79 protein-coding genes and 1 riboswitch (1 of these 80 cut by a window edge) are annotated in these 86,163 nt (G+C 72.7%); of the genes, 47 read left to right on the top strand and 32 right to left on the bottom strand.

The genetic code is table 11. The annotated features are described in order from the left end of the window. Positions 1 to 116: 116 nt before the first annotated feature. The 3 genes from AB0A74_RS11770 to AB0A74_RS11760 all read right to left on the bottom strand — a co-directional run bounded on the left by AB0A74_RS11770 (position 117) and on the right by AB0A74_RS11760 (position 5,152). Positions 117 to 1,694, bottom strand: a complete 1,578-nt coding sequence (locus AB0A74_RS11770) for an NAD(P)/FAD-dependent oxidoreductase (RefSeq protein WP_358248786.1) — start codon at positions 1,692 to 1,694, stop codon at positions 117 to 119. Beyond that, positions 1,695 to 2,723: an NAD-dependent epimerase/dehydratase family protein gene (locus AB0A74_RS11765; RefSeq protein ID WP_358248785.1), complete on the bottom strand. Its 1,029-nt coding sequence runs from the start codon at positions 2,721 to 2,723 to the stop codon at positions 1,695 to 1,697. 86 nt (positions 2,724 to 2,809) lie between these two features. After that, positions 2,810 to 5,152 carry a Tex family protein gene (locus AB0A74_RS11760; RefSeq protein ID WP_358248784.1) on the bottom strand — a complete coding sequence of 781 codons (2,343 nt, stop codon included), beginning with the start codon at positions 5,150 to 5,152 and terminating at the stop codon, positions 2,810 to 2,812. A 151-nt stretch (positions 5,153 to 5,303) separates the two neighbouring features. Here AB0A74_RS11760 and AB0A74_RS11755 point away from each other — a divergent pair, with 151 nt between their 5' ends. Then, positions 5,304 to 7,487, top strand: coding sequence for a hypothetical protein (locus tag AB0A74_RS11755; RefSeq protein WP_358248783.1), 2,184 nt, complete (start codon positions 5,304 to 5,306; stop codon positions 7,485 to 7,487). 43 nt (positions 7,488 to 7,530) lie between these two features. Here the strand turns inward: AB0A74_RS11755 and AB0A74_RS11750 are convergent, their stop codons facing one another. The 7 genes from AB0A74_RS11750 to AB0A74_RS11720 form a co-directional block, all read right to left on the bottom strand. Continuing rightward, positions 7,531 to 8,856, bottom strand: coding sequence for an LLM class flavin-dependent oxidoreductase (locus AB0A74_RS11750; protein ID WP_358248782.1), 1,326 nt, complete (start codon positions 8,854 to 8,856; stop codon positions 7,531 to 7,533). Continuing rightward, a complete protein-coding gene (locus AB0A74_RS11745) occupies positions 8,853 to 9,581 on the bottom strand; it encodes an ABC transporter ATP-binding protein (RefSeq protein ID WP_358248781.1) in 729 nt (242 codons plus the stop codon). Before AB0A74_RS11745 ends, AB0A74_RS11750 begins: the two co-directional genes overlap by 4 nt. After that, positions 9,557 to 10,402: an ABC transporter permease gene (locus AB0A74_RS11740; RefSeq protein ID WP_358248780.1), complete on the bottom strand. Its 846-nt coding sequence runs from the start codon at positions 10,400 to 10,402 to the stop codon at positions 9,557 to 9,559. The genes AB0A74_RS11745 and AB0A74_RS11740 overlap by 25 nt, the downstream gene beginning before the upstream one ends. Beyond that, the gene (locus AB0A74_RS11735; RefSeq protein ID WP_358248779.1) at positions 10,399 to 11,457 is read right to left on the bottom strand and encodes an ABC transporter substrate-binding protein; all 1,059 of its coding nucleotides are present in this window, start codon (positions 11,455 to 11,457) and stop codon (positions 10,399 to 10,401) included. The genes AB0A74_RS11740 and AB0A74_RS11735 overlap by 4 nt, the downstream gene beginning before the upstream one ends. 10 nt (positions 11,458 to 11,467) lie before the next feature. After that, positions 11,468 to 11,947 carry a flavin reductase family protein gene (locus tag AB0A74_RS11730; RefSeq protein ID WP_358248778.1) on the bottom strand — a complete coding sequence of 160 codons (480 nt, stop codon included), beginning with the start codon at positions 11,945 to 11,947 and terminating at the stop codon, positions 11,468 to 11,470. After that, positions 11,947 to 12,903 (bottom strand): TauD/TfdA family dioxygenase, encoded by a 957-nt coding sequence (locus tag AB0A74_RS11725; protein ID WP_358248777.1) that lies wholly within the window; start codon positions 12,901 to 12,903, stop codon positions 11,947 to 11,949. Before AB0A74_RS11725 ends, AB0A74_RS11730 begins: the two co-directional genes overlap by 1 nt. Before the next feature lie 89 nt (positions 12,904 to 12,992). Next, positions 12,993 to 14,135, bottom strand: coding sequence for an ROK family transcriptional regulator (locus AB0A74_RS11720; protein WP_358248776.1), 1,143 nt, complete (start codon positions 14,133 to 14,135; stop codon positions 12,993 to 12,995). A 185-nt stretch (positions 14,136 to 14,320) separates the two neighbouring features. Here AB0A74_RS11720 and AB0A74_RS11715 point away from each other — a divergent pair, with 185 nt between their 5' ends. Continuing rightward, positions 14,321 to 15,124 (top strand): LLM class flavin-dependent oxidoreductase, encoded by an 804-nt coding sequence (locus tag AB0A74_RS11715; protein WP_358248775.1) that lies wholly within the window; start codon positions 14,321 to 14,323, stop codon positions 15,122 to 15,124. On the opposite strand, the gene AB0A74_RS11710 is transcribed toward AB0A74_RS11715, so the two are convergent. The 3 genes from AB0A74_RS11710 to AB0A74_RS11700 form a co-directional block, all read right to left on the bottom strand. Further along, a complete protein-coding gene (locus tag AB0A74_RS11710; protein WP_358248774.1) occupies positions 15,125 to 15,931 on the bottom strand; it encodes a HEPN domain-containing protein in 807 nt (268 codons plus the stop codon). Positions 15,932 to 15,942: 11 nt separating this feature from the next. Further along, positions 15,943 to 17,142, bottom strand: coding sequence for a DUF262 domain-containing protein (locus tag AB0A74_RS11705; protein WP_358248773.1), 1,200 nt, complete (start codon positions 17,140 to 17,142; stop codon positions 15,943 to 15,945). Between the two features lie 121 nt (positions 17,143 to 17,263). Next, positions 17,264 to 18,046 carry a helix-turn-helix transcriptional regulator gene (locus tag AB0A74_RS11700; protein ID WP_358248772.1) on the bottom strand — a complete coding sequence of 261 codons (783 nt, stop codon included), beginning with the start codon at positions 18,044 to 18,046 and terminating at the stop codon, positions 17,264 to 17,266. Positions 18,047 to 18,104: 58 nt separating this feature from the next. On the opposite strand from AB0A74_RS11700, the gene AB0A74_RS11695 reads away from it, so the two are divergent. From AB0A74_RS11695 to AB0A74_RS11660, 8 genes are all read left to right on the top strand, one after another. After that, positions 18,105 to 18,947 carry an alpha/beta hydrolase gene (locus tag AB0A74_RS11695; protein ID WP_358248771.1) on the top strand — a complete coding sequence of 281 codons (843 nt, stop codon included), beginning with the start codon at positions 18,105 to 18,107 and terminating at the stop codon, positions 18,945 to 18,947. Next, positions 18,935 to 19,798, top strand: coding sequence for a patatin-like phospholipase family protein (locus AB0A74_RS11690; RefSeq protein ID WP_358248770.1), 864 nt, complete (start codon positions 18,935 to 18,937; stop codon positions 19,796 to 19,798). The genes AB0A74_RS11695 and AB0A74_RS11690 overlap by 13 nt, the downstream gene beginning before the upstream one ends. A gap of 61 nt (positions 19,799 to 19,859) precedes the next feature. Continuing rightward, positions 19,860 to 23,222, top strand: a complete 3,363-nt coding sequence (locus AB0A74_RS11685) for a S8 family serine peptidase (protein WP_358248769.1) — start codon at positions 19,860 to 19,862, stop codon at positions 23,220 to 23,222. 235 nt (positions 23,223 to 23,457) lie between these two features. Further along, a complete protein-coding gene (locus AB0A74_RS11680) occupies positions 23,458 to 24,237 on the top strand; it encodes an alpha/beta fold hydrolase (protein WP_358248768.1) in 780 nt (259 codons plus the stop codon). Between the two features lie 109 nt (positions 24,238 to 24,346). Then, the gene (locus AB0A74_RS11675) at positions 24,347 to 26,656 is read left to right on the top strand and encodes a hypothetical protein (protein ID WP_358248767.1); all 2,310 of its coding nucleotides are present in this window, start codon (positions 24,347 to 24,349) and stop codon (positions 26,654 to 26,656) included. 109 nt (positions 26,657 to 26,765) lie between these two features. Then, positions 26,766 to 27,701 (top strand): hypothetical protein, encoded by a 936-nt coding sequence (locus tag AB0A74_RS11670; protein ID WP_358248766.1) that lies wholly within the window; start codon positions 26,766 to 26,768, stop codon positions 27,699 to 27,701. Between the two features lie 104 nt (positions 27,702 to 27,805). Continuing rightward, on the top strand, positions 27,806 to 28,387 hold the full coding sequence (locus AB0A74_RS11665) for a hypothetical protein (RefSeq protein WP_358248765.1): 582 nt from the start codon (positions 27,806 to 27,808) through the stop codon (positions 28,385 to 28,387). Positions 28,388 to 28,485: 98 nt separating this feature from the next. After that, positions 28,486 to 29,241, top strand: a complete 756-nt coding sequence (locus AB0A74_RS11660) for an enoyl-CoA hydratase-related protein (RefSeq protein ID WP_358248764.1) — start codon at positions 28,486 to 28,488, stop codon at positions 29,239 to 29,241. A 77-nt stretch (positions 29,242 to 29,318) separates the two neighbouring features. Here AB0A74_RS11660 and AB0A74_RS11655 read toward each other — a convergent pair whose 3' ends face one another. From AB0A74_RS11655 to AB0A74_RS11640, 4 genes are all read right to left on the bottom strand, one after another. Beyond that, positions 29,319 to 29,600 (bottom strand): DUF4235 domain-containing protein, encoded by a 282-nt coding sequence (locus AB0A74_RS11655; RefSeq protein WP_343931460.1) that lies wholly within the window; start codon positions 29,598 to 29,600, stop codon positions 29,319 to 29,321. Next, positions 29,597 to 30,073: a DUF3618 domain-containing protein gene (locus AB0A74_RS11650; protein ID WP_358248763.1), complete on the bottom strand. Its 477-nt coding sequence runs from the start codon at positions 30,071 to 30,073 to the stop codon at positions 29,597 to 29,599. Before AB0A74_RS11650 ends, AB0A74_RS11655 begins: the two co-directional genes overlap by 4 nt. Beyond that, the gene (locus AB0A74_RS11645) at positions 30,070 to 30,474 is read right to left on the bottom strand and encodes a phage holin family protein (RefSeq protein WP_358248762.1); all 405 of its coding nucleotides are present in this window, start codon (positions 30,472 to 30,474) and stop codon (positions 30,070 to 30,072) included. Before AB0A74_RS11645 ends, AB0A74_RS11650 begins: the two co-directional genes overlap by 4 nt. A 62-nt stretch (positions 30,475 to 30,536) precedes the next feature. Beyond that, complete coding sequence (locus tag AB0A74_RS11640; RefSeq protein WP_358248761.1) at positions 30,537 to 31,343, bottom strand: alpha/beta hydrolase; 807 nt, start codon at positions 31,341 to 31,343, stop codon at positions 30,537 to 30,539. A gap of 69 nt (positions 31,344 to 31,412) precedes the next feature. Between AB0A74_RS11640 and AB0A74_RS11635 the strand changes: the two genes are divergently transcribed. Further along, positions 31,413 to 32,396 carry a sigma-70 family RNA polymerase sigma factor gene (locus AB0A74_RS11635; RefSeq protein ID WP_358248760.1) on the top strand — a complete coding sequence of 328 codons (984 nt, stop codon included), beginning with the start codon at positions 31,413 to 31,415 and terminating at the stop codon, positions 32,394 to 32,396. A 198-nt stretch (positions 32,397 to 32,594) separates the two neighbouring features. On the opposite strand, the gene trxA is transcribed toward AB0A74_RS11635, so the two are convergent. Further along, on the bottom strand, positions 32,595 to 32,957 hold the full coding sequence (trxA, locus tag AB0A74_RS11630; protein WP_343931465.1) for a thioredoxin: 363 nt from the start codon (positions 32,955 to 32,957) through the stop codon (positions 32,595 to 32,597). Between the two features lie 145 nt (positions 32,958 to 33,102). Between trxA and AB0A74_RS11625 the strand changes: the two genes are divergently transcribed. Genes AB0A74_RS11625 through AB0A74_RS11605 form a run of 5 tightly spaced genes read left to right on the top strand, consistent with a single transcriptional unit; the run spans position 33,103 to position 38,049 of the window. Further along, entirely contained in the window at positions 33,103 to 33,972 is an 870-nt protein-coding gene (locus AB0A74_RS11625) for an ABC transporter substrate-binding protein (protein WP_358248759.1), read from the top strand. Beyond that, on the top strand, positions 33,962 to 34,777 hold the full coding sequence (locus tag AB0A74_RS11620; protein ID WP_358248758.1) for an amino acid ABC transporter permease: 816 nt from the start codon (positions 33,962 to 33,964) through the stop codon (positions 34,775 to 34,777). The genes AB0A74_RS11625 and AB0A74_RS11620 overlap by 11 nt, the downstream gene beginning before the upstream one ends. Then, positions 34,774 to 35,532 carry an amino acid ABC transporter ATP-binding protein gene (locus AB0A74_RS11615; RefSeq protein WP_358248757.1) on the top strand — a complete coding sequence of 253 codons (759 nt, stop codon included), beginning with the start codon at positions 34,774 to 34,776 and terminating at the stop codon, positions 35,530 to 35,532. Before AB0A74_RS11620 ends, AB0A74_RS11615 begins: the two co-directional genes overlap by 4 nt. Positions 35,533 to 35,534: 2 nt before the next feature. Next, complete coding sequence (locus AB0A74_RS11610; protein WP_358248756.1) at positions 35,535 to 37,568, top strand: aminotransferase class V-fold PLP-dependent enzyme; 2,034 nt, start codon at positions 35,535 to 35,537, stop codon at positions 37,566 to 37,568. 55 nt (positions 37,569 to 37,623) lie between these two features. Continuing rightward, positions 37,624 to 38,049, top strand: coding sequence for a TIGR03667 family PPOX class F420-dependent oxidoreductase (locus AB0A74_RS11605; RefSeq protein ID WP_358248755.1), 426 nt, complete (start codon positions 37,624 to 37,626; stop codon positions 38,047 to 38,049). Here AB0A74_RS11605 and AB0A74_RS11600 read toward each other — a convergent pair. Continuing rightward, positions 38,021 to 39,070, bottom strand: a complete 1,050-nt coding sequence (locus tag AB0A74_RS11600; RefSeq protein WP_358248754.1) for a hypothetical protein — start codon at positions 39,068 to 39,070, stop codon at positions 38,021 to 38,023. The two genes, AB0A74_RS11605 and AB0A74_RS11600, sit on opposite strands and share 29 nt — an antisense overlap. A 177-nt stretch (positions 39,071 to 39,247) precedes the next feature. Here AB0A74_RS11600 and AB0A74_RS11595 point away from each other — a divergent pair, with 177 nt between their 5' ends. Genes AB0A74_RS11595 through cobM form a run of 3 tightly spaced genes read left to right on the top strand, consistent with a single transcriptional unit; the run spans position 39,248 to position 41,525 of the window. Next, on the top strand, positions 39,248 to 39,640 hold the full coding sequence (locus AB0A74_RS11595) for a TIGR03618 family F420-dependent PPOX class oxidoreductase (RefSeq protein ID WP_358248753.1): 393 nt from the start codon (positions 39,248 to 39,250) through the stop codon (positions 39,638 to 39,640). Then, the gene (gene cbiE / locus AB0A74_RS11590) at positions 39,640 to 40,785 is read left to right on the top strand and encodes a precorrin-6y C5,15-methyltransferase (decarboxylating) subunit CbiE (RefSeq protein WP_358248752.1); all 1,146 of its coding nucleotides are present in this window, start codon (positions 39,640 to 39,642) and stop codon (positions 40,783 to 40,785) included. The genes AB0A74_RS11595 and cbiE overlap by 1 nt, the downstream gene beginning before the upstream one ends. After that, positions 40,782 to 41,525 (top strand): precorrin-4 C(11)-methyltransferase, encoded by a 744-nt coding sequence (gene cobM, locus AB0A74_RS11585; protein ID WP_358248751.1) that lies wholly within the window; start codon positions 40,782 to 40,784, stop codon positions 41,523 to 41,525. Before cbiE ends, cobM begins: the two co-directional genes overlap by 4 nt. Here the strand turns inward: cobM and AB0A74_RS11580 are convergent. Next, positions 41,522 to 42,568: a cobalt-precorrin-5B (C(1))-methyltransferase gene (locus tag AB0A74_RS11580; protein ID WP_358248795.1), complete on the bottom strand. Its 1,047-nt coding sequence runs from the start codon at positions 42,566 to 42,568 to the stop codon at positions 41,522 to 41,524. The genes cobM and AB0A74_RS11580 overlap by 4 nt on opposite strands. Before the next feature lie 26 nt (positions 42,569 to 42,594). Here AB0A74_RS11580 and AB0A74_RS11575 point away from each other — a divergent pair, with 26 nt between their 5' ends. Then, positions 42,595 to 43,314 (top strand): cobalt-precorrin-6A reductase, encoded by a 720-nt coding sequence (locus tag AB0A74_RS11575; protein ID WP_358248750.1) that lies wholly within the window; start codon positions 42,595 to 42,597, stop codon positions 43,312 to 43,314. On the opposite strand, the gene AB0A74_RS11570 is transcribed toward AB0A74_RS11575, so the two are convergent. The 3 genes from AB0A74_RS11570 to AB0A74_RS11560 are packed head-to-tail and all read right to left on the bottom strand — an operon-like array spanning position 43,289 to position 46,499. Next, complete coding sequence (locus tag AB0A74_RS11570) at positions 43,289 to 44,872, bottom strand: precorrin-2 C(20)-methyltransferase (RefSeq protein ID WP_358248749.1); 1,584 nt, start codon at positions 44,870 to 44,872, stop codon at positions 43,289 to 43,291. The two genes, AB0A74_RS11575 and AB0A74_RS11570, sit on opposite strands and share 26 nt — an antisense overlap. Beyond that, on the bottom strand, positions 44,869 to 45,495 hold the full coding sequence (locus AB0A74_RS11565) for a precorrin-8X methylmutase (protein WP_358248748.1): 627 nt from the start codon (positions 45,493 to 45,495) through the stop codon (positions 44,869 to 44,871). The genes AB0A74_RS11570 and AB0A74_RS11565 overlap by 4 nt, the downstream gene beginning before the upstream one ends. Further along, positions 45,492 to 46,499: a hypothetical protein gene (locus AB0A74_RS11560; protein WP_358248747.1), complete on the bottom strand. Its 1,008-nt coding sequence runs from the start codon at positions 46,497 to 46,499 to the stop codon at positions 45,492 to 45,494. The genes AB0A74_RS11565 and AB0A74_RS11560 overlap by 4 nt, the downstream gene beginning before the upstream one ends. Positions 46,500 to 46,505: 6 nt before the next feature. Continuing rightward, positions 46,506 to 46,642, top strand: a riboswitch (cobalamin riboswitch). Between the two features lie 33 nt (positions 46,643 to 46,675). Between AB0A74_RS11560 and cobN the strand changes: the two genes are divergently transcribed. The 7 genes from cobN to AB0A74_RS11525 all read left to right on the top strand — a co-directional run bounded on the left by cobN (position 46,676) and on the right by AB0A74_RS11525 (position 59,327). Further along, the gene (gene cobN / locus AB0A74_RS11555; RefSeq protein WP_358248746.1) at positions 46,676 to 50,320 is read left to right on the top strand and encodes a cobaltochelatase subunit CobN; all 3,645 of its coding nucleotides are present in this window, start codon (positions 46,676 to 46,678) and stop codon (positions 50,318 to 50,320) included. 489 nt (positions 50,321 to 50,809) lie between these two features. After that, positions 50,810 to 52,048, top strand: a complete 1,239-nt coding sequence (locus AB0A74_RS11550) for an extracellular solute-binding protein (RefSeq protein WP_358248794.1) — start codon at positions 50,810 to 50,812, stop codon at positions 52,046 to 52,048. Continuing rightward, positions 52,045 to 53,037 (top strand): sugar ABC transporter permease, encoded by a 993-nt coding sequence (locus AB0A74_RS11545; RefSeq protein WP_358248745.1) that lies wholly within the window; start codon positions 52,045 to 52,047, stop codon positions 53,035 to 53,037. Before AB0A74_RS11550 ends, AB0A74_RS11545 begins: the two co-directional genes overlap by 4 nt. Position 53,038: 1 nt before the next feature. After that, positions 53,039 to 53,896 carry a carbohydrate ABC transporter permease gene (locus AB0A74_RS11540; protein WP_358248744.1) on the top strand — a complete coding sequence of 286 codons (858 nt, stop codon included), beginning with the start codon at positions 53,039 to 53,041 and terminating at the stop codon, positions 53,894 to 53,896. Positions 53,897 to 53,907: 11 nt separating this feature from the next. Beyond that, positions 53,908 to 55,305, top strand: a complete 1,398-nt coding sequence (locus AB0A74_RS11535; RefSeq protein WP_358248793.1) for a GH1 family beta-glucosidase — start codon at positions 53,908 to 53,910, stop codon at positions 55,303 to 55,305. Further along, positions 55,302 to 56,333, top strand: a complete 1,032-nt coding sequence (locus AB0A74_RS11530) for a LacI family DNA-binding transcriptional regulator (protein WP_358248743.1) — start codon at positions 55,302 to 55,304, stop codon at positions 56,331 to 56,333. Before AB0A74_RS11535 ends, AB0A74_RS11530 begins: the two co-directional genes overlap by 4 nt. Before the next feature lie 333 nt (positions 56,334 to 56,666). After that, a complete protein-coding gene (locus AB0A74_RS11525) occupies positions 56,667 to 59,327 on the top strand; it encodes a cellulose binding domain-containing protein (RefSeq protein ID WP_358248742.1) in 2,661 nt (886 codons plus the stop codon). A 3-nt stretch (positions 59,328 to 59,330) separates the two neighbouring features. Here the strand turns inward: AB0A74_RS11525 and AB0A74_RS11520 are convergent, their stop codons facing one another. The 3 genes from AB0A74_RS11520 to AB0A74_RS11510 all read right to left on the bottom strand — a co-directional run bounded on the left by AB0A74_RS11520 (position 59,331) and on the right by AB0A74_RS11510 (position 63,982). Then, positions 59,331 to 59,750, bottom strand: coding sequence for a lipopolysaccharide assembly protein LapA domain-containing protein (locus AB0A74_RS11520; RefSeq protein WP_358248741.1), 420 nt, complete (start codon positions 59,748 to 59,750; stop codon positions 59,331 to 59,333). Between the two features lie 59 nt (positions 59,751 to 59,809). Continuing rightward, positions 59,810 to 62,527 carry a helix-turn-helix domain-containing protein gene (locus AB0A74_RS11515; protein ID WP_358248740.1) on the bottom strand — a complete coding sequence of 906 codons (2,718 nt, stop codon included), beginning with the start codon at positions 62,525 to 62,527 and terminating at the stop codon, positions 59,810 to 59,812. Positions 62,528 to 62,809: 282 nt separating this feature from the next. Continuing rightward, positions 62,810 to 63,982, bottom strand: coding sequence for an ROK family transcriptional regulator (locus AB0A74_RS11510; RefSeq protein WP_358248739.1), 1,173 nt, complete (start codon positions 63,980 to 63,982; stop codon positions 62,810 to 62,812). Positions 63,983 to 64,043: 61 nt separating this feature from the next. On the opposite strand from AB0A74_RS11510, the gene xylA reads away from it, so the two are divergent. The 4 genes from xylA to AB0A74_RS11490 all read left to right on the top strand — a co-directional run bounded on the left by xylA (position 64,044) and on the right by AB0A74_RS11490 (position 67,882). After that, the gene (gene xylA, locus AB0A74_RS11505; RefSeq protein ID WP_358248738.1) at positions 64,044 to 65,180 is read left to right on the top strand and encodes a xylose isomerase; all 1,137 of its coding nucleotides are present in this window, start codon (positions 64,044 to 64,046) and stop codon (positions 65,178 to 65,180) included. Further along, on the top strand, positions 65,177 to 66,571 hold the full coding sequence (locus tag AB0A74_RS11500; RefSeq protein ID WP_358248737.1) for an FGGY family carbohydrate kinase: 1,395 nt from the start codon (positions 65,177 to 65,179) through the stop codon (positions 66,569 to 66,571). The genes xylA and AB0A74_RS11500 overlap by 4 nt, the downstream gene beginning before the upstream one ends. Positions 66,572 to 66,722: 151 nt before the next feature. Beyond that, positions 66,723 to 67,274, top strand: coding sequence for a hemerythrin domain-containing protein (locus tag AB0A74_RS11495; protein ID WP_358248736.1), 552 nt, complete (start codon positions 66,723 to 66,725; stop codon positions 67,272 to 67,274). Continuing rightward, positions 67,274 to 67,882, top strand: coding sequence for an NAD(P)H-dependent oxidoreductase (locus AB0A74_RS11490; RefSeq protein ID WP_358248735.1), 609 nt, complete (start codon positions 67,274 to 67,276; stop codon positions 67,880 to 67,882). Before AB0A74_RS11495 ends, AB0A74_RS11490 begins: the two co-directional genes overlap by 1 nt. A gap of 463 nt (positions 67,883 to 68,345) precedes the next feature. Here the strand turns inward: AB0A74_RS11490 and AB0A74_RS11485 are convergent, their stop codons facing one another. Further along, positions 68,346 to 69,137, bottom strand: a complete 792-nt coding sequence (locus AB0A74_RS11485; protein ID WP_358248792.1) for a ZIP family zinc transporter — start codon at positions 69,135 to 69,137, stop codon at positions 68,346 to 68,348. Here AB0A74_RS11485 and AB0A74_RS11480 point away from each other — a divergent pair. Beyond that, entirely contained in the window at positions 69,136 to 70,140 is a 1,005-nt protein-coding gene (locus AB0A74_RS11480) for an NAD-dependent epimerase/dehydratase family protein (protein ID WP_358248734.1), read from the top strand. The genes AB0A74_RS11485 and AB0A74_RS11480 overlap by 2 nt on opposite strands. On the opposite strand, the gene AB0A74_RS11475 is transcribed toward AB0A74_RS11480, so the two are convergent. Next, positions 70,137 to 70,376: a DUF6480 family protein gene (locus tag AB0A74_RS11475; RefSeq protein WP_358248733.1), complete on the bottom strand. Its 240-nt coding sequence runs from the start codon at positions 70,374 to 70,376 to the stop codon at positions 70,137 to 70,139. The two genes, AB0A74_RS11480 and AB0A74_RS11475, sit on opposite strands and share 4 nt — an antisense overlap. 59 nt (positions 70,377 to 70,435) lie before the next feature. Here AB0A74_RS11475 and AB0A74_RS11470 point away from each other — a divergent pair, with 59 nt between their 5' ends. From AB0A74_RS11470 to AB0A74_RS11455, 4 genes are read left to right on the top strand one after another with little or no spacing between them, the layout of a single operon-like run. Further along, positions 70,436 to 70,999, top strand: coding sequence for a hypothetical protein (locus AB0A74_RS11470; protein ID WP_343931490.1), 564 nt, complete (start codon positions 70,436 to 70,438; stop codon positions 70,997 to 70,999). Next, positions 70,989 to 71,237 (top strand): BON domain-containing protein, encoded by a 249-nt coding sequence (locus tag AB0A74_RS11465; RefSeq protein WP_121220064.1) that lies wholly within the window; start codon positions 70,989 to 70,991, stop codon positions 71,235 to 71,237. Before AB0A74_RS11470 ends, AB0A74_RS11465 begins: the two co-directional genes overlap by 11 nt. After that, positions 71,234 to 71,971: a metallophosphoesterase gene (locus AB0A74_RS11460; RefSeq protein ID WP_358248732.1), complete on the top strand. Its 738-nt coding sequence runs from the start codon at positions 71,234 to 71,236 to the stop codon at positions 71,969 to 71,971. The genes AB0A74_RS11465 and AB0A74_RS11460 overlap by 4 nt, the downstream gene beginning before the upstream one ends. Next, entirely contained in the window at positions 71,964 to 72,485 is a 522-nt protein-coding gene (locus AB0A74_RS11455; RefSeq protein ID WP_358248731.1) for a hypothetical protein, read from the top strand. The genes AB0A74_RS11460 and AB0A74_RS11455 overlap by 8 nt, the downstream gene beginning before the upstream one ends. A 156-nt stretch (positions 72,486 to 72,641) precedes the next feature. Here AB0A74_RS11455 and AB0A74_RS11450 read toward each other — a convergent pair whose 3' ends face one another. After that, the gene (locus tag AB0A74_RS11450) at positions 72,642 to 73,160 is read right to left on the bottom strand and encodes an SRPBCC family protein (protein ID WP_358248730.1); all 519 of its coding nucleotides are present in this window, start codon (positions 73,158 to 73,160) and stop codon (positions 72,642 to 72,644) included. A 153-nt stretch (positions 73,161 to 73,313) separates the two neighbouring features. Between AB0A74_RS11450 and AB0A74_RS11445 the strand changes: the two genes are divergently transcribed. The 11 genes from AB0A74_RS11445 to AB0A74_RS11395 all read left to right on the top strand — a co-directional run bounded on the left by AB0A74_RS11445 (position 73,314) and on the right by AB0A74_RS11395 (position 84,194). Next, positions 73,314 to 73,808, top strand: a complete 495-nt coding sequence (locus AB0A74_RS11445) for an HAD family hydrolase (protein WP_358248729.1) — start codon at positions 73,314 to 73,316, stop codon at positions 73,806 to 73,808. Next, the gene (locus tag AB0A74_RS11440; protein WP_358248728.1) at positions 73,805 to 74,809 is read left to right on the top strand and encodes a glycosyltransferase family 9 protein; all 1,005 of its coding nucleotides are present in this window, start codon (positions 73,805 to 73,807) and stop codon (positions 74,807 to 74,809) included. Before AB0A74_RS11445 ends, AB0A74_RS11440 begins: the two co-directional genes overlap by 4 nt. Further along, positions 74,806 to 75,684, top strand: coding sequence for a glycosyltransferase (locus tag AB0A74_RS11435; protein ID WP_358248727.1), 879 nt, complete (start codon positions 74,806 to 74,808; stop codon positions 75,682 to 75,684). Before AB0A74_RS11440 ends, AB0A74_RS11435 begins: the two co-directional genes overlap by 4 nt. After that, a complete protein-coding gene (locus AB0A74_RS11430) occupies positions 75,681 to 76,895 on the top strand; it encodes a glycosyltransferase (protein WP_358248726.1) in 1,215 nt (404 codons plus the stop codon). The genes AB0A74_RS11435 and AB0A74_RS11430 overlap by 4 nt, the downstream gene beginning before the upstream one ends. Positions 76,896 to 76,930: 35 nt before the next feature. Then, positions 76,931 to 77,467, top strand: a complete 537-nt coding sequence (locus AB0A74_RS11425) for an SIS domain-containing protein (protein ID WP_358248791.1) — start codon at positions 76,931 to 76,933, stop codon at positions 77,465 to 77,467. Next, a complete protein-coding gene (gene rfaE2, locus AB0A74_RS11420; RefSeq protein WP_358248725.1) occupies positions 77,464 to 78,747 on the top strand; it encodes a D-glycero-beta-D-manno-heptose 1-phosphate adenylyltransferase in 1,284 nt (427 codons plus the stop codon). The genes AB0A74_RS11425 and rfaE2 overlap by 4 nt, the downstream gene beginning before the upstream one ends. Before the next feature lie 3 nt (positions 78,748 to 78,750). Then, on the top strand, positions 78,751 to 79,431 hold the full coding sequence (locus AB0A74_RS11415; RefSeq protein WP_358248724.1) for an SDR family oxidoreductase: 681 nt from the start codon (positions 78,751 to 78,753) through the stop codon (positions 79,429 to 79,431). Further along, positions 79,422 to 80,603: a cytochrome P450 gene (locus AB0A74_RS11410; RefSeq protein ID WP_358248723.1), complete on the top strand. Its 1,182-nt coding sequence runs from the start codon at positions 79,422 to 79,424 to the stop codon at positions 80,601 to 80,603. Before AB0A74_RS11415 ends, AB0A74_RS11410 begins: the two co-directional genes overlap by 10 nt. Positions 80,604 to 80,620: 17 nt before the next feature. After that, positions 80,621 to 82,081 carry an ornithine decarboxylase gene (locus AB0A74_RS11405; protein WP_358248790.1) on the top strand — a complete coding sequence of 487 codons (1,461 nt, stop codon included), beginning with the start codon at positions 80,621 to 80,623 and terminating at the stop codon, positions 82,079 to 82,081. Positions 82,082 to 82,100: 19 nt separating this feature from the next. Then, positions 82,101 to 82,592: a DUF6328 family protein gene (locus AB0A74_RS11400; protein ID WP_358248789.1), complete on the top strand. Its 492-nt coding sequence runs from the start codon at positions 82,101 to 82,103 to the stop codon at positions 82,590 to 82,592. A gap of 159 nt (positions 82,593 to 82,751) precedes the next feature. Next, positions 82,752 to 84,194 carry a GGDEF domain-containing protein gene (locus AB0A74_RS11395; protein WP_358248722.1) on the top strand — a complete coding sequence of 481 codons (1,443 nt, stop codon included), beginning with the start codon at positions 82,752 to 82,754 and terminating at the stop codon, positions 84,192 to 84,194. Positions 84,195 to 84,201: 7 nt separating this feature from the next. Here the strand turns inward: AB0A74_RS11395 and AB0A74_RS11390 are convergent, their stop codons facing one another. The 3 genes from AB0A74_RS11390 to AB0A74_RS11380 form a co-directional block, all read right to left on the bottom strand. Further along, complete coding sequence (locus AB0A74_RS11390) at positions 84,202 to 84,876, bottom strand: DUF6766 family protein (RefSeq protein ID WP_358248721.1); 675 nt, start codon at positions 84,874 to 84,876, stop codon at positions 84,202 to 84,204. A gap of 82 nt (positions 84,877 to 84,958) precedes the next feature. Beyond that, positions 84,959 to 85,312, bottom strand: a complete 354-nt coding sequence (locus AB0A74_RS11385; RefSeq protein WP_358248720.1) for a hypothetical protein — start codon at positions 85,310 to 85,312, stop codon at positions 84,959 to 84,961. Positions 85,313 to 85,329: 17 nt separating this feature from the next. Beyond that, a protein-coding gene (locus AB0A74_RS11380; RefSeq protein ID WP_358248719.1) for a zinc-dependent alcohol dehydrogenase crosses the window boundary here: on the bottom strand, positions 85,330 to 86,163 show its 3' portion. 345 nt of this gene lie beyond the right edge of the window; the window shows 834 of its 1,179 coding nt (coding positions 346-1,179); its start codon lies beyond the right edge, outside the window; its stop codon occupies positions 85,330 to 85,332.

Genomic DNA, 86,163 nt, shown 5'->3' with positions numbered 1-86,163 from the left:
AAGAAGGGAGAAGGGTGGTTGCCTCCGGCAGGCCGTACGGGGAACGAACCGACGCCCTTCCACCCCCGGGGGCCTGCCGCGCGGCGAGCGCCGCTCTTCAGCTTTCACCATGACGGCTAGTACACGAGCTTGTGCAAGCCCCGCTGAAGCAACCGGTACCCATCCCCAGCCAACCCGTTGCGCGCCAAAGCGGCCCGAGCCGCATTGGCCCCTGCCGCCCCGTGCACCCCACCCCCGGGATGAGCCGAAGCACCCGCCAGGAACAACCGGTCCACCGGCGTGTCCGACCGCCCCAACCCGGGCACCGGCCGGAACACCAACTGCTGGTGGATGGCCGCCGTCCCCGCGTTGATCGACCCCCCGACCAGGCTCGGGTTCCCGGCCTCCAACTCCGCGGGCCCCTGAACAGACCGCTTGATGATCAGATCCCGGAACCCGGGCGCGTGCTGCTCGATCAGCTGCTCCACCCGGTCCGCCCGCCGCCGCACCCGGTCGGCCGACCAGCTCTCCCCGCGCGGCACGTGCGTGTACGCCCACGCCGCCTCCGTCCCGGCCGGTGACCGGGTCGGGTCCGCGGTCGTCATCTGGCCCATGATCACGAACGGGATCCGGGGCAGCTTGCCGACCGCGATCTCCGTGCTGGCCATCGCCAGGCCGTTGAAGTCACCGCCCACGTGGATGGTCCCGGCGCTCCTCGCCTCCGGGGCCGTCCACGGGATCGGGCCGGACAACGCCCAGTCCACCTTCACCGTGGCGTCGTCCCACTCGAAGTGCTCCAAGTCGTCCATCAGGCGCGCGGGCAGGTGATCAGCGCCCACCAGGTCCAGGTACAGCACCGGCGCCGGCACGTCGGCCAGCACCGCCTTCCGGGCGCGGACGAAACCGCCCTCCGCGTCCCGCACGCCCAGCGCCCGTCCCCGCGCGACCACGACCCCGTCCACCCGCCGGCCGCACTCCACGACGCCGCCCAGGCGCTTGACCATCGCCTCGGTGAGCTTGCCCGCCCCGCCCTCCGGCACCGGGTAGCCGACGTCCTGGCCCAGCATCGACAGCAGCCAGCCGAACGCCGTGCTCGCCGCCTGGTCCGGCCCGAGGTCGGTGTGCATCGCGTTCCCGGCCATCAGCAACGGGCCGCCCTCGCCGGCGAAGCGCTCGTTGCCGAAGGCCCGCACGGGCTGCACGAACATGCGCGCCAACCGCAGCGCCTCCGCCGGACCCAGCGCGCGCATCAGCCCGGCCGACGCCCGGACCGGCGGGAACGGCCGCATCAGGGCCTCGATCAACGCGTCGCGCACCCGTTGCCAGCGCTGGAACTCCTCGTACCAGCGGTCGCCGTCGCCCGCGCCGAACTTCTCCACCGACGCCGCCGTCCGGTCGACGTCCCGGGACAGCAGGACCGCCCGGTCGTCGGGCAGCACGTGGGCCAGCACCTCGGGGGCGTGGCGCCAGCGCAGGCCGTGGCGGTCCAGGCCCAGGCCCGCGATGACCGGTGAGGCCGCGCCCAGCGGGTAGAAGGCGCTGAACAGGTCGTTGCGGAAACCCGGCGCGGTCAGTTCGGCGGTGCGCACCGCGCCGCCCGGCTCGGCCGCGGCCTCCAGGACCGCGACCTCCCAGCCGGCGTCGGCCAGCAGGTTCGCGGCGACCAGCCCGTTCGGTCCGGACCCGATGACCACGGCATCCACGTCGTCGGCCACTCAGCCTCCTTGGCTCTGGTGCACGGGACGTCCCCACCCCAGTCTGCCCAACCGCGCACGGCCCTGCGGCGCGAGCGGCCCCCACGCGCCGCGGCCCTCGGCCACCGCGCGCACGAACTCGGCCAGGGCCGCGCGAGCGTCGTGGCGGGGTTCCCAGCCCAGCGCGCGCAGCCGGGTGGTGTCCACGATGGACGCCCGGTCGGCCAGGCGCAGCCAGCCGGGGTGCAGGGGTTGCAGGCCGAGCCGCCAGGTGGGCCAGGCCAGGGTGGTCAGGAGGCCGAACGGGACGGGCACCCGGAAGCCGCCGAACACGCGCGCGAGGTCGTCCGCGCGCAGCACCGGCTCTCCGGCGACGTTGAACGCCCCTTCGGCGCGGTGGCGCAGGAGGACGACGATGGCGCGGGCCACGTCCTCGGCGTGCACGACCTGCGCCCGCAGGCCGGACCACAGCGGCACCGGCAGCCACGGCCGGCCGAGCAGACCGGGCGGGACGAGCGGGCTGAGCGCCCAGCGGTCCAGTTCGCCGCCGGCGTCGGGCTGGACGACCGCGCACGGCCGGATGCGGGCGACGGGCGCGCCGTCGTACTGGTCGAGCAGGTGTTCCAGCCGCGCCTTCTGCAGGCTGTACGCGCTGCCCGGGACGCCCTCGCACGGCCAGGTCTCGTCCACGACGTGCGGCGCGGGCGCGTAGGCGGCGACCGAGGAGGCGACCACGACGTGCGGGACCCCGGCCGCCGCCGCGAGGACGTGCGCGCTGCCGTCGAGGTTGGTGCGCCGCATGGGCGGGTCCTCGGGGCCGGGCTGGACCGCCCACGCGAGGTGCACGACGGCGTCGGCCCCGGCGCAGGCGTCGCGCAACGCGACCTCCGCCGCCGGGGCCCCGATGTCGCAGCTCAGCCACGTCTCGCGCGGTCCGCCGGCGGCGGGTGTGCGCCGGGCGACGCACACCACGTCCGCGCCCAACTCCGCCAGGACCCGGCGCAGGGCCGTCCCCACGTTGCCGCTCGCACCCGTGACGACGACCCTCATGCCCAGCGGGGTACCCCTACTCGGCCCCGCCAAGCCCCGCGCCGGCCTCGACTACGAGGACCCGCCAAGCCCCGCTCCGCTCTCGGCTACTTGGACCCGCCAAGCCCCGCGCGCCGCAGCGCCTCGGCCATCGCGCCGTTCGCCGGCGGCCGCTCCTGCCGCTGCTGCGACCGACCACCCCGGCCACCACCGCCGCCGCCACCACCGCCACCACCGCGCGGACCACGCTGGTCACGCTGGTCACGCTGCTGCGGCCCCTTGCGCCCCGGCTCGTCCTCCAGCCGCAGGGTAAGCCCGATCCGCTTGCGCGCGATGTCCACTTCGAGCACCTTCACGCGCACCACGTCACCGGACTTCACGACATCCCGCGGGTCCTTCACGTAGGTGTTGGACAGCGCCGAGATGTGCACCAGCCCGTCCTGGTGGACGCCGATGTCCACGAACGCCCCGAACGCCGCCACGTTCGTGACGACACCCTCCAGCACCATGCCGGGCTTGAGGTCGGCGATCTTCTCCACGCCTTCGGCGAAGGTGGCCGTCTTGAACGCCGGACGCGGGTCGCGGCCCGGCTTCTCCAGCTCGCGCAGGATGTCGGTCACGGTCGGCAGGCCGAACTGCTCGTCCACGAACCGCTCGGGCCGCAGCGACTTGAGCACCTTGGTGTTGCCGATCAGTTCGGCACCGGCGGCCTCCTGGATGCGCCGCACCACCGGGTACGCCTCGGGGTGCACGGCGGACGCGTCGAGCGGGTCGTCGCCGTTGGGGATGCGCAGGAAGCCCGCGCACTGCTCGAACGCCTTCGGGCCCAGGCGCGGCACGTCCTTCAAGGCACGCCGCGTCCGGAACGGGCCGTTGGCGTCGCGGTGCTGGACGATGTTCTCCGCCAGGCCCGCGGTGATGCCCGAGACGCGGGTCAGCAGCGGCACGGACGCGGTGTTGAGGTCCACGCCCACCGCGTTCACGCAGTCCTCGACCACGGCGTCCAGCGAGCGCGACAGCTTGGCCTCGGTGATGTCGTGCTGGTACTGGCCGACGCCGATGGACTTCGGGTCGATCTTGACCAGCTCGGCCAGCGGATCCTGCAACCGGCGCGCGATGGAGACCGCGCCGCGCAGCGACACGTCCAGGCCGGGCAGCTCGGCGGAGGCGAACGCGGACGCCGAGTACACCGACGCGCCGGCCTCGGACACGACGGCCTTGGTCAGCTTCAGCTCGGGGTGCCGCTTGAGCAGGTCGGCGGCCAGCTTGTCGGTCTCGCGCGAGGCGGTGCCGTTGCCGATGGCGATCAGGTCCACGGAGTGCTTGTGCGCCAACGCGGCGAGCTTGGCGATCGACTCGTCCCACTTGTTGGCGGGCACGTGCGGGTAGATGGTGTCGGTGGCGACGACCTTGCCGGTCGCGTCGACCACGGCCACCTTCACGCCGGTGCGGAACCCGGGGTCCAGGCCCATCGTGGCGCGGGTGCCGGCGGGCGCGGCCAGCAGCAGGTCGCGCAGGTTGGACGCGAACACCTTCACGGCCTCGTCCTCGGCGAACTGCCGCAGCCGCGAGCGCAGGTCGATGCCCAGGTGCACCAGGATGCGGGTGCGCCACGCCCAGCGGACGGTGTCGGCGAGCCACTTGTCGGCCGGTCGGCCCTGGTTGTCCACGCCGAACCGGGCCGCGATGGCGACCTCGTAGCCCGACGGCTCCTCGTCCTCGTCGCCCGGGTCGAGGTGGAGGTCCAGCACCTCCTCCTTCTCGCCGCGGAACAGCGCGAGGATGCGGTGCGAGGGCAGCTTGCCGAACGGCTCGGAGAAGTCGAAGTAGTCGGAGAACTTCGCGCCCTCCTCCTCCTTGCCCTCCCGCACCTTGGACGCGACCCGACCCCGCGACCACATCCGTTCGCGCAGCTCGCCGATGAGGTCGCCGTCCTCCCCGAACCGCTCGACCAGGATCGCGCGGGCGCCCTGGAGAGCGGCGGCCACGTCCGCGACCTCCTCGGTCAGGTAGTCCTTGGCCACGACCTGCGGGTCCTGGGTGGGGTCGGCCAGCAGCCCGTCGGCCAGCGGCTCCAGCCCCTGCTCGCGGGCGATCTGCGCCTTGGTCCGCCGCTTGGGCTTGTAGGGCAGGTAGAGGTCCTCCAGGCGGGCCTTGGAGTCGGCGGCCAGGATGGCGGCCTCCAGGGCGTCGTCCAGCTTGCCCTGCGACCGGATGGACTCCAGGACGGCGGCCCGCCGCTCCTCCAGTTCCCGCAGGTAGCCCAGCCGCTCTTCCAGCGTGCGCAACTGGGCGTCGTCCAGCGCGCCGGTCGCCTCCTTGCGGTAGCGGGCGATGAACGGCACGGTCGAGCCCCCGTCGAGCAGTTCGACGGCGGCACTGACCTGTCCGGCACGCACGCCCAGCTCGTCGGCGATCCTCTGGTGGATGGCTGTGGTCACGACAGGCATTCTGCCCGGAAGCCGCCCGCGCAGGCGCTCAGGGGGCGAAGTGGGCGGGTCGGGCGAGTTCAGGACCATTCGGGTGAACGGGACGACCGGGAGGTAACGCTCGGTTGCTCCGAACGACCTAATCGGCATCTCCTGGTGAGGGGGTGACGACATGACCGTCGCACTGGACCCCGGGCGTGCGCTGGCCAAGAGGGTCGAAGCGGGCCGGACGGCGCGGTACGACGCGGCGGGCGCGACGATCCCCGCCGAGGTGCTGCGCGACGTCCTGCTGAGGACGACCGGCGGTCCGCGCATGCTGTTCCTGAGGAACGCCGAGGTGACCGGTGAACTCGACCTGGAAGCGGGCACCGTGCGGTTCCCGGTGACCTTCGACCACTGCGTCTTCACCGCCGTGCCCAACGTCGAGCAGGCGCGGGTGTCCGCCCTCTACCTGACCGGGTGCCGCCTGCCCGGCCTGCGCGGCTCGCAACTGGCGGTGGACACCAACCTGATGCTGACCGACTGCACGGTCTCGGGGAAGGTGAGCCTGACGGCCGCGGCGGTCAAGGGCCACTTCCGGGTGGTCGGGACCCGGCTGGTCAACCGGGAGGGCGTCGCGCTCAACGCGGACGGCATGGCCGTCGACCAGAACGTCAAGTTCGCCGGGGGTTTCGTCGCGGCGGGACGGGTGTCCATGGTCGGCGCCCGCATCGGCGGCCAGTTCGACTGCTCCGGCGCCACGTTCGACAACCCCGGCCGGACCGCCTTGGAGTTGAGCGGGCTGCGCGTGCGCGAGCAGACCTTCTGGTGCGACGACTTCCGCGTGCGGGGCACGGTGAGCCTGCGCCGGGCGCAGTTGGCCGGCGGGCTCGACTGCTCCGGCGCGGTGCTCTCGACGGGCGAGGGTGACGCGCTGCGTGCCGAGCGGCTCGTGGTGGGCAGCGACGTGCGGTTCTCCGGCGCGGTGGTCGAGGGCCGCGTGGACCTCACCGGCTGCGACGTGGGCGGGACGCTGGACCTGACCGGCGGCCGGTTCGTCGACCCGGGACGCACCGCGCTCGACCTGGCCCGCGCGCAGGTGAGGCAGAACCTGTTGTGCCGCAGCGGTTTCGTCGCGGAGGGCAAGGTGCTGCTCGCGGGCGCCGAGATCAGCGGGAACCTGTGGTGCGAGGGCGGGCGCTTCGACAACAGCACGGCCGCGGCGCTGGACGCGCCCGGTCTCATCGTGCACCGGGACGTGCGATTGGCCGACCAGCCCTCCGCGTCGGGCACCGGCCGGGAGTGCTTCCACGCCGTGGGCGCGGTGGTGCTCAGCGGTGCCACGGTGGACGGCAGCCTGGACTGCGCGGGCGGCCGGTTCGGCAACGCGGGCGCGGTCTCGCTGCTGGCCGTCGGCATGAAGGTGAAGCGGGACATGGTGCTCGCCGAGGGCTTCGTCGCCGACGGGACGGTGGACCTCGGTGGGACCGAGGTGGGCGGCAGCCTGGACTGCCGCGGCGGCCGGTTCACCGCCCGCGACGAGGCGCTGGTCGCCGACCGCGTGCAGATCGGGCACTCCGGCGAGTTCGACCGGATCCACGCGGAGGGTCCCGTGCGCATGCGGGGGATGACGGTGACCGGGAACCTGAGCTTCGCCGATTCGGTGATCACCGCGGGCGGGCGGTCGTTGACGATCAAGGGCACGGAGATCCGCGGTCGGCTGCGGCTGGGGTTCGCGTCCAGGATCAACTCCGTCGACCTGCGGTACGTCACGGTGGCGCAACTCGACGACCGGAACACCGTGTGGCCGGTCGAGGTCCGGCTGGAGGAGTTCGACTACAAGGCGTTGTACGAGGATCCGAACCTGCCGGAGCGGCTCGCGTGCCTGCGCCGCAACCACCTGTTCGCGCCGCAGGTCTACCTGCAACTGGCCCGGGTCTACGAGTCGGCGGGCAAGTACGACTTCGCCAAGCGGGTCCTGATCGCCGGTGAGGACGCGCGGTGGCGGTCCACCGCCGGGGTTCGGCGGGTTCGGGATCGGGTCATCGGGTTCCTGCTCAAGTGCACCGTCGGCTACGGGTACCGGCCGTTGCGGGTGCTCTACTGGATCGCCGCCCTCCTCCTGGTCGGCACCGCGGTCTTCGCGTGGCTCGGTGAGGCGGGGTTCCGGCAGGTCAAGGTGGACGGTGAGCTGGTGTTCCACCCGCTGCTCTACACCCTGGACCTGTTGCTGCCGGTGGTGAGCCTGAAACAGCGGGACTTCTGGATCGCCGAGGGGTGGGCGTTGACGTTCTCCACCGTGTTCACGGTCCTGGGCTGGGTCCTGGCCATCTGTCTCGTCACCGGGCTCGGCAAGGCGTTCAAGCGGGAGTTGTAGGGTCGCCTCTCCACCCGCCGAGGTGGGTGGAGAGGCGGGTGGTTCACGCGGTGGCCGGTGTGAACTGGTTGGCCGGTCGGGGTAGGCCGTAGTGGTCGCGCAGGGTGGTGCCCGTGTAGTCCGTGCGGAACAGGCCGCGTTGTCGCAGGATCGGCACCACCTCCGTGGCGAACAGTTCCAGGCCCGACGGCAGCACGGCGGGCATGATGTTGAAGCCGTCCGCCGCGCCCTCGCGGAACCAGTGTTCGATGGTGTCCGCGACCTGCTCGGGCGTGCCCGCGAACGTCTTGTGCCCGCGCCCGCCGCCCAGGCGGCCGATCAGCGCCCGCACGGTCAGGTCCTCCCGGCGCGCCAGTTCCACGATCAGCGTGTACCGGGACTTCGCGCCCTCGATCTCGTCCTCCGTCGGCAGGTCGGCCGGCAGCGGGCGGTCCAGGTGCAGGTCCGTCGGGGCCACCCGCAGCGTCTTGGCCAGCTGCTCGCGGGCGTACTCGGGCACGATCAGGCGGTCCAGTTCCGCGTCGAACGCCAGCGCCTCGGCTTCCGTCGCACCGATCACCGGGACCAGGCCCGGCAGCACCTTCACGTGGTCGGGGTCGCGGCCCTCCGCCCGCGCGCGGTCCTTGATGTCGGCGTAGAAAGCCTTCGCCTCGGCCAACGTCTGCTGCGCCGTGAAGACCGCCTCGGCGTGCTTCGCGGCGAAACCCTTGCCGTCCTCCGACGAACCCGCCTGCACCAGCACCGGGTACGCCTGCGGCGAGCGCGGCACGTTCAGCGGGCCCCGGACCCGGAAGTACCGGCCCTCGTGGTCGATCGGGTGGACCCGGGAGTCCTCGGCGTGCACGCCGCGCTCCTTGTCCGCCACGATCGCGTCGTCCTCCCACGAGTCCCACAGCTTCTTGGCCACGCGCAGGAACTCGTCCGCCCGCTCGTACCGGTCGAAGTGCGCGGGCTGGGCCTCCAGGCCGAAGTTGCGGGCGGCGTCGTCACCGGCCGTCGTCACGATGTTCCAGCCGGCCCGGCCGCCGGAGACGTGGTCCAGCGAGGCGAACCGCCGCGCCAGGTTGAACGGGTCGTTGTAGGTGGTGGACGCGGTCGCGATCAGGCCGATCCGGGACGTGGCGCGGGCCAGCGCGGTGAGCAGGACCGTCGGCTCCAGCTTGCCCGACGGCCGCCGCCCCACCTGCCCCCACAGCACCGGCGAGTCGGCCAGGAACACCGAGTCGAACTTCGCCGCCTCCGCGATCCGCGCCAGCCGCTCGTGGTAGGCGATGCTCAGGTGCCCGTGCGGGTCGCTGTCCGGCAGCCGCCAGGACGCCTCGTGGTGCCCGGTGTCGTGCAGGAACAGGTTGAGGTGCAGTTCGGTCACGGGGTGGCTCCTTCGGTGATCCCCAGCGCGTGCAGCAGGCGGTCGCGGTGGGACTGGAACAGCGGGTCGCGGTGGGACCGGGGTTCGGGCAGCTCGACGCGGACGTCCAGCCCGATCCGGCCCCGCTCCAGCACCACGACCCGGTCGGCGAGCGTCACGGCCTCGTCCACGTCGTGGGTGACGAGCAGGACCGCGGGGCGGTGCCGCGCGCACAGCTCGCGCAGCAGGTCGTGCATCCTGATGCGGGTCAACGCGTCCAGCGCGCCGAACGGCTCGTCGGCCAGCAGCAGCGCGGGTTCGCGCACCAGGCACCGGGCCAGCGCCACGCGTTGCTGCTCGCCGCCGGACAGCTCGCTGGGCCACGCCCGCTCCCGGCCCTCCAGCCCGACCTCGGCCAGCGCGCGCCGGCCGCGGTCGCGCGCGCCGGACAGGCCGAGCACCACGTTGTCCAGCACCCGAAGCCACGGCAGCAGCCGCGAGTCCTGGAACGCCACCGCGACCTCGTGCGGCACCCGCAGCTCGCCGCCGCCCTCGACGTCGTGGTCCAGCCCGGCCAACGCCCGCAGCAGCGTGGACTTGCCCGAACCGCTGCGCCCCAGCAGGGCCACGAACTCGCCGGGCGCCACGGTCAGGTCGAGGTGGTCGAGCACGACCCGGTCGCCGAAGCGCCGCACCAGGTCCCGGACCTCGACCGCGCCGGTCAACCGCCCAACGTCCGCCGCCACGACAGGACCCTCCTCTCCACCAGCCGCAGCAGGGCGTCGGAGACGAACCCGAACAGCCCGTACACCACCAGCCCGACCACGATCACGTCGCTCTGCCCGTAGTTCTGCGCCTGGAACATCAGGTAGCCGATCCCGCTGGTGGCGTTGATCTGCTCCAGCACGATCAGGAACAGCCACGACCCGGTCACGCCCAGCCGCAGCCCGACGAAGAACCCGGGCAGCGCGCCGGGGAACACCACCTTGCGCACGAACCGCCCGCGGCTCAGCCCCACCACCTCGGCCAGTTCGACGTACCGCTGGTCGATGCCGGTCAGCGACGCGTGGGTCTGGATGTAGAGGGTGACCGCCACGCCGATCGCGATGACGATGACCTTGAAGCCCTCGCCGATGCCCAGCCACAGGATCAGCAGCGGGATCAGGCCCAGTGACGGGATCGCCCGCTTGACCTGCACCGTGCCGTCGATCAACGCCTCGCCGACCCGGCTCAACCCGGCCGCGACGGCCAGCGCCGTGCCGACGACCGCCCCGAGCAGGAAGCCCAGACCCGCCCGCCGCAACGACGTCAGCACGCTGTCCGGCAGCTTCCCGTTGGCCACCAGCTCCGCGCCGGTCTCGACCACCGTCCACGGCGCGGACAGCAGGCGCGGGTCCAGCCAGCCCGACGCCGACGCGACGCTCCACACGGCGATCACCAGCAGGGGACCGGCGGCACGGCCGTAGGGGATGGCCTTCCCGGGCCGCAGGCGGCGTCGGCGCGGCGCGGTCGGCGCGGACCGGACGACGGGGGCGCGCCGGGTCGGCGGCGCGAGGGTCTGCGTCATGGCTTGCTCCGGTAGGTGGCGGGGACGGACTGGGCGGCGACGCCCTCGAGGCGGCGGTCGAACAGGTCGGCGACCTCGACCGGCGCGGTGAAGCCGCCCCGCGCCAGCAGCTCGGCCGTCTCCCGCTCCCACTCGACGGCCCGGTCCCAGCTCTCCGGGAAGTACGGGCGCGGGTGCGACTTGACGATCCGGTCGCCGTCGGCGGCGGTGACGTTCTGGTCCTTGACGTAGTAGTGGTCGATCCACTGCTCGGGGTGCTCCCACGCCCACACCTGGCCCTGCGCCCAGAACGGGATGAACGCGCGGATGGCGGCGGCCTTCGCCGGGTCCTGCAACACCGCCACCGGCGCCCACAGGACGGTGAGCAGGTCCACGGCGCTCATGTCGATGACGCGCGCGCCGTCCTTCCCGTACTGGCCGATGTACTTGGTCGTGCTGGGCTCGGCGAGCACGGCCACGTCCACCTGCCGTGATTGCAGGGCGGTGAGGAACTGCGGGCTGGTCAGGGCGACCAGTTCGACGTCGTCGTTGGACCAGCCCAGCTCCTTGATCGTGCGCAGCACGAGCACGCCCTGGGCCTGGCCCTGCGAGAAGGCGATCTTCTTGCCCTTGAAGTCCCGCACCGACGCGATGTCCGTGCCGGGCGCGGTGGCGAACTGGTAGGTCGGCGTCTCGCGGTGCGCCACCGCGACGATCCGGGCGTCGAACCCCATGGCGGCGGCCTGGAGGGGCGGGATGCCGGCGTTGGCCGCGAGGTCCACCGACCCGGCGCGGAACGCCTGGATGACGTCCGGACCGGCGGTGACGTTGGGCCACTCCGGCACCTCGAACGGCAGTTTCGCCAGCTCGCCGGAGACTTCGAGCTGCTTGAGCGTGGTGCGGATGGAGATGGTGAGCCGGGTGCCGGGCGGGATCGCCGTGGGCAGCGGCCCGGCGGGCGCCGGACCGCTCGCGCCGCCCGCGGGCGCGCAGCCCACGACGCCGAGCGCCCCCACGCCCACCAGGCCGGCCAGGAACGAGCGCCGGCGCGGGGCCGACGTGGATGGCTGTGTCATCAGGGGTTTCCTAGATCGTGTGGTAGCGGCCGTCGTGGTAGAGCAGGGGAGGGACGTCGTCGCGCAGCGCGGTCTCCACCACGCGCGCCAGGACCAGGTGGTGGTCGCCCACCGGCAGCCGGGACTCGACCTCGGCGCGCAGCCACCCGGCCACGCCGTCGAGGACCGGTTCGCCGCCCGCGAGCCTGCGCCACCTCGTCGGGGCGGCGAACCGGTCGAGGCCGCTCGTGGCGAAGCGCCGGGCGAGGTCTTCCTGGTGCGCGCCCAGGAAGTGCACGACGACACCGCGCGCGTCGCGCACGTGCGGCCAGCTGGAGGACCCCGTCGAGACGCCGAAGGACACCAGCGGCGGCTCGGCGCAGACCGAGGTCAACGACGTGGCGGTGAAGCCGACCGGGCCGTGCTCGGCGTCGGTGGTGATCACGACGACCCCGGCCGGGTGGCGCCGGAACGCCGCCCGGAACGCCGACGACGGCAGCACGGCGGTCATCAGTCCACCTTGACGGTGTGCTCGGCGGTGAACGGCGCGCCCGCCACCAGCTCCGACTCGCGCCCGTCCGGGCCCACCGGCACGTCGCCGACCAGCGTCACCCGGTGCAGGCGGCGCTCGACGTCGAGGTGGTCCAGGTCGTTCGGCGCGAGGTGGGCGGTGGCGCGGTTGTCCCAGAACGCCACGCTGCCCGGCTCCCAGCGGAACCGCACGGTGTACTCCGGGCGGGTGATCTCGGCGTAGAGCAGGTCCAGGACCGCCCTGGACTCGCGCGGCGACAGGTCCACGACGTGGCTGGTGAAGCCGGGGTTGACGAACAGGGCCTTCTCGCCGGTCTCCGGGTGCACGCGGACCACCGGGTGCACCGCCACCAACAGGTTGTCGTTGACCCGCTTGGCGTACGCGCCGTCGCCCTGGCCGTGCGCGCCGCCGTACCGGTGCTCGGCGCGCAGGCCGTCCACGAACGACTTGAGCGGGGCGGACAGACCCTCGTAGGCCGCGACCAGGTTGGTCCACGTCGTGTCGCCGCCGCGCTCGGGCACCGTCTCGGCGCGCAGGATCGAGCCGGCCGGCGGGTTCACCGCGGGCGTGACGTCGGTGTGCCAGCCGGAGAAGTAGCTGTACCGGCGGCGCCGGACCTGCTGCTTGAAGTCCGCGCCGTAGCGCTCCTCGTAGCGGCGCGGGTCGATGGTGAAGATCTCCGGGAAACCGCCGGGAGGGGCGTCGTCGTGCGGGTGCGCGTAGGTCAGTTCGCCGAACTGGCGGCCGAATGCGATCTGGCTCGCGTGGTCCAGCGACTGGTCGCGGAAGAATAGCACCTTGTACTCGTTGAGCGCGTTTTTCACCAGGTCCAGCGCGGCGGCGTCCAGGGGGCGGGAAATGTCGATTCCCGAGATGTCCGCACCGATGTGACCTGCTACGGGACGCACCGAAATCTTGTTGAGGGTAGCCGTCATCGCTTTCTCCTTGCGGGGTTCGAGTGCTTACCCGAACAGCTTCGCCGAGGCTCGGGCGGCGGTCAATTTTGCGATTTCGGAAATTAACTTCAGGCGCACAGGTCGAGCGGGCTGCCGTAAATGGCGTCCAGCACGACCGAACCGGCGGCCACGCTCAGCACGTCCTGGCCGAAACTGGTCGGCACGACCGCGGCGGCCCGGTCGCCGACCTGCGCGCGCACCTCGGCCAGGCACTCCGGCACGTGCACGACGCCGGCCTCGGCGACCACCAGCACCTCGGGGTTGATCACGTCGAGCAGCAGCCCGGCGGCCCGGCCCACGTGCCGCGCCCGTTCCCGCAGCAGGGCCACGGCGGCGGCGTCGCGCGCGCGGGCGCGGTCGAGCAGCAGCGGCAGGGACGGTTCGGGGATCAGGCCCGCGTCCGCCGCCCGTTCGGCGACCGCCCGGTCGGACACCGTGGCCTGGAAGCAACCCCGCCGGCCGCACGGGCACGACGCGGTGCTGTCCTCCAGGCGCAGGTGCGCCACGTCGCCGGACGCCGAGCGCGGCCCGTGGTGCACCGCGCCGCCGGTCGCGATCGCCGCGTCCACCACGTTGCCCACGAACAGGTGCACCATGCTGGACCGGGTCCGCTGGTCGCCGAAAAGCTGCTCGGCGCGGGCCAGCGCGCGGCCGTGGCTCTCCACGTGCACCGGCAGTCCCAAGGGGCGCAACGCTTCCCGCGCCGGCACGTCCCGCCAGCCCAGTTGGCTGTGCCGCACGACGACCCCGCGCTCGGGGTCCACCCAGCCGCCCGTGGCCAGCCCGACGCCCAGCGGCGTGCGGCCGGCCCCGGTGCGCTCCAGGAAGGCCGGGAACCGGGCCAGGACGCGCTCGAACACGGCCTCGGGCGTGCGCGCCCGGTGCGGCTCACGTTCCTGGTGCAGCACCCGGCCGCGCAGGTCCACCAGGGACAACGTCGTGTGCGGCACGGCGATGTGCACACCGCACACCGCGTACCGGTCCACGTCGATGTCCACCGGCACGTGCGGCCGGCCGACGGTCGCGCGCGGCACGCGCCGCTCGTCGACCTCGCGCACCAGCCCGAGGTCGGCGAGTTCGGCGTACTGGCGGGTGACCGCGGCCGGGGACAGGCCGGTCAGCCGCGCGATCGTGCTGCGCGCGACCGGGCCGTGGTCCAGCACCGAGCGCAGGACGGTCGCGGCGGTCGCGCTCCGGCGGCGGGTCTGCATGGGTGTCCTCCCGTGCTGATGTCCGAAGTGGACTGATCAGGCGGGGGTGGCACACAGCGCGCTCGCCTGCCGTCGGAAGTCGACGTGGCGGCGCGAGCTCAACGCGGCGGCCTGGGACATGGCCCGATGCTGGCACCCCGGCTCGGCGCCGGCCAAGGGCGTTCGGATCGTGGGAAGGTGTGGTCATGCGTTGCGGGATCGTGTTGCCGTTCTTCGACGCCGCCGACGTGGCGGAGTGCGCCGCGCGGGCGGAGGCCACCGGGTGGGACGGGGTGTTCCTCGCCGAGTCGGTGTGGGGCGTGGACGCGTGGGTCGCGCTGACGGCCGCGGCCATGCGGACGTCGAAACTGGTGCTGGGCACCATGTTGACGCCGCTGCCCCGGGTCAAGCCGTGGGACCTGGCGTCCAAGGTGGGCACGCTGGACCGGTTGTCCGGCGGGCGGGTGCGGCTGGCCGTGGGGTTGGGCGCACCGCACCCCGGGTGGACCGCGTTCGAACCCGACCAGGGGCGCGCGGAACGGGCGTTGCTGCTGGAGGAAGGCCTCGCGGTGTACGACGGGTTGATGCGCGGGCAGCCGTTCTCGTTCTCCGGCAAGCGCTACTCGGTCGGCCCGACCGACTTCTTCCCCCCGCCGCCGCCCGTGCAGCGCCCCCGCGTGCCGGTGTGGGTGGTGGGCGCGCACCCGCGCCGGGTGTCGCTGCGGCGGGCGGCGCGGTGGGACGGGTTGCTGCCCAACGTCGTCGCGCCCGGCGCGGAGGCGCGGGGCCCGGCGAGCCCGGAGGAACTGGCGGAGGTCGTCGCGGTGGTCCGGTCGCTGCGGGAGGCCGAAGGCCTGCCGTGGGAGGGTTACGACGTGGTGGCGGAGGGCGTGAGCCCGGCCGACCTCGACGCGTGGGCGCAGGCCGGCGCGACGTGGTGGATCGAATCGGACTGGGAGTCCCCCGCGACGAAGATCCGCGCCCGCGTCGCCGAGGGCCCGCCGCGGTGATCACCCGCCCGAGTTCACCGAGGGCCGGGGCACCTCCACCAGATCCGCGATGACACCCGAGAGCACCTTGAGGAACTCGGACGCCTCTAGCACCTTGTCAGGTCCGGGGAACACGTTCGCACCGGTCGGGTGGGCAATGCCGTTGCGGTCCTTCATCAGGGCTTCCAGGCGCGCTTTGGCTTCGTTCGTGCACTCGGTGTCGGCGATCTTGGCCAAGTGGGCCTTCAACCGTGACTGCTTCCCCAGTTCCTTCCAGACGTCCGTGATGTCCACACGTCGGAGGACCTCGGCCAGCGTGGCGGGGTTCATGTTGGTCTCGGTGATCGACAGCACACGAGAGGAGATCGAGACTCCCTCGACGTCATTGCTGCCCGTCAGGTTCTCGGCGAGCCCGATCACCAGCTGCTCGGCCTCGGTGGAGCTGTAACCGAAGCGGCTGGGGTTCTGCGCGACCTCGAGTGTCTTGACCCGGAGTTCGTTGCGCAGGCGGTCGGGAAGGGCGTGGTAGGTGGACGCCTTGGCCGCCATGTCGTCGGCCAAGGCAACGACCAGTTCCCGGACGAAGTGCTCGAAGCGGCCACATATGTAGAGGAGGATCGATCCCGACAGCACCGGTAAGTCCGTGCGGACGTGTGGCGCGGCATCGGCGAGGTCCGCCGCTTCCGACCAGGCGACGGTGCCTTCGCGGATCTCAGCGGGCACGTCGCTCCCGGCGAAGCGACGGAACTCCTTGATGAGTCTCAGCAGGTGGTTCGCCCGCTGCAGGTCTGCGTGGAACTGGTCCAGCGCCAAGGTTGCGGAGGACATGGGGCGCTCAGTCATCCCCTCGCATGGAGGATCTCGTCGGCGAGTTCGACTCGCTCGTGGATCGCGTTGATCGTGTTTCCCCGGCCGACGAGGACGTCGTACTTCGCCTCATCGTCCAAGGCGGACTTGAGTGCCGCGCGGATGCTGTCCGCCCGGTTCTCGATGTCGATGTCCGGATTTCGACTCAAGGCGATCATGAGCGCGTCGTAGAGCGGTCGGCTGAGGCGCTTGGACGTGAGCCGGAACGTCATGTCGCCGAACACCGCACGAAGTCGGCTCAGGCACGTGATGAACTGCTCTTCCATGGCCTGGGACTCATTGTCGTCGAGCATCGCGTGCTTTTCCATGTAGCTGTCGAGGATCGACCGCAGCGAGCCCTGCTTGCCGGTGACGATGGCATTCCGGAGCGCGAAGAACCGCAGGACCAGTTCAGCGTCGGCCAATGAGGAGTAGAGCGGGTTGCGCAGCAGCTCCTCGGTCGGTTCCCGCTCTTCACCGGCTACCTGCGGCGGGATTCCCCAGGTTTCGGTGAACGCGGCGGAACGGGCGAGTTTGATCAGCAAGGCGTTGAAGGTGCCCGGGTAGAGGGCGTTCCGGAGTTCCTGCGGGTTCAACCGCGTGCCGCCGGTGTTGAGCCGGTCGAAGAGGACGCGGCGGACGTCGAGGCCGTCTTCCGCTGTCTCTTTGGTTTCCGCCAACAGCACGACGGCAGGCAGGCTCCGGCGCAGGAGGCCCTTCTGGAGCACCTTGGGCAACTTGCTGAAGCGCAGGCGGTTGAGTTCCGGCCAGTATTCGAGGCCGCTCAACGCGTACTCGTCGCCGAGGAAGGCGCTGATCGCTTCCAGGCGCTGGCGGCCGTCGATCACCTCGTACTCGTTGTAATCCCGTTCGAACAGGAAAATGGGCGGCACCGGGATGTTGAGCAGGAACGACTCGATGAGCAGCGACTTCTTCTTGTTGGACCAGCGGAGCCGTCGCTGGTAGGCGGGTGCCGTGTCGATCAGCTCTTTACCGGGTTGCAGGGCATGGCGCAGGTAGTCGAGTTGGTAGTCCTTGGTCTCCCGGACGACTCGGAGCTGGCTGATCGCGTACTTCTTGCCCGGATCGGTTTGATCGGCGTCATGGAGGCGCTCGCCCGGCTCGGTCTCACTCTCCTGCTCGAACCACTGCTCGACATCTTCGGCAGCGATGCCGACGCGGGTTTCGCTCATTGCGCGAGTGTAGCGGCCGGTGTTCTGCCTCGAAGCAACCGCAGAAAAGTGAGGACTCCTCGACCGGGATCGGCGGCCCAATCTGCACGACTCCGGCGAACGGGGCAATTTTGTCGGCGATTTACCGCATAATTGCGGCCGAGGGCGCGTAGGCGGTCGGGGTGGTGCCGGTCAGGGTGCGGAAGTCGCGGTTGAGGTGGGACTGGTCGGTGTAGCCGCAGCGGGCCGCGACCTCCGCCGGTGGGGTGGTGGGCAGGAGGCTCGCCGCGTGGTGCAGGCGCAGGACGCGGGCCGTGGTCTTCGGGGGCAGGCCCAGGTCGTGGCGGAACCGGCGGACCAGGTGTTGGCGGGTCCAGCCCAGTTCCGCCGCCAGCGCCTCGACGCGCAGCGTGCCGCGGGTGGCGGTGAGGCGCTGCCAGGCGTGGGCCACGCGCGGGTCCAGGCGTGGGCCGGTGCGCAGGCGGCGGGCCAGGCGGTGGTCCAGGGTGGTCCAGCGGTGCGGCCACGTGCGCAGGTCGGCCAGGCGTTCGGGCAGGTGGGTGGTCAGCGCGTCGGTCAGGGCGACCGTGGCGTTGGCGAACTCGTGCAGCGGCCCCAGCAGCGCGTAGGCGGCCGGCGGCGACAACGCGACGGTCACGCCCAGCGCGCGGCCGGACTGCACGGCGGTCAGCGGGCGGTCGCGCGGGCCGATGATCGGCGACGGCGGGAGGCCCGCGCGGTCCGGCGTGATCAGGTCGAGGGTCACGGTCACCGCGGCCAACGGGGTGACCGTCCAGCTCTGCGGGTCGGTGGTGGTGTCGTGGGCGCTGTAGGACAGGACGCCCGGCACTCCCGGCCGGCCGAACACGAGCGGGTCGGCGCGGGCGATGTCGCGCCGCGGTGCGACGAGCGACCAGGCCGACATGGGCGCGAGTTTACTTTCGTCCAATACGGCCGCGCGGCGGATTCGTAGCGTTCCCCGCATGAAAACGGGGGATTTCCGCAGTTCGCAGGCTCGTGACCGGTACCTGGCCGCCTACCGCGGGGCGTGGGAGGCGTGCCCCGAGCCCGACGCCGAGCTGGACGTGCCGACCTCGTACGGCACCACCCGGGTCTACCGGTTCGGGGCGACGGGCGCGCCGCTGGTGCTGCTGCCCGGGTTGTCGGCCACGGCCGCCGGGTGGGGCGAGGACCTCAAGCGGTACCTGGGCGACCGGACCGTGTTCACGGTGGACACGCTGGGCGAAGCCGGGTTGAGCGTGCAGACCGCGCCCGTCCGGGACGCCCGCGACCGGGGCCGGTGGCTGGGGGAGGTGGTCGCCGGGCTCGGGGTGGGGCGGGCGCACCTGGTCGGGGCCTCGACCGGCGGGTGGCACGTGTGCGCGGCGGCGATCCACGCGCCCGAGCGGGTCGCGTCGGTGAGCCTGGTGGACCCGACCGCCGTGTCCGTCGGCTTCTCCTTCGGCGTGGTGTGGCGCGGGGCCGTGGCGGTGCTGGCGCGGCGCGACCGGGCGTGGGCGTGGTTCCTGCGCTGGGCGGGCGGGTTGAGCGTGGACCGGCCGGACGTGCGGCTGGTGCTCGCGGGCGTCCGCGAGTTCCGGGCGCACCTGCCGCCGCAGGTCCCGTTCGGCGACGACCTGCGCCGCGTCACCGCCCCGACGTTCGCGGTCTTCGGCGGCCGCAGCGTCGTGCACGACGGGGCGGAGGCCGCGCGGCGGCTGCGGGCGGCGCTCCCGCACGCCGAGGTCGAGCTGTGGCCCGAGGCCGACCACCGGCTGGACGCCGCCGAGCGCGTCCTGGAGTTCGTGCGACGATGCGGTGCGTGATCGAACTCCCCGGTCCGGTCGGGTTCGTGCTGGGCGGCGGCGGCAGTCTCGGCGCGGGCCAGGTCGGCATGCTGCGCGCCCTCGCCGAGCACGGCGTCACGCCCGACCTGGTCGTCGGCACGTCCGTCGGCTCGGTGAACGGCGCGCTGGTCGCCCTGGACCCGGACCACGCCGCCACCAGGCTGGCCGAGATCTGGCACCACATGACCCGCGCCCGCGTCTTCCCCGGCGGCCTGCTCGCCCAGGCGCGGACCTTGCGCCAGCACAAGACGCACCTGTTCCCCAACACGGGTCTGGCGCAGGTGCTGGAGTTCGGGCTCGGCGGGGTCGCGGACTTCGCCGAGCTGACCCTGCCCTTCGGCGCGGTGGCGGTGGACTGCGTGACCGGCACGGCGTTGACCCTCACCGAGGGCGACCTGGTGTCGGCGGTGCTGGCCAGCGCCGCGATCCCGGGCATCTACCCGGCGGTCCACCGCGAGGGCCGCGTGCTCTACGACGGCGGCGTGCTGGCCAACGTCCCCATCCGGCAGGCGCTGGCGATGGGCGCGAAGTCCCTGGTGGTGCTGGACTGCGCGTTCCCCGGCCACCTGCCGGTGGTGCCCGGCACGCTGGCCGAGACGCTGCTGTTCTGGGCCACGCTGGGGATGCGCAACCAGGCCGTGCTGGAGGTGGAGCTGGCGGCGGCGGACGTCCCGGTGCTCTACCTGCCCGGACCGCCCGTGCAACCGGTGACACCGCTGGACTTCGGGCACACGGCGGAACTGGTCGAGGCCTCCTACGCGGCGTCGACGACGTTCCTGGCCGGGGTCCGCGTGGAGGGTCCGGGGCTGTACGGCCACCCGTCGGGCTGAGAACCCGATCCGCGCCGCGAGCGGATAGCCCTCGGGAACACCGTCTCCTTGGGGGTACGTCTTGCGCATCGGGATATTGGGCGTCGTCGTCGGCGTCCTGCTGGGACTGGTCGTGGTGGTGGCGCCCGCGGCCGCCGCCGAACCGCCACCGGCCGCGCCCGTCCGGCACGTCACGCTGATCACCGGCGACCGGGTGGCCGTCGCCGGCCGGGACGTGGTGGCCGTGGAACCCGCGCCGCGCGCGGAACCGTTCGGCTACCACCGCCACGTCGACCGGCACGGGGACCTGCACGTCGTCCCCGACGACGCCGCGCCGCTGGTCGGTGCGGGCCGGCTGGACCGGCGGCTGTTCAACGTCAGCGAGCTGCTGCGGTCCGGGTACGACGACGCGGCGCGCGCCGACGTGCCGCTGGTGGTGTCCGGCCCGGGGCCGGCGGCCGGGGCGACGCTGCCCAAGGACCGCTCGGGACGGGCGTTCCGCGACCTGGTCGGGCCGTCGGCGCGCTCGGGCGGGCGGATCTGGCTGGACGGCCCGGTGCGGGCCCTGCTCGACCGGACCGTGCCCGCGACCGGCGCGCCGCACGCGTGGGCGGCCGGGCTGACCGGGCGGGGCGTCAAGGTCGCCGTCCTGGACACCGGCTACGACCCGACGCACCCGGACCTGGCGGGCCGCGTGGTGGCCGCGCGGGACTTCACCGACAGCGGCGGTCCCGCCGACGACCACGGCCACGGCACCCACGTCGCCGCGACGATCGCCGGGTCGGGCGCCGCGTCGGGCGGGCGGATGCGCGGGGTGGCCCCCGAGGCGTCGCTGCTGGTCGGCAAGGTGCTCGACCGGTCCGGGCGCGGCCGGGAGTCGCAGCTGATCGCCGGCCTGCGGTGGGCGGCCGAGCAGGGCAGCGACGTGGTCAACGTCAGCGCCGGCGGGTACGAGACCGACGGCACGGACCCGTTGTCGCAGGCCGTGGACGAGCTGACCCGGCAGCACGGCACGCTGTTCGTCGTCGCGGCGGGCAACCGGGGGCCGCTGGACCGCAGCGTCACCACGCCCGCCGTGGCGGCGGAGGCGCTGGCGGTGGGCGCGGTGGACGACGCCGGCGCGGTGGCGGCCTTCTCCTCGCGCGGGCCGGTCCTGTTCAGCGGCGCGGCCAAGCCGGACCTCGCCGCGCCCGGCGTGGACGTGGTCGCGGCGCGGGCGGCGGGCACGGCGATGGGCCAGCCGCTGGACGCCCTGCACACCCAGTCCTCCGGCACGTCGATGGCCGCCCCGCACGTCGCCGGCGGCGCGGCGCTGCTGGCCCAGCGGCACCCGGACTGGCCCGCGGGGCAGCTCAAGGCCGCGCTGATGGGCTCGGCGAACCCCACCGCCGACACGCCCGTCACCGCGCAGGGCGCGGGCCGGCTCGACCTCGCCCGCGCCGCCGCCGCGACCGTCACGGCCGACCGCGGCAACGTCGGCTTCGGCGACCTCCCGGCGGGCGCGACCGCCTCCCAGCCGGTCACCTACCGCAACACCGGCCCCGCGCCGGTCGTGCTGCGGCTGCGGACCGACCTCGGCACGGTCACCCCGGACACCCTCGTGGTCCCGGCGCACGGCACGGCCACGGCCTCCGTCTCGGTCCGGGCCGACCAGCCCGGGGCGCGGTCGGGCCGACTGGTGGCCGAGGGCGGCCCGGTGCGGGTGTTGACCGTGCTCTGGGCGCACACGCCCCAACCCGTGCACGACCTGACCGTCCGGGTGGTGGACGAGAGCGGCCCGGTGCCGGCCCGGATCGCGTTGACCAACCTCGACACCGGCGAGCACGGCCTGGCCCCGACCGACCAGGCGATCCCCGTCGACCGCGGGCGCTACGCCCTGGTCGTCGGCGGCATGGCGCAGCGGGGCCGGTTCCTGATCGGACGCCCCGAGGTGTCGGTTCAGGGCGCCATGGAGGTGGTCGTGGACGTCCGCGCCACCCGGCCGCTCACCGTCGAGTTCGACCAGCCGGTGGCGGAACGGGGGACGTGGAGCGTCGGCATGGGCGTCGGGCCGCTGCCGAACCTGCCGTCCGGCGCCACCGCCGTCGCGCACGGCGAGGTGGGCACCCCGATGCACCTGGAGATCGGTCCGGGCGAGGCGCCGCACTTCCGTTACGTGTACGGGGAAGCGCGCTTCGAACGGCCGCTCGCGCTCACCCTCGCCGGGCAGGGGGTCGAGGCCCAGCCGGTGATGGGCGGGCCGTGGCCGGCCGACCCGGACGTGCGGGCGGACGCGGTGCTCGACGCGGACCAGGTGGACGTGCGCGGCAAGGTCGTCGTCCTGTCGGTGCCGGCCGCGGAGTTGTTGCCGCGCTTGGAGTCGCTGGCCCGTGCGGGCGCGGTGATGGCCGTGCACGCGGGCCCGGTGCGGGGCGTCGACATCGAGCGCGCGGCCCTGCCGCTGGCCTTCGCCGACGCGTCGGTGGCGGACCTGGTGCGCGGCGGTCCGGTGCCGGCGACCGCGAAGTGGCTGGCGGCGAGCTCGCGCCAGCACTTCGCGGCGTTCCGGGGCACCCGGTGGCAGGACCACCGGGTGCGCGTGGCCGACATGGCCGAGGTGCGCACGCGGGTGCACGCGGCGGGGGAGCGGCAGGTCGTGTACCCCAGCGCCGGAGCGGTCTGGGACGACAGCGCCCTGACCCTGTACGGCGGCCCGGTCCGCGGCGCGGTGGAACAGCCCGTCCACTACACGGCGGGCCGGTGGGCGTCGGCGCACGACCTCGGCGGCTCCCTCGCGCCGCGGGTGGAGTTGGCCGCGGGCGAGCGCACCACGCACGACGTGCTGCGCGCGGTGCTCGGCCCGGTCCTGCGCGGCGAGTACCTCCAGGTCGACCGGACGGGCGACGCGATGACGATGCGCGTGCCCCTGCTGGCCGACACACGCGGCCAGTGGGTGCGGGTCTACGACCGGAACACCTCCCGGCACACCACCGTGCACCGGGACGGGCACCCGGTGACCGCGACCGACGCGGAGATCGTGGAGTTCGCGGCCGTGCCGGAGCCCGCCCGGTACCGCGTGGAGTCGCGGGTGCGCGGCGGGGGCGCGTTCTCGACGGACGTCCGGGCGGTGTGGGAGTTCCCGTCGCGGCGCGGCGAGGCCCGGTTGCCGTTGCTGGCCGTGCGGTTCACGCCCGAGGTGGACCTGGCGAACCGGGCGGCCGGCGGCGCTCTGCGGGTGCCGTTCGTCGTGCAGCGGGTGGAGGGCGCGCCGCGGTGGCCGTTGTCGGGTGTGACCGCGGAGGTCTCCTACGACGACGGGGTGACGTGGGCGGCGGCTCCGGTCCACGCCGGCCACGTGCTGCTGGACGCGCCGCGCACCGGGTTCGTCTCGTTGCGGGTCAAGGCCCGGGACGTGCGCGGGGCGTCGGTCGAGCAGACCGTCGTGCGGGCCTTCGGCCTGCGCTGACCCGGAGGGGCGCGACCGGCCGCGGTCGCGCCCCCCGGACCGCCCCCGGACCGCCCCCGGACCGCCCCCGGACCGCCCCCGGACCGCCCCCGGACCGCCCCCGGACCGCCCCCGGACCGCCCGTGGAACCGCCCCGACACCGTGTCGAGACGTATCTGGGACTGGTGCGACCGGTTCTTGAGAAACATCATGGAAACCCGGGGAACGCTCGACGGCGAGCGCGGGGGGAGGGGCCATGTCGGCACTACCGGAGATCCCGCCGGAGCACCCGGGCACGCCACCACACCTGCTCTGGTACCTCACCGAACCGACCCGGGCCGTGGTGGACATCGGGCAGTTCGCCGCCACCCGGTCCCTGCTGCGCGCCGCGCCCAGCGGTGACGGGCACGCCGTGCTCGTCCTGCCCGGCCTGGGCGCGACCGACGGGGCCACGGGGATGCTGCGCAAGTTCCTCGCCGGGCTGGGCTACGCCGTCCACGGGTGGGGCCTGGGCCGCAACATCGGCCCGTCGGTCCCCGTCGTCACCGGCATGCGGTCGCTGCTGCGCACCCTCGCCGAGGACGGCCCGGTCAGCCTGGTCGGGTGGAGCCTGGGCGGGATCTTCGCCCGCGAACTGGCCCGCGAGGCGCCCGAGCTGGTGCGCCAGGTGGTCACCCTGGGCAGCCCGTACGCGATGACCGACCTGCGCCAGACCCGGGTCAACCCGGTCTACCAGCTGCTGGCCCGCTTCTACGTGGCCGGCGCGGAACGGCCGCCGCCCGAGCACACCCGCCCGCCGATCCCGGTGCCCGCCACGTCGGTGTACTCCAAGTCCGACGGCATCGTGGCGTGGCGGACGTGCATCGAGGAACCGGGACCGCGCCGGGAGAACGTCGCCGTCACCGGCAGCCACCTCGGCTACGGCTACAACTCGTCCGTGTGGTGGGTGGTCGCCGACCGGTTGGCCCAACCGGTCGGCGACTGGCGGCCGTTCACCCCGCCGCCGGGCATGGCGAGGATGTTCCCGGCCCCCTGAAAACCCGGACAAACGCTTGCCCCTCAAGGGAGGATCCCGGGACCGACCATCCCTGAGGGGGGATATGAGAGCATCCGGCAGACCCCGGCGCGTCGCGCGCGTCGGGTTGGTGACCGCCGCCCTGATCGGCGGCCTCGTGGCGGTGCCCGGCACCGCCGCCGCGGCCCAGGACCCGAACTGGACCTCGCTGCGCCCGTCCCGCTGGCTGACCACCGACGCCCGCACCCCGTTCCGCGCCATCACCACCGGCGACGCGCGGGTGGGCGCGTGGCGCGACGACAGCGGCCAACCGCACCTCGGCAAGTCCTACTTCACCTTCGACCTGTCCCGGCTGCGCGGCACGGCGGTGTTCACCGCCCGGCTCAGCGCCTACGAGAAATCGGTGAACGACTGCGCCACCCCGCGCGCCCTCGAACTGTGGACCACCCGCCCGCAGGACACCATCACGTGGGCGTTCCAGCCGCGCGAGCTGGTCAAGGCCCCGGACCCGGCGGGCAGCGCGCCGTGCGCGAACCCGTGGCTGGTCTGGGACCTCGACCGGATCGTCCGGGACGCCGTCGCCGAGGGGCGCACGTCGCTGACGCTCGTCGCCCGGATCAACCGCGACCACCAGGGCGACGTCGCGCACGGCCGGTCGCTGGCGACCGACCCGGCGCTGGAGGTCACCTTCAACACCCCGCCCGGCACGCCCACCGACCTCCGGGTGGACCAGCGGCCGTGCGGCGAGCCGATCGTCACGGCGTCGCGGCAGCCGTCCGTGAGCGCCCGCGTGTCCGACCCCGACCCCGGTGGTGTGGACGCGCGGCTGGCGTTCTGGCCGGTTGACGCCCCCGATCAGCGGGTCGAGCAGACCGTGTACGCCGGTGGCGGGCACGCCTTCGGCCACTTCCCGGCGGACATGGTGCGGGACGGCCGGCAGTTCGCCTTCGCCGCGCGCGCCGAGGACGGGCGCGCCAACTCCGAGTGGTCCGCGCCGTGCCTGGTCACGGCCGATTTCACCGCGCCCGCGAACGCCCCCACCGTGACCTCCACGGTGTACCGGGAGGACGCCGGCCCGCCCGGTGACGGCGGCGAGGGCGTCCAGGGCGACTTCACCTTCGGCGCCGGCGGCGACGAGGACGTGGTCGCGTTCGAGTACTCCGGGCACGCCGTGGGTTCCGGCCGCGTGGCCGCCGACCGCCCCGGGGGTTCGGCGACGATCACCACGACCCCGGCCACCGACGGACCGGTGTCGATCGAGGTCTCCGGCGTGGACCGGGCGGGCAACCGCTCCCCGGCGCGCTCCTACCGGTACTGGATCCGCACCACGGCCCCGTTCGTGCAGATGCCGATCTTCCAGCTGGGCGTGCCCGCGGACGTCGTGCTCACCGCGAACCAGACGGGCGCGACGGCGTTCGTCTACACGCTGGACAACGGCCCGGAGCAGACCGTGCCGGTGGGCGCGGACGGCACCGGCCGGGCGACGTTCACCTTCTACGCCGGGCAGAGCGAGCACCCGTTCAAGGTGTGGACCGTGGACGCGTCCGGGTTCAAGTCCGGCGTCACCGACTGGGAGATCGACGTCCCGCAGTACGAGCCGGAGGTGTGGATCTCCGGCCCGTACCCCGTGGTGGTCGGCGACCGGGTCGTGGTGCAGGCGCGGACGTTCCGCACCCGGCCCGGCGGGATCACCGCCTACGTCTTCCAGGTCCGCGACGGGGACGAGGTGACCGTGCCGGTCGGAGCGGACGGCGTGGCCCACTACGAGTACGCGGTGACCGCGCCCGGCTTCCACCTCGCCCGCGCGGCGAGCGTGAACGCCGCCGGCGTCCGGTCGGGCTGGGGCGAGGACTACTTCGACGCCACCGCGCCCGCGCCGACCGTGACCAGCGCCCAGTACCCCGGCGGGGCGGAGACCGGCGGTCCGGGCGTGGCGGGCGCCTTCACGTTCACCTCGGCCGGGGTCCCGGTGGCCGCCTTCCGCTACCGGTTCTCCGGCGGCGGGGAGCAGACCGTCGCGGCGGGGCCGGACGGCACGGCCGCCGTCCGGTGGACGCCGAGGGCGCCGGGGCACGGCGGGGTCCAGGTGGTCGGCGTGTCGGCGGCCGGCTGGACCACGGAGAGCGCGTACCACGGGTTCGTCGTCAAGGCGCTGCCGCCGACGGTGACCAGCCCGCAGTACCCCGACGGCGGCCCGGCGACCGGCCGGGTGGGGGAGCCGGTCGAGTTCGTCGTGACACCGAACCTGCCCGGCTCGCACGAAGTGCTGTGGAGCATCGGGTACGGCGCGGAGCGGGTGGCGCCGGTCGGCGCGGACGGCACGGCGCGGTTCACCCACACGCCGCAGTCCCAGGGACAGTTGGTGGTCGTCGTGTCCAGCCGGACGCCCGACGGCACCGTGTCGGGTCAGGGGTCGCGGATCTTCTACGTGTCCCCGTAACGCTCACCTGATCAACGCCTTGCGTTGGTCGCCGCTTCACCGCAGGGTTCCGCGTGGCCCGTTGGCTCAGCCGACGGGCCACGTCCCTGTCAACGGAAGGTGGAGCACCTTGTCCCCTGCGCGCAAAGCGGCGGCGGCGCTGTTCGCGGCCGTCTCGCTCCCACTGCTGCTCACCGCCCCCGCGTCGGCGGCGACCGACGCCGAACTGGCGTTCCACTGGGCGCCGGTCCACTACCAGGACACCGACTCGTCGGACCACGACGCCGATTACGTGTCCACAGTGGACTTCGACGGCGAGTGGAACACGCTGAACAACTGGGAGTCCCAGGACGACACCCCGTCCCGGCTCACGGGCGCCGCGTACTACTCGGTGGTCGAGACCTCGACGCACTGGTTCATCGTCTACAGCTTCTACCACCCGCGGGACTGGGAGGACGTCCCGGACCCGTTCGGCCAGTACACCCACGAGAACGACATGGAGGGCATGCTCGCGACCGTGCGCAAGGACGGCACGGTGTTCGGCAGGCTCGAAGCCGTGGTGACGGTGGCGCACAGCGACTTCTACTCGTACGTGCCCGCCGGCAGCACGTTCACCTCGGGCCGGGAGAACGTCGACGGCACGCTCCTGCTCCAGAACGGCCGCCCCACCACGCGGCAGGAGGCCAAGGGGCACGGGCTCTACGCGTGGAACGGCGCGGAGTTCCCCGGCGGCGACGGTGTCGTGTACGTGCCGTCGTCGGCGGGCGAGGTGCCGTCGGGCGGCAACGACCGGTCCGTGGGCTACCGCCTGGTCGACACGTTCGCGGCGGGCGGCCTGTGGGCCCGGCGCAACGACTCCACCACCTACGCGGGCTGGGGCACGTTCCGCGGCGACAACGGCAAGGACAACGCCGCGAACACGGCGTGGGGCTGGGACGACGGCAACGACGGCAGCGACCTCCAGCGCGGCGCGCTCGCCAACGACCCCGCCTACCTGGTCTCGGTGTACTTCGCCAACCGGGGCAGCTTCAGCCTGACCTACACCCGCAACGCGTACCGCTCCTAGTCACACGGCTCGGTGGTCGTGGGCGATCTTGCCGTCGCGCGCGGCCACCGAGCTTTACGCTGCGCTGCATGGCCATTTCCACGCCACCTTTACTGGCCCGTGTGGTGACGGAGGTGCTGGCGCCGTGGGTGCTGGTGCTGAGCCTGCCGCTGTTGGTGGCGTGGCACGCGACCGGTGACCCGGTGGCGACGGTGGTGTGGGGGACGGTCGTGGGCGTCTTCGGGTCGGTGATCCCGATGGCCGTGGTGGTGCGGGGCGCGCGGCGCGGCCGGTGGCAGGGCCACCACGTGACCAACCGCGAGGGCCGCCTGGTGCCGCTGTTCACGTGTGCGTTGTCCTTGGGCGCGGGCATCTTCCTGCTGGTCATGGGCGACGCGCCGCACCTGATGCTGGCGTTGTCGGTGTCGATGTTCCTGAGCCTGCTGGTGAGCATCGGGGTGACGTTCCTGTGGCCGGTGCCCGGCGGGCGGGGGTGGAAGATCTCGGTGCACGCGGCCGTGGCGGCGGGGGCGCTGGCCGTGCTGGTGGTGACGTTCGGGTGGTGGACCCTGGTGTTCTCGCCGGCGGTGGCCCTGGTGGCGTGGTCGCGGGTGGCGTTGCGGGACCACACGGTGGCCCAGGTGGTCGGCGGCGTCGCGATGGGGCTCGTGGTGGGCGGACTGACGTTCTGGTGGCTGGCGGGCTGACTCAGCCGGCGGGTTGACTCGACCGCTGGCCGGCGCTCGGCGCTCGGCGTGAGAGCGGTCACGGCGCTGGTTCCCGCCTCCGGCCTTACCCTCCGGTAATGACGCTGAGGTTGGACACGTCCGGGCCGGTCGCGACGCTCACCATCGACCGCCCCGCCAAGCGCAACGCCATGAGCTTCGAGATGTGGTCGGCGCTCCCGGGCCTGGTGGCGGAGGTGGCGGCGGCCCCGGAGGTGCGGGTCCTGGTCGTGCGGGGCGGCGAGCACTTCTCGGCCGGGGCCGACATCAGCGAGTTCTCGACCCTGCGCGCGGGCGCCGAGGGCGCGGCCCGGTACAGCGAGGCCGTGCACAACGGCGAGCGGGCCATCGCGTCGTTGGGCAAGCCGACGATCGCGGCGGTGAACGGGTTCTGCGTGGGCGGCGGGTGCGAGATCGCGCTGGCGTGCGACCTGCGGATCGCGTCGTCGGGCGCGCGGTTCGGCATCACGCCCGCGAAGCTGGGGATCGTCTACAACTTCACGTCCACCAAGCAGCTGGTCGACGTGGTGGGGCCGGCGTGGGCGAAGCAGATCCTGTTCAGCGGCGAACTGATCGACGCGGCGACGGCGCTGCGCATCGGGTTGGTCAACGAGGTCCACGAGGACCTCGACGCCCGCGTGAAGGAGCTGTCGGAGGTCATCGCGTCGCGCGCGCAGGTCAGCGTGCGGGGCGCGAAGCAGATCGTCAACCGGGTCACCGAGGGCCAGGTCGAGGAGGACGCGGCGGTGCGGGCGCTCTACGACGAGGCCGTGCACAGCGCCGAGTACGCGGAGGGCGTGGCGGCGTTCCTGGAAAAGCGCACGCCCAGGTTCTGACCGCGAAGTGACCCGCGTGCCCGGTCGCGGTGCGAGCAGCGCGAACGGGCACGCGGGTCAGCGCTTCGTCGTGCGGCCTACTTGTCCACGTCGCGCGTGTCGCCGGGCCACTCGCCGGTCAGCTTGTCGTAGCCGGTCGCGCCGCCGCGGTCGATGGCCGCCTTGACCAGGCCGAAGATCGCGCCCTGGACGGTGGCCGCCAGCAGCACCTCGCCCCACCCGCGGTCCTTCTGGGTGGCGGTCGGCGCGACCTTGTCGCCGCTGATCAGCTTCCACACCTGGGCGAACAGCCGCGAGGCCGCCAGGCCGCCCAGGACGCTGAACAGCATGCCCAGCGGTCGGTACAGCAGTTTGTTCATGACCTGCCCCTCACCAGCCGCCACAGCACCAGCAGCGCCGCCGCGGCCCCCAGGGCCAGCGCGGCCGGGTGGCGGCGGACCTGCTCGGCGACCGGCTGCGGCAGCGCCTGCACGGCCTTGTCGGTCGCCTGCGACGCCTGCACGGTCACCTTCGACGCCGCCTCCTGCGCCTTCTCCGCGGCCACGGCGGCCACGGTGTTGACGCGTTCGGCGACCGCGGCGGCCTGTTCCTTCACCAGCACGGCGGTGTCCTTGACCTGCGCCGCACCGTGCTGCGCGGTCTCCTTCACCCGGTCCGCGCCGTGCTGTGCGGTGTCCTTCACCAGTTCGACCTTCTCGTGCGCGGACTCCTTGACCCGCGCGGGCACGTCCGCCTTGTGCACCAGCGCTTCGACGGTGTCGCCGAGATCGCCGCGCGTCCGCTCGATGTCGGCGCGCAACTCGGCGGGGTCCTGCGGGTTGTCCTTGCTCATCGGTGCGCCCTCGCCTTCACCTGGGAGATGTCCCGCTTGACGCTTTCGGCGGCCTGCTCCGGGATCGGCGGCGTGCCCCGGTCGATCCGGCGGCGGCCGACCAGCGCGAGCACCCCGGCCACCGCGAACACCAGGGCGGCGACGACGAACGCCGCGCCCCACGCGGGCATGACCAGGGCCAGCACCAGGACCAGCCCGGCGATCAGCGCCATCACACCGAACCAGGCCAGCACGCCGGCCCCGCCGAGGAGCCCCGCGCCGACACCGACGTGCTTCCCCTTGTCCTTCACCTCCGCGACGGCGAGCCTGATCTCGTCCCGGGCCAGCCTGCTGACCTGCTCGGACAGCCGGCTGACCAGCTCGGCGGTGGACGGGTCGCGGTCGCTGGCGACGTGGTTCATGGGCCGTCTCCTCTCATCGGCCCATGACTACCCACATCACCCGTTGTGTACGCACGAGTGGTTCACAACAGCGGGCGCAGGCGCTCCACGAACGGCGCGGGGTCTTCGGCGAACGCGATGTGCCCGCCGGGGAACATCGTCGGCTCGACGCCCAGCGCGGCGGCCAGCGCCCGGGACGTCCGGTCGCACAGCTGGCCCGCCGAGTCCTCCCCGAGCCCGACCAGCACCCGGGTCGGCGACGCGCGCAGCACGTCGAGGTCGGGCTCCCACAGGGTCGTCGGCAGGAGCATCCGGGCGTGCTGGTACCAGGCGTCGGCGGCGGCCTGCGGGTCGTCCTGGGCGGCGGCCATGTGCTCGACCACCTCGTCGGGCAGGTGGATGTTCGCCACCGCGAGGAACTTCTTCCACGCGCCGAGCACGTCGCCCGCCAGGTGGGTGGCCACGATGTCCTCGGTCTTGACCCGCAGCTCCTCGCGGTCGTCCAGGAGCTGGTCCAGCGGCGGCTCGTGCGCGATCACGGTGTGCGCGGCGGCCGGGTGGCGCTGCGCGAGCGCCAGCGCGCTGACCGCCCCGCCGCTGGACCCGAACACCGCCGCCGGGCCGACGCCGACGTGCTCGACGAGCCGGCGCAGGTCGTCGGCGCGCAGCTCGGGGGTGGAGTCGAGGCCCCGGTCGTCCACCGTGCTGCGCAGGATGCCGCGCGGGTCGGTGGTGAGCACGGTGTGGTCGGCGGCGAGCAGGTCGGCCGCCGCCTCGAACGCCCGCGCGTCCATGGGCGCGCCGACCAGCACGACCAGCGGGCCCGCGCCGCGCAGTTCGTAGTGGAGGGTGGCGCCTTCGACGCGGAGCTTGTCAACGACGTGGTTCATGGGTTCCTCCGGTCCGGGAAAGTCCGTTCGGAGGTGGTAGACCGCCGGTGCGGGGCAGAATCGTCGCTCGTGAGCGAAGTTCCTGTTCGCGAGTCCGACGTGGACCTGGCCCGGCGGGGTGACCACGAGGCGTTCACGCGCCTGGTGGAGCCGCTGAAGCGGGAGGTCCACGCCCACTGCTACCGCATGCTGGGGTCCGCCCACGACGCCGACGACGCCGTGCAGGAGGCCCTGCTGCGGGCGTGGCGCGGGTTCGGGCGGTTCGAGGGGCGGTCGTCCGTGCGCAGCTGGCTGTACGCGATCTCCACCAACGCCTGCCTGGACGCCGTCGAGCGCCGGGGCAGGCGCGCGCTGCCGGTGGACCTCGGGCCGGCGAGCACGGTGGTCGAGGACCGGGCGCCGCGCACCGACGTGGCGTGGCTCGGCCCGTACCCGGATGCCCGGTACGAGCAGCGGGAGGCGGTGGAACTGGCGTTCGTCGCGGCGTTGCAGCACCTGCCCGGCAACCAGCGCGCGGCCCTGCTGCTGTTCGAGGTGCTCGGGTTCAGCGTCGCCGAGATCGCCGACGTGATGAAGACGTCCACCACCAGCGTGAACTCGGCCCTGGCCCGAGCGCGGCGGGTCCTGGCCGCCAAGGCCGGCACCCCGGCCGGGCAGCCCGCGTTGAGCAAGCTGGAAGACGCCCGGGTCCGCGCGATCGCCACCGACTACGCCGCCGCCCTGGAACGCGGGGACGCCGACGCCCTGGTGGCGCTGCTGACCGAGGACGTGACGTGGTCCATGCCGCCGCTGCCGGCCTGGTACCGGGGCCGCGACCCGGTCATGGCCTTCGCCCGCGCCACACCGCTCCGGTGCGGGGCGTGGCGACACGTCGTGACCAGCGCGAACACCCACCCGGCGGTGGCCTGCTACCTGCGCCGCGACGGCGAGGAGGTCCACACGGCGTGGTCGATCACCGTCCTGGCCCTGCGCGACGACAAGATCGCCGAGCTGACGTCGTTCATCGGCCCGGAGCACTTCGAGCTGTTCGCCCTGCCCCCGACCCTGCCCTAGCCGCCCCGCACGCCCCGAGCACGACGAACGGCCCCCGACCCCCGGTTTTGTCGGTCCCTCGTGGGACGATCGACACCGGGGGCCGGAGGCCGCGTCAGGCCGCTGCGGCCCGCGTCAAGCTGCTGCGGCCCGGGCCGCGCCGCCGGCCGCGCGTCACACCGCCGACCGCTGGCCGCGGGTCGTGTCAGGCCGCGCTGATCAGGCCTGCTGCTCGGCGACCTGCTTGTGGACCTCTTCCATGTCCACCTTGCGCGCCTGGTCGATGAGGTCCTCCAGCGCGGACTCGGGCAGCGCGCCCGGCTGCGCGTAGAGCACGACGCCGTCGCGCACGATCATCAGGGTCGGGATCGACCGGATCTGGAAGGCCGCCGCCAGCTGCTGCTGGGCCTCGGTGTCCACCTTGCCGAACACGATGTCCTGGTGCTTCTCCGCCGACCGCTCGAACACCGGCGCGAACTGCTTGCACGGGCCGCACCAGTCCGCCCAGAAGTCCACCAGGACCAGGTCGGATCCGCCGACCACCTCGTCGAAGTTCTCCGTGGTCAGCTCCACCGTCGCCATGGGTGCTCCTCGCCTCGACTGGGGTTTCGCCCCGGGTTACCCGGGACAACGCGCGCGGGAACCCCACGATTCCCTTCAACGGTTTGTGGACGCCTTCAACAATCAGTTGTAACTTCCTGGGCACTCGAAGCCCCAGGAGGTGGCCGTGCCCCGCTGGATCGCCGCTCTCGCCCTCGTCGCCCTCACCGCGTGCGCCCCCGCACCCACCGAAGCGACCCCACCGACCGAGGAACCGCAGGTCGCGAAGGACGACGCCCTCGCGGCGCTGGTCCCGCCGCAGGTCGCGCGGTCGGGAAAGCTGCGCGTCGGCTCGAACGTCCAGAACCCGCCGAACAACTTCTACGCCGAGGACGGCAAGACCCCGATCGGCTCCGAGGTGGACCTGATCACCGCCGTCGCCGCGAAGCTCGGGCTGCGCGCCGAGCACCAGGACATGGCGTTCAGCTCGCTGATCACGAGCCTGCAGGCGGGCCGCATCGACGTCACCATGGCCGCGATGAACGACACCGCCGAGCGGCAGCAGAAGATCGACTTCGTCGACTACTTCACGTCCGGCATCACGATCATGGTCCGCAAGGGCAACCCGGACGGGATCAAGGGCCCGGGGGACCTGTGCGGCAAGGCGGTCGCGGTGAACCTGGGCAGCAGTCAGGAGCAGTACGCGAAGACCTACCCGTGCCCGACCGGGTCCATCGAGGTGACCGCCACCGACAGCGACACGCAGAACCAGAACCAGTTGCGCACCGGCCGGGTCGCGGCGATCCTCAACGACCTGCCCACCGCCGTGTACGTGGCGAAGACCGCGGGCGAGGGCAAGTTCTTCGAGGTGGTCGACGCGGCCCCGATCAACGGCGGCCCGTACGGCATCGGGGTCGACAAGGGCACTCCGGAGTTGGCGACGGCGATCCAGAAGGCGTTGCAGGCGTTGATCGACGACGGCACCTACCGCGGCATCCTGGAGAAGTGGGGCGTCACGCAGGGCGCCATCGCGAAGGCGACCGTCAATGGCCGATGACGACCTGCCCGTCGTCCCGCTCCGGCACCGGGGGCGGTGGGTCGGCGGCGCGCTGATCGTGGGGTTGCTGGTCGCGCTGGGGTTCGCCCTCGCCGACGCGCGGATCGACTACGCGGCCGTGCCCGGGTTCTTCGTGCACGACATCATGTTGCGCGGCTTGTGGAACACGGTCGTGCTGGCGGTGTGCGCGCAGGCCGGGGCGGTCGTGCTCGGGGTCGGGATCGCGTTGCTGCGGCGGTCGGCGAACCCCGTGGCGCGGTGGTTCGCGGCGGGGTACGTGTGGTTGTTCCGCGGGTTGCCGGTGCTGTTGCAGATCCTGTTGTGGTTCAACCTGGCGCTGGTGTTCGAGCGCATCTCGGTCCCGATGCTGTTCGAGGTGGAGACGAACGTGGTCGTCACGGCGTTCGTCGCGGCCCTGCTCGGACTGGGGCTCAACGAGAGCGCTTACATGGCCGAGATCGTGCGCGCCGGGCTGGGCAGCGTCGACCACGGGCAGGTCGAGGCGGCCAAGGCGATCGGCATGACGCCGTCCGTCGCGTTGCGGCGGGTCGTGCTGCCGCAGGCGATGCGCGTGATCATCCCGCCGACCGGCAACAACTTCATCAACATGCTCAAGGGCACGTCGATGGCGTCGGTGATCGGGTTCCTGGAGCTGGTGCACGCGGCGAACAACATCGCGTCGCGCAACCTGCAGATCATGGAGACGCTGCTCGCCGCCGCGGCCTGGTACATGGTCGTGGTGAGCGTGGCGTCGGTGGGGCAGCACTTCCTGGAACGCTTCTACGGCAAGGGGGTCGCGGCGTGAGCGTGGTGCGCGCGGTCGGGGTGCGGAAGTCGTACGGGTCGGTCGAGGTGTTGCGCGGGGTGGACCTGACGGTCGCGCAGGGACAGGTCGTGTGCCTGGTGGGGCCGTCGGGGGCGGGGAAGTCGACGTTCCTGCGGTGCGTCAACCACCTGGAGACCATCGACGCCGGGCGGATCTGGGTGGACGGGCAGCCGGTGGGGTTCCGCGAGCGGGGTGGGCGGCTGTACGAACTGCGGGAGCGGGACGTGGCGCGGCAGCGGCGGGGGATCGGGATGGTCTTCCAGCGCTTCAACCTGTTCCCGCACCGGACGGCGGTGGAGAACGTCGCGGAGGGTCCGGTGCACGTGCTGGGGGTGCCGCGGCGGGAGGCGGTCGAGGCGGCGTCGGCGTTGTTGGCGCGGGTCGGTCTGGCCGATCGGGCGGGGGCGTACCCGCACCAGTTGTCGGGCGGGCAGCAGCAGCGGGTGGCGATCGCGCGGGCGTTGGCGATGCGGCCGTCGTTGATGCTGTTCGACGAGCCGACGTCGGCGCTGGACCCGGAGCTGGTGGGCGAGGTGCTGGACGTGGTGGCGGACCTGGCGCGGGAGGGGATGACGATGGTGGTCGTGACGCACGAGATCGGGTTCGCGCGGCAGGTGGCGGACGAGGTGGTGTTCATGGTGGACGGGACGGTGGTCGAGTCGGGGCCGCCGGGGGAGGTGCTGGACAATCCGCGGGAGACACGGACAAGGCAGTTCCTCGCGAAGGTGCTCTGATCATGCGCATCCCGTCGTCCTATCTGGTCCAGTTCCAGGAGCCGGAGGGGTACCTGGACTTCGCCCGGTTCGGGCCGCCTTCGCACGCCGTGGTGGAGGAGTCCACGCGGTTGCTGGAGCGGTCGATGGGGGCGGGGCCGTCCACTGTGGACGAGTTGATGCGGGAGGAGGTGCGGGCGAAGGCGGCGGTGGCGCGGTTGTGCGGGGTGGACACCGAGCACGTCGTGTTGTCGCCGAACACCAGCACGGGTCTGTTCCAGGTGGCGCTGGCGTTGGAGGGCGAGGTCCTGGTGTCGCCGGCCGAGTTCCCGGCCAACACCTACCCGTGGGCCCGGGCGGGTGGGGCGGAGGTCCACTGGCTCCCCGCTTCGCCGGTGACCCCGGCTTCGGTCCGCGCTCATGTCACCGCGACCACCACGGCGCTTTCGGTCAGCGCGGTGGACTTCCGAACCGGCTACCGAGCCGACTTGGCCGCGCTCCGGGAGGTTCTGGGCGACCGGTTGCTGATCGTCGACGGCATCCAGGGCTTCGGCGTGGTGGATGAGCCGTGGTCGGTCGCGGACGTGTTGGTGGTGGGTGGCCAGAAGTGGCTGCGAGCAGGCTGGTCCACCGGATTCATGGTCCTGTCCGACCGCGCCCTGGACTGTCTGACGCCGGTCATGTCGGGCTGGACGGGCGCGGAAGACGCCGGATTGTTCAACAATACCCTCCACCCCAGGGCAGACGGCGCTGCTGCCTGGTCGATCACCAACCTGAGCCCCATCACGGCAGGCGCTCTGGCAACGGCTCTGGAATTGGCGGAGTTGGCAACAATCCCCGAACTCAACAAAAGAATCGTTCAACAATCCAACACCCTAGCGGACGTGATCGAGCAATCAGGCGGCCACATCGTCTCGCACCGCCCCCAAGCGTCGGGAATCGTGGCCTTCACCCTGGGCGACACCCCCACAACGCTGGTAGGCGAGGCCCTGACCCGAGAGGGCATAACAGCCACAATCCGCCCAGAACACATCCGCCTATCTCCGCACGCCTCAACCACCCCGGAAACCGCCGAGCGCTTGGCAGCGGCCCTGTCAACGCTCCGAGCCCCCGCTCGAACGCACATTGTCGTACCCACGTGGGAAAATGGAACCGGGGGCCGGAGGCCACACCCAGCCCACCCAACCAAGGCAGAACACCCCGCCACGACCGCCGCACCGGCTCCCCTCGGGACTGCGCCACTCGCCACCGAGCCCACCGCGCCAGCGCCAGCCGAGCCCACCGCGCCGAGCGAAGTCGCCGCGCCCGCCACCGAACCCACGGCCGCCGCCGGAGTAGCCCATACCGCTGACGAAGCTGCCGCCGCCGCTAGCGCCGCGCCGGCCGCCGCCCAAGCCGCCGAGGCCGCCGCGTCGAGCGCAGCCGCCGGCCCACCCGGGGTCGCCGCGCACGGCCCCGGAGTCGCGGCCGGCCCCGGGGTCGCGCCCGACATCCTCACCGCCCTCATCCCCACCGTCCACAACCTCGCCACCGCCCTCGGCCCCGGCACCGAAGTGGTCCTCCACGACCTCGCCGCGCTGCCCAACTCCATCGTCGCCATAGCCGGCGACCTCACCGGCCGGAAAGTCGGCGGCCCCATGACCGACCTGCTCCTCGGGCTCGTCCGCCGCGGCACCACGCACGACCTCCCCGGTTACGAGACCTACGCGCCCGACGGCAGGCCCATCCGCTCCTCCACCGTCTTCCTCCGCGACGCCGACGGCGTGGCCATCGGCTGCCTCTGCGTCAACAGCGACACCGGCAGCCCGAAACCCCCGGTCGAGACCTTCCCGAGCGACGTCGACACCCTCCAGCGCGTCCTCGTCGAACGGGCCATCGGCAGCGTCGGCGTGCCCGTCGAGCTGATGAAGAAGTCGCACAAGTCCCAGGTCGTCAAGATGCTCGACGACGCCGGCCTGTTCCTCATCCGCGACTCCGTCGACCACCTCGCCGGTGTGCTCGGCGTCACCCGCTACACGATCTACAACTACCTCAACGAACACCGCAAGCCGGAATAGCCGCCCCCCGCCCGGCGTTCGCAGTGATGATCAACACGAACCACTGGAGCGAACGATGAGCCTGTTACCCGACCCGTCTACCGAACTGGGCGCCCGGGTGGCCCGTGACCTCGCCGAGCGCATGATCGGGTGGATCACCTCGGTCGACCGCACCGGCACGCCGCAGCCCGCACCCGTGTGGTTCCTGTGGCATGAGGACCGGGTGCTGTTCTACTCCCAGCCCAGCGCCAAGCGGCTCGACCGGATCAAGGCCAACCCCCGCGCGTCGTTCCACCTCAACGACGAGGGCCTCGCCCACGAGCTCACCCTGTTCACCGGGACGCTGGCCCAGGCCGACGACGTCCCGCCGGCGCTGGACCACCCGGAGTTCCTCAAGAAGTACGACGAACTCGCCACGCAGAGCTTCGGCTCCACCAAGCGGTTCTCCGACCTCTACTCCGTCCCCTTTTTCTTCACCCCGGAGAAGGCGCGACTGCACTGACCGCACCCTCGTGGACCGCGGCGTGCACGGCGTCGCGGGCCGCGTTGGCCTCCTCGTCGGTCAAGGTCCGGGTCAGGTGCCGCAACACCAGGCGCAGCAACACGTTCTTCTGCCCCGGCGACGCACCCAGCCGCGCCACGGCCACCGGTGGCAGCGAAGCCACCGGCGTCTCGCCGAGCACCACGACCTCCTCCACCAGGTCGCCCAGCACCGACCGCACGACGTCCCCGATGGTCTCCCCGTCCTGCTCCGCCGCCACCGCGACCGACACGTCCCGCGTGATCGGCGGGTGCTTGGACACCGGCCGGTACGGGGCCAGGTCGAGCATCTGGGACGCCACGCGCGGCTCGGTCGCCGACAGCAGGCGGATGTCCGGCACACCCTTGCGCAGCATGAGCAACCGGTCCAGGCCCAGGCCCATCGCCAGGCCGTGGGCCCCTTCCGGCAACCACGCCCGGCTCAGCACGTGCCGCGCCGCCAGGCCGCACTCGCCGACCTCCAGCCACGAGCCGTCGACCAGCACGTCGATCTGCCGCCCGGCCGTGGTGTACGGGTGCTCGGCGGGCACCGTCCGGTAGCGCATCCCGGGCAGCGCGGCACCGATCACGACCTCGATCAACTCGTCCAGGTCCGCCCGGCGCCGGGAGATCCGCCACAGGTCGAGCTGGTGCGGCGTCCCCGAGTGGACGCGGTCGACGGTGTCGCGCCGGAACACCATCCCCACGCACGCCAGCACGACGTCGTCCCACTCTTGGGTGCCCAGCACCCGCAAAGCCGGCGGGACCATCGCGGACGTGTGGCTGCGCAGCATCCGGCCGGGCGTGGTGTAGCGGGTGTAACGAGCGTCACGAGTGATGGCGTCGGGCGGGTAGCCCAGGTTCTCGTAGTTGTCCTCGACCGCCACCTCCGGGTTCTCCCGGATCAGGCGCACCTCGGGCCCGTCGAGGGCGGCGAGGACCTGGTCGAGCAGCACTTGCATGGCGTGCGGCCCCTGGGCGGGGTCGCTGAGGTCGCGAGGCATCGCGGAAGTCCTTTGCGAAGTGGGCCGGCGGTGGAGAGGGACACATCCCCCGGGCCGGTCCGCCACCTCGGGACCGCGTCAGCGCACGCCCCGGATGGCCGGGTCTCCCGGCCGGGGGCGGCTAAATCGACGCGTCACGTTTTCGACCATAGCGTGCTCGTGCCGCATGATGCACCCATGTTGTCGAGCAAGGGCGAGGACTTCCGCGCGTTCTGGACCGAGCGCCACCTGTGCACGTTGACCACCGTGCGGTCCGACGGAACACCGCACGTGGTGCCGGTCGGCGTCACGCTGGACGTGGAATCGGCGACAGCACGGGTGATCGCCTCGCGCGGCTCGCACAAGGTGCGCCAGGTGCTCGCCGCGGGACCGGAAGGCGCGCGGGTCGCGGTGTGCCAAGTGGACGGTGCGCGATGGTCGACGTTGGAGGGCCGCGCGGTGGTCCGGCAGTCGCCCGAAGAGGTCGCCGACGCCGAACAGCGCTACGCGCAGCGCTACCGCCGGCCCCGCCCGAACCCCGAACGGGTCGTGATCGAGATCGCCGTCACGCGCGTGCTGGGCACCGTGTGATGGTGACGGTCGTGGGCATCGGCGCCGACGGCTGGGACGGGCTGTCCCCGGCCGCCCGGGAGGAGGTCTCCGCCGCCGAGGTCGTCATGGGCAGCGCCCGCCAGCTCGACCTGGTGCCCGGCGCGTTCGAACGGGTGGTCTGGCCGTCACCGCTGGTGCCCGCGCTGCCGGGGCTGCTCGACGCCCACGCCGGCCGCCGGGTGTGCGTGCTGGCCAGCGGCGACCCGATGTTCCACGGCATCGGCACCACCCTGGTCCGGCTGCTGGGCGCGGACGCGGTCCGGGTGGTGCCGCACCCGTCGTCGGTGTCGCTGGCGTGCGCCCGGCTGGGGTGGGCGCTGGACGCGGTGGACGTGGTGAGCCTGGTCGGCAAGCCCGTGTCCCTGCTCGTGCCGTTCCTGCACCCCGGGCGGCGCGTGCTGGTGCTGGGCGGGTCGCCGCCGGAGGTCGCCGCGGTGGCCGGGGACGCGCGGCTGACCGTGCTGGAGCAGCTGGGCGGGCCGGGCGAGCGCGTCCACCACGACCTGGCCGCCGCCGACCCGCTGCACGTGCTGGCCGTCGAGTGCGGACCGGGCGGGTACTCGCTGGTCCCCGGCCTGCCCGACGACGCCTACGAGCACGACGGGCAGCTGACCAAGCGCGAGGTGCGCGCGGTGTCGCTGGCGCTGCTCGGACCGCGCCCCGGCGAGCTGCTGTGGGACGTGGGCGCGGGGTCGGGCAGCATCGCCGTCGAGTGGTGCCGCACGCACCCGTCGTGCCGGGCCATCGCGGTCGAACGCTCGCCGGAACGGGCGGCGCGGATCACCCGCAACGCGCAGACCCTGGGCGTTCCCGCCGTCCGGGTCGTGGTGGGCGCGAGCCCGCAGGCGCTGGACCTGCCCACGCCGGACGCCGTGTTCATCGGCGGCGGGCTGACCGCCCCCGGTGTCGTGGAACGCTGCTGGGACGCCCTGCGGCCGGGCGGGCGGCTGGTGGCCAACGCCGTCACCGTGGAGTCCGAGGCCGTGCTCGCCCGCTGGCACGGCGAGCTGGGCGGCTCGCTCACCCGGCTGTCGGTCAGCCGGGACACCCGCGTCGGCGGTTTCACCGGCTGGCGCCCGCACATGCCCGTGACCACGTGGGCCGTGACGAAGGAGAACGCGTGACCGTCCACTTCATCGGCGCCGGACCGGGCGCGGCGGACCTGCTGACCCTGCGCGCGGCGCGGCTGCTGGAGTCGTCCCCCGTGTGCCTGTACGCGGGGGCGTTGGTGCCGGTCGAGGTGCTGTCGCACTGCCCGCCGGACGCGCGCCTGGTGGACACCGCGAACCTCGACCTGGACCAGATCACCGCCGAGCTGTCCGCCGCGCACGCCGCGGGGCACGACGTGGCGCGCCTGCACTCCGGCGACCCGTCGGTGTACTCGGCGATGGCCGAGCAGATGCGCCGCCTCGACGCCCTGGGCATCCCCTACGACGTCACCCCCGGCGTCCCGGCCTTCGCGGCGGCGGCCGCCACCCTCAAGCGCGAGCTGACCGTGCCGGGCGTGGGCCAGACCGTGATCCTGACCCGGACTTCCGCGCGGGCCACGCCCATGCCGCCGGGGGAGGACCTGGCCACGCTGGGCCGGTCCCGCGCCACGCTGGTGCTGCACCTGGCCGTGCAGCGGGTGGACGAGGTGGTGGCCGAGCTGCTGCCGTCCTACGGCCCGGACTGCCCGGCGGCCGTCGTCGCCTACGCCAGCCGTGACGACGAGGTCGTGCTGCGCGGCACCCTGTCCACGATCGGCGCGCTGGTCCACGAGGCCGGCATCAAGCGCACCGCGGTGATCATCGTCGGGGACGTGCTGGCCGCCGAGGGCTTCACCGACAGCCACCTGTACTCCGTGGACCGATGCCGGAGCTAGGCGCGGCCGACGATCGTGCCCCCGCGGTCGATGACGATCACGTCGACCGCGACCGGCGCGCCCTTCAGGACGTCCTCGGCGGTGCGCTGGGCCCGTTGGGCGACCAGGTCGCCGAACGGGACGCCGGCCTCCTGGCACAGGTGCAGCGCGCCCAGGGCGGTGTTGGCCGTGCGGACCCGCTCGGCCAAGTCCGGGTCGTCGACGAGGGACGCCAGGAAGTCGTGGTTGACCTGCGAACGGCCCGAGTGCAGGTCGAGGTGGCCGTCCGCGAGCTTGGACAGCTTGCCGATGCCGCCCGCGATGGTCAGCCGCGGCACGGGGTGGCGCTTGAGGTACTTCAGCACCGCGCCCGCGAAGTCGCCCATGTCGAGCAGGGCGTCCTCGGGCAGCCCGTGCACGGCGGCGGCGACCTTCTCCGACGTGCTGCCGGTGCACCCGGCGACGTGGGTGTACCCGGCGGCGCGGGCCACGTCGATGCCGCGCCGGATGCTGTCGATCCACGCCGAGCACGAGTACGGCACGACGATGCCCGTGGTGCCCAGGATGGACAGCCCGCCGAGGATGCCCAGGCGCGGGTTCCAGGTCTTCTTGGCCAGCTCCTCGCCGTGCTCGACGGAGATCTCCACCACGACGTCCCCGGTGCCGCCGTGCGCGCGGGCGACGCGTTCGACGTGCTCGCGCATCATCTGCCGGGGCACGGGGTTGATGGCCGGCTCGCCGACCGGCAGCGGCAGGCCGGGCTTGGTGACCGTGCCGACGCCCGGCCCGGCCTCGAACGTGACGCCCGTGCCGGGCGCGCCGTGGCGGACCGTCGAGCGGATGAGCGCGCCGTGGGTGACGTCCGGGTCGTCGCCGGCGTCCTTCACGACGGCGGCGGACGCGTGGTCGGCCGCGAGTTCCTCCCGGGCCAGCGCGAAGGCCGGGGTCTGGCCCTTGGGCAGCAGGATCTCCACCGGGTCGGGGAACTCGCCGGTGAGCAGCGCCGTGTAGGCGGCGGTGGTGGCGGCCGTGGCGCAGGCCCCGGTCGTCCACCCGTAGCGCAGGTTCACGGGGTCAGGATGCAACAGCCATGAGAACGGTGTTGGTGCTGGGTGGCACCGCCGAGGGCCGCGCCCTCGCCGGTGCGCTGGTGGGCGGCGTTCGGGTGGTGTCGTCGCTGGCCGGGCGGGTGAGCGCGCCCCGGTTGCCGGTCGGCGAGGTGCGGATCGGGGGGTTCGGCGGGGTGGCCGGGCTGGTCGGGTACCTGCGGGCCGAGGGGGTGTCGGCGGTCGTGGACGCCACGCACCCGTTCGCCGGGGGGATCACCGCCAACGCCGCCGAGGCGTGCCGGGTGGCCGGGGTGCCGTTGCTGGTGTTGCGCCGACCCGGGTGGGAGGCGGTCGCCGGGGACGACTGGACCCGGGTGGACTCGCTGGCCGAGGCGGCGGCGGCGGTGGGGGAGCGCCGGGCGTTCATCACCACCGGGCGGCAGGGGCTCGCGGCGTTCCGCGGCGGGGTCGCTCGGACGGTGGACCCGCCCGAGCCGCCCGTTCCCGGCGTGACCGTCCTGCTCGACCGCGGCCCGTACACCGTGGCCGGCGAGGTGGCCCTGATGCGGGAACACCGCATCGAGGTGCTCGTGACCAAGGACAGCGGCGGCCCGATGACCGCCGCGAAGCTCACCGCGGCCCGGGAGCTGGGCATCCCCGTCATCGTGGTCCGGCGACCGCCCCTGCCCGACGGGGTCGAGGTGGTCGGGACGGTCGCCGAAGCCGTCGAGTGGGTCAGCCGGGGTAGCGGCGCGGGGTGAACACGGTCCCCCGGGCCGACACGCGAGTCTGCGACGAGCCGACCAGCAGCAGGCACCGCATGTCCACGGTGGCCGGGTCGAGGTCGGCCAGGCGGACCACCCGGACCTCCTCCTCCGGCCCGCCGACGTCGCGGCCCACCACGACCGGCGTGTCCGGCGAGCGGTGCTCCAGCAGCAGGTCGCGGGCGCGTTCGACCTGCCACGTGCGGCTGCGCGAGGCCGGGTTGTAGATCGCCAGCACCAGGTCGGCGGCTGCCGCCGCGGCCAGGCGGGACGCGATGACGTCCCACGGCTTGAGGCGGTCGGACAGGGAGACCACGGCGTAGTCGTGGCCCAGCGGGGCCCCGGCGCGGCTGGCGACGGCGTGCGCGGCGGTCATGCCGGGCAGCACCCGGACCGGCACGTCGGCGAACTGCTCCTCCGCCGCCACCTCCAGCACGGCGCTGGCCATCGCGAACACCCCGGGGTCACCGGAGGACACCACGGCCACCCGCCGGCCCCGCTTGGCCAGGTCCAACGCGAACGCCGCCCGCTCGGACTCGACCTTGTTGTCCGAGGCGTGCTTGCGCTGGCGGGGGCCGGCGGACACGCGGTTGAGGTAGGTGACGTACCCGACCAGGTCATCGGCCGACGCGAGGGCCTGACGCGCTTCGGGGGTGAGCCACTCGGGGCCCGCCGGCCCCAAACCCACCACGACCACCTCGCCCCGCACCGAGCCGCCGCCCGCCGAGCCGCCGCCCGCCGAGCCGCCGGCCGCCGAGCCGTCCGCCGCGGAGCCGCCGTCCGCCGCCGAGCCGTCCGCCGCCGAGCCGTCCGCAGCGGCGCTGCTCTCGGCATGGTCGGCCGGTGCGGGGGCTTTGCTCGGCAGGAGGGCCAGCGAGAAGTACGGCACCCCGTCCGCGTCCACTTCGGACAGTGGCGCGGTGCGCTGCTTGCCGGTCGTCGCCCGTTCGACGTACCAGGCCTCGGCCAGCCGCCCCGACCGCTCCAACGCCTCCCGCACCCGCGGGAACGTCCGCCCCAGCTTCATGATCGCCACCGGGTCGCCGGTCGCCAGGTGCGCCGCCAACGCGTCCGCGGGCAGCGTCCCCGGCAGCACGGTCAGCACCTCGTCCCGCTCCACCAACGGCTTCCCGATCACCGCCGCCCCGGCCGACACCGACGTCACCCCGGGCACGACCTCCGCCGGGTACCGGTGCGCCAACCGCTTGTGCAGGTGCATGTACGAGCCGTAGAAGAACGGGTCGCCCGCCGCCAGCACCACAACGGTCCGCCCCGCGTCCAGGTGCGCCGCCAACCGCGCCGCGCACTCCTCGTAGAACGCGTCGATCTCGCCCTGGTAGTCGTCGGTGTCCTCGGTCGTGACCGGGTACACCAGCTGCTCCTCGATCTGACCCTCGCGCAGGTAGCGGGCGGCGATGTTCCGGGCCACGCTGCGGCCGTGCCGCGCGCTGTGGAACACCACCACGTCGGCCTCGCCGATCAGCCGCGCCGCCTTGACGGTCACCAGCTCCGGGTCGCCCGGCCCCACTCCGACCCCGTACAGCCTGCCCGTCATTCTTCCTCGCTCGCGATCGCGTTGACGGCCGCCGCGGTCATGGCGCTGCCGCCCCGACGCCCGCGCACGACCAGGTACTCCAGGCCAAGGTCGTTGGCCGCCAACGCGTCCTTCGACTCCGCCGCGCCGATGAACCCGACCGGCACGCCCAGCACGGCGGCGGGCCTCGGCGCGCCCGCGGCCACCATGTCCAGCAGGTGGAACAACGCCGTCGGCGCGTTGCCGATGGCCACCACCGCGCCCTCCAGGCGCTCACCCCACAGCTCCAGCGCCGCCGCGCTGCGCGTGTTGCCCATCTTCGCGGCCAACTCCGGCACCCGCGGGTCGGACAACGTGCACAGCACCTCGTTGTCCGTGGGCAACCGCTTGCGCGTCACGCCCGCCGCCACCATCTGCGCGTCGCACAGGATCGGCGCGCCCGCCAACAGCGCCGCCCGCGCGGCAGCCACCACACCGGGGGAGTAGGCGATGTCCCCGACCAGGTCGACCATGCCGCAGGCGTGGATCATCCGCACCGCGACCCGCGCCACGTCCGCCGGCAGCCCGGCCAGGTCCGCCTCGGCGCGGATGGTCGCGAACGACTGGCGGTAGATCTCCGCGCCGTCCTTGATGTAGCTGGTCACCTGATCTCCTCGTACCCGTCGCCGGTCGCGACGTACTCCACCACGTCCCCCGCCGGCCGTCCGCACCGCCGCGCGCAGCCCGACCAGTGCACCCGGCCCGCGTGCGGCGTGCCGATCCACGCCGTGACGTCCGCCCGCACGTCCGACAGCGACTTCGCGCACCCCGGCCGCCCGGTGCACGCGCTCACCCCGTGCCACGGCGAGTCCGGCGAGGTGAACAGCCCCGTGGTGTCCGTCCCGACCGGCACCACCAGGCTGCGCCAGGGCGTGATCCGCACCGGCACGCCGGCCGGCAGCCGCGCGTCCAACCGACCCAGCGGCACACCCGCCACGACGACGTCGCCGTGCACCCCGGGTGCGACCGGAGTCACAGTCGGGACAAGCCTTTCGGCGACCGGCTCGCCCAGGGCGTCCGTGATCTTCCGCACACCGGAGTCCACTTCGGACAGCCGCCAGGCGCTGCCGCGGATCTCCCGGAACAGCCGGGAAGCCGCCACCACGGCCGCCACTGGATCGGTCACGCGCAGCCCGGAATCGGTTCCGGCCAGGAACAACGCGTCACCCACCAGGCCGATGTCACCGCCCAGCCCGCTCACGCCTGCACCCACCGTGACCAGGAACCGCCCCGGCAGGTCGGCCAGCTCCGGCACCGCGCACAGCGCGCGGTCGATCTCGTCGACCAACCCCTGGTTGTCCTCCAGCGGCGCGGCGATGATGTTGCGCATCCGCTCGTGGGTCCGCGAGGGCAGGAGGCCGATGTCGGCCAGGAGCGCTCCCAGGACGTGTTCGGCACCCGGTCGCAAGCCCCTGATCTGCACGTTCGCCCGCGAGGTCAGTTCCAGCGACCCGTCGCCCAGCTCCAGCGCGGCCCCGCGCAGGGCGTCGAACTGAGCCGCCGACAGGGTCCCGCCGGGCACCCGGACGCGCGCCAGACCGCCGTCGGCCGCCTGGTGCACGTCGACGGCGCCGGGGCACGCGTCGGGTCGTTCACGCTCCTGGGGCATGGGCTGGATGCTAACGCCCGTTAGGGTTGTCCCCGAACGGCGAAGCAACAGGAGGAAGCCGGTGCGAGTCCGGCGCGGTCCCGCCACTGTGACCGGGTGCGAGCCCGGGAGTCAGGAACTCCGCCCGCCGTCCCCTACGACCTGGGGCGAGGACCCCCGAGGGATGGAGCCCGCACGTGATCCTGCTGCTGTCGACCTCCGACACCGACCTGCTGTCCGCTCGCGCGAGCGGCGCGGACTACCGGCTGGGCAACCCCGCCCGGCTCACCGTGGACGACCTGCCCGCCCTGGTCGAGGGCGTGGACCTGGTGGTCGTGCGCATCCTCGGCGGTCGCCGGATGTGGGAGGAGGGCCTGGACTGGCTGCTGGCCGGCCCGCGCCCGGTCGTGGTGCTCGGCGGTGAGCAGAACCCGGACGCGCCGCTGATGGAGCTGTCCACCGTGCCCGGTGGGGTGTGCGCGGAGGCGCACGCGTACCTGGCGCACGGCGGTCCGGCGAACCTGGCCGAGCTGTTCAAGTTCCTGAGTGACACGGTCCTGCTGACCGGCTACGGCTTCACCCCGCCCGTCGCCGCGCCCTCCTGGGGCGTGCTGGAGCGGCCTGCGGCCCCCGCTTCGATTGTCCCACCGGGGTCTGACAATTCGGCGGTTCCGTCGGGGTCCGACAATTCGGCGGAGTCCGACAGCGGGGATCGGCGTCCGGTGGTGGCGGTGTTGTACTACCGGGCGCACCACGTGGCCGGGAACACCGCGTTCGTGCACGTCCTGTGCGACGCGATCGAGGCCAAGGGCGGCCGGGCGCTGCCGATCTACTGCGCGTCCCTGCGCACCGCCGAGCCCGAGCTGCTCGCCGAACTCGGCAAGGCCGACGCGCTGGTGGTGACCGTGCTCGCGGCCGGCGGCACCAAGCCCGCCACCGCCTCCGCCGGTGGCGACGACGACGCGTGGGACGTGGGCGCGCTGGCGGCGCTGGACATCCCGATCCTGCAAGGCCTGTGCCTGACCTCCAGTCGCGCCGCGTGGGACGAGAACGACGACGGGCTGTCCCCTTTGGACACCGCCACGCAGGTCGCCATCCCCGAGTTCGACGGCCGGATCATCACCGTCCCCTTCTCCTTCAAGGAGATCGACGAGGACGGCCTGACCGTCTACGTGGCCGACCCCGAGCGCGCGCTGCGCGTGGCGGGCATCGCCGTGCGGCACGGCAGGCTGCGGCACATCCCCAACGCCGACAAGAAGATCGTCGTCATGCTGGCGGCCTACCCGACCAAGCACTCCCGCATCGGCAACGCGGTCGGCCTGGACACCCCGGCCAGCGTCGTGCGGCTGCTCAAGGCGTTGCGCGACAACGGCTACGACATCGGCGACGACCTGCCCGGCGTCGACGACCTCGACGGCGACGCCCTGATCCACGCCCTCATCGCCGCCGGCGGTCAGGACGCGGACTGGCTCACCGAGGAGCAGCTCCAGGGCAACCCGGTGCGCATCAAGGCCTCCGCCTACCGCGAGTGGTTCGCCACCCTCCCGGAGGACACCCGGCAGGAGATCGAACAGCACTGGGGCGCGGCGCCCGGCGAGCTGTTCGTGGACCGGTCCCGGGACCAGGACGGCGAGATCGTGCTGGCCGCCCTGCGGTCGGGCAACGTCGTGGTCATGGTCCAGCCGCCGCGCGGCTTCGGCGAGAACCCGATCGCCATCTACCACGACCCGGACCTGCCGCCGAGCCACCACTACCTGGGCGCGTACCGGTGGCTGGAGTCGGAGTTCGGCGCGGACGCCGTCGTGCACGTCGGCAAGCACGGCAACCTGGAGTGGCTGCCCGGCAAGGCGGTCGGCCTGTCCGCCGGCTGCGGCCCGGACGCCGCGCTGGGCGACCTGCCGCTGGTCTACCCGTTCCTGGTCAACGACCCGGGCGAGGGCACCCAGGCCAAGCGCCGCGTGCACGCCACCCTGGTCGACCACCTGGTCCCGCCGATGGCCCGCGCCGACAGCTACGGCGACATCGCCCGGCTGGAGCAGCTGCTGGACGAGCACGGCAACATCGCCGCGATGGACCCGGCGAAGCTGCCCGCCATCCGCGCCCAGATCTGGACGCTGATCCAGGCCGCGAAGCTCGACCACGACCTGGGCATCGAGGACCGGCCGCACGACGCCGAGTTCGACGAGCTGATCCTCCACGTGGACGGCTGGCTGTGCGAGGTCAAGGACGTCCAGATCCGCGACGGCCTGCACGTGCTGGGCGAGCCGCCGACCGGCGAGACCCGGGTCAACCTGGTGCTCGCGATCCTGCAGGCCAAGCAGATGTGGGCCGGTCAGGTCGCCGCCCTCCCCGGCCTGCGCGAGGCCCTGGGTCTCAAGGACTCCACCCGCACCTCGGTGGACGCCGTCGAGGCCGAGGCCCGCGCGCTGGTGCAGGCGATGGAGGACGCCGACTGGGACCCGGCCGTCGCGCGGACGTTGACCGACAACGAGGACGTGGCGCGCATCCTGGAGTTCGGCGCGCTGGAGGTCGTGCCGCGGTTGGCGCGCACCACCGACGAGATGGCCAACACGCTGCACGCGCTCAACGGCGGGTACGTCCCGGCCGGGCCGAGCGGGTCCCCGCTGCGCGGCCTGGTGAACGTGCTGCCGACCGGCCGCAACTTCTACTCCGTGGACCCCAAGGCGGTGCCGTCCAAGCTGGCCTGGGAGACCGGGCACGCCATGGCGGAGTCCCTGCTGGAGCGCTACCGCGCCGACCACGACGGGCAGTGGCCGCCGTCCGTGGGCCTGTCGGTGTGGGGCACCAGCGCGATGCGCACGGCCGGTGACGACATCGCGGAGGTCCTCGCCCTGATGGGCGTCCGCCCGGTGTGGGACGACCAGTCCCGGCGCGTCACGGGCCTGGAACCGATCCCGCTGGACGAGTTGGGCCGCCCGCGCATCGACGTGACGGTCCGCATCTCGGGCTTCTTCCGCGACGCGTTCCCGCACGTGGTGGCCCTGCTGGACGACGCCGTGCAACTCGTCGCCGCACTGGACGAGCCCGCCGAGGACAACTACGTCCGGGCGCACGCCCAAGCGGCCGAGTCCGAGCACGGCGACCGCCGCCGCGCCACGCTGCGCATCTTCGGCTCCAGGCCGGGCGCGTACGGCGCGGGCCTGCTGCCGCTGATCGACAGCCGCAACTGGCGCGACGACGCCGACCTCGCCGAGGTGTACGCGGTGTGGGGCGGGTACGCCTACGGCCGCGAGTTGGACGGCGTCGAGGCGCGCACCGACATGGAGAGCGCGTACAAGCGGATCGCGGTGGCCGCCAAGAACATCGACACCCGCGAGCACGACATCGCCGACTCCGACGACTACTTCCAGTACCACGGCGGCATGGTCGCCACCGTCCGGGCGCTGACCGGCAAGGCCCCCGCCGCCTACGTCGGCGACAGCACCCGCCCGGACGCCGTCCGCACCCGCACGCTGCACGAGGAGACCAACCGCATCTTCCGCGCCCGCGTGGTCAACCCGCGCTGGCTGGCCGCGATGCGCAAGCACGGTTACAAGGGCGCGTTCGAATTGGCCGCGACCGTGGACTACCTGTTCGGCTACGACGCGACCACCGGGGTGGTGGCGGACTGGATGTACGAGCAGTTGGCCGCGAGTTACGTGCTGGACCCGGAGAACCGGAAGTTCCTGTCCGAGTCGAACCCGTGGGCGTTGCACGGCATTTCGGAGCGGCTGCTGGAGGCGGCGGACCGGGGGATGTGGGAACACCCGGAACAGGAGACGTTGGACGCCTTGAAGGCGGTTTACCTGGAGACGGAAGGCGACTTGGAAGACGGTCGCTGAAGCATTCAGGCGTCGCGGCGCGCACCCTTTGTGGGTGTGCGCCGCACGTGTTTTCAGGGGTCGCGCGCATTGCTTTTCCGATGCCGAGAAGCGCGTCGCCCGCTTGAAGGGTCACCCGATCGAGCGCTTGAGCCACGTCACCGCGAATAGTCGCGTTTCCCGCTCCACAGACCGCCGGCGGGCAATGGTCGGGTGGCCGGGGGAATGGGGAGCCGCCGGTTGGAGCACCAGCCCAGGGCCGTCTGGGAGCGCTCCACGGCGTGGCGCTGAGTACCGAGTCCGTCTCTGTGCGGATTGGTCCGCATAGTCCGGTCGGTCTTCCTTGCCACGTAGGTAACAGCGCGGACACGAGTGCTTGACACGTGTGCGTGGGGAGAACCACACTCGCCGAAACCTGGGAGCGCTCCCAGAACGTCACCGCCGATCAACTGAGGAGTTCTCGTGCGCAACCGTCGAGCGGGCTTGGCCAAGGTCGTGGCCTGCACCGCAGTGCTCGCCGCAGTCACCGCGGCATGTGGTTCGGGGGGTTCCGGCGCGTCCCCGGACGGCAAGGTCGAGCTGACCGTCGCCACGTTCAACGAGTTCGGGTACGAGGAACTGTTCAAGGAGTACGAGGCCGCGAACTCGAACGTCAAGATCACGCACCGCAAGACCGGCCAGGGCAACCCCCACCACCAGAACCTGTTCACCAAGCTGGGCGCGGGTTCCGGGCTCGCCGACGTCGAGGCCGTCGAAGAGGGCTACCTCAGCCAGGTCATGGCCAAGTCCGGCCAGTTCAACGACCTCAAGGAGATCGGCCCGGCGGACGTGCGCGCCGACCGCTGGCTGCAGTGGAAGACCGACGCCGTCACCACCAAGGACGGCAAGCTCATCGGCTACGGCACCGACATCGGCCCGCTGGCCATGTGCTACCGCAAGGACCTCTTCGAGGCCGCCGGCCTGCCCAGCGACCCCGAGGGCGTGAAGGCCCTGTTCACCACGTGGGACGCCTACTTCGAGGCCGGCGACAAGTACGTCAAGGCCACCGGCAAGCCGTGGTTCGACTCGGCCGCGCAGATCTTCAACCCCATGCACAACCAGGCCAAGACCGGCTACTTCGACCGCGACGACAAGCTCGTGATCGAGACCAACGACGACCAGAAGATCTGGCAGCAGGTCACCGGCGCGGTCGCGCGCGGCCAGTCGGCCAAGCTCGTCGCGTGGAGCCCGGAGTGGCAGAACGGCTTCAAGCAGTCGGCCTTCGCCACCAAGACCTGCCCGTCCTGGATGCTGGGCGTGATCGAGGGCAACGCCGGCCCCGAGCACAAGGGCCACTGGGCCGTCACGGCCGCCTTCCCCGGCGGCGGCGGCAACTGGGGCGGCTCGTACCTGACCGTGCCCAAGCAGAGCAAGAACGCCAAGGAGGCCGCGAAGCTCGCCGCGTGGCTGACCGCCCCCGAGCAGCAGATCAAGGCGTTCGTCGCCAAGGGCACCTTCCCCAGCCAGACCCAGGCGCTGATCTCGCCGGAGCTGCTCAACAAGACCAACGACTACTTCGGCGGTGAGAAGGTCGGCCTCCTGTTCGCCGAGCAGGCCAACAAGGTCGCCGGCGCCCAGTACAAGGGCCCGAAGGACGGCGAGATCCAGGACAACGTGATCGCGCCGGCGCTCCAGGCGGTCGAGCAGGGCAAGACCGCGGAAGAGGGCTGGCAGCAGGTCGTCGAGGGAGCCAAGAAGGCTGCCAAGTGACCACCGAACTCACGGTCGCGCGCGGGCGGGGCGTCGAGCCCCGCCCGCCGCGGCGCGCGGACGAGGACGTCAAGCTCCCGTGGCGGCACCGCCTCACGCGCCTGGACGTCAAGTACTCGCCTTACCTGTTCATCGCCCCGTTCTTCGTCCTGTTCGCCATCACGGGCCTGTTCCCGCTGGTCTACACGGCCTACGTGTCGCTGTTCGACTGGGAGTTGGGCGCGGACGAGACGCCGTTCATCGGCGTCGAGAACTACGTCACCCTCGCCACCGACGACCAGTTCTGGAACGCGCTGGTCAACACGCTGAGCATCTTCGTGCTCTCCAGCGGCCCGCAGGTCGTCGTGGCGGTGCTGCTCGCGGTGCTGCTCAACACCGCGTTGCGCGCGCGGACCGCGTGGCGCATGGGCGTCCTCCTGCCCTACGTGGCCAGCCTCGTCGCCCTGACGATCATCTTCGGCGACCTGTTCGGCCCGCAGTACGGCATGGTCAACAACGTCCTGGAGTTCTTCGGGATCGACAAGATCGACTGGCAGGCCGACCGCTGGTGGAGCCACGTCGCCATCGCCACCATGGTCAACTGGCGCTGGACGGGCTACAACGCGCTGATCGTGCTGGCCGCCATGCAGGCCATCCCGAGGGACGTCTACGAAGCCGCCATCGTGGACGGCGCGAGCCGGGCCCGGCAGTTCTTCAGCATCACCCTGCCGCTGCTGCGCCCGACGCTGATCTTCGTGATCGTCACCTCGACCATCGGCGGGTTGCAGATCTTCACCGAGCCCAAGCTGTTCGCCCCGGCCGGGAGCAGCAACGGCGGCGCGACCAACCAGTACCAGACGGTCGTGCTCTACATGTACCAGTCGGGTTTCCAGTCCCAGGACCTCGGCTACGCCTCGGCCATGGCCTGGGTGCTGTTCCTGATCATCATCGCCATCGCGGGGATCAACTTCCTGCTCACCCGCCGCCTCGCCGGCACCGGGGAGGGCTGACATGCTCCAGAAGCAAAGCACCGCGACGCGCGCCCGCAAGGCCCCGTCCCCGCTGGCCAAGCGGCCCGGGTTCGGCGTCTACGGGCTGCTCATCGCCTTCATCCTCGGGTCGGCCTTCCCGTTCTACTGGTCGTTCGTCGTCGCCAGCAACGACGACGCCGCCGACACACCCCTGCTGCCCGGCGGCAAGTTCTTCACCAACGCGGCACGCGTGTTCGACACCATCCCGTTCTGGAAGGCGCTGGGCAACAGCGTCATCGTCTCCGGCACGGTGACGCTGTCGGTCGTGCTGCTGTCGACGCTGGCCGGGTTCGCCTTCGCCAAGCTGCGGTTCAAGGGGCGCGGCCCGCTGCTGGTGTTCGTCGTCGCCACGCTGGCGGTGCCGACCCAGCTCGGGATCATCCCGCTCTACATGGCGATGGCCGAGTTCGGCTGGTCCGGCACGCTCGGCGCGGTCATCATCCCGAACCTGATCACCGCGTTCGGCGTGTTCTGGATGCGCCAGTACATCGTGGACGCCGTCCCCGACGAGCTGATCGAGGCCGCGCGCATGGACGGGTGCAGCCTGCTGCGGACGTTCTGGCACGTGTGCCTGCCGGCCGTGCGCCCGGCCGCCGCCATGCTCGGCGTCTTCACGTTCATGATGTCCTGGAACGACTTCCTCTGGCCGCTGGTCGCGCTCAACGCGGAGAACCCGACCATGCAGGTGGCCCTGGAGAAGCTCCAGAGCGGCTACTACGTCGACAACTCGCTCGTGCTCGCCGGGACCACGCTGGCCACGGTCCCGATCTTGCTCGTGTTCCTCGTACTCGGGCGGCAGATCGTCGCCGGGATCATGCAGGGTGCTGTGAAGGGGTAGCTGTGGAGTCCATTTCCTTTCCCGAGGGCTTCGTCTGGGGCGCCGCGACCGCGGCGTTCCAGGTCGAGGGCGCGACCACCGTGGACGGTCGCACCAAGTCCATCTGGGACACGTTCTGCGAGGTGCCGGGGGCCGTGGTCGGCGGCGACACCGGTGAGCCCGCGGCCGACCACTACTACCGCGTCGAGTCCGACGTCCAGTTGATGGCCGACCTGGGCCTGCACGCCTACCGGTTCTCCACCGCGTGGCCGCGGGTGCGGCCCGACGCCGGCCCGGTCAACCAGGCCGGCCTGGACTTCTACTCCCGGCTGGTGGACGCGCTGCTGGAGAAGGGCATCACGCCCTGGCTGACCCTCTACCACTGGGACCTGCCGCAGACCCTGGAGGACAAGGGCGGCTGGGCCAACCGGGACACCGCGTACCGCTTCGCCGAGTACGCCGAGTCGGTCGTCGGCGCGCTGGGTGACCGGGTGGTCAACTGGACCACGCTCAACGAGCCGTGGTGCTCCTCGTTCCTGAGCTACGCGGCGGGCATCCACGCGCCCGGCCGGCAGGAGCCGGAGGCCGCCGTCGCGGCGGTCCACCACCTGCTGCTCGGGCACGGGCTTGCCGTCGAAGCGATTCGCGCGCAGGCGACGGACGTCAAGGTCGGCATCACGCTCAACATGTACCCGATCATCCCGGCCGACCCCGACGACCCGGCAGACCTGGACGCGGCCCGGCGGCTGGACGGGCTGCAGAACCGGATCTTCCTGGACCCGCTGTTCAAGGGCGAGTACCCGGAGGACATCGTGCAGGACCTGACCCCCTACGGGTTCACCAAGCACATCCGGGCCAACGACCTGGAGATCATCTCCACGCCGTTGGACCAGTTGGGCGTGAACTACTACGCCGAGCACTTCGTCAGCGGCACCCCGGCGCCGGCCGCCCCGGTCGCCGAGGGCAGGCGGGCCACCGGGTCGCCGTGGGTGGGCGCGGAGCACGTGTCCTTCCCCAGCCGGGGCCTGCCGCGCACCGACATGGACTGGGAGGTCGAGCCGGACGGGCTGAAGAAGGTGCTGGTCCGGGTCGCGCGGGAGTACACCGACATCCCGCTGTACGTGACCGAGAACGGCGCGGCCTACCCGGACGCCATCGGCGACGACGGCTCGATCGAGGACGTCGACCGGCTCAACTACATCGACGGGCACCTGCGGGCGGCGTGGGAGGCCATCCAGGAGGGCGTGGACCTGCGCGGCTACTTCGCCTGGTCGCTGATGGACAACTTCGAATGGGCGGAGGGTTACGCCAAGCGGTTCGGGATCGTGCATGTCGACTACGAGACGCAGGTCCGGACACCTAAGATGAGCGCCATGTGGTACTCGAAGGTTGCCCGGGGCAACGCGCTCGCAGCGACGGCCGCCTCGTGACCGATGCCGTTGACCCGCCCAAGGCGCGCCGACCCAACACCCGGCTCGAAGAGGTGGCCCGGGCCGCCGGGGTGTCCAAGTCCACCGTGTCACGGGTGATCAACGGCGAACCGTACGTCAGCTCGAAGGCGCGTGAGGCCGTGCACCAGGCCATCACGCGCCTCGGCTACAGCCCCAACCAGGCCGCCCGCACCCTGGCCGGCAGCCGCGCGAACTGCATCGCGCTGGTCGTGTCGGAACAGGGCAGCCGGGTGCTCGCGGACCCGTTCTTCGCCGGCGTGCTGCGCGGCGTGCACGCCGAACTGGCGGGCAAGCGGGTCCAGCTCGTCCTCATGATGAGCAAGGAGGGCGACGAGCAGGACCTGGTGAACTACCTGTGCGGCGGCCACGTCGACGGCGTGCTGGTGATCAGCCTGCACGGCCAGGACCCGCTGCCCAGGACGCTCGCCGACGCGGGCCTGCCGACCGTCGTGGGCGGCAGGCCGCTGGGCGCCGGCGGCGTGCCCTATGTGGACTCGGACAACTTCAACGGGGCCATGGAGGCGGCGCGGTACCTGGCGTCGCTGGGCCGGCGGCGGGTGGCGACCATCGCCGGGCCGCGGGACATGGCGGTGGGCATGGACCGGCTGTCCGGGTGGAAGCGCGGGATGTCGCAGGCCCGGCTGCCGGTCGACCTGGTCGCCTACGGGGACTTCACCCCGGAGAGCGGCGCGGCGGCGATGGAGGAGCTGCTGTCGCGTTCGCCGGACATCGACGCGGTGTTCGTCGCGGCCGACATCATGGCGTTGGGCGCTCTGCAGACCCTGCACGCGCACGGGAAGCGGGTGCCCGAGGACGTCGCGGTCGTCGGGTTCGACGACCTGATGATCGCCTCCACCGCGGTCCCGCCGTTGACCACGATCCGGCAGGACGTCGAGCAGTTGGGGCGGACCATGACGTGGCGGCTGATGGCGGAACTGGCGGGCGAGGAGAACCTGCCGCCGTTCCTGCTGCTGCCCACGGCGATGGTGAAGCGCGGCAGCGCCTGACCCGACCTGCGCCTTCGCGCGGGCCGCGCACGCGCGGGTCGGGTTGAGCGCGCGGGTCGGGTTGAGCGCGCGCGGGTCGGGTTGAAGCGCGCGCGGGTCGGGTTGAGCGCGCCTTCGCGCGGGTCGAGCACGTCCGGGGTCGGGTTCGGTCGCGGTCGGGCCGAAGCGGGGTCACCGCGAGGCTGTTGACGTTGAGCGACGGGGGCGTTACCGTTCGGCTGTGTGGTTCTGGGAGCGCTCCCAGAACGTCCGGCTCCCGCACCGACCCCTGTGGACCTGACCGCCATCGTGGTCCGCTTCGGCTGATCCCCGCGCAAAGGAGCGCTTGAGGAGATGGCACCCCGACTCGTGGTGAAGCGGCTGGTGGCCGTGGCCGCCGCGGTGTGCGCGGCGGTCGGGCTGGTGCTGGTGTCCACCCAGACCAGGCCCGCCACCGCCGCGCCGGAGCAGCGGTACGACTGGAAGAACGTCGAGATCGCCGGCGGCGGGTTCGTGCCCGGCATCGTGTTCTCCCCGGCGGAGAAGGACCTCGTCTACGCCCGCACCGACATCGGCGGCGCGTACCGGTGGGACAAGGCGTCCGGGCGCTGGATCCCGTTGTTGGACTGGGTCGGCTGGGACCGGTGGGGGTGGAACGGGGTCGCGTCGATCGCCCCCGACCCCCGGGACGCGAACAAGGTCTACGCCGCCGTCGGCATGTACACGAACAGCTGGGACCCGGGCAACGGGGCGATCCTGCGGTCGGGTGACCGCGGGGCCACGTGGCAGGTCGCCGAGCTGCCGTTCAAGGTCGGGGGCAACATGCCCGGCCGCGGCATGGGGGAGCGGCTCGCGGTCGATCCCCACGACGGGCGGGTGCTGTACTTCGGCGCGCCCAGCGGCAAGGGGTTGTGGCGCAGCACCGACGGCGGGGCGACCTGGGCGCAGGTGGCCTCCTTCCCCAACCCGGGCGACTACGTCGCCGACCCCGCCGACCCGAACGGGTACCTCGACGACATCCAGGGCGTCGTGTGGGTGACGTTCGACCCGCGGTCCTCGACCGGCGGGGCCGGCCGGACGATCTACGTGGGCGTGGCGGACAAGCAGAACACCGTCTACCGCAGCCTGGACGGCGGGGCCACGTGGAGCCGGCTGCCCGGTCAGCCGACCGGGTTCATCGCGCACAAGGGCGTCCTCGCCGGGTCGAACCTGGTCATCGCCACCAGCGACACCGGCGGACCGTACGACGGCGGCAAGGGCGACGTGTGGAAGTTCGACACGGTCGGCGAGACGTGGACCCGCATCAGCCCGGTGCCCTCGGACAGCCCCGACGCCTACTACGGGTACTCCGGCCTGACCGTGGACCGGCAGAACCCGAACGTGCTCATGGTCGCCACGCAGATCTCGTGGTGGCCGGACGTGATCCTGTTCCGGTCCACCGACGGCGGCGCGACGTGGACCCGGGCGTGGGACTTCACGTCCTACCCGAACCGCAGCTTCCGCTACGAGATGGACGTCTCGGCCGCGCCGTGGCTGACGTGGGGCGCCAACCCGCAGCCGCCCGAGGTCACGCCCAAGCTGGGGTGGATGGTCGAGTCCATGGAGATCGACCCGTTCGACTCCGACCGGATGCTCTACGGCACCGGGGCGACGATCTACGGCACCACGGACCTGACCACGTGGGACACCGGCGGCCGGATCACCATCAAGCCGGTGGTGGCCGGTCTGGAGGAGACCGCCGTGCTGGACCTGGTCAGCCCGCCCAGCGGCGCGCCGCTGGTGAGCGGGCTGGGTGACATCGGCGGGTTCCGGCACGCGGACCTGACCAAGGTGCCGGACATGATGTTCCTGCAGCCCAACTTCACCTCGACGACGTCGTTGGACTACGCGGAGACCTCGCCGGCGGTGATGGTGCGGTCGGGCAACGTGGACGGTGCCGCGCACGTGGCGTTCTCCACGGACGGCGGCGCGAACTGGTTCGCCGGCTCCGAACCGGGCGGCGTCACCGGCGGCGGGACCGTCGCGGCGGCCGCGGACGGCTCGCGGTTCGTGTGGAGCCCGGGTGGGGCCGCGGTGCACCACGCGGTCGGGTTCGGGACCTCGTGGACGCCGTCCGCGGGGGTGCCGACCGGCGCGGTCGTGGAGTCGGACCGGGTGAACCCGCGGCGGTTCTACGCGTTGGCCGGCGGTCGGGTCCACTCCAGTGTGGACGGTGGGGTGTCGTTCACGGCCGGGGCGGCGGTGGCGGCGGCGAAGCTGCACGCCGTGCCGGGCCGGGAGGGCGAGCTGTGGCTGGCCGGCGAAGGCGGGTTGTTCCGGTCGGTCGACGGCGGCGCGACCGTGACCAGGGTGAGCGGGGTCGCCTCGGCGGTCAACATCGGGTTCGGCAAGGCCGCGCCCGGTCGCACGTACCCGGCGTTGTACGCGGTGCTGAGCCTCGGTGGCGCCACCGGCGTCTACCGGTCCGACGACGAAGGTGCCAACTGGATCCGGATCAACGACGACCGGCACCAGTACGGGAACATGGGCGAGGCGATCACCGGTGACCCGCGGGTGTACGGGCGGGTCTACCTGGGGACGAACGGGCGCGGCATCCTCTACGCCGACCCGGTCGGAGCGCCGCCCACGACGACGACCACCACTACGACTACTACGACGACGACCACCACGACGACGACCACCACGACCGGTGTGCCGGTCGGGTGTCACGTCGAGTACAAGGTCTCCAGCCAGTGGGCTGGTGGGTTCACGTCCTCGGTCAAGATCACGAACCGGGGCGTGGGCGCGGTGCAGGGCTGGGCGTTGCGGTTCACCTTCCCCGGCGGGCAGGTGATCTCCCACGCCTGGAACGGCAAGGCGTCGCAGAGCGGCGCTGTCGCCACGGTGACCAACGAGGGCTGGAACGCGACCATCGCGGCGGGTGGTTCGGTGGAGTTCGGATTCCAGGCGAGCTGGCAGGGCAGCAACGTCACACCCACCGGCTTCACGCTCAACGGTGCGTCCTGTTCGGTTTAGCGATCAGGAGCGCGTGAGCCCTCGTTTGGCCTGGCGGCGCAGCTGGAGGATTCTGGCTGCGCCGACCAGGGCCACCATCACCGCGCCGCCGATGGCGGCGAACAGCAGCGCCACGCCCAGCGGCAGGGTGGTCGCGATGCCCAGGAAGTGGATGGTGGCGTCGGTCCCGTTCTGCAGGATGAAGATCAGCAGGAAGATCAGGACGACGATCGAGGCCAGGACGGCGACCCACGTGCCGCTGATCCGGGTGGACTTGATCTTCACCGGCTTGCCCGGCGCGGGTTCCGGGGTGCGCCTGGTGTCCGGGTCGAGCCGGCTCTCCGGGTGGCGGTCCACGGACGTCGGACCGACCGGGGGCGGCGCGCCGGTGATCGGGGAGGTGGGGATCGCGTCGGTGCGGTCCTCGTCACGGGGAGTGGTCACCAGGTCAGTATCGGACCGCTGCGTGGGGGCCGCCAGTCAGGCGACCGGGTGAGGTGCGGCTAGGAGCAGGGCGGGCTGTAGGGGATGCCGTTGAAGTTGCGGCGCCACTCGTCCGGGGTCAGCGGCTGGCCGACGTTCTCGCACATGTTGGCGATCGCCAGGTCCAGGTTGAACTCCCACGAGCGGCTGGTGCCGTCGGCGCTCGCCGTGATCACCCAGTCCGGCGCGTCGCCGAAGCCGACCGCGTAGATGCTGTCGGTGTTGCCGCTGATCCGGCCCCGCTGGGTGGGGTGCTGCCGGGAGGCGAGGTCCCACATCCGGACCGTGCCGTCCTTGCCGGCGCTGGCCAGGGCCGCGCCGTCGCGGCGGAAGCCCAGGGCGGTGACGCGGTCCTGGTGGGCGTCGAAGTCGGCGAGCCGGGTCGGGTTCCACGGGTTGGCCCGCAGGTCCCACAGCCGGACCGTGCCCGAGCGGCCGGCGACCGCGATGGTGGTCGAGTCCCGGTCGAGGGCGGCGGTGGTGACGTCCTGGCCGTCGTCCAGCTCGCCGACCTGGCGGGGTTCGGCGGGGTTGGCGATGTCCCAGAGGCGGACCGTGCTCTGGTTGTCGATGGTGGCCAGGGTGGTGCCCTTGACCGGGGAGAACACGATGGCGTTGACGGCCCTGGGGTGGGTGGTGATGGTGCCGCGCAGGACCGGCTGGTAGGGGTTCGAGGCGTCCCACAGGCGCACCAGGGCCGGGCTCTCGACGGTGACCAGGGTCTGGCCGTCGGGGGAGAACGCGGCGTGGATCAGGGGCTGCTTGAACGTGTGCGCCAGGACCGGGGACCGGGCGTCGGTGACGTCCCAGATCTGGGCGTCCGGGGATTCCGCCGTGGTGGCGAACGCCTGTTGGCTGTCGGTGACCACCAGGCTGGTCACGGTGTTGCGCGGGGTCAGGAAGCCGCCCAGGCGGCGGAAGACGTGGTCGTCGGCCGGGACGGGGACGCGGGCGTTGGGCAGCGCCGTGCCGTCCGGGCCCGTGGCCGGGCCGGTCGGGAAGACCGACCGGCTGACCAGGTCGGCGCTGGTCGAGGCGTGGAAGGTGAGCACCTGGTCGCGCAGGTCGTCGGTGTGGCTGAGCTGGTAGGCCGCGATGATGAGCTGGTTGGCCGTGCGGCGGTCGGTGGCGCGCTTGCTCTGGGCCTCGTTGGCCACCAGCCGGGCCACCGACAGGTTGCGCTCCTGGGCCGCCTGCTTCTGGGCGCGGATGGCCAGGACCACCGCGCTGCCCGCGAACAGCAGCAGCACCAGCAGCAGCGCCACCAACTGCCGCAGCCGGCGGGTCTGGCGGTGGTCCCGGCGGCGTTGCTCGTTGCGGGCGTCCTGGCTGGCCTTGAGGAAGTCGCGCTCGGTGGTGCTGGTGCGCACGCCGTCGCGAGTGGTCCACTCCAGGGCGGTGTCCAGGCGGGAGCCCCGGTAGAGCGCGTCCGGGTCGCGGTCCAGGGAGTCCCAGGTGGCCGCCGCCTCGGTGAGCTGGCGCATGGTGCGCAGGCCGTCCCGGTCGGTGCTCAGCCAGTTGCGCAGCCGGGGCCAGGAGCGGATCAGGGCCTCGTGGGAGATCTCCACGGTGTCGCGGTCGAGGGTCAGCAGGCGGGCGTGGGCCAGGCGGTCCAGCACGACGTCCACGTCCACGTCGTGGTCCAGCTCCGCGCGGGGCAGGCGGCGCTTGGTGTCCTCGGTGCCGTCGCCCAGGGCGGTCAGCCGCAGGAAGACCTGGCGGGCCAGGGCGCGTTGCTGCTTCTCCAGCGAGGTGAACGTGCGTTCGGCCGTCTGGGCGATGGCGTGCTGGATGCCGCCCGCCGCCTCGTAGCCGGCGAGGGTGAGCGTCGTGCCCCGGCGGCGGCGCCAGGTCTCCAGCAGGGCGTGGGACAGCAGTGGCAGCACGCCGGCCTGGCCGGTGGCGTCGGCGATCAGGCGGGAGACCAGCGCGGTCTCCACCGTGCAGTTCGCCTTCACGGCGGGCTGCATGATGACCTGGCGCAGCTCCTCGGGCCCCATCGGGCCGAGCAGGAGCTGGCCGTCGGTGATGGCTTTGACCAGCGCCGGGTACTGGGCGCAGTGGCCGTAGAAGTCGGCGCGGACGCCCACGACCACGCGGCACTCGGCGGTGAGCAGGGCGTCGATGAACGCGGCCCGCTGGTCGGGGTCCGGGCAGAGCGTGAACAGCTCCTCGAACTGGTCGACGATCAGCAGGTCCCGGTCGAGGTGGGTGGCGGTGAAGTTCCACTCGGACGGGGTGGTGACGGTGGTCCGGTCCGTGCGCCTGGGCACCAGGCCGGCGCGCAGCAGCGAGGACTTGCCCGCGCCCGAGGCGCCGAAGACCGCGACGAACCTGCGGGCGGCGATGCGCTTCTCCAGGTCCTCCAGGACGTGGTCGCGGCCGAAGAACCACTCGGCGTCCTCGGTGCCGTAGGCGGCCAGGCCCGCGTAGGGCGGGTGGCCCTCGTCGGCGGCCGGCTGCGGGCTGGGCAGCACCTCGGCGGCGACCTTGTGCCAGCGGTCCTCCCACTCGGCGACGTCGCCCTCGCAGGCGCGCACGTAGGCGAGGGTGACGGCGAGCGTGGGCAGCTTCCGGCCGCCCGCGGCGTCGGAGAGCGTGGTGGCCGAGTAGTGGGCGCGGGCGCCGAGCTGGCGGTAGCTGTACCCGCCCGCCTTGTCCCGCAGCGACCTCAGGTCCGCCGCGAACTTGAGCAGCGGGCTGTCACCCACGTCCAGCGGACGTTCTCCACGCGGCACCGGTTCACCCCCTGACCAAGGTCCCCGAGACGACGGGGCGCCGTCCAGGCTTTCAGATCAACACCCTGGACGAGTCCGCTTCGGGCGCGCGCAACCGGGTGAACCGGTCCAGGACACCCTCCAGTGTGCCCGTGCGCGAGAGCTGCTCGCGTTTCGGCCGAGTGGCGTTCGGGTTCGGCGGGCGGCGCGCGGTGGTCGCGCGGCGCGGGCTTGCGGGGTGGTCGCGCGGCGCGGGCTTGCGCGGTGGTCGCGCGGCGCGGGCCTGCGGGGCGGAAGGGCGGCTCAGGCTTGCGCGGCGGTGATGTACGGGTCGGGGTCGGCGAGGATCGCGCGGACGGCGGTGCTCGCCGCGCCCCGGACCGCCGCTTCCGGGCCGAGGGTCGAGGTCAGGACGGTGGTGGGGGACCAGCGCGCGCCCAGGACGCGGTCGCGCAGGGTGGTCCGCAGGGTCTCGGTGAGCCAGGGGGCCAGGCGGGCGTAGGTGCCGCCGAGGACGACTGTGGGCAGGTCCAGCAGGTTCACCGCGCCGGTCAGGGCCGTGGCCAGCCAGCGCGCCGCTTCGGACACCGCTCCGGTGGCCGACGGGTCGCCGGCGTCGAGGGCGGCGAGGAGGTCGTCGAAGGTGGGGCAGCCCGCGGCCTTGAGGATCTCGTCCTGGCCGGCCAGGCGTTCCAGGCAGCCGCGCGCGCCGCACGGGCAGGGCGGGCCGTTCGGGTCCACCTGGAGGTGGCCGATCTCGCCGCCGAACCCGCGCACCCCGTCGAACAGCGCGCCCGCCACGACGATGCCCGCGCCGATGCCGATCTCGCCCGAGACGTGCACGAAGTCCTGGTCGCCGTGGCCGTGCCACAGCTCGGCCAGCGCCGCCAGGTTCGCCTCGTTGCCGACCTGGACCGGCACGTCGAGGCCCACCCGCGAGCGCAGCTCGCCGCGCACGTCCACCTCCTCCCAGCCCAGGTTGGGGGCCACGCGGAGGATGCCGGTCGCGGTCTCCACCAGGCCCGGCACGGCCACGCCCACCCCGCCGATGGGCACGTTGCGCTTGAGCGCGCCCTTGATCGCCGTGGCGGCCTTGGTCAGCACCCGGGCCGGGGAGGACGTGCGGTTGTCGCTCGGGCGCAGCGCCCGGTGGCGGACCTGGCCGGTGAGGTCGACCAGGCAGGTGGCCACGTAGTCCACGCCGATCTCCACGCCCAGGCCGTGCGGGCCGTCGGGGGAGGGGTGCAGCGCGGTGCCCCGCCGACCCGGGCCCGGGCGGGCCTGCGCCTCGCCCTCGACCACCAGGCCGGCCGCGATCATGCGGTCCACCAGGCTCGACACGGTCGCCTTGGTCAGGCCCGTCCGGGTCGCGACGGCCGCGCGGGACGAGCCGGGGTGCGTGGTGATCGCGTCCAGCACCAGAGCGGAGTTGTGCCGTCGCACGGTGTGCTGGCTCGCGGGTTGCGGTCGGGACACCACTGGAGGATAGCGGCATCGTGCGATAAGTTCAGGCATCAAACTTATTGGAGGTGCCCTCGTGGACAAGTTCAGCTTCGGCCTGTGGACCGTCGGGTGGCAGGGTCGCGACCCGTTCGGCCACGCGAGCCGCCCCCCGCTGGACGCGCCCGTGACCGTGCGCAAGCTGGCGGAGTTGGGTGCGTGGGGCGTCACGTTCCACGACGACGACCTGATCCCGTTCGGCGCGGACGCGGTGGAGCGCGACCGGCGCGTCGCCGCGTTCCGCGCGGCCCTGGACGAGACCGGCCTGGTCGTGCCGATGGTGACCACGGACCTGTTCACCCACCCGGTGTTCAAGGACGGCGGCTTCACCAGCAACGACCGCACCGTGCGGCGGTTCGCGCTGCGCAAGGTGCTGCGCAACCTGGAGCTCGCGGCCGAACTGGGCGCGCAGACCATCGTGCTGTGGGGCGGCCGGGAGGGCTCGGAGGTGGACGCCGGCAAGGACGTCCGCGCCGCCCTTGACCGGTACCGGGAGGCGCTGGACACCATCGCCGCGCACTCGGAGAGCCAGGGCTACGGCTTCCGCTTCGCCCTGGAGCCCAAGCCGAACGAGCCGCGCGGCGACATCCTGCTGCCCACCATCGGGCACGCGCTGGCGTTCATCTCCACGCTGGAGCACGAGCCGCTGTTCGGCGTGAACCCCGAGGTCGGGCACGAGCAGATGGCGGGCCTGAACTTCGTGCACGGCATCGCGCAGGCGCTGTGGCAGGGCAAGCTGTTCCACATCGACCTCAACGGCCAGAAGGGCCCGCGCTACGACCAGGACTTCGTGTTCGGGCACGGCGACCTGCTGTCCGCGTTCTTCCTGGTGGACCTGCTGGAGCACGGCGGCTACGAAGGCCCGCGGCACTTCGACTACAAGCCGTTGCGCACCGAGGACATCGACGGCGTGTGGGCCAGCGCGGCGGCCAACATGCGCACCTACAAGCTGCTGCGCGAGCGGGCGGCGGCGTTCCGGGCGGACCCGGAGGTGCAGGAGGCGCTGCGCGCCAGCGGGGTCCTGGAGCTGTCCGAGCCGACGCTGGGCGAGGGCGAGTCCATCGTGGACTTCATCAAGGGCGACGACGACATCACGCCGGCGGTGGAGAGGGGTTACGGGTTCGTGCACCTCGGTCAGCTCGCGTTGGAGCACCTGTTGGGCGCTCGCGGATGACGCTCGTCGCGGGCGTCGACTCGTCCACCCAGTCCTGCAAGGTGGTCGTGCGCGACGCCGAGACCGGTGCGCTGGTGCGGGAGGGCCGGGCGGCCCACCCGGCCGGCACGGAGGTGGACCCGGCGGCGTGGTGGGACGCGCTGCAGGAGGCGTTCCGGGCGGCCGGCGGGATCGACGACGTGGCGGCGGTGTCCGTCGCGGCGCAACAGCACGGGATGGTCTGCCTGGACTCGGCCGGGCAGGTCGTGCGGCCGGCGCTGCTGTGGAACGACACGCGGTCGGCGGGCGCGGCGGCGGACCTGGTCGAGGAGCTGGGCGGGCGCGCGGAGTGGGCGTCGGCGGTGGGCAACGTGCCCGTCGCCTCGCTCACCGTGACCAAGCTGCGGTGGTTGGCGCGCAACGAGCCGGCCAACGCGGCGCGGACGGCCGCGGTGTGCCTGCCGCACGACTGGCTGACCTGGCGGTTGGCCGGCGGGTCCGCTCCGGCTGGTGCTCCTCTGGACGCGTTGACGACGGACCGCAGCGACGTCAGCGGCACCGGGTACTGGTCACCGTCCACAGAGGACTACCGGACCGACCTGCTGGAGCTGGCGCTCGGGAAGGTGCCGGTGCTGCCGTCGGTGCTGGGTCCGGCGGAGCTGGTCGCGGGCCGGTTCGGCGTCGGCGCGGGGGACAACGCCTCCGCCGCGCTGGGCGTGCAGGCCCGGCCCGGTGACGTGGTGGTGTCGGTCGGCACGTCCGGGACGGCGTTCGCGCGGGCCGTCGCGCCGGTGGCCGACGGCAGCGGGACGGTGAACGGGTTCGCCGACGCCGAGGGCGGCTTCCTGCCGCTGGTGTGCACGCTGAACGCGTCGCGGGTGCTGGACGCCACCGCGGCGTTGCTCGGGGTGTCGCTGGACGAGCTGTCGCGGCTGGCGTTGAGCGTGCCGGCCGGGGCGGGCGGGCTCGTGCTGGTGCCGTACCTGGAGGGCGAGCGGACGCCGAACAAGCCCGACTCGACCGGCGCGGTGCACGGGTTGCGCCTGGACACCGCCACGCCGGCCCACCTGGCGCGGGCGGCGGTGGAGGGGTTGCTGTGCAGCCTGGCGGACGCGATCGACGCGCTGCGGGCGCTGGGGACGCCGGTCGAGCGGGTGCTGCTGATCGGCGGCGGCGCCCAGTCGGCGGCGGTGCGGACCATCGCGCCGGCGGTGTTCGGGTGCCCGGTGGTGCTGCCCGCCACGAGCGAGTACGTGGCCGACGGGGCGGCTCGGCAGGCGGCTTGGGCGGTGAGCGGCGCGGACTCGCCGCCGGTGTGGTCGGAGCTGACCGCGGAGCTGTTCGAGGCCGACCCGACACCGGTGGTGCGCGAGCAGTACGCCGCGGCGCGGGAGCTGACCGTGCGTCGGTGAACGGCCTGTGTTTGGTGAGGTGGCCGTGGGTCGGTGAGCGGCCTGTGTTGGTGAGGTGGCCGTGCGCCGGTGAGCGGCGCGTGTTTGGTGAGGTGGCCGGGGTCCTTCGGGGCCCCGGTTCGCCGGCGGCATCGCGGGTAACCCACCGTGCATGAACGACCAAGAAGACGTGATCGCACTGCTCGTCCGCCAGCACGGCGAGATCCGCGCCCTGTTCGACGAGGTCGAGACCGCGCACGGGGACAAGCGCAAGGACGCGTTCCGCCGGCTGGTCCGGCTGCTCGCGGTGCACGAGACGGCGGAGGAGGAGATCGTGCACCCCGCCGCCCGGCGCGGCGAGGGCGGCGACGCCGTCGTGGACGCCCGCGTTGCCGAGGAGCGGCGGGCCAAGGAGCTGCTGACCACGCTGGACGGGATCGGACCGGACGCCGAGGGCTTCGACACCCTGCTCGTCCAGCTGCGCGACGACGTGCTCGCGCACGCCAACCACGAGGAGCAGGAGGAGTTCCCGCGCCTGCGCGCCGAGTACGACGGCGACCGGCTGCGGGCGCTGGCCAAGGCCGTGCGGGCGGCGGAGAAGATCGCACCCACCCGGCCGCACCCCGGCATCGAGTCCCCCGCGGCGAACATGCTGCTCGGCCCGCCCGTGGCGCTGATGGACCGGGCGCGCGACCTGATCCGTGCGGCGCTCGGGAGGTCGTGATGCGGGCGGTCGTGCTGCACTGCACGTTGAAGAAGTCGCCCGAGCGGTCGAACACCGAGCTGCTGTCGGCGGTGGTCGAGAACGCCCTCCGGGAGCGCGGGGTGGACGTTCACCCGATCCGGGTAGTGGACCGGAACGTGCCACCCGGAGTTGTCACCGATCTGGGTGACGGCGACGAGTGGCCCGCGATCCACGACGAGCTGCTGCGGTCGGAGATCCTGGTCGTGGCGACGCCGACCTGGGTCGGGCGGCCGTCGTCGGTGGCGCAGCGCGTGCTGGAGCGGATGGACGCCATGATCTCGGAGAAGGACGACGAGGGCCGGCCGGTGGCGTACAACCGGGTGGCGGGCGTGGTGGTGACCGGGAACGAGGACGGGGCGCACCACGTGATCAGCGAGGTGTCGGGGGCGTTGCTCGACATCGGGTACACGGTGCCGGGGCAGGCTTGGACCTATTGGAACATGGGGCCCGGGCCGGGGCCGTCTTTTGCGGACACCGATCACGGGCACGAGTGGTCGGTGTCTACTGGGAAGGCTATGGCGTCGAACCTGTATGCGGCGGCGGAGGCGTTGGCGAAGAATCCGATTCCGGCTCCGGCTGGGGGATGAGCGCTGGATTTCGTGCTGGGGCGGGTTTGGGTTTGAGTGTGGAGCGCGTTCAAGAGCGCGGAGCGCGTTCAGGAGCGCGTTGAGGAGCGCGGAGCGCGTTCAAGAGCGCGGAGCGCGTTCGAGCTTGCGAGCGCGGAGCGCGTTGCGTTTGGACCCGCGAAGCGGGGGCTTGAGAGCGTCAGCGTGGCTCTTAAAGATCAAAAGAGCCTCGCCGGCGGGCGAGCCGCCAAAGATGACACAACTACCAAGGCGGGGGCTTCTTGCTTGTGTCATCTCCGCATGACCCGGCGGAGCCAACCACACTTTTGGCCGTGTGCCGCTAAAATTTTGCTCGTTCCTCACACAATTTCGGCTGCACCCGGCCAAAAGTGTGGTAGCCCTTCGGGCGGGCCATACGGAGATGACACAAGCAAGAAGCCCGGCTTGGGTTGTGTCCCCTTCGGCGGACTGCCCGCTGGCGGGGCTAGGTGTGGGAGAGGGCGAAGGCGGTTAGGAAGCCGGCTACGGTTGCCAGGCCTACTAGTAGGTGTGCGTCTTCGAAGGCTTCCGGGATCATGGTGTCGGCGATCATGGACAGGATTGCACCGCCGGCGAACGCCGTGATGCCGGCCAGCCAGGCTGGGTCGGCCTGGGACAGCAGTGCGTTGCCCAGGAGGGCTGATAGGCCGCTGATCAATGCTATCGCTGTCCACAGGCCGAATACGTACGTTTTGCCGCGGTGGGCCTGGCGCATGCCGGCTGCGCTGGAGAGGCCTTCTGGGACGTTGCTGATGAAGACCGCCGCTACTGTCACCGCGCTCACTCCGCCGCCGCCGATCATGCTTGCGCCGATGACTACCGATTCGGGGATTCCGTCCAACAGCGCGCCGATGGCGATCGCCGTGCCTGAACCGGCTTGGTCGGATTCGCTGGGTTGCTTTCCCGAGCGTTTGCGGTGGCGGGCGCCTCGGCTTGCCAAGTATGCGTTCGCCGCGGTGTAGACGGCCGCGCCGGATGCCGCGCCGCCCGCGGTGGGGAGCAGGCCGCCCAGGTTGTGGGCCTCGTCGATCAGGTCGAACGCCACCGCCGACATCAGCACGCCGCTGCCGAAGCCCATCACGGTCGCGATGACCCCGCGCGGCACCCTCGCCAGGTAGCCGACCAGTGCCCCGACCAGCAACGCCGAACCGGCCACCAGGCCCCACCCCGCCGCTTCGAACACCCGTGCCCTCCCGTGGGTTGCGCCCGGCCCCCGCGTGGGTAACCGGTCCGGCATGAGGATCGTCGTCACGGGCGCCACCGGCAACGTGGGCACCGCCCTGCTGCGCAGGCTCGCCGAAGAACCGGACACGACCGTGCACGGCGTCTCCCGCCGGCCGCCCGACCCGGAGCCGCCCTACGACATCGACTGGACCCCGGTGGACCTGTCCAAGCCCGGGGCCGAGGAGCCGATGGCCGAGGTGCTGCGCGGGGCGGACGCGGTGGTGCACCTGGCCTGGAAGATCCAGCCCAGTCACGACGAGCCGGAGATGTTCCGGACGAACGTCGCCGGTAGTGACCGGGTGTTCCGGGCGGCGGTGAAGGCCGGTGTGCCGCACCTGGTGCACATGTCGTCGGTTGGTGCTTATTCGCCGGCGGTCAAGACTGGGCTGAAGGACGAGAGTTGGCCTACCGATGGCGTCTCGTCGTCCTACTACAGTCGGCACAAGGCGGCTGTAGAACACCAGTTGGACCGGGTTGAGCGTGAGCACCCGACGTTGACGGTCACGCGTGTCCGGCCGGCGTTGATCCTCCAGCCCGATGCGGCTACCGAGATCAAGCGTTACTTCCTGGGGCCGTTGGTGCCGCGTGCGTTCTTCAGAGCCGGGGTGCCGATCCTGCCGTTGCCCAGGAACTTCGTGCTCCAGTTCGTGCACAGCGACGACGTGGCGGACGCGTTGGCGCTGGTGTTGCGGAAGAAGTTGGCGGGGGCGGTGAACCTCGCGTCTGAGCCTGTGGTGACACCTCAGGTGTTGGCGGAGGTCATGAAGGCGAAGCACGTGCCTATTCCGCCTGTGGTCCTGCGCACGGCGGCGCGGGTCAGTTGGCTGGCCCGGTTGCAGCCGACCTCGCACGGGTGGGTGGACCTGGCCCTGACCGCGCCCCTGTTGGACGTGAGCCGGGCTCGGGACGAGCTGGGGTGGACGCCCCGGCACAACGCCCGGGACGCGCTGGCCCAGCTGCTCGGCGGGTTGGGCCGGGGTGAGGGCGTGCCGGCCAGCCCGCCGCTCAAGCCCTAGAAGAGCTTCGCCCAGCCCATGATCTGGCCGACGATGAACCCCACCACCATCACCGTCATGACCAACACGACGACCAGGGCGATGATGTTGCGGGCGCGGGAGGGCTGGGGCTCGTGGTGGGTCAGGCCCGACGTGGTCGAACCGGAGTCCGGAGGGGTGTCGCCCGGCGCCACGCCGCCGCCCGGTTCGAGACCGGGGGTCGTGGCCGGGTCTGGGTCGGGAGGGGTCGCTGTCATGGGCCTCGGGTACCCGGGTGGAGCCGTGTGAAGCCTTGTCGCTCGGGGTAGTCAGGACCATGAGCGGCGTTCAGGACGAGTTGTTGCGCACTTTGACCAAGGTGGCGAAGGTGCTGCGCGAGCAGCAGATCCCGTTCGCGTTGTCGGGTGGTTGCGCGGTGTACGCGCGGGGCGGGCCGGCGACTGAGCACGATGTGGACATCCTCGTGCGGGAGGAGGACGCCAAGCCCGCCGTGAGCGCGTTGGTCGCCGCCGGGATGAGAGCGGCCGACGCCCCGGAGGACTGGCTGCTCAAGGTCTACGACGGCGACTCGCTGGTGGACCTGCTCTTCCGCCCGAACGAGGTGCCGGTCACCGACGACACGCTGGGGCGGGCCGAGGAGCTGGCCGTCGGCTCGGTGACGTTGCCGGTGATGCCCGCGACCGAAGTGATGATCAGCAAGCTGCTGGTGCTGGACGGCCACCGCTGCGACTTCAGCGAGCTGCTGCCGTTCGCGCGGGCGCTGCGCGAGCAGATCGACTGGCGGCGCGTCCGCGAGGCCACCGCCCATTCCCCGTACGCGGAGGCGTTCCTCGTGCTGATCGAGCGCCTCGGGATCACAGGAGCCCCTGATGACCGCTGAGCAGTACCTCGCGGCCCGGCTGCGCCGGGCGTTGGCCGAAGACCCGCGGACCACCGAGCTGGGGGTGCGGGTGACCGTGCGCGGCGACCACGTGCTGCTGTCCGGCGACGTGGCGTGCGCCGAGCGGCGCGACGAGCTGGAAGCGGTGATCCACGACGTCGCGCCGGAGCTGACCGTGCTGGACGACGTGAAGGTCACGCCGGTCGGTGAACCCGAGGGCAGGGAGGAGTTGCGATGATCCGCGTCGCCGCGGTCGGGGACGTGCACCTCGGCGAGGACGCGCGCGGGCGGTTGCGGCCCGCGCTGGACAAGCTCGGCGAGCACGCCGACGTGCTGCTGCTCGCGGGCGACCTGACCCGGCACGGGACCGTGTCGGAGGCCCGGGTCGTGGCCGACGAGTTCAAGGACCTGCCGGTGCCCGTCGTGGCGGTGCTGGGCAACCACGACCACCACGACGACAAGCCCGCCGAGGTCACGCAGGTGCTGCGCGACGCCGGGCTCACCGTGCTGGAGGGCGACTCCGTGACCATCCCCGTCGACGGGCACACCCTCGGCGTGGCCGGGGTGAAGGGCTTCGGCGGCGGGTTCGCGGGCAAGTGCGGCAGCGCGTTCGGCGAGCGGGAGATGAAGGCGTTCATCCGGCACACCAGCGAGATCGCCGAGTCGCTGGAGAACGCGCTGCGGGAGCTGGAAACGGACGTGAAGGTGGCGTTGACGCACTACGCGCCGGTGCCGGACACGTTGCGCGGCGAGCCGCCGGAGATCTACCCGTTCCTCGGCTCCTACCTGCTGGGCGAGGCCATCGACAACACCGGCACCCACCTCGCGGTGCACGGGCACGCCCACTTCGGCGTCGAGCACGGCATGACCCCGGGCGGGGTGCGGGTGCGCAACGTGGCGCAGCCGATCATCCGCTCCGCCTTCACCGTCTACTGCGTGGAACCGGCCGCGCTGGAGGTGTCGCATGGGTGAGACCAGGACCAAGGGCCCGTCCGTGGTGTGGGCGGGTCCCGTCGACGCGCCCGCCGTGGTCGTGCTGGACCCGTCGGGGGCCGCGCCGCACGGCGACCTGCCCGCGACGTGGCGCCCGCTGACCGACCACCTGCAGGTGATGTGGTGCCGGCTGCCCGCGGCCGACCAGCCCTGGCAGGAGGTGGACGAGGTCCTGGCGGAGTTCCGCGACCGGGACGTGCCCGTGCACCTGGTGGCGGGCGCGGCGGCCGGCGCGCGGGTCGGCGACCTGGCCAACGAGCACGAGGGCGTGGTCAAGTCGGTGCAGACCTTCGCCGCGCCGCTGCCCCTGGGTCACCCGGACGTGGTGCTCGCGGTGGTGGGGCGGCTGCTGGCGCAGGACGTGCACCCCAAGGAGGAGGACGACGCCGGTATCGACATCGCGCGCGGCAGCGGCCCGTCGCTGCTGGGTGACGCGGCGTCGGCGCTGTGGCAGTCGGTGAACCAGGTGTTCGAGCGCCTCAAGAGGGGCTGAGCCGGCACGAAGAAGGGGCGACCTCCGAGGAGGTCGCCCCTTTCGCTTGGAGCCTGTGGTTTCAAGCTCCGCCGTGCACTTCGATGGGCGGACGGGGGCGCGGGATGGGTGGGTGCGCCCAGCTTCGTCTCCGCGGCCCCCGCGCCGCCCGCGTGCTCATCGGATCGGGTCGCCCGGCAACCCGCCGTCGGGCAGGTCGTGGCGCGTCTCCCCGGCCTGCGGCGGCCGGCTGACGTCACCCCGCCACGCACCGGTCTCGGTGCCGCGGCGCTCGATGAACTCCTTGAACCGCTTCAGGTCACCGGAGATGCGCGTCTGCACGACACCCAGGGCCGTGCCCGCCTTCTCGGTGAACGTCTGCGGGTCGTACTCCATCTGCAGGTGCACCCGGGTGTGCCGGTCGTCGAGCCGGTGGAAGGTCACCACGCCGCCCTGCGGGGGGCCGTCGACGGTGTGCCAGGCCACGCGCTCGTCGGGGTGCTGCTCGGTGATCTCGGCGTCGAACTCCCGTTCCACGCCACCGATCTTGGTCACCCAGTGGGTGCGGGTGGCGGTCACCTGGTCGATGCGCTCGACACCTTCCATGAACTCCGGGAACGACTCGAACTGGGTCCACTGGTTGTACGCGGTCTGCACCGGTACCTCGACGTCCACGGACTTCTCGATCGTCGTCACAGGAAACAACCTCTCCTCTGGTCGACTGCCCTCCTGGGCTACCCACGGGGGCCGCGCCCCACACATGGGTGACAGTGAGTAGCGCTTCTCCGAGAAGTGTTTGCGAGCCGGCTCACCGGCTAACTCTCCTCTGTGGACCAGTACCCCCAGGCCGTGCTGTTCGACCGCGACGGCACGCTAGTTCGAGATGTGCCGTACAACGGTGACCCGGCACGCGTTTCGCTCATGCCGGGAGCCGTGGAAACGGTGCGTGAGCTGCGCGCACGCGGTGTGAAGACGGGCGTGGTGAGCAACCAGTCCGGCATCGGCCGCGGGCTGCTCACCCACGAGCAGGTCGCCGCGGTCAACGCGCGGGTGGAGGAGCTGCTGGGCCGTTTCGGCACGTGGCAGATCTGCCCGCACCACCCCGACGAGGGGTGCGGGTGCCGCAAACCCGAACCCGGCCTGGTGATCGCCGCGTGCGCCGCGCTGGACGTCGATCCGTCACGGACGGTGGTCATCGGCGACATCGGCGCGGACGTGGACGCGGCGCGGGCCGCGGGCGCGCGGTCGGTGCTGGTCCCGACGGAACGGACGCTGCGCGAGGAAGTCGATCGTGCTCCTTGCACGGCAACGGATCTGCTCTCGGCGCTGGCGGTGATCCGATGAACGGTCCACAGAGGACGTTGGTGGCCCGGTTGGACAGCGACGGGGACGTGCTGCTGGCCGGTCCGGCGATCCGCGCGGCGGCGGCGTCGAGCGAGGTCGTCCTGTTGTGCGGGCACAAGGGCGCGCAGGCGGCGGAGTTGCTGCCGGGGGTTCGTCGGATCATCCGCTGGGACTGCCCGTGGATCGCCGCGCCCGCGCCGGAGGTGCGCGCGCCGGACATCGAAGGTCTGGTGGCCTTGTTGAAGGGCGTGCGCGCGGACGTCGCCCTGGTCCTGACTTCGTTCCACCAGAGCCCGTTGCCGCTGGCGTTGCTGCTGCGGCTGGCGGGCGTGCCGCGGATCGTGGCGCGGTCGGTGGACTACCCGGGGTCGCTGCTGGACGTGCGGCTGCGCGACGACCCGGACATCCCGGAGGCGAGCCGGGCGCTGGGCGTGGCGCGCGCGGCCGGGTTCGAGCTGCCGCCCGGCGACGACGGCAGGCTCGCGGTGCTGCCGCCGCCGGAGTCGCCGTTCCCGCCGCCGTACGTCGTGGTGCACCCCGGCGCGTCGGTGCCCGCTCGGGCCTGGTCGCCGGAGCGGTGCAAGGCGGCGGTGGAGGCGTTGTGCGAGGCGGGCCACCGGGTCGTGGTGACCGGCGGTCCCGCCGAGACGGAGCTGACCGCGTACGTCGCCGGCGCGCACGGCCTGGACCTGGGCGGGCGCACGACGTTCGCCGAGCTGTCCGGGGTGCTCGCCGCGGCGGACGCGGTGGTGGTGGGCAACACCGGCCCGGCGCACCTCGCGGTCGCCGTCGGCACGCCGGTGGTGTCGTTGTTCGCGCCCGTCGTGCCCGCCGCCCGGTGGGCGCCGCACGGGCCGCATGTCCTGTTGGGCGACCAACGCGCGGCGTGCGCGGGGACGCGGGCGCGCGAGTGCCCGGTGCCCGGCCACCCGTGCCTGGACCGGGTGACGCCCGGCCACGTGGTCGCCGCCGTGCAGCAACTGGTGGGGGTGCGGGCGTGAAGGTCCTGGTGTGGCACGTGCACGGGTCGTGGGCGAACGCGTTCGTCCGGGGCGGCCACGAGTACCTGGTCCCCGGGCCGCCGCACGGCAAGGGCCTGCTGGGCCGGGACTGGCCGGCGGCGCGCGAGGTGGACCTGTCCGAAGTGGACGCCGATGTCGCGGTCGTGCAGGAGGTCGAGCAACTGGCGTTGGTGCCCAAGGGGATCCCGGTGATCTACCTGGAGCACAACACGCCCGCCAAGCCCAATCTCAAGCACCCCATGGCCGACTGGCCGGGACTCCTGGTCCACGTGACCCACTTCAACGACCTCATGTGGGACTGCGGCACCACGCGGACCACGGTGATCGAGCACGGCGTGGTGGACCCCGGCCACCTCTACACCGGTGAACTGCCGCACTCCGCCGTTGTGGTGAACGACCCCGTTCGGCGTGGGCGCGTCGTGGGTACCGACCTGTTGGCGCGGTTCGCGGCGGTGGCGCCGCTGGACGTGTTCGGCATGGGCACCGAGGAGCTCGGCGAGTGGGGACGCGGTGACCACCCGCTGGACGTGTTGCACCGCGAGGTGGCCAAGCGCCGGCTCTACCTGCACCCGGTGCGGTGGACGTCGCTGGGCCTGTCGTTGATCGAGGCGATGCACCTGGGCATGCCCGTCGTGGCGCTCGCGTGCACCGAGGTGGTCCGCGCCGTGCCGCCCGAGGCGGGCGTGGTGTCCACCGACGTCGCGGAACTCGAACGTGGCGTGGCCGAGCTGGTGGCCGATCCGGCGTCGGCCCGCGAGAAGGGCAAGCAGGCCAGGGAGTTCGCCCTGGCCAGGTACGGCCTCGACGCGTTCCTGCGTGGTTGGGACCGGTTGTTGGCGGAGGTGAGTCGATGAAGATCGCGATGGTGTCCGAGCACGCCAGCCCGTTGGCGGCGTTGGGCGGGGTGGACGCGGGCGGCCAGAACGTGCACGTGGCGTCGCTGTCCGCCGCCCTGGTGGCCCAGGGGCACGAGGTGGCCGTCTACACCCGCCGCGACAGCCCCGACCTGCCCGAGGTCGTGCGCACCGAGCAGGGCTACGACGTGGTCCACGTGCCGGCCGGACCGCCCGGGCAGGTGCCCAAGGACGAGCTCCTGCCGCACATGGGCGACTTCGCCAAGTACCTTCGGGCGCGCTGGGAGTTCGACGCGCCCGACGTCGTGCACGGGCACTTCTGGATGTCCGGCCTGGCGTCCGTGCTGGCCACCCGCGGCCTGGGCATCCCGGTCGTGCAGACCTTCCACGCCCTGGGCACGGTCAAGCGCCGCCACCAGGGCGGCGCCGACACCAGCCCGGTGGAGCGGATCGCCACCGAGCGGCTCGTCGGGCGCGAGGTGACGCGGGTCGCGGCCACCTGCGGGGACGAGGTGTTCGAGCTGCTGCGGATGGGCGTGCCGCGGGCCCGGATCACCGTGGTGCCCTGCGGCGTGGACCCGAAGCTGTTCCGGCCCGAGGGTCCGCGCGACCGGCGGGCGCTGCCGCACCGGATCGTCACCGTCGGCCGGCTGGTGCCGCGCAAGGGCTTCTCGGACGTGATCACCGCGCTGCGGTCGGTGCCGGACACCGAGCTGGTCGTGGCGGGCGGGTCGGCGGACATGGCGAGCGACCCGGAGGCGCTGCGGCTGCTGGAGCACGCCCGCGAGATGGGCGTGCGGGACCGGGTGCGGTTCATCGGCCAGGTGTCGCGCACGGCGATGCCGTCGCTGCTGCGCTCGGCCGACCTGGTGGTGTGCGTGCCGTGGTACGAGCCGTTCGGGATCGTGCCGCTGGAGGCGATGGCGTGCGGCGTGCCCGTCGTGGCCTCGGCGGTGGGCGGGCTGACCGACACCGTCGTGGACGACGTGACCGGGTGCCTGGTGCCGCCGCGCGACCCGGTGGCGCTGGCGCGGGCCGTGCGGTCGCTGCTGGCCGACCAGGGCCGGCGGGAGGCGTTCGGGCTGGCCGGCACCGACCGGGTGCACGCCCGCTACACGTGGGACCGAGTCGCGGCGGACACCGCGCGCGTCTACGAACGGGCGGGCGCCGGGGTCCCGGCCGACATCGCCGTGGGAGGTGGCGCGAAGTGAGCGTCGAGCAGCACTTGCGCGGTCTGGCGGAGACGCTGGCCGGGTTGGAGGCACAGGCCTCGCGGGTCACCCGCTGGGGTTCGCTGCTGGCCCGGCGGCTGACCGCGGGCGGGCGGCTGCTCGCGGCGGGCAACGGCGGGTCCGCGGCCGAGGCGCAGCACCTGACCGCCGAGTTGGTCGGGCGCTTCCGCGACGACCGGCAGCCGTTCTCGGCGATCGCGCTGTGCGCGGAGTCCTCCAGCGTGACCGCGATCGGCAACGACTACGGCTACGACCAGGTGTTCGCCCGCCAGGTGACCGCCCACGCCCGCCCCGGCGACGTGGTGGTGCTGCTGTCCACCAGCGGCAAGAGCCCGAACCTGCTGGAGGCCGCGCACGCCGGCCGGCGCGCGGGCGCGGTGGTGTGGGCGCTGACCGGTCCCGCCCCCAACCCGCTCGCGGCGGTGGCCGACGAGGTGCTGGCGCTGCCCGGCATCCCCGCCAACGTGCAGGAAGCCCAGTTGGTCGCGGTGCACGCGCTGTGCGAGGCGTTCGAGGCCGCGTTGCCGCTGTCCTCCCGGAGGGTGTCGTGAAGCTGGTCGTGGTCGGTGACTCGCTGCTGGACGTGGACGTGGAGGGCACGGCCGACCGGCTGTGCCCGGACGCCCCCGCGCCGGTGCTGGACGTGCGCGAGGAGCGCGTGCGGCCCGGCGGCGCGGGCCTGGCGGCGTCGCTGGCGCGGCGCGACGGCGTGGACGTCACCCTGGTGACGGCGGTGGCCGACGACGCCGACGGGTGGCGGCTGCGCGACGCGCTGGCCGACGTGCCCACGGTGTTCGGGCACTCGCCCGCCGCCACCTCGGTCAAGACCCGGCTGCGCTGCGCCGGGCACTCGATCGCCCGCATGGACCGCGGCGGCGGCCGCGGCCGGCCCACCGCCACCGACGACATGCTGGACGCGGTGCGCGCCGCGGACATGGTGCTGGTGTCGGACTACGGGCGCGGGCTGGCCTTCGACGGGCGGCTGCGCGAGGCGTTGGCGGGCAGGCCCGTCGTGTGGGACCCGCACCCGCGCGGTCCGGAGCCGACGCCGGGCGCGTGGCTGGTGACGCCCAACCACAGCGAGGCCTCGCGGTTCAGCGGGTGCGACGACCCCGAGGAGGCGGCCGACGCGCTGCGCCGGCGTTGGGGCGCGAAGGCGGTCGTGGTGACGCTCGGCGCGGACGGCGCGTTGCTGCACTTCGGCGGCACGCCCGTGGCCGTGCCCGCGCCGCCGGTGGCCGTGCTGGACCCGTGCGGCGCGGGGGACCGGTTCGCGGTGACCGCGGCGGCCCGGTTGATGCGCGGTGACGCGACCGACGACGCCGTGGCCGCCGCGGTGGCGTCCGCGGCGGACTTCCTGGCGGCCGGCGGGGCCTCCGGGTTCCACACCGTGCGCCGCTCCTCCGTGGACGCGACGCGGGCGCGGGGCGGCGTGGTGGTGGCGACCGGCGGGTGCTTCGACCTGCTGCACGCGGGCCACGTGCGGACCCTGGAGGCGGCGCGCGCGTTGGGCGACTGCCTGGTGGTGAGCCTGAACTCCGACGAGTCCGTGCGGCGGCTCAAGGGCCCGGACCGGCCGGTGACCAGGCAGCACGACCGCGCGGAGATCCTGCGCGCGCTGGAGTGCGTGGACGACGTGGTGATCTTCGACGAGGACACCCCGGAACGGGTGCTGGACCGGCTGCGGCCCGACATCTGGGTCAAGGGCGGCGACTACCGCGCCGAATCCCTGCCCGAGGCCGCGCTGGTGCGGTCCTGGGGCGGGCGGACCGTGGTGGTGCCGTACCACCAGGGGCGGTCCACGACCCGGCTACTGGCGAGGAGGGGCTAGGACATGGTGGGGCAGGTGTTGGTGACCGGCGGCGCGTCCGGGTTGGGCGCGGCCGTCGTGCACGCGGTGCGCGAAGCGGGCGGGCAGCCGCTCGTGCTGGACAAGGCGGCGCCCGCGTCGGACGAGGCGGTGGACTTCGAGTCGGTCGACCTGTCCGACACGCGGGCCGCCGAACGGGCGGTGCGCGACATCGCCGAGCGCAACGGCGGGCTGCGTGCCGTGGTGACCGCGGCGGGCACGGACGCGTGCGGCAGGCTCGTCGACGTGCCCGCGGCCGACTGGGAGCGGGTGGTGCTGGTCAACCTGCTGGGCACCGCGGCGGTGGTGCGGTCGGCGTTGCCGTACCTGGAGGGCGGCCGGGTGGTGACGGTGGCGTCCACGCTGGGCATCAAGGCCGTCAGCGACGCGACCGCCTACTGCGCCTCCAAGTTCGGCGTGGTCGGGTTCACCCGGGCGCTGGCGGCCGAGACCGCGGGCCGGGTCGGGGTGACGTTGCTGATCCCCGGTGGCATGAAGACCAGGTTCTTCGACGGCCGGGCCGAGCAGTACCGGCCGGCGGACGACTCGAAGCTCAACCCGCCGGAGCACGTGGCCGACGCGATCATGTTCGCGCTGCGCCAGCCCGCCGGGTGCGAGGTGCGGGAACTGGTCGTGGCGCACGAGGAGGAGGGGTCATGGCCGTAGCCTCCCGGTTGGACACCGGCAAGGCGTTCGCCAACGTCCTGCTGCCCACGCTGGCCAAAGGTGTGATCGTGCGCCGCCCGCCCGTGATGGCGATGGCGGAGAAGGTGCAGGCCGACGCGTTGGCCGTGCGCACGATGAAGGCGTTGCGGGACAAGTACGGGCCCGAGCCGCTGCGGCTGCGGGTGACCGGGCGCAGCGTCGCGCTGGTGCTCGACCCGGAGGACGTGGCGCGGCTGCTGGCCGAGACGCCCGAGCCGTTCCACCCGGCCACCACCGAGAAGCGCGCGGCCCTGAACCACTTCCAGCCGCACGGGTCGCTGGCCACGTGCGGGCCGGAGCGGGAGAAGCGCAGGCGGTTCAACGACGTCGTGCTGCGGCCGGAGAAGCTCGACGTCGAGGCCGTGGTGCGCGACGAGGCGGACCTGTTGGTGCGGCACGTGATGAACACCGGCGTGCTGACGTGGGACGACTTCACCCGGGTGTGGTGGCGGGTGGCGCGGCGCATCGTCCTCGGCGCGGGCGCACGCGCCGACTCGGCGTTGACCGACGACCTGAAGACGTTGCGCGGCAACGCGAACTGGGCGTTCCTGCACCCGAAGCGGCGCGGGCTGCGGCGGCGGTTCGAGCGGCGGCTGCACGAGCACCTGGAGCGGTCCGAGCCCAACAGCCTGGCCTCGCTCGCGCCGGCCGACGACGTGGCGTCGCAGGCCCCGCACTGGCTGTTCGCCTTCGACGCGGCCGGGATCGTGACGATGCGGGCGCTGGCGATCGGCGCGTCCGGTCCGGCGGGCGTCCTGGAGTCGGCGCGGCTGTGGCCGACCACGCCGGTGATCCTGCGGGAGAGCACCATCGCGACCCGCTGGCACGGGACGTGGCTGCCGGAGAACACGACGTTCATCGTGTTCGCGCCGTACTTCCACCGGTTCTACGGCGACACCTACCGGCCCGAGCTGTGGCCGAACGAGGAGCCCGCGCTGGTGCCGTTCAGCGCCGGTCCGGGCGTGTGCCCGGGGCGGGACCTGGTGCTGGTCAGCGCCGGGACCATGCTGGACACCCTGCGTGAGCACCTGGAGTTCGAGACGCTCGACCCGCCGTTCCCGGCGACCCTCAACCACTTCACCCTGCGGTTGCGGGCGACCCGCAAGGGGGACGACGGTTTGGAGGTGGTGTGACCGTGGCACACGGGCGTATGGACCACTCGAAAGCACCCGTGCTGGACGCCATCGCCGACTACCACCGGCGCGGACACGTCCCGTTCATCCCGCCGGGCCACAAGCAGGGGCGCGGGGTGGACCCGCGGGTGCTGGAGGTGCTGGGCGAGGACGTGTTCCGGTCGGACATCATCATGATGAACGGCCTGGACGACCGGATGATGAGCGGCGGCGTCCTGTCCGAGGCCGAGGAGCTGATGGCCGACGCCGTGGACGCGGACAAGGCGTTCTTCTCCACGTGCGGCAGCTCGCTGTCGGTGAAGACGTGCATCATCACCGTGGCCCGCCCGGGGCAGAAGCTGCTGGTGTCGCGCAACGCCCACAAGTCCGTCATCGCCGGGCTGATCATCAGCGGGGTGCAGCCGGTGTGGGTGCACCCGCGGTGGGACGCGTTCTGGGAGTGGTCCTACCCGCCCGCGCCCGACGAGGTGGCGGAGGCGTTCTCGCGCGCGCCGGACGCGCAGGGCATGCTGCTCATCACGCCCACCGACTACGGGACGTGCGCGGCCATCAAGGAGACGGCCGCCGTCTGCCACTCGCACGACAAGCCGCTCATCGTGGACGAGGCGTGGGGCGCGCACCTGCCGTTCCACCCCGGTCTGCCGGCGTGGGCGATGGACGCCGGCGCCGACCTGTGCGTGACCAGCGTGCACAAGATGGGCGCGGGCCTGGAGCAGGGCTCGGTGTACCACCTGCAGGGTGACCGGGTGGACCCGGACGTGCTGTCGCTGCGCGCGGACATCCTGGACACCACCAGCCCGTCCGCGCTGGTCTACGCGGGGCTCGACGGGTGGCGGCGGCAGATGGTCGAGCACGGCGAAGAACTGCTGGACCGCACGTTGAAGCGGTGCGCCGAGGTGCGGGACCGGTTGCGCGGCTTGGTGACCGTGGTGGAGCGCGAGCACGTGGTCAGCCCGGACCGCGCCGACGACCACGACCCGTTGAAGATCGTGATGGACCTGTCGGAGCTGGGCATCTCCGGGTACACGGCCAACGAGTGGCTGCGTTCGGAGTGCGCCGTGGACGTGGGCCTGTCCGACCACCGGCGCATCGCGGCCCAGATCACCGTGGCCGACGACGACGAGACGGTGGAGCGGCTGGTGACGGCCATCTCGGCGCTGGTGGAGCACTCGGGCGAGCTGCCGCGGGCCAAGCGGGTGGAGATCCCGGACCCGGGCGAGCTGGAGCTGGAGCAGGCCATGCTGCCTCGCGAGGCCCACTTCGCGACGGCCTCCCACGTGCCGGCGCGCGAGGCGGTCGGCCGGATCTGCGCGGAGACGCTGAGCCCGTACCCGCCGGGCGTGCCCGCCGCGCTGCCCGGCGAGGTGATCACCGAGGCGGTGGTGGACTACCTGCTGAGCGGCCGTGCAGCGGGCATGTACCTGCCGGACCCGACCGACGCGTCGCTGAACACCATCAGGGTGGTTGACCAGCGCTGATGCCGGGTATTCGGGGCGGGTGAGCGAAGCCGAACTCTCCGATCAGCGCAGATTGGCCCGCAACCTCAACGAGTTGCTGCAGGAACTGCGCGTGGCCCAGGCCGGCGTGCAGATCCTGTTCGGTTTCCTGCTGTCCATCGCGTTCACGGAACGCTATGCGTCAGCCGACCTCTACATCCGTTCGACGCACCTGCTCACGGTGCTGTTCGCGGCGGGCGCGGTGGCGTTGCTGACCGCACCCGCGGCGTGGCACCGGATCCTGTTCCGGCGCGGTCGGCGCGAGGACATCATCGAGGTGGCGAACCGCTTCGCCGTCATCGGCCTGGCGTGCCTGGCGGTGGCGATGACCGGCACCATATTGCTGCTGGCCGAGGTCATCGTGGGCGGCTGGCTGTCGATCGTGATGGGCGTGCTGGCGGCGGCGTTCTTCGGCACCCTGTGGTTCCTGCTGCCGTGGCGCGAACGCGGCCAGAGCAACATCGAAGCCGCCGACGACGCCGACCTGGACTAGCCGACCCGAGACTGGCCGACCCGGAACTGGCCGACCCGGAACTGGCCGACCCGGACCGGTTGCGCCGTTCGGGCCGTTCGGTGATCGGCCGGCCCGGTTCCGCCGCGTTCCGGTGATCGTTTCGCTACCGTCGGGGTGGCGTTGCGAAGGGGGCTTCGGGTGCGCGAGGGGATCGGCTTCCACCAGGCGGTGTTGGAGCGCGGGGACGCGGCGGTGTTGGTGCTCGGCGCGGACGACCTGGCCGTGCGGTGGGCCTCGCCCGCCGCCACGCGGTTGTTCGGGACGGCGTCCGGGGCGTTCCCCGACCTCGTGGCCCCGGAGGACGCCGCGTCCGTGGCGACGTTCCTCCAGGCCGCGTCCACCGGGGCGTCCCGCGGCACGTGCGCGGTCCCCGTCGCCGGTTCGGCGGCGCGCAGCGTGGACCTGGTGGTCCGCGACCTGCGCGACGACCCGGCGATCGGCGGGCTGCTGGTCGTCGCCCTGGACGTGACCGGCTGGGCGGAGCGGGCCGCGCGGCTGGGCGCGGCGCTGGACACCGACGCCCTGACCGGGCTGACCAGCCGGGCGGGCCTGCTGCCCCGGTTGGAGCAGGCGGTGCGCGGCGGGCCGGGGCCGGCGCTGATGTTCCTCGACCTCGACGGGTTCAAGGACGTCAACAACCGCCTCGGCCACGGGGCCGGGGACCAGGTGCTGCGCCGGGTCGGGGCGCGCCTGGCGGAGGTGGTCTCCGGGCGCGGGACGGCGGCCCGGTTCGGCGGTGACGAGTTCGTGGTGCTGCTGGACGGGACCGGCGAACCGGAGGCGCGCGCCGTGGCCGAGGAGGTCCTGGCGGCGATCGGGACCCCGTTCGAGGTCGCGGGCGAACCGGTGCGCGTGACCGGGTCCGTGGGCGTCGTGGCGGTGCGCCGGGGGCACCGGGTGGAGGAGCTGCTGCGGGACGCGGACGTCGCCATGTACCGGGCCAAGGCCGCCGGGCGGTCGCGCGCCGTGGTCTACCACGACGACCTGCGCGACTGGGCGCTCGCGCACAAGCTCGACCTGGACGACCTGGCCGGGGAGCTGGAACGGCTGCGCCGCGAGCGCGAAGCCCTGGTCGAGGCGGCGACCACCGACCAGCGGACCGGCCTGCCCAACGCCGCCACCTTCGACGCCGACCACGCCCGGCTCAACGGATCCGCGCTCAACGGGTCCGCGCGACCGTACTGCCTGCTGATCGCCGACATCGACCGCTTCCACAGCTACAACGCCCACTACCGCTACCTCGCCGGCCACGAGGCGCTGCGCCGGGTCGGCGCGGCCATCGCCGCCACCGTGCCGGGCCGGACCTACCGCTACGGCGGCGAGGAGTTCGCGGTCCTGCTGCCCCGGACCCGGCTCGCCGAGGCGACCGCGCTCGCCGAACGGGTCCGGGTGGCCGTGCGGGAGCTCGGGGTCGAACACCGGGGCGACCCGAGCGGGGTGGTGACGGTGTCCGTGGGCGCGGTGGAGGTGGGCGAGGGCGCGACGGTCACCGACGCGGTGGAGGAGGCGAGCATCGCCCTCCTGGCGGCCAAGGACGCCGGGCGCGACCGCGTGGTCGCCCGGACCGCCCCGTCCCGGTGACCGCCGCTCAACCGGACTCGTCGGTCGTGTTGTGCGGCGTGCCGACCGGCTTGGACTCCGACGAACCGCGTTGCCGCAGGTACACGCTGAAGATCGCCATCGACCCGATCGCCAGGAACTCGGACTGCCAGTTCTGCAGCGAGCGGTTCCAGAAGTCGGCCGACAGCACGTACTCCCACCAGCCGACCGGGTCCTGGAAGTCGATCAGCTGCTCGTTGTTGTAGGCGCTGCGCCCCGCGATCGACTGCGCGAGCCACGAGCCCAGGAACAGCACCAGCATCACCAGGCCCAGCGAGTTGGAGTACAGGCGCGTCCGCCAGCCGCCCGCCCGCGCCCACGGCGGGGAGTTCGGCTTCGCGTGCTCGCCCAGGTACTGCTGCTCGTCGGACTCCGGACCCAGCCGGTGGGCGGGCTTGGACTCGTTGGAGCCGCGCTGCATCAGCCACACCGTGGCCAGGATGAACAGGAAGAACTGGAGGTACTCGGACTGCCAGTTCTCCGCCACGTCCACCGCGAAGTCCGACGAGAGCACGTACTGCCACAGCCCGATCGGGTCGCCGCCGTCGGTCAGCCGCCGGTTGTTCAGGTCCGCGTTGCCCGCGAACGCCTGCCCGGTCAGCGACCCGAGGAAGAGCAGGCCGAAGGTGAGCGCCAGGCCGTTGTCGCGCAAGAACCTCTTCACAGCCCCATCACCCCGATGACGATGAAGCACGCCAACCCGGCCAGGACACCGAGCAGGTAGGCGTAGAACATCCCGCGCTGTGTCACGGCCCACCCACCTCGCAGTCGTACGGCCGGTCGGGCACGGTCTCGCACCCCGCGCCCGAAACGCGCCAGCCCGAGGACATCTCGCGCAGGAACAACGTGTCACCGGACGACGTGCGGACCTGCGCCGCGTCGCCCCACACGACGACCTCCTCGACCGTCCCACCGGGAACGTCCACACTGGAACAGTCTTCGCGCGCCCGTTCGGTGAGCAGGGAGCAAGCGCGCTCGCCGTCACCGGAAGAGGCCGCGGTCAGGAACTCCTCGGCCGCGCTCCGCACCACGTCCGCACTGCCGGAACCGCACCCGCCCACCACGAGGGCCGTGGCCAGCACGCCCAACCACCGCACCATGTGCGGACGATAGCGCCTCATGGCGTGAGCAGCACTTTGACGGCGTTGTCCCGCTTCTGCTGGAAGATCTCGTACCCGTGCGGCGCCTGGTCGAGCGGCAGGTGGTGGGTGGCGAAGTCCTCGGTGCCCAGCGGGTCGCCGTCGGTCAGCAACGGCAGGATCTCCGGCACCCAGCGCCACACGTTCGCCTGGCCCATCCGCAGTTGGACCTGCTTGTCGAACAGGGTCAGCATCGGCATCGGGTCGGCCATGCCGCCGTACACGCCGACGACGGAGATCGTCCCGCCGCGCCGGACCAGGTCGATCGCCAGGCGCAGCGCGTGCAGCCGGTCGACGCCCGCGGTCTTCATGAACCGGGCCGCGATGGCGTCCGGCAGGAGACCCACCGCCTGGTGGGCGAGCTTCGCGACGGGCGCGCCGTGCGCCTCCATGCCGACCGCGTCGATGACGGCGTCCGGGCCGCGCCCGTCGGTCAGGTCCTTGACGTGGTCGACCAGGTGGCTGTCGCGGACGTTCATCACGGTCACGCCGCGCTGCCGCGCCCGCGCCATCCGCTCGGGGACCAGGTCGATGCCGATGACGTTGGCGACGCCCTTCTGCCGGGCCACCCGGCACGCCATGTCGCCGATCGGCCCGAGCCCGAGCACCACGAGGCTGCCGCCCTCCTTGACGCTCGCGTACTCGACCGCCTGCCACGCGGTGGGCAGCACGTCGGACAGGTACACGAACCGGTCGTCCGGCGGGCCCTCCGGCACCTTGATGGGCAGCGTGTTGCCGAACGGGACCCGCAGGTACTCGGCCTGCCCGCCGGGCACCTGCCCGTAGAGCTTGGTGTAGCCGAACAGCGCCGC

Origin of the sequence: Saccharothrix sp. NPDC042600 (assembly GCF_040647305.1) — a bacterium.
Classification (GTDB): Bacteria; Actinomycetota; Actinomycetes; order Mycobacteriales; family Pseudonocardiaceae; genus Actinosynnema; species Actinosynnema mutabilis.
Note: the sequence above shows the minus strand (reverse complement) of the source record. Positions and strands in the feature narration are given on the sequence as shown.

Bases quoted from the DNA above. Each gene is read 5' to 3' on its own strand.
- AB0A74_RS11410 (WP_358248723.1), top strand. From the start codon at position 79,422: ATGGCCGTAGCCTCCCGGTTGGACACCGGCAAGGCGTTCGCCAACGTC.
- AB0A74_RS11735 (WP_358248779.1), bottom strand. From the start codon at position 11,457: ATGACACAGCCATCCACGTCGGCCCCGCGCCGGCGCTCGTTCCTGGCC.
- AB0A74_RS11705 (WP_358248773.1), bottom strand. From the start codon at position 17,142: ATGAGCGAAACCCGCGTCGGCATCGCTGCCGAAGATGTCGAGCAGTGG.
- AB0A74_RS11730 (WP_358248778.1), bottom strand. From the start codon at position 11,947: ATGACCGCCGTGCTGCCGTCGTCGGCGTTCCGGGCGGCGTTCCGGCGC.
- AB0A74_RS11560 (WP_358248747.1), bottom strand. From the start codon at position 46,499: ATGCCCCAGGAGCGTGAACGACCCGACGCGTGCCCCGGCGCCGTCGAC.
- trxA (WP_343931465.1), bottom strand. From the start codon at position 32,957: ATGGCGACGGTGGAGCTGACCACGGAGAACTTCGACGAGGTGGTCGGC.
- AB0A74_RS11600 (WP_358248754.1), bottom strand. From the start codon at position 39,070: ATGCCTCGCGACCTCAGCGACCCCGCCCAGGGGCCGCACGCCATGCAA.
- AB0A74_RS11570 (WP_358248749.1), bottom strand. From the start codon at position 44,872: ATGACGGGCAGGCTGTACGGGGTCGGAGTGGGGCCGGGCGACCCGGAG.
- AB0A74_RS11595 (WP_358248753.1), top strand. From the start codon at position 39,248: ATGTTGTCGAGCAAGGGCGAGGACTTCCGCGCGTTCTGGACCGAGCGC.
- AB0A74_RS11455 (WP_358248731.1), top strand. From the start codon at position 71,964: ATGGGTGAGACCAGGACCAAGGGCCCGTCCGTGGTGTGGGCGGGTCCC.
- AB0A74_RS11490 (WP_358248735.1), top strand. From the start codon at position 67,274: ATGCGGGCGGTCGTGCTGCACTGCACGTTGAAGAAGTCGCCCGAGCGG.
- AB0A74_RS11720 (WP_358248776.1), bottom strand. From the start codon at position 14,135: ATGCAGACCCGCCGCCGGAGCGCGACCGCCGCGACCGTCCTGCGCTCG.
- AB0A74_RS11385 (WP_358248720.1), bottom strand. From the start codon at position 85,312: ATGGTGCGGTGGTTGGGCGTGCTGGCCACGGCCCTCGTGGTGGGCGGG.
- AB0A74_RS11610 (WP_358248756.1), top strand. From the start codon at position 35,535: ATGCGCATCCCGTCGTCCTATCTGGTCCAGTTCCAGGAGCCGGAGGGG.
- AB0A74_RS11605 (WP_358248755.1), top strand. From the start codon at position 37,624: ATGAGCCTGTTACCCGACCCGTCTACCGAACTGGGCGCCCGGGTGGCC.
- AB0A74_RS11495 (WP_358248736.1), top strand. From the start codon at position 66,723: ATGAACGACCAAGAAGACGTGATCGCACTGCTCGTCCGCCAGCACGGC.
- AB0A74_RS11760 (WP_358248784.1), bottom strand. From the start codon at position 5,152: ATGCCTGTCGTGACCACAGCCATCCACCAGAGGATCGCCGACGAGCTG.
- AB0A74_RS11480 (WP_358248734.1), top strand. From the start codon at position 69,136: ATGAGGATCGTCGTCACGGGCGCCACCGGCAACGTGGGCACCGCCCTG.
- AB0A74_RS11485 (WP_358248792.1), bottom strand. From the start codon at position 69,137: ATGCCGGACCGGTTACCCACGCGGGGGCCGGGCGCAACCCACGGGAGG.
- cbiE (WP_358248752.1), top strand. From the start codon at position 39,640: ATGGTGACGGTCGTGGGCATCGGCGCCGACGGCTGGGACGGGCTGTCC.
- AB0A74_RS11695 (WP_358248771.1), top strand. From the start codon at position 18,105: ATGAAAACGGGGGATTTCCGCAGTTCGCAGGCTCGTGACCGGTACCTG.
- AB0A74_RS11755 (WP_358248783.1), top strand. From the start codon at position 5,304: ATGACCGTCGCACTGGACCCCGGGCGTGCGCTGGCCAAGAGGGTCGAA.
- AB0A74_RS11470 (WP_343931490.1), top strand. From the start codon at position 70,436: ATGAGCGGCGTTCAGGACGAGTTGTTGCGCACTTTGACCAAGGTGGCG.
- AB0A74_RS11525 (WP_358248742.1), top strand. From the start codon at position 56,667: ATGGCACCCCGACTCGTGGTGAAGCGGCTGGTGGCCGTGGCCGCCGCG.
- AB0A74_RS11680 (WP_358248768.1), top strand. From the start codon at position 23,458: ATGTCGGCACTACCGGAGATCCCGCCGGAGCACCCGGGCACGCCACCA.
- AB0A74_RS11740 (WP_358248780.1), bottom strand. From the start codon at position 10,402: ATGACGCAGACCCTCGCGCCGCCGACCCGGCGCGCCCCCGTCGTCCGG.
- AB0A74_RS11765 (WP_358248785.1), bottom strand. From the start codon at position 2,723: ATGAGGGTCGTCGTCACGGGTGCGAGCGGCAACGTGGGGACGGCCCTG.
- AB0A74_RS11700 (WP_358248772.1), bottom strand. From the start codon at position 18,046: ATGTCGGCCTGGTCGCTCGTCGCACCGCGGCGCGACATCGCCCGCGCC.
- AB0A74_RS11475 (WP_358248733.1), bottom strand. From the start codon at position 70,376: ATGACAGCGACCCCTCCCGACCCAGACCCGGCCACGACCCCCGGTCTC.
- AB0A74_RS11500 (WP_358248737.1), top strand. From the start codon at position 65,177: ATGACGCTCGTCGCGGGCGTCGACTCGTCCACCCAGTCCTGCAAGGTG.
- AB0A74_RS11460 (WP_358248732.1), top strand. From the start codon at position 71,234: ATGATCCGCGTCGCCGCGGTCGGGGACGTGCACCTCGGCGAGGACGCG.
- AB0A74_RS11715 (WP_358248775.1), top strand. From the start codon at position 14,321: ATGCGTTGCGGGATCGTGTTGCCGTTCTTCGACGCCGCCGACGTGGCG.
- AB0A74_RS11575 (WP_358248750.1), top strand. From the start codon at position 42,595: ATGAGAACGGTGTTGGTGCTGGGTGGCACCGCCGAGGGCCGCGCCCTC.
- AB0A74_RS11440 (WP_358248728.1), top strand. From the start codon at position 73,805: ATGAACGGTCCACAGAGGACGTTGGTGGCCCGGTTGGACAGCGACGGG.
- AB0A74_RS11725 (WP_358248777.1), bottom strand. From the start codon at position 12,903: ATGACGGCTACCCTCAACAAGATTTCGGTGCGTCCCGTAGCAGGTCAC.
- AB0A74_RS11405 (WP_358248790.1), top strand. From the start codon at position 80,621: ATGGACCACTCGAAAGCACCCGTGCTGGACGCCATCGCCGACTACCAC.
- AB0A74_RS11465 (WP_121220064.1), top strand. From the start codon at position 70,989: ATGACCGCTGAGCAGTACCTCGCGGCCCGGCTGCGCCGGGCGTTGGCC.
- AB0A74_RS11415 (WP_358248724.1), top strand. From the start codon at position 78,751: ATGGTGGGGCAGGTGTTGGTGACCGGCGGCGCGTCCGGGTTGGGCGCG.
- AB0A74_RS11655 (WP_343931460.1), bottom strand. From the start codon at position 29,600: ATGAACAAACTGCTGTACCGACCGCTGGGCATGCTGTTCAGCGTCCTG.
- AB0A74_RS11620 (WP_358248758.1), top strand. From the start codon at position 33,962: ATGGCCGATGACGACCTGCCCGTCGTCCCGCTCCGGCACCGGGGGCGG.
- AB0A74_RS11690 (WP_358248770.1), top strand. From the start codon at position 18,935: ATGCGGTGCGTGATCGAACTCCCCGGTCCGGTCGGGTTCGTGCTGGGC.
- AB0A74_RS11710 (WP_358248774.1), bottom strand. From the start codon at position 15,931: ATGTCCTCCGCAACCTTGGCGCTGGACCAGTTCCACGCAGACCTGCAG.
- AB0A74_RS11430 (WP_358248726.1), top strand. From the start codon at position 75,681: ATGAAGATCGCGATGGTGTCCGAGCACGCCAGCCCGTTGGCGGCGTTG.
- AB0A74_RS11660 (WP_358248764.1), top strand. From the start codon at position 28,486: ATGACGCTGAGGTTGGACACGTCCGGGCCGGTCGCGACGCTCACCATC.
- AB0A74_RS11650 (WP_358248763.1), bottom strand. From the start codon at position 30,073: ATGAGCAAGGACAACCCGCAGGACCCCGCCGAGTTGCGCGCCGACATC.
- AB0A74_RS11640 (WP_358248761.1), bottom strand. From the start codon at position 31,343: ATGAACCACGTCGTTGACAAGCTCCGCGTCGAAGGCGCCACCCTCCAC.
- AB0A74_RS11645 (WP_358248762.1), bottom strand. From the start codon at position 30,474: ATGAACCACGTCGCCAGCGACCGCGACCCGTCCACCGCCGAGCTGGTC.
- AB0A74_RS11540 (WP_358248744.1), top strand. From the start codon at position 53,039: ATGCTCCAGAAGCAAAGCACCGCGACGCGCGCCCGCAAGGCCCCGTCC.